The 115,343-nt window shown below is 71.4% G+C and carries 102 protein-coding genes, 2 tRNA genes and 1 pseudogene (1 of these 105 running past the window's edge); 39 read left to right on the forward strand and 66 right to left on the reverse strand.

Annotation, left to right across the window (positions count from 1 at the left end):
* A partial coding sequence (locus tag FLL47_RS24980) for a UDP binding domain-containing protein (protein WP_281286631.1) occupies positions 1-356 on the forward strand: 356 nt, incomplete at its 5' end.
* Positions 357-476: 120 nt separating this feature from the next.
* Here FLL47_RS24980 and FLL47_RS24985 read toward each other — a convergent pair.
* Positions 477-1,616, reverse strand: a complete 1,140-nt coding sequence (locus tag FLL47_RS24985) for a glycosyltransferase family 2 protein (protein ID WP_186315900.1) — start codon at positions 1,614-1,616, stop codon at positions 477-479.
* A 212-nt stretch (positions 1,617-1,828) separates the two neighbouring features.
* On the opposite strand from FLL47_RS24985, the gene galE reads away from it, so the two are divergent.
* Entirely contained in the window at positions 1,829-2,869 is a 1,041-nt protein-coding gene (galE, locus tag FLL47_RS24990; protein WP_246158561.1) for a UDP-glucose 4-epimerase GalE, read from the forward strand.
* 138 nt (positions 2,870-3,007) lie between these two features.
* Positions 3,008-3,877: an aldo/keto reductase gene (locus FLL47_RS24995; RefSeq protein WP_144123022.1), complete on the forward strand. Its 870-nt coding sequence runs from the start codon at positions 3,008-3,010 to the stop codon at positions 3,875-3,877.
* A gap of 20 nt (positions 3,878-3,897) precedes the next feature.
* Here the strand turns inward: FLL47_RS24995 and FLL47_RS25000 are convergent, their stop codons facing one another.
* Positions 3,898-4,545, reverse strand: a complete 648-nt coding sequence (locus tag FLL47_RS25000) for a DUF5701 family protein (protein ID WP_144123023.1) — start codon at positions 4,543-4,545, stop codon at positions 3,898-3,900.
* A gap of 88 nt (positions 4,546-4,633) precedes the next feature.
* On the opposite strand from FLL47_RS25000, the gene FLL47_RS25005 reads away from it, so the two are divergent.
* Complete coding sequence (locus tag FLL47_RS25005; RefSeq protein ID WP_186315901.1) at positions 4,634-5,239, forward strand: LytR C-terminal domain-containing protein; 606 nt, start codon at positions 4,634-4,636, stop codon at positions 5,237-5,239.
* A gap of 60 nt (positions 5,240-5,299) precedes the next feature.
* On the opposite strand, the gene FLL47_RS25010 is transcribed toward FLL47_RS25005, so the two are convergent.
* From FLL47_RS25010 to FLL47_RS25020, 3 genes are all read right to left on the reverse strand, one after another.
* Positions 5,300-6,019 carry a hypothetical protein gene (locus FLL47_RS25010; protein WP_144123025.1) on the reverse strand — a complete coding sequence of 240 codons (720 nt, stop codon included), beginning with the start codon at positions 6,017-6,019 and terminating at the stop codon, positions 5,300-5,302.
* Between the two features lie 226 nt (positions 6,020-6,245).
* A complete protein-coding gene (locus FLL47_RS25015) occupies positions 6,246-6,626 on the reverse strand; it encodes a hypothetical protein (protein WP_144123026.1) in 381 nt (126 codons plus the stop codon).
* 181 nt (positions 6,627-6,807) lie between these two features.
* Positions 6,808-7,092, reverse strand: coding sequence for a hypothetical protein (locus FLL47_RS25020; RefSeq protein ID WP_144123027.1), 285 nt, complete (start codon positions 7,090-7,092; stop codon positions 6,808-6,810).
* Between the two features lie 586 nt (positions 7,093-7,678).
* Here FLL47_RS25020 and FLL47_RS25025 point away from each other — a divergent pair.
* Positions 7,679-7,903: a hypothetical protein gene (locus FLL47_RS25025; RefSeq protein WP_144123028.1), complete on the forward strand. Its 225-nt coding sequence runs from the start codon at positions 7,679-7,681 to the stop codon at positions 7,901-7,903.
* Between the two features lie 428 nt (positions 7,904-8,331).
* Here the strand turns inward: FLL47_RS25025 and FLL47_RS25030 are convergent, their stop codons facing one another.
* The 6 genes from FLL47_RS25030 to FLL47_RS25055 form a co-directional block, all read right to left on the reverse strand.
* A complete protein-coding gene (locus FLL47_RS25030; protein ID WP_144123029.1) occupies positions 8,332-8,664 on the reverse strand; it encodes a hypothetical protein in 333 nt (110 codons plus the stop codon).
* Between the two features lie 231 nt (positions 8,665-8,895).
* A tRNA-Arg gene (locus FLL47_RS25035) sits at positions 8,896-8,968 on the reverse strand.
* A gap of 149 nt (positions 8,969-9,117) precedes the next feature.
* Positions 9,118-9,582, reverse strand: coding sequence for a DUF4442 domain-containing protein (locus FLL47_RS25040; protein ID WP_144123030.1), 465 nt, complete (start codon positions 9,580-9,582; stop codon positions 9,118-9,120).
* 159 nt (positions 9,583-9,741) lie between these two features.
* Positions 9,742-11,052: an ABC transporter ATP-binding protein gene (locus tag FLL47_RS25045; RefSeq protein ID WP_144123031.1), complete on the reverse strand. Its 1,311-nt coding sequence runs from the start codon at positions 11,050-11,052 to the stop codon at positions 9,742-9,744.
* Positions 11,053-11,291: 239 nt separating this feature from the next.
* Positions 11,292-13,466 carry a bifunctional glycosyltransferase/CDP-glycerol:glycerophosphate glycerophosphotransferase gene (locus FLL47_RS25050; RefSeq protein WP_144123032.1) on the reverse strand — a complete coding sequence of 725 codons (2,175 nt, stop codon included), beginning with the start codon at positions 13,464-13,466 and terminating at the stop codon, positions 11,292-11,294.
* 108 nt (positions 13,467-13,574) lie between these two features.
* Positions 13,575-14,933 (reverse strand): L-serine ammonia-lyase, encoded by a 1,359-nt coding sequence (locus tag FLL47_RS25055; protein WP_144123033.1) that lies wholly within the window; start codon positions 14,931-14,933, stop codon positions 13,575-13,577.
* Between the two features lie 213 nt (positions 14,934-15,146).
* Between FLL47_RS25055 and FLL47_RS25060 the strand changes: the two genes are divergently transcribed.
* Positions 15,147-16,736: a N,N-dimethylformamidase beta subunit family domain-containing protein gene (locus FLL47_RS25060; protein WP_222106198.1), complete on the forward strand. Its 1,590-nt coding sequence runs from the start codon at positions 15,147-15,149 to the stop codon at positions 16,734-16,736.
* A 2-nt stretch (positions 16,737-16,738) separates the two neighbouring features.
* Here the strand turns inward: FLL47_RS25060 and FLL47_RS25065 are convergent, their stop codons facing one another.
* From FLL47_RS25065 to pdxH, 6 genes are all read right to left on the reverse strand, one after another.
* On the reverse strand, positions 16,739-17,509 hold the full coding sequence (locus FLL47_RS25065) for a DUF4230 domain-containing protein (RefSeq protein ID WP_144123034.1): 771 nt from the start codon (positions 17,507-17,509) through the stop codon (positions 16,739-16,741).
* Between the two features lie 110 nt (positions 17,510-17,619).
* Complete coding sequence (locus FLL47_RS25070; protein WP_144123353.1) at positions 17,620-18,780, reverse strand: acyl-CoA dehydrogenase family protein; 1,161 nt, start codon at positions 18,778-18,780, stop codon at positions 17,620-17,622.
* Between the two features lie 185 nt (positions 18,781-18,965).
* Positions 18,966-19,259, reverse strand: coding sequence for a type II toxin-antitoxin system VapB family antitoxin (locus tag FLL47_RS25075; RefSeq protein ID WP_144123035.1), 294 nt, complete (start codon positions 19,257-19,259; stop codon positions 18,966-18,968).
* Between the two features lie 35 nt (positions 19,260-19,294).
* Positions 19,295-19,954: a nitroreductase family protein gene (locus tag FLL47_RS25080; RefSeq protein ID WP_144123036.1), complete on the reverse strand. Its 660-nt coding sequence runs from the start codon at positions 19,952-19,954 to the stop codon at positions 19,295-19,297.
* A gap of 2 nt (positions 19,955-19,956) precedes the next feature.
* Positions 19,957-20,880: an aldose 1-epimerase family protein gene (locus FLL47_RS25085; RefSeq protein WP_246158564.1), complete on the reverse strand. Its 924-nt coding sequence runs from the start codon at positions 20,878-20,880 to the stop codon at positions 19,957-19,959.
* A 23-nt stretch (positions 20,881-20,903) separates the two neighbouring features.
* Positions 20,904-21,569: a pyridoxamine 5'-phosphate oxidase gene (gene pdxH / locus FLL47_RS25090; protein ID WP_144123357.1), complete on the reverse strand. Its 666-nt coding sequence runs from the start codon at positions 21,567-21,569 to the stop codon at positions 20,904-20,906.
* A gap of 262 nt (positions 21,570-21,831) precedes the next feature.
* Between pdxH and FLL47_RS25095 the strand changes: the two genes are divergently transcribed.
* The 5 genes from FLL47_RS25095 to FLL47_RS25115 all read left to right on the forward strand — a co-directional run bounded on the left by FLL47_RS25095 (position 21,832) and on the right by FLL47_RS25115 (position 27,943).
* Entirely contained in the window at positions 21,832-22,935 is a 1,104-nt protein-coding gene (locus FLL47_RS25095) for a citrate synthase 2 (protein ID WP_144123037.1), read from the forward strand.
* Positions 22,936-23,114: 179 nt separating this feature from the next.
* Positions 23,115-24,239: a phosphoserine transaminase gene (gene serC, locus FLL47_RS25100; RefSeq protein ID WP_144123038.1), complete on the forward strand. Its 1,125-nt coding sequence runs from the start codon at positions 23,115-23,117 to the stop codon at positions 24,237-24,239.
* A gap of 198 nt (positions 24,240-24,437) precedes the next feature.
* Positions 24,438-25,634 (forward strand): acyltransferase family protein, encoded by a 1,197-nt coding sequence (locus tag FLL47_RS25105; protein ID WP_186315902.1) that lies wholly within the window; start codon positions 24,438-24,440, stop codon positions 25,632-25,634.
* A 193-nt stretch (positions 25,635-25,827) separates the two neighbouring features.
* A complete protein-coding gene (gene sepH, locus FLL47_RS25110) occupies positions 25,828-26,847 on the forward strand; it encodes a septation protein SepH (RefSeq protein ID WP_144123040.1) in 1,020 nt (339 codons plus the stop codon).
* 109 nt (positions 26,848-26,956) lie between these two features.
* Positions 26,957-27,943, forward strand: coding sequence for an aldo/keto reductase (locus FLL47_RS25115; protein ID WP_144123041.1), 987 nt, complete (start codon positions 26,957-26,959; stop codon positions 27,941-27,943).
* A gap of 35 nt (positions 27,944-27,978) precedes the next feature.
* Here the strand turns inward: FLL47_RS25115 and thpR are convergent, their stop codons facing one another.
* The 7 genes from thpR to FLL47_RS25150 all read right to left on the reverse strand — a co-directional run bounded on the left by thpR (position 27,979) and on the right by FLL47_RS25150 (position 33,857).
* Positions 27,979-28,521: an RNA 2',3'-cyclic phosphodiesterase gene (gene thpR, locus FLL47_RS25120; RefSeq protein ID WP_144123042.1), complete on the reverse strand. Its 543-nt coding sequence runs from the start codon at positions 28,519-28,521 to the stop codon at positions 27,979-27,981.
* Positions 28,521-29,030 carry a hypothetical protein gene (locus FLL47_RS25125; RefSeq protein ID WP_144123043.1) on the reverse strand — a complete coding sequence of 170 codons (510 nt, stop codon included), beginning with the start codon at positions 29,028-29,030 and terminating at the stop codon, positions 28,521-28,523. Before FLL47_RS25125 ends, thpR begins: the two co-directional genes overlap by 1 nt.
* Positions 29,031-29,173: 143 nt before the next feature.
* Positions 29,174-29,626 (reverse strand): RDD family protein, encoded by a 453-nt coding sequence (locus tag FLL47_RS25130; protein WP_222106199.1) that lies wholly within the window; start codon positions 29,624-29,626, stop codon positions 29,174-29,176.
* A gap of 115 nt (positions 29,627-29,741) precedes the next feature.
* Positions 29,742-30,482 carry a maleylpyruvate isomerase family mycothiol-dependent enzyme gene (locus FLL47_RS25135; RefSeq protein ID WP_186315903.1) on the reverse strand — a complete coding sequence of 247 codons (741 nt, stop codon included), beginning with the start codon at positions 30,480-30,482 and terminating at the stop codon, positions 29,742-29,744.
* A gap of 13 nt (positions 30,483-30,495) precedes the next feature.
* On the reverse strand, positions 30,496-31,791 hold the full coding sequence (locus tag FLL47_RS25140) for an MFS transporter (protein WP_144123046.1): 1,296 nt from the start codon (positions 31,789-31,791) through the stop codon (positions 30,496-30,498).
* 109 nt (positions 31,792-31,900) lie between these two features.
* Complete coding sequence (locus FLL47_RS25145) at positions 31,901-32,350, reverse strand: MarR family winged helix-turn-helix transcriptional regulator (protein WP_407924714.1); 450 nt, start codon at positions 32,348-32,350, stop codon at positions 31,901-31,903.
* 67 nt (positions 32,351-32,417) lie between these two features.
* Positions 32,418-33,857, reverse strand: a complete 1,440-nt coding sequence (locus FLL47_RS25150; protein WP_246158566.1) for an NCS2 family permease — start codon at positions 33,855-33,857, stop codon at positions 32,418-32,420.
* A gap of 130 nt (positions 33,858-33,987) precedes the next feature.
* Here FLL47_RS25150 and FLL47_RS25155 point away from each other — a divergent pair, with 130 nt between their 5' ends.
* Positions 33,988-34,746 carry a DUF3027 domain-containing protein gene (locus tag FLL47_RS25155; protein WP_144123049.1) on the forward strand — a complete coding sequence of 253 codons (759 nt, stop codon included), beginning with the start codon at positions 33,988-33,990 and terminating at the stop codon, positions 34,744-34,746.
* Positions 34,747-34,930: 184 nt separating this feature from the next.
* Here FLL47_RS25155 and FLL47_RS25160 read toward each other — a convergent pair whose 3' ends face one another.
* Positions 34,931-35,560 carry a futalosine hydrolase gene (locus tag FLL47_RS25160; RefSeq protein ID WP_144123050.1) on the reverse strand — a complete coding sequence of 210 codons (630 nt, stop codon included), beginning with the start codon at positions 35,558-35,560 and terminating at the stop codon, positions 34,931-34,933.
* Entirely contained in the window at positions 35,557-36,372 is an 816-nt protein-coding gene (locus FLL47_RS25165; protein ID WP_144123051.1) for a hypothetical protein, read from the reverse strand. The genes FLL47_RS25160 and FLL47_RS25165 overlap by 4 nt, the downstream gene beginning before the upstream one ends.
* A gap of 33 nt (positions 36,373-36,405) precedes the next feature.
* Here FLL47_RS25165 and FLL47_RS25170 point away from each other — a divergent pair, with 33 nt between their 5' ends.
* Both FLL47_RS25170 and FLL47_RS25175 read left to right on the forward strand, forming a co-directional pair.
* The gene (locus FLL47_RS25170; RefSeq protein WP_144123052.1) at positions 36,406-36,636 is read left to right on the forward strand and encodes a DUF2530 domain-containing protein; all 231 of its coding nucleotides are present in this window, start codon (positions 36,406-36,408) and stop codon (positions 36,634-36,636) included.
* Positions 36,633-37,499, forward strand: a complete 867-nt coding sequence (locus FLL47_RS25175; protein ID WP_144123053.1) for a 1,4-dihydroxy-6-naphtoate synthase — start codon at positions 36,633-36,635, stop codon at positions 37,497-37,499. The genes FLL47_RS25170 and FLL47_RS25175 overlap by 4 nt, the downstream gene beginning before the upstream one ends.
* 141 nt (positions 37,500-37,640) lie before the next feature.
* Here FLL47_RS25175 and FLL47_RS45010 read toward each other — a convergent pair whose 3' ends face one another.
* A complete protein-coding gene (locus FLL47_RS45010) occupies positions 37,641-38,027 on the reverse strand; it encodes a cold shock domain-containing protein (protein ID WP_144123054.1) in 387 nt (128 codons plus the stop codon).
* Positions 38,028-38,218: 191 nt separating this feature from the next.
* Between FLL47_RS45010 and FLL47_RS25185 the strand changes: the two genes are divergently transcribed.
* From FLL47_RS25185 to FLL47_RS25195, 3 genes are all read left to right on the forward strand, one after another.
* Positions 38,219-40,618, forward strand: coding sequence for a helicase-associated domain-containing protein (locus FLL47_RS25185; protein ID WP_144123055.1), 2,400 nt, complete (start codon positions 38,219-38,221; stop codon positions 40,616-40,618).
* Positions 40,619-40,661: 43 nt separating this feature from the next.
* Positions 40,662-40,853, forward strand: a complete 192-nt coding sequence (locus tag FLL47_RS25190) for a hypothetical protein (protein ID WP_144123056.1) — start codon at positions 40,662-40,664, stop codon at positions 40,851-40,853.
* An 88-nt stretch (positions 40,854-40,941) separates the two neighbouring features.
* Positions 40,942-41,187, forward strand: a complete 246-nt coding sequence (locus FLL47_RS25195; protein ID WP_144123057.1) for a hypothetical protein — start codon at positions 40,942-40,944, stop codon at positions 41,185-41,187.
* Between the two features lie 191 nt (positions 41,188-41,378).
* Here the strand turns inward: FLL47_RS25195 and FLL47_RS25200 are convergent, their stop codons facing one another.
* Positions 41,379-42,212 carry a L,D-transpeptidase family protein gene (locus tag FLL47_RS25200; RefSeq protein ID WP_144123058.1) on the reverse strand — a complete coding sequence of 278 codons (834 nt, stop codon included), beginning with the start codon at positions 42,210-42,212 and terminating at the stop codon, positions 41,379-41,381.
* 132 nt (positions 42,213-42,344) lie between these two features.
* Between FLL47_RS25200 and FLL47_RS25205 the strand changes: the two genes are divergently transcribed.
* Positions 42,345-44,015: a DNA repair helicase XPB gene (locus FLL47_RS25205; protein ID WP_144123059.1), complete on the forward strand. Its 1,671-nt coding sequence runs from the start codon at positions 42,345-42,347 to the stop codon at positions 44,013-44,015.
* On the opposite strand, the gene FLL47_RS25210 is transcribed toward FLL47_RS25205, so the two are convergent.
* From FLL47_RS25210 to ku, 4 genes are all read right to left on the reverse strand, one after another.
* Complete coding sequence (locus FLL47_RS25210; RefSeq protein WP_144123060.1) at positions 43,993-44,709, reverse strand: helix-turn-helix transcriptional regulator; 717 nt, start codon at positions 44,707-44,709, stop codon at positions 43,993-43,995. The two genes, FLL47_RS25205 and FLL47_RS25210, sit on opposite strands and share 23 nt — an antisense overlap.
* A 217-nt stretch (positions 44,710-44,926) precedes the next feature.
* Positions 44,927-45,754, reverse strand: a complete 828-nt coding sequence (ligD, locus tag FLL47_RS25215) for a non-homologous end-joining DNA ligase (RefSeq protein ID WP_144123061.1) — start codon at positions 45,752-45,754, stop codon at positions 44,927-44,929.
* Complete coding sequence (locus tag FLL47_RS25220) at positions 45,751-46,569, reverse strand: ATP dependent DNA ligase (protein WP_144123359.1); 819 nt, start codon at positions 46,567-46,569, stop codon at positions 45,751-45,753. The genes ligD and FLL47_RS25220 overlap by 4 nt, the downstream gene beginning before the upstream one ends.
* A 35-nt stretch (positions 46,570-46,604) precedes the next feature.
* Positions 46,605-47,672, reverse strand: coding sequence for a non-homologous end joining protein Ku (gene ku / locus FLL47_RS25225; protein ID WP_144123062.1), 1,068 nt, complete (start codon positions 47,670-47,672; stop codon positions 46,605-46,607).
* Positions 47,673-47,807: 135 nt separating this feature from the next.
* Here ku and FLL47_RS25230 point away from each other — a divergent pair, with 135 nt between their 5' ends.
* The 5 genes from FLL47_RS25230 to FLL47_RS44805 all read left to right on the forward strand — a co-directional run bounded on the left by FLL47_RS25230 (position 47,808) and on the right by FLL47_RS44805 (position 53,123).
* Entirely contained in the window at positions 47,808-48,305 is a 498-nt protein-coding gene (locus FLL47_RS25230; protein WP_246158569.1) for an NUDIX domain-containing protein, read from the forward strand.
* A gap of 50 nt (positions 48,306-48,355) precedes the next feature.
* On the forward strand, positions 48,356-49,663 hold the full coding sequence (locus FLL47_RS25235) for an MFS transporter (protein ID WP_246158571.1): 1,308 nt from the start codon (positions 48,356-48,358) through the stop codon (positions 49,661-49,663).
* A 106-nt stretch (positions 49,664-49,769) separates the two neighbouring features.
* A complete protein-coding gene (locus FLL47_RS25240; RefSeq protein WP_144123063.1) occupies positions 49,770-50,732 on the forward strand; it encodes a class I SAM-dependent methyltransferase in 963 nt (320 codons plus the stop codon).
* A gap of 139 nt (positions 50,733-50,871) precedes the next feature.
* Positions 50,872-52,119, forward strand: a complete 1,248-nt coding sequence (locus tag FLL47_RS25245) for a serine hydrolase domain-containing protein (RefSeq protein ID WP_246158572.1) — start codon at positions 50,872-50,874, stop codon at positions 52,117-52,119.
* Positions 52,120-52,322: 203 nt separating this feature from the next.
* Entirely contained in the window at positions 52,323-53,123 is an 801-nt protein-coding gene (locus tag FLL47_RS44805; RefSeq protein ID WP_186315904.1) for an ALF repeat-containing protein, read from the forward strand.
* Positions 53,124-53,212: 89 nt separating this feature from the next.
* Here the strand turns inward: FLL47_RS44805 and FLL47_RS25255 are convergent, their stop codons facing one another.
* The 4 genes from FLL47_RS25255 to FLL47_RS25270 form a co-directional block, all read right to left on the reverse strand.
* Positions 53,213-54,127, reverse strand: coding sequence for a hypothetical protein (locus FLL47_RS25255; RefSeq protein WP_144123065.1), 915 nt, complete (start codon positions 54,125-54,127; stop codon positions 53,213-53,215).
* Positions 54,120-54,614, reverse strand: a complete 495-nt coding sequence (locus FLL47_RS25260; RefSeq protein ID WP_144123066.1) for a SigE family RNA polymerase sigma factor — start codon at positions 54,612-54,614, stop codon at positions 54,120-54,122. Before FLL47_RS25260 ends, FLL47_RS25255 begins: the two co-directional genes overlap by 8 nt.
* Before the next feature lie 162 nt (positions 54,615-54,776).
* Positions 54,777-54,849, reverse strand: a tRNA-Thr gene (locus FLL47_RS25265).
* 65 nt (positions 54,850-54,914) lie between these two features.
* Positions 54,915-55,208: a DUF2218 domain-containing protein gene (locus FLL47_RS25270; protein ID WP_144123067.1), complete on the reverse strand. Its 294-nt coding sequence runs from the start codon at positions 55,206-55,208 to the stop codon at positions 54,915-54,917.
* Between the two features lie 133 nt (positions 55,209-55,341).
* Here FLL47_RS25270 and FLL47_RS25275 point away from each other — a divergent pair, with 133 nt between their 5' ends.
* A complete protein-coding gene (locus tag FLL47_RS25275) occupies positions 55,342-57,108 on the forward strand; it encodes a metallophosphoesterase (RefSeq protein ID WP_186315905.1) in 1,767 nt (588 codons plus the stop codon).
* Here the strand turns inward: FLL47_RS25275 and FLL47_RS25280 are convergent.
* Positions 57,096-57,950: a PSP1 domain-containing protein gene (locus FLL47_RS25280; protein ID WP_144123068.1), complete on the reverse strand. Its 855-nt coding sequence runs from the start codon at positions 57,948-57,950 to the stop codon at positions 57,096-57,098. The genes FLL47_RS25275 and FLL47_RS25280 overlap by 13 nt on opposite strands.
* Before the next feature lie 223 nt (positions 57,951-58,173).
* Between FLL47_RS25280 and FLL47_RS25285 the strand changes: the two genes are divergently transcribed.
* Entirely contained in the window at positions 58,174-59,724 is a 1,551-nt protein-coding gene (locus FLL47_RS25285; protein WP_144123069.1) for a hypothetical protein, read from the forward strand.
* 8 nt (positions 59,725-59,732) lie between these two features.
* Here FLL47_RS25285 and FLL47_RS25290 read toward each other — a convergent pair whose 3' ends face one another.
* The 10 genes from FLL47_RS25290 to FLL47_RS25335 all read right to left on the reverse strand — a co-directional run bounded on the left by FLL47_RS25290 (position 59,733) and on the right by FLL47_RS25335 (position 74,287).
* Positions 59,733-60,440: a hypothetical protein gene (locus FLL47_RS25290; protein WP_144123070.1), complete on the reverse strand. Its 708-nt coding sequence runs from the start codon at positions 60,438-60,440 to the stop codon at positions 59,733-59,735.
* A complete protein-coding gene (locus FLL47_RS25295; RefSeq protein ID WP_144123071.1) occupies positions 60,440-60,721 on the reverse strand; it encodes a hypothetical protein in 282 nt (93 codons plus the stop codon). The genes FLL47_RS25290 and FLL47_RS25295 overlap by 1 nt, the downstream gene beginning before the upstream one ends.
* Complete coding sequence (locus FLL47_RS25300; RefSeq protein ID WP_144123072.1) at positions 60,718-61,047, reverse strand: YbaB/EbfC family nucleoid-associated protein; 330 nt, start codon at positions 61,045-61,047, stop codon at positions 60,718-60,720. Before FLL47_RS25300 ends, FLL47_RS25295 begins: the two co-directional genes overlap by 4 nt.
* 200 nt (positions 61,048-61,247) lie before the next feature.
* Entirely contained in the window at positions 61,248-62,447 is a 1,200-nt protein-coding gene (locus FLL47_RS25305) for a DNA polymerase III subunit delta' (RefSeq protein WP_144123073.1), read from the reverse strand.
* A 144-nt stretch (positions 62,448-62,591) separates the two neighbouring features.
* The gene (gene tmk / locus FLL47_RS25310; RefSeq protein ID WP_222106200.1) at positions 62,592-64,682 is read right to left on the reverse strand and encodes a dTMP kinase; all 2,091 of its coding nucleotides are present in this window, start codon (positions 64,680-64,682) and stop codon (positions 62,592-62,594) included.
* A gap of 312 nt (positions 64,683-64,994) precedes the next feature.
* On the reverse strand, positions 64,995-65,624 hold the full coding sequence (locus FLL47_RS25315) for a TetR/AcrR family transcriptional regulator (protein ID WP_186315906.1): 630 nt from the start codon (positions 65,622-65,624) through the stop codon (positions 64,995-64,997).
* A gap of 106 nt (positions 65,625-65,730) precedes the next feature.
* A complete protein-coding gene (gene topA / locus FLL47_RS25320) occupies positions 65,731-68,607 on the reverse strand; it encodes a type I DNA topoisomerase (RefSeq protein WP_144123075.1) in 2,877 nt (958 codons plus the stop codon).
* Between the two features lie 295 nt (positions 68,608-68,902).
* The gene (locus FLL47_RS25325; RefSeq protein WP_144123076.1) at positions 68,903-69,394 is read right to left on the reverse strand and encodes a hypothetical protein; all 492 of its coding nucleotides are present in this window, start codon (positions 69,392-69,394) and stop codon (positions 68,903-68,905) included.
* Position 69,395: 1 nt separating this feature from the next.
* Complete coding sequence (locus FLL47_RS25330; protein ID WP_246158574.1) at positions 69,396-70,412, reverse strand: helix-turn-helix domain-containing protein; 1,017 nt, start codon at positions 70,410-70,412, stop codon at positions 69,396-69,398.
* A gap of 116 nt (positions 70,413-70,528) precedes the next feature.
* Positions 70,529-74,287, reverse strand: a complete 3,759-nt coding sequence (locus tag FLL47_RS25335) for a S8 family serine peptidase (protein WP_144123077.1) — start codon at positions 74,285-74,287, stop codon at positions 70,529-70,531.
* Between the two features lie 247 nt (positions 74,288-74,534).
* Between FLL47_RS25335 and FLL47_RS25340 the strand changes: the two genes are divergently transcribed.
* On the forward strand, positions 74,535-77,561 hold the full coding sequence (locus tag FLL47_RS25340) for an AfsR/SARP family transcriptional regulator (protein WP_144123078.1): 3,027 nt from the start codon (positions 74,535-74,537) through the stop codon (positions 77,559-77,561).
* A 198-nt stretch (positions 77,562-77,759) separates the two neighbouring features.
* A complete protein-coding gene (locus FLL47_RS25345; RefSeq protein ID WP_144123079.1) occupies positions 77,760-78,431 on the forward strand; it encodes a M15 family metallopeptidase in 672 nt (223 codons plus the stop codon).
* Here FLL47_RS25345 and FLL47_RS44235 read toward each other — a convergent pair.
* The 5 genes from FLL47_RS44235 to FLL47_RS25370 form a co-directional block, all read right to left on the reverse strand.
* A complete protein-coding gene (locus FLL47_RS44235; RefSeq protein ID WP_246158576.1) occupies positions 78,380-79,255 on the reverse strand; it encodes a hypothetical protein in 876 nt (291 codons plus the stop codon). The genes FLL47_RS25345 and FLL47_RS44235 overlap by 52 nt on opposite strands.
* Positions 79,246-79,779 carry a hypothetical protein gene (locus FLL47_RS25355; RefSeq protein ID WP_144123080.1) on the reverse strand — a complete coding sequence of 178 codons (534 nt, stop codon included), beginning with the start codon at positions 79,777-79,779 and terminating at the stop codon, positions 79,246-79,248. Before FLL47_RS25355 ends, FLL47_RS44235 begins: the two co-directional genes overlap by 10 nt.
* A gap of 187 nt (positions 79,780-79,966) precedes the next feature.
* Positions 79,967-82,312, reverse strand: coding sequence for a sodium-translocating pyrophosphatase (locus FLL47_RS25360; protein WP_144123081.1), 2,346 nt, complete (start codon positions 82,310-82,312; stop codon positions 79,967-79,969).
* Between the two features lie 215 nt (positions 82,313-82,527).
* Positions 82,528-82,938, reverse strand: a complete 411-nt coding sequence (locus FLL47_RS25365; RefSeq protein ID WP_120317882.1) for an ATP-binding protein — start codon at positions 82,936-82,938, stop codon at positions 82,528-82,530.
* Positions 82,939-82,949: 11 nt separating this feature from the next.
* Positions 82,950-83,285, reverse strand: coding sequence for an STAS domain-containing protein (locus tag FLL47_RS25370; RefSeq protein WP_144123082.1), 336 nt, complete (start codon positions 83,283-83,285; stop codon positions 82,950-82,952).
* A gap of 284 nt (positions 83,286-83,569) precedes the next feature.
* On the opposite strand from FLL47_RS25370, the gene FLL47_RS25375 reads away from it, so the two are divergent.
* Positions 83,570-85,945 carry a DEAD/DEAH box helicase gene (locus tag FLL47_RS25375; protein ID WP_144123083.1) on the forward strand — a complete coding sequence of 792 codons (2,376 nt, stop codon included), beginning with the start codon at positions 83,570-83,572 and terminating at the stop codon, positions 85,943-85,945.
* Here the strand turns inward: FLL47_RS25375 and FLL47_RS25380 are convergent.
* The 6 genes and pseudogenes from FLL47_RS25380 to ssd all read right to left on the reverse strand — a co-directional run bounded on the left by FLL47_RS25380 (position 85,926) and on the right by ssd (position 90,477).
* Entirely contained in the window at positions 85,926-86,261 is a 336-nt protein-coding gene (locus FLL47_RS25380; protein WP_144123084.1) for an Rv3654c family TadE-like protein, read from the reverse strand. The two genes, FLL47_RS25375 and FLL47_RS25380, sit on opposite strands and share 20 nt — an antisense overlap.
* A complete protein-coding gene (locus FLL47_RS25385) occupies positions 86,258-86,548 on the reverse strand; it encodes a hypothetical protein (RefSeq protein WP_144123085.1) in 291 nt (96 codons plus the stop codon). The genes FLL47_RS25380 and FLL47_RS25385 overlap by 4 nt, the downstream gene beginning before the upstream one ends.
* On the reverse strand, positions 86,545-86,673 hold the full coding sequence (locus FLL47_RS25390) for a DUF4244 domain-containing protein (protein WP_120321631.1): 129 nt from the start codon (positions 86,671-86,673) through the stop codon (positions 86,545-86,547). The genes FLL47_RS25385 and FLL47_RS25390 overlap by 4 nt, the downstream gene beginning before the upstream one ends.
* Positions 86,674-86,949: 276 nt before the next feature.
* The gene (locus FLL47_RS45230) at positions 86,950-88,353 is read right to left on the reverse strand and encodes a type II secretion system F family protein (protein ID WP_425457759.1); all 1,404 of its coding nucleotides are present in this window, start codon (positions 88,351-88,353) and stop codon (positions 86,950-86,952) included.
* Positions 88,350-89,351: pseudogene (locus FLL47_RS25400) on the reverse strand (TadA family conjugal transfer-associated ATPase); the annotation flags it as partial. The gene FLL47_RS45230 and the pseudogene FLL47_RS25400, both read right to left, overlap by 4 nt.
* A 73-nt stretch (positions 89,352-89,424) precedes the next feature.
* A complete protein-coding gene (gene ssd / locus FLL47_RS25405) occupies positions 89,425-90,477 on the reverse strand; it encodes a septum site-determining protein Ssd (protein ID WP_186315919.1) in 1,053 nt (350 codons plus the stop codon).
* Between the two features lie 577 nt (positions 90,478-91,054).
* Here ssd and FLL47_RS25410 point away from each other — a divergent pair.
* Positions 91,055-91,858 (forward strand): HAD family hydrolase, encoded by an 804-nt coding sequence (locus FLL47_RS25410; protein WP_144123088.1) that lies wholly within the window; start codon positions 91,055-91,057, stop codon positions 91,856-91,858.
* Between the two features lie 299 nt (positions 91,859-92,157).
* Here FLL47_RS25410 and FLL47_RS25415 read toward each other — a convergent pair whose 3' ends face one another.
* Positions 92,158-92,898, reverse strand: a complete 741-nt coding sequence (locus FLL47_RS25415) for a Fic family protein (protein WP_144123089.1) — start codon at positions 92,896-92,898, stop codon at positions 92,158-92,160.
* Between the two features lie 142 nt (positions 92,899-93,040).
* On the opposite strand from FLL47_RS25415, the gene acs reads away from it, so the two are divergent.
* The 7 genes from acs to FLL47_RS25455 all read left to right on the forward strand — a co-directional run bounded on the left by acs (position 93,041) and on the right by FLL47_RS25455 (position 104,988).
* On the forward strand, positions 93,041-94,993 hold the full coding sequence (gene acs / locus FLL47_RS25420; protein ID WP_144123090.1) for an acetate--CoA ligase: 1,953 nt from the start codon (positions 93,041-93,043) through the stop codon (positions 94,991-94,993).
* A gap of 378 nt (positions 94,994-95,371) precedes the next feature.
* Complete coding sequence (locus FLL47_RS25425; protein WP_144123091.1) at positions 95,372-95,608, forward strand: helix-turn-helix domain-containing protein; 237 nt, start codon at positions 95,372-95,374, stop codon at positions 95,606-95,608.
* 426 nt (positions 95,609-96,034) lie between these two features.
* Positions 96,035-97,090, forward strand: a complete 1,056-nt coding sequence (locus FLL47_RS44240; protein WP_144123092.1) for a helix-turn-helix transcriptional regulator — start codon at positions 96,035-96,037, stop codon at positions 97,088-97,090.
* 24 nt (positions 97,091-97,114) lie between these two features.
* Complete coding sequence (locus FLL47_RS25440; RefSeq protein WP_144123094.1) at positions 97,115-97,654, forward strand: hypothetical protein; 540 nt, start codon at positions 97,115-97,117, stop codon at positions 97,652-97,654.
* Between the two features lie 392 nt (positions 97,655-98,046).
* Complete coding sequence (locus FLL47_RS25445; RefSeq protein WP_144123095.1) at positions 98,047-98,601, forward strand: hypothetical protein; 555 nt, start codon at positions 98,047-98,049, stop codon at positions 98,599-98,601.
* A gap of 389 nt (positions 98,602-98,990) precedes the next feature.
* Positions 98,991-101,765 carry an immune inhibitor A domain-containing protein gene (locus tag FLL47_RS25450; protein ID WP_144123096.1) on the forward strand — a complete coding sequence of 925 codons (2,775 nt, stop codon included), beginning with the start codon at positions 98,991-98,993 and terminating at the stop codon, positions 101,763-101,765.
* 442 nt (positions 101,766-102,207) lie between these two features.
* Positions 102,208-104,988: an immune inhibitor A domain-containing protein gene (locus FLL47_RS25455; RefSeq protein ID WP_144123097.1), complete on the forward strand. Its 2,781-nt coding sequence runs from the start codon at positions 102,208-102,210 to the stop codon at positions 104,986-104,988.
* Positions 104,989-105,056: 68 nt separating this feature from the next.
* Here the strand turns inward: FLL47_RS25455 and FLL47_RS25460 are convergent, their stop codons facing one another.
* Both FLL47_RS25460 and FLL47_RS25465 read right to left on the reverse strand, forming a co-directional pair.
* Positions 105,057-106,568, reverse strand: coding sequence for a vanadium-dependent haloperoxidase (locus FLL47_RS25460; RefSeq protein ID WP_222106201.1), 1,512 nt, complete (start codon positions 106,566-106,568; stop codon positions 105,057-105,059).
* A gap of 158 nt (positions 106,569-106,726) precedes the next feature.
* A complete protein-coding gene (locus FLL47_RS25465) occupies positions 106,727-107,833 on the reverse strand; it encodes a C45 family autoproteolytic acyltransferase/hydrolase (RefSeq protein WP_144123098.1) in 1,107 nt (368 codons plus the stop codon).
* Between the two features lie 117 nt (positions 107,834-107,950).
* Between FLL47_RS25465 and nhaA the strand changes: the two genes are divergently transcribed.
* The gene (gene nhaA, locus FLL47_RS25470) at positions 107,951-109,198 is read left to right on the forward strand and encodes a Na+/H+ antiporter NhaA (RefSeq protein WP_144123099.1); all 1,248 of its coding nucleotides are present in this window, start codon (positions 107,951-107,953) and stop codon (positions 109,196-109,198) included.
* Positions 109,199-109,207: 9 nt separating this feature from the next.
* A complete protein-coding gene (locus FLL47_RS25475; RefSeq protein ID WP_144123100.1) occupies positions 109,208-110,137 on the forward strand; it encodes an alpha/beta fold hydrolase in 930 nt (309 codons plus the stop codon).
* A gap of 18 nt (positions 110,138-110,155) precedes the next feature.
* Here the strand turns inward: FLL47_RS25475 and FLL47_RS25480 are convergent, their stop codons facing one another.
* Positions 110,156-110,518 (reverse strand): hypothetical protein, encoded by a 363-nt coding sequence (locus tag FLL47_RS25480; protein WP_144123101.1) that lies wholly within the window; start codon positions 110,516-110,518, stop codon positions 110,156-110,158.
* 5 nt (positions 110,519-110,523) lie between these two features.
* Complete coding sequence (locus FLL47_RS25485; RefSeq protein ID WP_246158577.1) at positions 110,524-112,644, reverse strand: SseB family protein; 2,121 nt, start codon at positions 112,642-112,644, stop codon at positions 110,524-110,526.
* 206 nt (positions 112,645-112,850) lie between these two features.
* On the opposite strand from FLL47_RS25485, the gene mycP reads away from it, so the two are divergent.
* The gene (gene mycP, locus FLL47_RS25490) at positions 112,851-114,086 is read left to right on the forward strand and encodes a type VII secretion-associated serine protease mycosin (RefSeq protein WP_144123103.1); all 1,236 of its coding nucleotides are present in this window, start codon (positions 112,851-112,853) and stop codon (positions 114,084-114,086) included.
* 135 nt (positions 114,087-114,221) lie between these two features.
* On the opposite strand, the gene FLL47_RS25495 is transcribed toward mycP, so the two are convergent.
* The 3 genes from FLL47_RS25495 to eccB form a co-directional block, all read right to left on the reverse strand.
* On the reverse strand, positions 114,222-114,518 hold the full coding sequence (locus tag FLL47_RS25495; protein ID WP_144123104.1) for a WXG100 family type VII secretion target: 297 nt from the start codon (positions 114,516-114,518) through the stop codon (positions 114,222-114,224).
* A gap of 37 nt (positions 114,519-114,555) precedes the next feature.
* Positions 114,556-114,846 carry a WXG100 family type VII secretion target gene (locus FLL47_RS25500; protein WP_246158579.1) on the reverse strand — a complete coding sequence of 97 codons (291 nt, stop codon included), beginning with the start codon at positions 114,844-114,846 and terminating at the stop codon, positions 114,556-114,558.
* 184 nt (positions 114,847-115,030) lie between these two features.
* A protein-coding gene (eccB, locus tag FLL47_RS25505) for a type VII secretion protein EccB (RefSeq protein ID WP_186315907.1) crosses the window boundary here: on the reverse strand, positions 115,031-115,343 show its final stretch. The gene runs 1,064 nt beyond the window's last position; only the last 313 of its 1,377 coding nucleotides appear in the window; its start codon lies beyond the right edge, outside the window; its stop codon occupies positions 115,031-115,033.

Here is a 115,343-nt window from a genome sequence, read left to right on the forward strand (position 1 = left end):
CCGACGCCTACGGCGACCTGACCGGCGCGAACGTGCTCGTGCTCGGCGCGTCCTACCGCGGCGGGGTCAAGGAGACCGCGTTCTCCGGCGTCTTCCCGGCCGTCGAGGCGCTGCGCGCCCGCGGCGCCAACGCGTTCGTCAGCGACCCGATGTACACCAGCGAGGAACTGGCCGCGCACGGCCTGCCGCCGCACCAGGGCGAGGCCGTCACCGCCGCGATCATCCAGGCCGACCACGCCGAATACCGCAACCTCGGCCCGGCCGAGCTGCCCGGCGTCCGGGTCCTCGTCGACGGCCGCCGCGTCACCGACCCGGCCCGCTGGGCCGACACCGACCGCATCGTCATCGGCGGCTGACCCGCCTGTGCTACGCAACGGCCGCCGCACCCGTCGGGTGCGGCGGCCGTTGCGCATGTCAGAGACGACGAGGCCGCCGCACCCGTCGGGGGCGCGGCGGCCTTCGTGTCGGCCGGCTGGTCAGTGGGTCGAGTCGAGCACCGCGGCGTCGACCTCGGCACGCTGCCGCGGGACAGCGGCGACGGCGGTCGTCGGCACCGGCAGCCGCAGCGCCGGGGCGGCCTTGCGTGAGCTGCGCAGGGCGGCGAGCCGCTGCGAGGTCAGCCGGTGCGCCAGGCGCAGCAGCGTGTACGCCCCGTAGGCGTCGTAGCGCACCAGCCGGTGCTTCAACCCGCCGAGCCCGCCCGGGGCCACGTAACCGCCTTCGGGCCGCCGTCGGCGGTAGTCCTCCACGATGCGCCTGAAGAAGGCCTTTCGCATGCTCTGCCCGAGCCGGCGCTCATGTCCGATGATCACCAGATAGTGGTTGATCATGATGCGGAACAGCTCGGGCCGGAACCGCTCGAACCTGCCACCGGCCTGCTCCACGGTGGCGAAGACGCGCTCGTACTGCTCGAAGACCTCGAAGTGGCGCTCGGAGACGGAGGCCGTGATGGCCCCGGGCGTCTGCTGGCGGTACTTGTAGCAGACCACGTCGAGCACGTCGATGGTGCCGGCCGCCATCAGCAGCGGGTGGCTGTACGACGCGTCCTCGTACCAGCCGGCAAAGAAGCGCAGGCCGTTCTCCTCCAGGAAACTCCGCCGCGCGATCTTGGTGCAGGCCGACTGCGCCAGCCGCAGCAGCTCCGGCCGCCGCGACAGGTGCAGCGGCGTGGGGGCGTCGCCCAGCAGTCCGGCGGAGACCCGGGGCACCACGGTCCCGTCGCCGAACACCTCGGCGTGGTCGACGATCAGGACGTCGGGGTGGTGCAGCGCGAGGCGGTCGAGCACCGTCTGCACGGCCCCGTCGGGAATCCAGTCGTCGGAGTCGATGTACCAGACGTAGTCGCCCTTCGCCTGCGCCAGCCCGGCGTTGCGCGCCCGGCCCAGCCCGACGTTGGCGGTCAGATGCACCGGCCGCACGCGGGCGTCCCGGGCCGCGAAGGCGTCGAGGATGGCCCCGCTGCCGTCGGGGGAGGCGTCGTTCACCGCGACGACCTCGATGTCATCGCCGGGGTGGGACAACAGCGATTCGAGGCATTCCCCCAGGAACCTCTCGACCCCGTATACGGGCACGACGAACGAGATGCGAGGCGACGGCGAGGGGGATTCATGTCTCACGTCAGCAAAGGGTGCCAGACACCCACTACCCACCGCCAGGCCCAAATGGTCACAAGATCCCCGACGACGGGCCTTATCGACCGGCGCAGATGCCCCCGGCGCGGCCGTGGCCCGATGTTTGCCTGTCGGGTGTCGGCCCTGCTAACTTCGGCGTTTCACGGGAGTAGGCCACCGGCATGCCCTCTGCGCCAGACGACGAGCCAGGACAGACGATGACGGACAGTGTGCCGGGCGTTCCCACGCACAGCGCCCTGAAGGTGCTGATCACCGGCGGAGCGGGATACATCGGCAGCACGATCGCCACGGCGTGCCTCGACTCCGGCATAACCCCAGTGATACTGGACAATCTGTCGACCGGCCGCCGGGAGTTCACCGCCGGGCGTGAGTTCTACGAAGGCGACATCGCGGACGGGCCCCTGGTCGACCGCGTCTTCGCCGAGCACCCGGACATCTTCGCCGTCGTGCACTGCGCGGCCCTGACCGTCGTGCCCGATTCGGTCGCCCAGCCGCTGCGCTACTACCGCGAGAACCTCGCCAAGACGGTCGACTTCGTGGACCACCTCGTCCGCAACGGCTGCCGCCGCCTGATCTTCAGCTCGACGGCGGCGATCTACCAGCCCGGCCCCGAGTTCACCGTCGACGAGGACTCGCCGATCGGCCCGGTCAGCCCGTACGGCCGGACCAAGGCCATGGTGGAGGCGGTGCTGGCCGACGTGTGCGCGGCCGAGCACTTCTCCGTGATCTCCCTGCGCTACTTCAACCCCATCGGCGCCGACCCGCAGCTGCGGACCGGACTGCAGCTGCCGCGGCCCACCCACGCGCTCGGCAAGATGATCGAGGCAGTGGAGAGCGGCGAACCGTTCCGGATCACCGGCACCGACTTCGAGACCCGTGACGGCACCGGGATCCGCGACTACATCCACGTATGGGACCTCGCGCGCGCCCACGTGGCCGCCCTGCAGCAGTTCGACGAGGTTCTGGCCGGTGAGCCGGAGTCCCACCTCGTCGTCAACATCGGCACCGGCCAGGGCACCACCGTGCGCGAACTGGTCGACGCGCTGGAGTCCGTCCGTGGCGTGCCCCTGGCGACGATCGAGGCGCCGCGGCGGCCCGGTGACGTGGTCGGCGCCCACACCAGGGTCGATCGTGCCCGGAAGCTGCTGGACTTCAGCTGCGAGTACACCGTCGCCGACGGCGTGCGGCACGCCCTGGAATGGGCCGCCGTACGGGCCGCCAGGCTCGACGACAGGTAGCCCTCCCTCACGGGCCGGGCTGACGTCGGCCACCGTGCCGACGGCTTCCGCTCCGTGCTTCCCCAGCCCGCCCGGACAGTGCCGGGCTAGGCTGAGCTGCGGGTACGACGTCCGGCGAGCACCAGGCGAGGAGCACTCATGGCGGCGCAGAGTCCCCTTCCCGCAGCGGCCTCGGGCCGTTTCTCCATCGGCGGCGACCTGCCCGTCAACCGGCTCGGCTACGGCGCGATGCAGCTGACCGGCCCCGGGGTCTGGGGCGACCCGGCCGACCCGGACGAGGCCGTCCGCGTCCTGCGGCGGGCGGTGGAACTCGGCGTCGACCTCATCGACACCGCCGACTCGTACGGGCCCTTCGTCAGCGAGATGCTGATCAAAAAGGCGCTGCACCCGTACCCGGAAGGTCTGGTCATCGCGACCAAGGGCGGGTTCACCCGCGCCGGTCCGGGCGACTGGCGGCCGGTGGGCCGGCCGGAGTACCTGCGCCAGCAGTGCATGCTGAGCCTGCGCCACCTCGGCTTGGAACGGATCGATCTCTACCAGCTGCATCGCATCGACCCGCAGGTGCCGATGGAGGACCAGCTCGGCGAGCTGGTGCTGCTGCAGCAGGAGGGGAAGATCCGGCACATCGGGCTGTCCGAGGTGACCGTGGCGCAGATCGAGCAGTCGCGCAAGCTCGCGCCGATCGTGTCCGTGCAGAACCTCTACAACCTGGTCAATCGCAGCGCCGAGGACGTGCTGCGGCACTGCGAGGAACAGGAGCTCGCCTTCATCCCGTGGTTCCCGATCGCGACCGGCGAGCTGGCCAAACCCGGCGGCCCGCTGGCGCAGGCCGCCGAGCGGCACGGGGTGGGCCCGGCGCAACTGGCGCTCGCCTGGCTGCTGCGGCGCTCGCCGGTGATGCTGCCGATCCCGGGCACCTCGAGCGTCGCGCACGTCGAGGAGAACATCGCGGCCGCCGAGCTCACGCTGACCGACGAGGAGTACCGGGAGCTCGAAACAGCGGTCTGACCTGCGACCCGGATCGCGCCTCAGGCAGCACCCGCCCCGGCCAGTGGCGACCGCGTGGCCGCCGAGGCGAAGCCGAGCCACGTGTGCCGGTTGCCGGCCCAGCACCAGCCCACCTTCGGCGCGTGCCGCCGGGCAGCGCCGTCCCGGCCCGTGCCGTTGCTGATCCACAGGGCCGGGGTCCGCGCGTCGAGCGAGCCGTTCGCCCGGCGCAGCCGGGAAGCGATGGTCATGAAGCAGCGGTTGCGCTCGAGCACGTCAGGCTGCGCGAGCACCCACATGATGCCCTCGGTGAGAGTCAGCGGCGTACGCGCAGCAGCCGTGATCGCCGCGAGGGCCTCGTCCGGACTCCAGTTGGCCATGGCGTCCCCGCGATCGACGTCGTGCAGCAGGTACAGCGCCGACGGCGGCGGGACCGCGGCGTCGATCGGCGCGAACGCGTCGACGTCGGTCATGTCCTCGACCACGAAACCCGCCCTGCCGTCCCGCTGGAGCAGCGGCGCGAGCGACGACGGCCGCACCCGGCCCGGATGGATGACCAGCAGCGCGTTCGTGGTGCCGGTCGCGGCGGCCGCGTGCACCTGTTCCGCGGTCAGCCCCGCGCCCTCGTGCAGGCCCAGCTCGACGAGGCGGCGGGCCTGCTCACGCAGGTCGGGCAGGGGCGCGGGCATGGCAGACCTCCGGACGGCATCGACTGCGAACGTACCTCGCCCTGCACTGGCTGAAACCACCGCGCAACCTACTGCGGCTCCTCGGCGTATGACAAGCATGACCACCACGGCCACACAGGAAATGGTCGTTCGCGGGCGCACCCGCCGACGCGTACGCCTGGCGGTCTTCACCGCCGGTGCCGCGATCGTCGCGGCCCTCGTGCTGACGGCCCTGACCACGCCCGCTGCGCCGATCCCGGGGTCGCCCTCGGACGGCGCGGCAGCCCTGCCCGCCGGTTGCCTGCCCGGGCAGACGCCGGTCAGCCTCGACATCCCGGCGGAGGAGCGGGCACTGGTCGACGTCTTCAACGGCACCACGACGGCCGACCTGGCCCGAACCGTCGCCGACGCCCTGCGTGACCGCGGGCTGAACGTCGGCACCGTCGGCAATGAGCGGACGGTACATCCCGACCGGATCGCCGTCCTCCGGTTCGGACCCGACGCCGTCGGCGCAGCCCACCTGCTGCGCGGCTACGTGGCCGAGGCCGACGAGGAGGACAAGGTCGAACTCGAATTCGACCCCGCTCGCCGGACCGGTGCCGTCGACCTCGTCGTGGGCGGGCAGTTCGAGCTGCTCGCGACATCGACCGAGATGCGGCACCGGATGGCGCTGCTGGGACGTCCGGCACTGCCGCCCGGCACCTGCCGTCGCTGACGGCGAAATGTGGTCTGAACGATCTGCCGTATGCGCATCGGCTGGGCTGCGCGGCTTTCCTCAGACGTGGCTCGGTTCGCCATCAGGCTCAGGTTCTGCACCGACGACCGACCGGAGGCGTTGCCGTTCGGCCTCGGTGCCGATGGCCGTGCGGTGTTCGGGGTGGTCGATGTAATGCCTGATGGCGGCAGCCAGGAACGGGTAGCCCACCGCGAAGCCTCGGGGGATCGTTTCCGTTCGCTCTCGGCCGTTTGGCCCGACCAGAGTCAACCTCACGCCCCGGCCCACGCGAGGACCGGCCTCGACGAGTTCGGCGTCGGTGATGGCGTCCCAGGACGCGCTGGGGAAACCGAGCCCGCGCCCGTCCAGTCCGGCGGGCGTGAGTATGAGCCGAGGCCGAAGCGCGGGAATGAGCGAGATGCCGAGACTCCACGAGGCGGCGAGGGCGAGGGGGATGACTAGATCGGCCGTGCCCGAACCGGACGGTATTGCGGCGAGGTGCGGCGCAGCCAGATATCCGCCGACGATGAACATCCCGCCGTTCGGCCACCGCGGCGTGGTGGTGAACGAGCCTGTCATCACCTGGAATCCAGTCGACGGCCACGGCCAGCGCCATACGGCCACGCTGTAGACCACCAGGACTGCCAGCGGCACCAGCAGGTAGCCGGCGAGCCCGCCGGACTGCCACAGCGGCTCGGTCGCCAAACCCAGAGCAGTGCCCAGAGGCCAGCAGAGCGCTGCCGTGGCAGCGGGATGCCAGAGCCTGGCACGACGGAACATGGCGCAAACATAACCGCCGCCGTCTCGCGACACGGCGCCGGTCAGCCATGACCCAATGACCTGGTGCCCCCGGCAGGAATCGAACCTGCGACCTGCGGTTTAGGAAGGGGCTGGCCCTGAGCGACCTAGCCTGGCGGCTACCTGCGGAAACGTGCGTCACAGAGACTCGCAAGTCCTAGATCATTCCGTGCATGTTCCGTGGGCCTCATGAATCGCGAATCGTCGCCTACCTGGCGGCGCCAATCATCACGGCCAGCACTTCGCGAGGGTCGCGCTGTGCTAGGTACTGGAAGTGAATTGAGTCTGGTGCTTGTGACTGCGGATCGGTCAGCCAGGACGCTGTGCTCCACTGCTGCGCGACGACGGCATGTACCCGTTCCACCACGACGAGCCAGGTCGCTTCCCCACCAGCTATACGCGCCAGATAGCCGGACGCCAACACATGATCCACCACGTCGCCGAACGTGGTGCCGTCCGCCACGTCTAGGACCTGCTCGTGCGGAGCGTCGACGTCGTCCCCCATCGCGACGCTGTCGCGCGTCGACCGAATTCGCATCCAGTCATCATCGCAGCCCGCGCCGGCCGACCGCGCATACGTGCTGGACATGTGGCTCGCCTCGGCAGGGTGCGGCCGTCAACTAGCCCAACCCTGAACCTACGGATTACTGGCGGTCAGGTCGCCGGAGGCCAGGCACGAGGTTGCCCGCGCAGGTTCGCGCGTGTGGGGTCGGCGGCGCGCAGTGACGTTGCTGTACTTCGCTGCTTACGGCAGGGTTCCGTGATCGCTCCTACACACCCGTCGTCGCTTGCGCGATTCCAGCCGCAAAGGCGATGAGGCCCAGGGTGGCGACCACGATGCCGCCCGCCATATTGAACCACCACGGCATCCAGTACCAGGAGAACACGGCAGGCAACGGGAGCGAACGGGGGAATTCCGGGTCACGGCGTTGCCGCCGGGCAATCAAGATCGCCAGAGCGCCGCTCGCGGTCACCAAAAGTCCGATCCCTAACAGGATCACTGCGCCGACCAACGGCCCGCCTCGAGCTGCTTCGCCTTCATGAACCATAAGCACGGAGCCCACTGTAAATCCGTCGCGAAAGCTACAGAGGTTCGAATCCTCTACCCGCCACCAGCAGCAGAAACGCGGTTCTGACCAGCAACAACGGTCGGGGCCGCGTTTCGCTTTGGGTCCGGCTGTGTCCGGCTGAGTCCAGCCATCTACGGCTGTCCTGGGGAACATTCGGGGAACACGCCTGGTGTCGGCGGGTGGCTCTGCCGTGAGCTGATCCCCTCGGACTGGCGGGCTCTGCCTAAGCGCAGGGTGGGGTCCGGAGTGCCTGCCGAGGCTTCAAGATTTTTCTGCGAAGCGGTTAGAAAAATCTTGGAGTGGCAGGTGCGGAGTGGCCCCGGCCTGCGCTTACCTGTGGCGACTGGCCGAGGGGATCTTGCTGATCCCCGAGCGTCGGCCGGGGTTTGGGGCGGAGCCCCAAGGTCTACCGCTCTAACCGTGATGATCGCGGATGTGACGGCGGCGGGAGCTGCGGTCAGCTAGTCCGGCTAACGTGCGAAAAGAATAAAAGTAGAAAATAATGCCGATCTTCGGTAGCTGAACCTACTGACAAAACCATCGATTGGAGACGATTTTGCGGTCCCCTGACATGGGGTTTGTGTGGCTGGGTGCGTTCGAGATGTTGACCGGCGCGGTGATGTTCTTGAAGGCGCGGGCGGCGATGCGTCTGCCGGATGTTGAGTCGAGGCGCAAGTACCTGGCTTTCGCACCTCGGATCTTCAAGGACAGCCCGATGATCATGAAGGTTGTGGGTGCCGCGAGCATTCCTGTTGGTGTGTACTGCGTCATGATCGGGTTTGGATGGGTTGGCTGACCGGGCTGCCAGCATGATCATTTCCTCTCGCTGAGCGGTCACCCCCGGCTTGATCGCTTCCGGCACGCCCTGACGTGCGTCGTCGCTGGCCGTGGCCGCATCGTCGGCCAGTCGATCACCAGCCGCGTTGATCAGAGCGCTGACCTGTGGCAACTCTTCGCCTTCGGCAAAGTCGATCTGTCCGATCGACTCAAGGCTTCGCTGCTGGCTGCCGGGTCGGGCGCGGGCCTGGCGCGGCCGGAGGCAGAGCGCCGAGGCCCAGTGCCCGGACCCAGCGCGGCGCTTCAGCGCCGCCTTGACCTCGTAGGGAAAGTTTCGACACATGCCGATGGGCTAGGTATGCCGGCAGGGAAGGTGCTGTGATCTCAGTGCGCTGGGAGATCGCGTGGTCGCCTTGCTGCCAGCTATGGCACGCGACCGGAGCGTTGTCAGTGACGGGCATCCCAAGCGGCTTTTCTGGCGGCACGAACCTCTTCCGTCAGCCGCTCCAGCGTTTGTCCCGCGGGGAACGGTTGCGATGCTGCCCGCCAAGCTTCGGCGGCTAGTGTCTCTGGCCAGCGCGGAGTGTCTGGGCTGATCAGATTGCGGTACTTCTGCTGGAAGTCGTCGTCGCCATTGACGACCGCGCCGCCTTGGCCAAGTTGCGGCACCGGAAGCATGTTGAAGGTATGAACCACCTGAGTGCCGTCGTCTCCTTCGAAGATCAGCTCAACGTCGGTGTCTGACACCACCCGAAGGGCCTTGAAGCTCATGCTTTCCATCGCCCGACCCTAGATCATTCCCGACGGAGGTTGAATACCGTCGCACCTCGACGCGGTCGCGATGCGGCCGCGTTTTGCTTTGCGACCTGCGAAAACACATCCAAGATCATTCCGTGCATATTCCGTGACTGGCGACAAACGGCGGCTCGGGGTGGCGCACGGCTGCACACGGCATCGATCGGCCGGTGTGAGTCTTCCCAGTTCGGAAGGGGAAATGCCTGATCGTGGAGGTGCCCCCGGCAGGAATCGAACCTGCGACCTGCGGTTTAGGAAACCGTTGCTCTATCCCCTGAGCTACGAGGGCGCGAGTGCACAGTCTAGCGACCGGCGAGACATCTCGCTGTACGAGGTGGTCCGGTATTGCCGGTGCGGCCTGAGCCGGCCCAGGTGGCGATCGGCCTGAGCGCCGCCGTCCTGGCGGCCGTGTACCGCACCCACACGGAACGGTGCGGTTCAGCGGTTGGGGCGCAGGGTCCAGGTGATGGTCATTTCCCCGGTGGTCACGCCCTCGGCGTCGGCGATGACGACGTTCACCTCGAACTCGGGCCGCTGCCCGGCGTCCAGTTCGGCCACCACGTCCGCGGGCTGCCTTGAGAGCGTGGCGGTCGCGCTGACGACGCCCATGGCCAGTTTCCGGTACGCGATGCCTGCGCGCACCGCGAGCGGCGTGGCCCGGTGCAGCTGGTCGCCGAACGCGGCGAGCACGATGGCGCCGGAGGCGGTCTCGCCGAGGCTGAACATGGCGCCCGCGTGCGGTCCGCCGACGTGGTTGTGCACGGCGGGGTCGTCCGGCAGCGCGGCGACGGCGCGCACCCCGTCCCCGTCGACGGTGATCTCGGTGAACTCGATGCCGATGGTGCGCGCGAACGGCACGGTGGCCAGCAGGCCTTCGGCGACGGCGGTGGCGTCGATCGTCATGGCCGCCATGTTACCGACAAGTAACTAATGGCGGCAAGGGGTCGGCAGGCAAACGAAAGATCGCCGCCTCGTGTCGAAACCCGAAGTGAAACCCCGGGTTTCGACATGAAGCGGCGATCTTGGGCGAGGCCACCGGGCCTCGCCGGGCGAGGTGACCCGTCAGCGCCAGCCGACGTCGATCCGGTCACCGCGCTCGTCGAAGAAGTGCAGCGCGTCCATGCGCACCGCGATGGACAGCGGATGGCCCGAGCTGATCTGCGGGTACGGCGCCAACCGCACCGCCAGTTCGGCGGCGCGCCGGTGGTGCCGGCCCGGGTCAGAGAGAACGCTCTCCCGCTCACGATGTGACGGCCGCTCGACCACCGAGGTCGCGACTCCGTTGCTGCGGCCCTTCATCCGGTTGATGACGTGGCCGAAGCGGCGCAGCCGGGAGCCGTGCTCCTCCTGCTCGGCCGCGGAACGGCCGATCTCATCGACCACGACCGCGGTCGCGCCGATGTCCACGAAGGCCAGCGACTCGTGACCGTGGTGCTCCAGGTAGCGGATGCGTCCCTGCAGCACGTCGCCCGGAGTGTCCGGGGCGACCGGCGTGAGGGCTTCGGCCCGTACGCCGATGACGATGCGCTCGCCGTGGAAGTGCGACACGGCGCGAGCGCGGATGTCGTCCCACTTCAGGTACAGCGACTGCTCGCCCAGGTTGAGCTGGACGTAGCGGTCGAGGTGCACGTAGACCGACGCCTCCAGCAGGTTCATACGCGGGCTGCCCAGGAAGGCGGCCACGTAGAGGGTGGCCGGCTTGCCGTACACCTGCGTGGGTGTGCCGACGTCCTGCAGCACGCCCTTGCGCATGATGGCGACCCGGTCGGCCATGGTCAGCGCCTCGGCCTGGTCGTGCGTCACGTAGACGGTGCTGACGCCCAGCTCGCGGACCAGCCCGGAGATCTCGGCGCGCAGCTCGGCACGCAGGCCGCTGTCGAGGTTGGACAGCGGCTCGTCCATCAGGAAGAGCCCGGGACGGCGCACGATGGCGCGGCCCATGGCCACCCGCTGGCGCTGGCCGCCGGACAGCTGGCTCGGCTTGCGGCCGAGCACGTCCCCTATGCCCAGGGCGCTGGCGACGTCGGCGACCCGCTCCGCGCGCGGCTCCGGCTCGATGCCGGAAAGCCGCAGCGGGAAGCCGATGTTCTCGCCGACGGTCATGTGCGGGTACAGCGCGAAGTCCTGGAAGACCATGGCGATGCGCCGGTCGCGCGGCGGGAGCTGGTTGGCCAGCTGGCCGTCGAGCATGATGGCGCCGCTGCTGGGGTCCTCAAGCCCGGCGATCATGCGAAGCACGGTCGATTTGCCGCAGCCGGAAGGACCCAGGAGCACCATGAACTCCCCGTCGGCCACGTCCAGGCTGACGTTGTCGACCGCTACGGTCCCATCTGGAAAAACCTTGGTGACGTCTTTGAGCGCGACGGTTGTCACCGTCTCCTCCCACAGCGATCGTTCCGGCCCCGAATCTGGACACTCTCGCGAAAAATCCCCCGCCTTCCTATCGGGTAAACGTTCCATGTTCACGCGGTCACGAATCTATTACCTTGCCGCTCGCCCAGTTCACGACGCTGCGGAATCGCATGCGAACGCACCGTGTCTTTTTCGGAGAGTGCAAACAGCGAGGCCCGGACCGCCGTCGCGGACCGGGCCTCGGAAAGGCGGCGCAATCCTCAGCGCGGCGGCACCGGTCGCGGCGGCGTCACCTGCTCGCCGAGAAAAACGCGGCGCACCACCCGTTCGGCCGCGTGCCCGTCCTCCCAGGCGCAGAAGCGGTCACGGAACGCCGCACGACGCTCACTCCACGCGTTCGCGCGGCCTTCGCCGAGCAGCGAGACCAATTCGGCGAAGCTGCCGGCGACCGGACCCGGCGCGTGCTCGATCACGTCCAGCGAGGCGCCACGTGCCGCGCGGTACTCGGCCCAGTCCGGCACGTAGAGCACGATGGGCCGGTCCAGCACCGCGAAGTCGAAGATCACTGACGAGTAGTCGCTGACCAGGATGTCAGCGGCGAGGTAGAGGTCCTCCACCACGGGATACGCCGACACGTCCTGCACCCGGGGGTCCGGGGAGTCCACGCCGGGCACCAGGCGGCCGCGCACCAGCACCCGGGCGCGCGGGCCCAGCGCCGCGGCGAGCGCCGCCGGGTCGAAGGGCGGCAGGGTCAGCGGCTCCGGGCGTGACGTCGGCATGTACAGCACGACGGTCTCGTCCTCGGGCACGCCCAGCGCCGCCCGGGCCGCCGCGGACTCGGCCGCGCCCGCGCGGGCCAGCCGGTCGTTGCGGGGCGAGCCGGTCTCCAGCGACTCGAACGCGCACGGGTAAACCCGCTCCCACACCTCGGTGCTGTGGGCGTTCGCGCTGACGCTGAAGTCCCAGCGGTCGCTGCGGCGCAGCAGGGCCGCGAAGTTGTGCTTCTCGCCCGCCGGGTGGTGCTGCTCGTCCAGGCCCATCGCCTTGACCGGGGTGCCGTGGTGCGTCTGCAGGTGCACCTGGCCCGGCCGCTTGCGCACGAAGTCCGGGAAGTTCACGTTGTTGACCAGGTACTTCGCCCGGCCCAGCAGCCGGTAGTAGGCACGCGAGCCCTCGACCACGTGGGCCGTGCCCGCGGGGACCGCGCCCACCGCGTCCCGGCCGATCACCCACACCCCGCGCACATGCGGGGCGAGGCGGCGGGCCGCCTGCTCGACCGCGGCCGGGTTGCAGGAGACCTCGCGGTACCAGTACGCCGCGTAACCGGCCAGGTTCTCCTCGAGCGGCAGCCGGCGCTGCAACCGGTAGTAGGCGCGGGCGAGCAGGCCCAGGTGGGCGCCCGACCCGGCGCGCTCGCGCAACCCGGAGGTCACCGCACCGCGCACCCGGCGCTGGGTGCGCCGCACCGCCTGCAGCGCGGCGTACGAGCGCCAGGCCCGCCGGGCCACCAGGCGGTAGCGCAGCCCGTCCGCGCCGCCCGGCGGGGCGAACCCGCCCGCGGGCAGGTAGCGGGCGAACATGTCGGCGGTGCGCAGGAACGAGTGCTTGCGCAGGTTGGCCGGCAGCCGGTCCTCGTTGCCGACGGTCTGCATCAGGTGCCAGATCATGCGCGCGAACAGCACCGGCCGGACCGGATCGGCCCGGCCGCCCTGCAGGTCGATCAGCTCCCAGGCCCGCTCCCAGTGGGTGAAGACCTCCAGGTGCCGGGGGTTCACGGTGCGCGTGATCGCGCCCTGGCGGCGCTGGCGGTAGGCGTAGCAGACCTCCTCCAGCGTGAAGATCCGCTCGGCACCGACCAGCAGCGGGTACGTCCAGGAGACGTCCTCGTACCAGCCCGGGGCGAAGCGCAGGTCGAGCTTGGCCAGCAGGTCCCGCCGTACGATCTTGTTCCACACGGTGTGGATGGTCTTGACCAGCCCCGGGCGGGACTGCAGGTCGGCCCCGTTGGGCCCGGCCGCGGCGGCCAGCGACCGGCGCAGCCTGCTGCGGCGCGGCCGCCCGATCGGGTACGTGCGCTCGAAGTCCACGATCAGCACGTCCGGCGCCTGCTCGCGCAGTGCCCGCGCGACCGTCTCCAGCGAGCCCGGGGTGAGCGTGTCGTCGGTGTCGACGAACCACACGTACTCGCCGGTCGCCTGGGCCAGGCCTAGATTGCGCGCCTCCCCGAGCCCGACGTTCTGCGCCAGGTGCAGCACGCTGACCCGGGAGTCCCGGGCGGCGTACTCGTCGAAGATCTCGCCGCAGTGGTCCGGCGACCGGTCGTCGACCGCGATCAGTTCGACGTCGGCGAAGCCCTGGTCCAGGATCGAGTCGAGGCACTCGCGCAGGTAGCCCTGCACCTTGTAGGCGGGCAGGACGATGCTCAGCAGCGTCACGTCGGCATCGGCCCCCTGTGCGGCGGGGCCGGTGCGGCCCGCGTTCGGTATCCGTCAACGCTAACAACGCGGGCCGGGCTCAACCGGGTGAAACCGTAGGACGGCCCCTCAGCACTCGATCACGTTGACGGCGAGGCCGCCACGCGCGGTCTCCTTGTACTTGACCTTCATGTCGGCGCCGGTCTCCCGCATCGTCTTGATCACCTTGTCCAGGGACACGAAGTGGTTGCCGTCGCCGCGCAGCGCCAGCCGCGCCGCGGTGATCGCCTTGACACTGGCCACCGCGTTGCGCTCGATGCACGGGATCTGCACGAGGCCGCCCACCGGGTCGCAGGTGAGCCCGAGGTTGTGCTCCATCGCGATCTCGGCGGCGTTCTCCACCTGCTCCGGGGTCCCGCCGAGCACCTCGGCCAGGCCGGCCGCCGCCATCGAGCAGGCCGAGCCGACCTCGCCCTGGCAGCCGACCTCGGCCCCGGAGATGGACGCGTTCTCCTTGAACAGCACGCCGATCGCAGCGGCGGTGAGCAGGAAGCGCACCACACCGTCGTCGTTCGCGCCGGGCACGAAACGGGCGTAGTAGTGCAGCACCGCAGGCACGATGCCGGCCGCGCCGTTGGTCGGGGCGGTGACCACCCGGCCGCCGGCCGCGTTCTCCTCGTTCACGGCGAGCGCGAACAGCGTGATCCAGTCCATGACCCGCAGCGGGTCGGTGGCGAAGTGCTCCTTGGACAGGGTGCGGTGCAGCTCCGCGGCGCGCCGGCGCACCTTCAGGCCGCCCGGCAGCGTGCCCTCGACGTTGCAGCCGGTCTCCACGCAGTCCTGCATGACCTGCCAGATGCGCAGGAGCCCGGCCCGCACGTCGGCCTCCGAGCGCCAGGACAGCTCGTTGGCCAGCACGATGTCGCTGATACGCAGGCCGGTGTCCTTGGCCAGGGCGAGCAGCTCGCCACCGGTCCGGTACGGAAAGCGCACCACCGTGTCATCCGGTTTGATACGGTCTGCCCCGGCCGCGTCCTCGTCCACCACGAACCCGCCGCCGACCGAGTAGTAGGTGCGCTCGCGCACGCACGCCCCGGCCGCGTCGAAGGCCGCGAACGTCATCCCGTTCGGGTGGAAGGGCAGCGAGCGCCGGCGGTGCAGGGTCAGTTCGAAGCCCGCGTCCTCGATGTCGAGCAGCCGGACCCGGCCCGCCGCCTTGATCTCGCGGAACCGGGCGTCGGCGGTGGCCGTGTCGACGGTCTCGGGGTCGTCTCCGGCCAGCCCCAGCAGCACCGCCTTGTCGCTGCCGTGCCCGTGGCCGGTCGCGCCCAGCGATCCGAAGAGCTCGGCGCGCACCAGCGCAACGTCGCTGAGCAGCCCGTCCGCCTTCAGCCCGGTCGCGAACCGGTTCGCCGCGCGCATCGGCCCGACCGTATGCGAGCTGGAGGGCCCGATCCCGATCTTGAAAAGGTCGAACACGCTGATCACGGGGTGTGCCTTCCGACGCTGGAACGGACGGTCAACAGTAGCTCTGCTACCGGCAGGACCGTCAGCCGAGTACTCTTCGGCGGGCTGGAACCGGTTCCGCACCCCCAACCCCCCTCGCGCCCCCCGTTCGACGATGCGAATCAGCGAACACCCCCTGCGAGTAGTTGGTCACGGATCGCTGTTCCGGCGACGTCACGTCGGGGGAGTTCTGCCATGCCTTCTGTTTCGCGTCGTGCCGCCATCGGCGGACTGGCCGCGGGTGCCGCCGGTGTTCTGGCCGCCTGCGGATCCGGTCAGAAGCCGCAGCGCACCGGTGCCAATGTGCCGCAGCAGCGCACCGGTGAGTCCGTGACCGCGCCGGCGTCCCCGAAGCCCACCCCCGGCCGCACCCGCGCGCCGCGCACCGCCAACCCGGTCCCCGCCGAGAACAGCCACCCCACGGGCAAGCGCTGGCTCGCCGACGACCCCGGCTTCCGCAGCGCCGACGACGTACAGCAGCAGATCGCGGCCTACGCCTCGGCGACGAGTGTCGCCGCCGGCGAGTCGATCGACTTCCACGTGCACGTGGGCGGCTCCGAGGCGTACCGGATCGAGGTCTTCCGGCTGGGCCACTACGGCGGTGCCGGGGCCCGCCACGTGGTGAGCAGCCCCACGCTGAACGGCAGGCCGCAGCCGAAGGCGGCACGTGTGGTCAAGACCAACCTCGTCGCCTGCGACTGGCCCGTGGGGTGGACCCTGAAGGTGCCGGCCGGCTGGGTGTCCGGCATGTACGTGGCGGTGTTCACCACCGCCTCGAACCACCGCAGCCATGCCGTCTTCGTGGTGCGCGACGAGCGCCGGACCGGCAACCTCTGCGTCGTGCTGCCGTTCTCCACGTACCAGGCCTACAACTTCTGGCCGCGCGACGGCCGCCTCGGGCGCAACCTCTACCACGGCTACCGGCTCGACGGCGTGATCGGCACCGAGGAGCGGTCCCGCAAGGTCTCCTTCGACCGGCCCTACAGCGGCTCCGGTCTGCCCTACATGTTCGACACCGACTACGACCTGATCCAGTGGGCCGAGCGCAGCGGCTACGACGTGACCTACGCCACGAGCGTGGACCTGCACGCCGGGCGGATCGATCCGCTCCGGCACGCGGGGCTCGTCTTCCCCGGGCACGACGAGTACTGGTCGGCCGAGATGCGGGCGGCCGCCGAGACCGCGGTGGCCGGCGGGGTGAGCCTGGCCTTTTTGGCCGCCAACAACGTCTACTGGAACATCGGCTACGAGCCCGCCGGCGAGCGGCCGGACCGGGTCGTCGCCTGCTACAAGTACGCGCAGGAGGACCCGGGCTCGGCCGCCCGCCGGTCGACCGTCACCTGGCGCACCCTCAGCGCGCACGACGCGGAGCAGCGGCTGCTCGGGGTGCAGTACAACGGCGTCGTCGCGACGGCCGCGCCGCTGATCGTGCAGCAGGCCGGCCACTGGATGTGGCAGGGCGCGGGGGTCCAGGACGGCATGGCGATCCGCAACCTGGTGGCCGGCGAGGCGGACGGCCGCGACGCCGGCTACCCGTTCGCCGACGGCGTGCAGACCCTGCTGTCCGCCTCGCCGTACACGACCACCAGGGGCAAGCCCGCCGTGCAGAACACCAGCGTGTACGAGGCGGCCTCGGGCGCCGTGGTGTTCTGCGCGGGCACCTTCAACTGGCCGCTCGCGCTCAACCGCCGGGGCTACCGCGACCCCCGCATCCAGCGCGCCACCACGAACCTGATGAACCGCATGCTGAACCCCGAGGGCGCAGCACCCGCCATGCGGGCCTGATCTCACGCCCCTTCGAAGATCACGGTCACCGAGGTGTAGCCCAGCGAGCGCATCATGCTCTCCAGGGTCTTGCGGGTGTTCTCCTCGGCCCGCTGCTGCAGCGTGCTCTTCTTCGCCGCGTCGGCCAGCTGCTGCTCGGCCCGCAGCAGGGTCTCCTGCTGCCGGTTCGGGTCACCGTCGAAGAACTCGGAGACCCGGTTGATCAGGCCCCGCTCCTCGGCGAAGACGTAGCTGCGGTCCAGGTCCAGCTTCGGCTCGGCGACCTGGGGCGCGGGCAGCGTGATGGTGACCGACTTGCGGTCCGGCGAGACGACGATCTTGTCTTCGGAGAGGTTGCTGAAGTCGACGTACGCCTCGACCGTGCCCGCGGCCACGAACAGGGTGCGCTGGTTGAGCAGCCAGTCCGGGATGAACTTGCGGTCCTCCTTGAGGTCGACGATGACCTCGAAGTTGCCCTCCGCGGCGACGAACCGGCTCAGGTCCTTGATCGACAGCAGCAGCGGCGGCTGGCTGTTGTCGGTCTTCTGCTCCGCGAACGGGTTGGCGAACTTCGGGATCAGCCCGGCCGCGGTCAGCCCGAAGTAGCCGCCGGCCAGCACGCCGAGCACGACCACCAGGGCCAGCAGGGCGCGCCCGAATCTTGACCGGCGGGGCGGCTCGACGTGCTCGACTTCCTCGTCGTCGGGTCGCTGCCGGGGCAGCGGTTCGGTCGGCCGGGACCGGCCGGGCTTGAACTCCGGCAGGTTCTGCGTCGGCTCGTCGGCGGCGCCCATTGACGTCTCCTGTCTGACCGCTGGGGTGTACGGACACCACGGTATTACCCGACGCCGACAACAAGCACCCTCTGCGGTCGGACCAATACGCGATAACCCGCGGGCGGCCGTCAGCCGAAGGCGGCGATGCCGGTGAGCCGCTGGCCGAGCACCAGCTGGTGGATCTCCGAGGTGCCCTCGTAGGTCAGCACGCTCTCCAGGTTGTTGGCGTGGCGCAGCACCGGGTACTCCCCGGAGACGCCGTTGGCGCCGAGGATGGTGCGGCACTGCCGGGCGATCGCGATCGCCTCGCGCACGTTGTTGAGCTTGCCCGCGCTGACCATCTCCGGGCGCAGCCCCCCGCGGTCGGCCACCCGGCCCAGGTGCAACGCCAGCAGGAAGCCCTTCTGCAGCTCCAGCGCCATGTCGGCGAGCTTGGCCTGGGTGAGCTGGAAGCCCGCGATCGGCTTGCCGAACTGGGTGCGCGTGCCGGCGTACTCGATGGCGGTGTGCAGGCAGTCGCGGGCCGCGCCCAGCGCGCCCCAGACGATGCCGTAGCGAGCCTCGGTGAGGCAGCTCAGCGGGGCCTTGAGGCCCGCCGCGTCGGGCAGGATCGCGTCGGCGGGCAGGCGCACCTCGTCCAGCACGATCTCCCCGGTGGCGCTGGCCCGCAGCGAGAGCTTGCCGGTGATCTCCTTGGCGGTGACGCCCGGCGTGTCCATGGGGACCGCGAAGCCGCGCACGCCCTCGTCGGTGCGGGCCCAGATCACGGCCACGTCGGCGACCGGCGCGTTGGTGATCCACATCTTGCCGCCGTGCAGCACCCAGCCGTCGCCGTCACGGCGGGCCCGGGTGGACATGTTCGCCGGGTCGGAACCGTGGTCGGGCTCGGTCAGGCCGAAACAGCCGATCAGCTCACCCTTGGCCATACCGGGCAGCCAGCGCTGCTTCTGCTCCTCGGACCCGTACTTCCAGATCGCGAACATGGCCAGCGAGCCCTGCACGCTCACCAGCGAGCGCACGCCCGAATCGGCCGCCTCCAGCTCCAGGCAGGCCAGCCCGTACGCGACCGCCGACGATCCGGCGCAGCCGTAGCCCTCCAGGTGCATGCCGAGCAGGCCGAGCGCGCCGAAGTCGCGGGCCAGCTCGCGCACCGGGGCGTGGCCGGTCTCGTACCAGCCGGCCACGTGGGGGCGTACCTTGTCGTCGACCAGGCGCCGGACCACGGCGCGGATCTGCAGCTCCTCGTCGGTGAGCAGCGAGTCCAGGTCGAGCAGATCGAGGGGGAGCACCGGAGTCGTCACGGGGTCACCTTAACGGCGGCTAAGCCATCAGGTAAACGACGGCCGGGTTCGGCCGCCGACCGCACCCGCCAGGAGCGGAAGTCCGCGCAGCGGACGAGCGACCGGCGGGTAAGGGAGGCCTCCCAGGCCGAACCCCGCGCCCGCGGAGGCGGGCGCCAGCAGCTCAGCTCAGCTCAGCTGAGCACCAGGATGCGGACGTGGATCTGGTGCCGCTGCTGGAGTGCCGCCCGCAGCGCCCGATGCAGCCCGTCCTCCAGGTAGAGCTCACCCTTCCACTGCACGACGTGCGGGAACAGATCGCCGTAGAACGTGGAGTCGTCCGCCAGGACCCGGTCGAGCGCCATCTCCAGCTTGATGGTGATGAGCTGGTTGAGCGACACCCGCTCCGGCGGGATCTCGGCCCACTGCTTGAGGGTGTACCCGTGCTCCGGGTACGGCTGCCCGTCGCGCACCGCCTTGAAGATCACGCCTGCCCTCCCCTCCGAAACCGAGTGCGCTCAGCCTAACCGCCGTCGGCGACGTTGTGCGCACCCACCGGCGCCCGCGCTGCTTCCACGGTCGCTCCCCAGGTCCCGCGGTGGACCACCTCGTCGAGTGACCTGCGCCCCCGGGCGAGTGACGCCGACCGGTGATCGGCCGCTCGGTAACCCACGCTCACCGCGCCGACCGGGGCGTACGCCGCCGGCACCCCGAACGCCTCGCGGAACGCGTCGAGCCGCTGCGGCGGGATGCCGAAGAAGCACGCGCCCAGGCCCTCGTCCACGGCGGTGAGCAGCATCAGCAGCGCGGCCATGCCGGTGTCGACATGCCAGTACGGCACCGCCCAGCGCGCCTCGTCGCGATCCGTCCAGCCCTTGTCGGCCTCGGCGTACCGGTCCAGGTACGCCGACTTGTCCGACAGGGGCACGATGATCAACGGAGCCGTGCGCATGTTGTGCAGCCACCGGGTCCGCGCTCCGGCCTGCGGGCTCGCCGCGGTCCAGAAGCGTTCCCGCTCGTCCGCCGTCTCCAGCACCAGGAACGCCCAGCCCTGGGCGAACCCGGCCGAGGGTGCCCGGGTGGCGTGGCTCAGCAGCCGCTGCACGACCTCGGCCGGCACCGGCCGGTCCGGGTCGTACCGGCGCACCATCCGGCGCCGGCGGACGACGTCGGCGAACTCCACGCTCAGGCCCCGAGATCGGCGCGGATTCCCCAGGTGCCCTGCCAGGTCTCGGCCGGGGCCAGCTCGATCAGGTCCCGGCCCGAGCGCATCGCGTCAGGCGGGCAGGTCATCGGCTCGATCGCGACCGCGCGGCGGTGCCGCTCGCCGGTCAGCGTGTGCGCGGTGAACAGCTGCCACCAGTGGAAGTTCTGATCCGCCCAGACGTGCACCGCACGCCCGTCCGGCGCGCTGATGCTGACCGTCGAGCCGCCGTCGCCGTCGCGCACCAGGTCACCGAACGCGGTGTCCAGCTCCAGCGCGCCGATGCGCCGCGGCTCGGTGAAATCGAACTCGCCGCCGGCCACCTTCGCCGCGCCGATCGGCAGCATGCGGCCGTCGACCAGCAGCCGGGTCCGGGCGGGCACGGTGAGCGTCAGCTCGTCCACCGGGACGCCGGGAATGCGCAGGTAGGGGTGCGTGCCGACGCCGAACGGCGCGGTGTCGCCGGAGCGGTTCACGACGCTGTGCGTCACCGCCAGCCCGTTCTCGCCCAGCCGGTACTCGACCAGCAGGCCCAGCCGCCACGGGTAGCCGATCTGGGGCTCCAGCCCGCACTCCACCGCGAGCAGGCCGTCCTCGGCGTTCACCACGTGCCAGGGAAGCCAGCGGACCAGGCCGTGGATGGCGTTGTGCAGAGTCGGCTCGCTCAGCGGAAGCTGGTGCGCCTGACCCGCGTGGCGGTAGTGGCCGTCGCGGATCCGGTTCGGCCAGGGCATCAGCAGCTGGCCGGAGCCGGCCGGGCAGAGCTCGCCCTCGGCGTACCCGTCGAGGATCTCCGTCCCGCCCACGGTATAGCTGCGCAGACCGCCGCCGACCTCGACGACGGTAGCGGTCTGGTCACCGTGGCTGAGCGTCCATTGGGTGCCGGACGGCCGAAAGTTGGTCACGATCTCGCACCCTACATTGCTTTCTAAGGCGCGAGGCGCTCCACGATCCACCTGTCCGCGCCGCCGCTCGTGTCCCTGCGGAAACGGAGCCGGTCGTGCAGCCGGCTGCGCCTGCCCTGCCAGAACTCGACGGTCTCCGGCTCCACCCGCAGGCCGCCCCAGTGCTCGGGCAGCGGCACCTCCGCCTCCGCCGGGAACGACTGCTCCGCGGCGGCGTACGCGTCCTCCAGCGCCTGCCGGCCGGGCAGCACCGACGACTGCGCGCTGGCCCACGCGCCCAGCTGGGCCCCGCGCGGGCGCAGCCGGAAGTACTCCTCGCTCACGTGCCGGTCCACCGGTGTGATCCGCCCGCACACCACCACCTGGCGGCCCATCGCGAACCACGGGAAGAGCAGGCTGGCGTACGGGTTGGCCAGCGCCTCGCGGCCCTTGCGCGAGGCGTAGTTGGTGAAGAACACGAAACCGCGCTCGTCGTACCCCTTGAGCAGCACGGTGCGGCTGCTCGGCCGCCCGTCGGCGTCGGCCGTGGCGACGATCATCGCGTTCGGCTCGGGCAGGTCCGCGGCGACAGCCTCGGCGAACCACCGCCCGAACTGGGTGGACCAGTCCGCGGCCAGGTGCTCTTCGACGAGCGGCTCCTCGCGCACGGCCGGGCGGTGCGCGGCGGCGGGCTCGTATTCACGGCGCATGCGCGCCAGGTCGTGGGGCGCGGCGGAGGGGCCGGTGGTCAAGGTGTGCTCCAAGTCACGTAGTCATCCTGTCGCACTGCGTATCAGCAGTGGAAATCGTGTCGTGCCAGCTCGCCACCGGTGGAAATCCCGTTGACAAGCCCGCCGCCCGCCGAAGATGTCGCTTCCGGCACGTGCGGGGCGGGTCGCCAAACGGTTACCCGCGGGGCAAGATGTTGCTCGAACTGAACCTAACCTCAGGTCCACGAACCGGGAGAACGACATGTCCGACTTCAAGCCGGGCCTGGAGGGCGTGATCGCCTTCGAGACCGAGATCGCCGAGCCCGACAAGGAAGGCGGTTCGCTTCGCTACCGGGGCGTCGACATCGAGGATCTGATCGGCCAGGTCTCCTTCGGCAACGTCTGGGCGCTGCTGGTGGACGGCAAGTTCGGCCCGGGCCTGCCGCCCGCCGAGCCGTTCCCGGTGCCTGTGCACTCCGGTGACATCCGCGTCGACGTGCAGTCCGCGGTGGCCATGCTCGCCCCGTACTGGGGCCTGGGACAGCTGCTCGACATCTCCGACGAGCAGGCCCGCGAGGACCTCGCCCGGGTGTCGGTGACCGCGCTGTCCTTCGTGGCGCAGTCGGCTCGCGGCCTGGGCCTGCCGGCCGTGCCGCAGAAGGAGATCGACAAGGCGCAGACCATCGTGGAGCGCTTCATGAAGCGCTGGCGCGGTGAGCCCGACCCGCGGCACGTCAAGGCCGTCGACGCGTACTTCATCTCCGCCGCCGAGCACGGCATGAACGCCTCCACCTTCACCACCCGGGTCGTCGCCTCCACCGGCGCCGACGCCGCGGCCTGCATCTCCTCCGGCATCGGCGCGCTGTCCGGCCCGCTGCACGGCGGCGCGCCCTCGCGGGTGCTGCACATGATCGAGGGAGTGGAGCGCTCCGGCGACGCCGAGGGCTACGTCAAGGGCGTGCTGGACCGCGGCGAGCGGCTGATGGGCTTCGGCCACCGGGTCTACCGGGCCGAGGACCCGCGTGCCCGCGTGCTGCGCCGCACCGCCAAGGAGCTGGGCGCGGCCCGCTACGAGGTGGCCGAGGCGCTGGAGAAGGCCGCGCTGGCCGAGCTGCGCGCCCGCCGCCCCGACCGGGTGCTGGAGACCAACGTCGAGTTCTGGTCCGCGGTCGTGCTCGACTTCGCCGAGGTCCCCGCGCACATGTTCACCTCCATGTTCACCTGTGCCCGGGTGGCCGGCTGGTCCGCGCACATCCTGGAGCAGAAGAAGCTGGGCCGCCTGGTCCGCCCGTCGGCGACGTACGTCGGCCCGGGCACCCGCAAGGCGCAGCAGGTCGAGGGCTGGAACGCCATCAGCCACCACTGACCCGTGCTTCCGCACGCGAAGGGCGCCCGCACAACGGGCGCCCTTCGTGCGTGAGGACCGTCACGGGGGAAAGGGTGGGACGTCGGGCGGAGGTGGCTCGTTGACGTGGGAGAATGCGGCATACGGCAGCGTCGCCGATGCTCTCTCGCACGATCTGACACGCCTGAAGGACTGATGTCATGGCCGAGACGCCGATCAAGATCCCTGCCGAGCTCCTGCCTGTCGACGGCCGGTTCTGCTGCGGCCCGTCCAAGGTACGGCCCCAGGCGGTGGAGGCGCTCAGCTCGGTCGCCGGCTCCTTCCTCGGCACCTCGCACCGGCAGAAGACGGTGAAGAACCAGGTCGCCCGCTTCCGGCAGGGGCTGGCCGACTTCTTCGGCCTGCCCGAGGGCTATGAGGTGATCATCGGCAACGGTGGCACCACCGCCTTCTGGGAGGTGGCCGCGTTCTCCCTGATCGAGGACCGGGCGCAGTTCGCCACGTTCGGCGAGTTCGGCGCGAAGTTCGCCAAGGCCGTCAAGGACGCCCCGTTCCTGGGCGCGCCGACGGTCCACAAGGGTGAGCCGGGCAGCGCCGCGTTCCTGGTCGCCGAGGAAGGCGTGGACGCCTACGGCATCACGCAGAACGAGACGTCGACCGGTGTCGCGGTGCCGGTGCAGCGGGTGGCGGGGGCCGACCCCGGCGCGCTGATCCTGCACGACGCCACCTCGGCCGCGGGCGGCCTGCCCGTGGACCTGACCCAGAGCGACGTCTACTACTTCGCGCCGCAGAAGTGCTTCGCCTCGGACGGCGGCCTGTGGATCGCCATCCTCTCGCCGGCCGCCATCGCGCGCGCCGAACAGATCAAGGCGGGCGGCCGCTACATCCCGGCGTTCCTGGACCTGGTCACCGCGATCGAGAACTCGCGGCTGGAGCAGACCCTGAACACGCCCGCGCTGGCCACCGTCTTCCTGGCCGCCGAGCAGACCGACTGGATGAACGCGCAGGGCGGCCTGTCCTGGGCGGCGCAGCGCACCGCGGAGAGCGCCGAGATCCTGTACCGCTGGGCGGAGAAGTCGCCGGCGGCGACGCCGTTCGTGACGGACCCCGGGCTGCGCTCCAATGTGGTCGCCACGATCGACTTCAACGACGGCGTCGACGCGGCCGCGATCGCCAAGACACTGCGCGCCAACGGCGTGGTCGACACCGAGCCCTACCGCAAGCTGGGCCGCAACCAGCTGCGCGTCGCGCTCTACCCGGCCATCGAGCCGTCGGACGTGCAGGCGCTGACCGCGAGCATCGACTACGTGATCGAGCAGCTGTAGACCGATCAGCGCACGTGATGTGGCGGGGCCCGAAGGGCTCCGCCACATTTTTGTCCGCGTACCGGTGAATGCCTGCGGCATTTGGGGCGATTAGAGGGTGTCTTGGATAGGCTCGCCCCTTCCGCCGGGTGTAGCCGGCGGGACAGCTGGGCAAGCGCCAGAGGTGAGCCCGACCGACCAGCGCAAGGGGTCCCTCCGGTGACGAGGCAGCAGGAAGCGAGCACACCGCACGTGGCACGCGGTGGCCCGGCCCATGCGGTGACGCGGGCGGTCCAGCACCCGGCCAGGCTCCGGCCCGCAGCGCCGGCCAGGCCGGAGACCGCTCGGCCGGACGTCGCGGCTGCGCCCGCGGAGCAGGCGGCCCCGCCCCGGCGGCTGCTGGTGCTCGACGGGCTGCGGCTGGCCGCGGCACTGCTGGTGGTCGCCCATCACCTGGTACGCGGACCGTGGGGCGTCGAGCCCGGCTCGCTGTTCGGACCGCTGGCCGCCGTCGCCTCCTTCGGCTGGCTCGGCGTGAACCTGTTCTTCCTCATCAGCGGGTTCGTCATCTGCCTGAGCAGCTGGGGCCGCGGCCTCGGCGAGTTCGCGGTGTCCCGGGCGGTCCGGCTGTTCCCGGCGTACTGGGTCGGCGTCGTGCTGACCACCGCGGTGCTGGCCGCCTGGCCGGCGCTGCGCGGGCCGCTGCCCGCCCCGGAGTCGCTGGTCAACCTGACCATGCTGCAGAGCGGGCTGGGCGTCACCGACCAGGACTGGTCCTACTGGTCGCTCGGCGCCGAACTGCGCTTCTACCTGCTCTTCGCGATCGTGGTCTGGCTGGGCGTGACCTGCCGCCGGGTCGTCTACTTCTGCACCGTGTGGACGCTGGTCGCCGCGTTCTCCACCACCTGGGACCAGCGCTGGATCGACAACATGATCGTGCCGGAGTTCGCGCCGTACTTCGTCGCGGGCGTGGCCCTGTTCCTGATCCACAGGTTCGGCGCCAACCTGCTGCTGTGGGGGCTGGTCGGGGTCAACTGGCTGATCGCGCTGTACCGGCTGCAGGGCTACCCGGCCCTGGCGCACTTCCACCTCGACTGGTGGAGCGTCGCCGCCGTGGTCACCGGCTGCTTCGCGCTGCTGGCGGCGATCGCGCTCGGCGCGTTCCAGCGCGTCTCCTGGCGCTGGCTGACCGTCGCGGGCGCGCTGACCTATCCGCTCTACCTGATCCACCAGGCCATCGGGCAGACACTGATCCTCGCCCTACGCGACCGGGTGCCGCACTGGCTGCTGCTGGCCGGGATCGTCGCGCTGATGCTCGGCGTCGCCTGGCTCGTCCACCGCTATGTGGAACGTCCGCTCGGCGGCCGCCTCAAACGGAGTCTGACCACCTCGCTCGCAGCCGTACGCAGGGGCTGAACCGGCCCCACCGGCCACCGTGGACACGGGGACATGCCCGCACGCGAATGTGAGCGTGTCGTCAGAGTCGGCGTGGCGGGTGCGCGGGGGTGCCTTCAACGCGTACGGTGTTGTCTTGGGAACGTCATACCGTGGCCGGGAGCTCCCCCCGGCAGCCACGGCATGGACCGGGCACAGGGGACGGAGGCTGACGATGCGACCCGTACGGTTCGTCGCCCTCTCCGAAGACGGCCAGGCGCTCGTCCTCGCGGACGAGGTCGGTCGTCTACTGGCGCTGCCCATCGACGACCGCGTCGCCTCGGCGACGCATCCCGACCGCGGCTCCGGCGCGCACACGATGACCATCACCGCGTCGCCCTTCGACGCCGCCACCGTGCTGTCCCCACGGGACATCCAGTCGCGCATCCGCTCCGGCGAGAGCGCCGACGACGTGGCCCGCATCGCGGGCGTGCCGGTCGACCGTGTGCTGCGCTACGCCGGCCCGGTGCTGCAGGAGCGGGCCATGCTCGCCCAGCACGCGCGCCGCACCCGGCTGAAGAGCTCGGACAAGGGCGCGACCCTCGCCGACGTCGTGGACGGCCGGCTGGCCCAGCACGGCATCGACACGGAGAAGATCTCCTGGGACGCCTACCGGCGCGACGACGGCACCTGGCGCATCGTCGCCACCTGGCCGTCGGGCAAGGCCACCGCGCAGGCGATCTGGGAGCTCGACCGCAACCGGCAGTCCGTGTCGCCCTATGACGACATGGCGCAGTACCTGTGCGCCGAGCGTCCCACCCAGATCCTGGGCCAGGACCCGACCGCGGGCCAGACCGCCGCGCCCAGCCGCAGCGGCCACGGCCTGCCCTCGGCCGGCGACACCGCGCGCCGCCCGGGTCGCGACCCGATCCGGGCCGGCCGCGACGCGCTGGTCGCCGCGATGGACCGGCCCCTGGGCAGCGGCCCCGGCCGCGGCCTCGACGTGCCCTCCGACGCGCCGCGCCAGCGCCCGGCCAGCGCCGTGCTGGCAGGTGGCCGGGACAGCAGCGCCTTCGACGAGGACGCGGACGCGCCCAAGGAGGTGCCGGCCGTGCCGTCGCTGGCCGTGCTGCGCCCGCGCCGGCAGCCCGTCGACAACAACGCCGCGAGCGGCACCGGCGACAAGCCGCGCAAGCGCCTGCCGAGCTGGGACGACGTGCTCTTCGGCGGCGCCCCGGCGGCCCGGGAGAACTGACCTCGTTTTGGCCTGCTCGTTTCGGGACGCTTGAGCGTCCCGAAACGAGCAGGCCATATCACTTTCAACCCTGCCGGGAGCCGTGCGGACGGGGATAGGGTGAGGACTCATGGAGTTCACCACTGTGGGCCGTACCGGCCTGACCGTCAGCAGGTTCTGTCTCGGGACCATGAACTTCGGCCCCAAGACGTCCGAACCGGACAGCCACGCCATCATGGACCGCGCCCTCGATCACGGCATCAACTTCTTCGACACCGCCGACGTGTACGGCTGGAAGCTCGGCGAGGGCGTCACCGAGCAGATCATCGGCAACTGGTTCGCGCAGGGCGGGGGCCGCCGCGACAAGGTCGTGCTGGCCACGAAGGTGTACGGCAAGATGGGCGAGTGGCCCAACGAGCAGGGCCTGTCCGCCCGGCACATCGTCAAGGCCGCCGACGCGTCGCTGCGCCGCCTGCAGACCGACCACATCGACCTGTACCAGATGCACCACGTGGACCGGAAGACGCCGTGGGACGAGATCTGGCAGGCGATGGAGACCCTCGTCGCCGCCGGCAAGGTGCTCTACGTCGGCTCGTCCAACTTCGCCGGCTGGCACATCGCGGCCGCGCAGGAGGCCGCTCGCAGCCGCCACTTCCTCGGCCTCGTCTCTGAGCAGTGCATCTACAACCTGATGACCCGTGCCGTCGAGCTGGAGGTCATCCCCGCCGCGCAGCAGTACGGCGTGGGCATCATTCCGTGGTCGCCGCTGCACGGCGGGCTGCTGAGCGGAGCGCTCCGCAAGATCAAGGACGGCACGGCGGCACGGTCCGGCGAGGGCCGCGCCAACGACACGCTCGCCGAGCACCGCGGCACCATCGAGGCGTACGAGAAGCTCTGCGAGTCGCTCGACGCCGACCCCGCCGACGTCGCGCTGGCCTGGCTGCTGTCACGACCCGGCGTGACCGCCCCGATCATCGGCCCCCGCACCGCCGAGCAGCTCGACAAGACCCTCGGCGCGCTGACCCTCACCCTGGACGAGGACACCCTGACCCGCCTCGACGAGCTGTTCCCGCCCGTCGGCAAGGGCGGCCCGGGGCCCGAAGCCTGGGCCTGGTGACCCGACCACCACCCGCTCCGAGCGCGGTCTCGGGCTCAGAGCGGGTGGTGGGCGAGCGGCGTATAGGACGGATTCGGTCCGAGCATGCTGCGGACCAGGACGAGTTCCGTGACGGGCCAGGTCGGGCCGGTGTAGTCGCGCAGCACGGCCAGGTCGGCGGTGAGGTCGGCGTGGCCGATCCGGTCGCCGGGGCGGGCGACGGTGAGGTGCGGGGCGAACCGCTTGTCGTCGGGATGCAGGCGGTGTGCCCGCAACTCGCGGCGCACCGCGCGGCCCACCCGGGTGAGGCCCTCGACGTCACCCTCGACGCCCGCCCAGAGCACCGTGGAACGCCCGTGGCCGAACTTGCCGCCGCCGCGGATCCGCAGGTCACCCACCGAACCCTCCACCGCGGACACGGCCAGCGCGGCCGATCCGGCCGACTCGTCGGGCACCTCGCCCAGGAACGCCAGTGTCAGGTGCCAGCGCTCGGTGGGGGTGACCCGTGCGCGGGCCAGTCCGACGGCGAGGCCCTGCACCACGGTGGCCAGATGATCCACCGCCTCCGGAGGCGGAAATACGGCGACGAACAGGCGCATCAGCCGTCCGCGAGGACCACTCCAGCCGCGATGAGCGCACCCTCGACGCGTACCCGCTCGATCTGCAGGTCGAGGCCGTCCACCTCGGTCAGATGCTCGTCGATGCCGAGGCACTGGCACGCATCGCGCAGCGCCTGGTCGTAGCCGGCATCGTCGCGGGGCAGCTCGCGCAGCCGGTCGACGATCTCCTCGAACGGCACCAGCGTCGGCCCGGCCGGCGCGGGCTGCGGCAGCCAGGCGGGCGCGAGGCCGACCGCGCTGAGGCGCTCGGCGGCGAACTGGACCATGCTCTCCCGGGCGGAGCCCATGGCGACCGTGGCGACCCGGGCCGCGGCGACCCAGGGCGGGCCGGCGGGCGGGGCCGGGGCGAACGCGCGCTCCAGCCGGTCCAGGGTGCGCTGTTCGTGCCAGGACTCGCGGACCTGCTCGGCCCGGGTGCGCATCTGCGTGACGACGTCATCGGCGCAGATCACCGCGGCGATGGCCGCCGGCATACCGACGAGCGCCATCACTCCGAGAGTGAGCGGAAGAGCGCTGTCGGTCGCCACATCAAACGACACTATGCCCATCGGTCCTTTCACCGCCACTCGATAGCCGTCACCGTCACTCGACCGGCGCCTGGTGTGCAGGTCAGGCATCTCCCGCCATGAGGTCAGCCATCGACGACGACCGTCCGGCACAGCTTGTCGGCCAGCGTCTGCCGCTTGGCGTCCCACAGCGGGAACAGGAAGCCCAGGTAGCAGATGACGGCGTCGACGAGATGGGCGAGATCGCGCAGGAACGCGCGCCCCGCGCCGACCGGGGTGCCGGTGGCGTCGCCGACCAGCCTGACGCCCAGCAGCCTGCGCCCCCAGCTCAGTCCGGTGTCCCCGGCCTGGATCCACCGGTTGTAGCCGACGACCGCCAACCCGAGCAGCAGCACGCTCCAGTAGACGACGCCGCCGCCGCTCGGCGGGCCGGGCACGACCTGCCCGGTGCGCGGATCGAGCGAGGGCACGACCACGTCAGGGCCGTCCAGCACGGAGGCGAGGACGACGAACGCGGCGGCGATCGCGAGGTCGATCAGCGCCGCGCCGACGCGTTTGATCCAGGATGCGTAGGTCACGCCTGCTCCGGTGGGGGTGAGGGGGCGGCATGATCGCGGTCTCGGGTCAGAAACTGAGGTCAGACCGCGGGTTCTGACCTCAAACAGCGATCACGGAGTGGTCGACGCGGCGGCGCTACTGGGTCGCGGTGCCCAGTAGGTCGCGGAGCTTGGCGACGAGGGCGGCGTCGCCGGTGGCGGTCACCGTGGCGTCGTCCGCGCGTCGCCAGAGCCAGCGCAGCAGTGCGTCCGGCGTGCCGGTGACCTCGGCTGCGGCCGGCGCGTCGCCCTCGGACACGGCGAGCGTGTCCGGTCCGATCGCGACCAGCCAGCGCCGCCCGCCCGCGGCCATGGCGACGGACCGGCCGTCGGTGCCGGTCAGGCCCGCGACGAAGTAGTCGTGCCAGGCGCCGACGCTGTATTCCAGGAAGATGCGCAGCACCTCGTCGATGCCGTCGAGGGCCAGGTCGTCGGGCACGTCGACGGACGGCACCGCGGCCGCCAGTTCGGCGTCGATCCTGTGGATCACGGTCTCCTGGGCCATCCGCCGACGCCAGAAGCCGACCGTGGGGTCCGGCGCGTACCAGTTGCCGGCGGGCTCGTCGTCGGCGCGGACGGCGAGTTCGGCGGTCAGCTCCAGGTAGGCCCGGTGCAGCTGGGCCTGGGTGTCCTCCTGGGCGAGCTCGGCGGGCGGCCAGTCGACCGGCTCGGCCTTGTCCCGGATGCAGGCGACCTTGTGCAGGTAGACCGCGGCGACATGACGGTCCAGGTCGTCGACCGTCCAGCCGGGGCAGGTCGGCACCGGCCGGTCGAGATTGCCGGAGCTGACCTCGACCAGCCGGGCGAAATCGGAGTCGAGTGCGGCACGGAAGTCCATGGACCGCATTCCATCACGCGGCGGCGACACTCTCCTGACGTACGACCCGCACCCACGGCATGGGCAGAGCCTGGAAGGCCAGCCGGTCCCCGGCGTGCCGCAGCTGCCACACGAGCGCCCCCAGCGCCGCGAGCAGGGAGACCACACCGCCGAGCCAGATACTGGCCGCAGCGCCGAAGTGCTCCGCGACCCAGCTGATGGCCATCGAGCCGATGGGCGCGGTGCCCATGAAGATCAGCACGTACAGCGCCATCACCCGGCCGCGGAACGCGCCCTCCACGCCGAGCTGCACGCGCTGGTTCGCGGCCTGGCCCAGGAAGACCGAACTGAACCCGGTCGGCACCAGCAGCAGCAGGACCAGCCACTTGTACGGCGCGAAGCCCACCGCGATCGCCAGCAGGCCGAACGCGACCGCAGCCGCGAGCAGCAGGTAGACCGAGGGGCGGCTCTTGCGGGCGGTGCCCGCCAGCGCGCCGGCCAGCGCGCCGACCGCCAGCGCCGTGTTGAACAGGCCGAAGGTGGCCGCACCGGTGGCGAACACCGTCTTGGCCAGCAACGCGAGGGTGAGCTGGAAGTTGTAGCCGAACATCGCGATCACGAACATCATCGCCATCGGCAGCAGCAGGTCGTGCCGGGTACGCACGTAGCGCAGCCCGTCGGCCACCTTCGCCTCGGCGCGCTCGTCACGGGGCAGCAGCTCGGGGCGGTGCAGCTCGGTCGGGTTCATCCGGGCCTGCATGAGCACCGGCGCGATCGCCATCACCGTGCTGACCAGGAAGACCGGGCCGGTGCCCAGCCAGGCGATGGCGACACCGGCCAGCGCCGGGCCGGTGATGCGGGCGGTCTGGAAGGTGGCGGCGGACAGGGACAGGGCGTTGGGCAGCAGCGGCTTGCCCACCAGCTCCGACACGAACGCCTGGCGCACCGGCGTCTCGATGGCCTGGGCCACGCCGAGCAGGCCCGCGAAGATCATGATGTGCCACAGCTCGATGACCCCGGTGGCGATCAGGACGGCCTGCGCGATGGCCAGCACGGCCCACACGCCGTTGGAGACCATCAGCAGGGTGCGCTTGTCGAAGCGGTCGGCGAGGGTGCCGGCGTACAGGGTGAGCAGCATGACCGGCACGAACTGGAGTGCGGTGACCAGGCCGAGCGCGGTCGGGGAGTCGTTGCTCAGCTCCAGGACCAGCCAGTCCTGGGCGACGTACATCATCCACACGCCGATCAGCTTGACCAGCTGACCGCTCGCGAAGAGCCGGTAGTTGCGAACCGTCAGGGAACGGAAGGTGGTGCTCAGTCTTGCCCGCACGCGGAGTGCGCCTCCTCGGATAGCCTTGCCGCCGCTCACCGGCCGGGGTGTCCCGGTCGGATCGGACGGATCAGGCCTCCGCTTGCCCTGATCGCGAGTTCCCCCGCGATCAGTCGCGCGCGAGCCGCTCCAGCAGTGCTGCGGCACGTACCACCGTGTCGCGTTCCTGGGCGGTGAACCCCGCCAGCTTGCCGGCCAGCCATTCGTCGCGCACCCGCTGGTAGTCCTCCAGCACCGCGAGCCCCTGTTCGCTGGGCGACAGCAGAACCTGCCGCCCGTCGGTGGGGTGCGGCGTCCGGCTGATCAGACCGCGTTCTTCCAGCTTCGCCACGATCTTGGTCATCGTGGGCGGTTGCACCCGCTCCGCCTCGGACAGCTCGCGCGGGGTGAGCGCGCCGCCGATCCGCAGGCTGGTGAGGGCCGAAAGCTGGGTCACGGTGAGATCGCCGACCGGGCGCTCCTGGCGCAGCCGACGGTTGAGCCGGGTGATGGCGTCGCGAAGCCGCTCGGTCAGCTCCTCGGGAGAAGCTTGCGTCACCATCACCACCTGCTCCGTCACGCTCATTAGCTTAGCTAATAAGCCTGGCTAACGATATCCTTTTACCCAGGTGAGCGCGGTCACGCTCTCAGAAAACCAGCTTCTCGAGCGCGCCCACGGCGAAATAGAGGACGAAGAGCAGCGCCACGATCCACAGCAGCGGATGAACGTCGCGAAGCTTGCCCTTACTCGCCTTGATCAGGACATACGTGATGACGCCCGCACCGATGCCGTTCGAGATCGAGTAGGTGAACGGCATGATCACGATGGTGAGGAACGCCGGGATGCCGATCTCGTAGTCGGTCCAGTCGATGTTGCGCACCGCGGTCATCATCAGGAAGCCGACGACCACCAGCGCCACCGAGGCCGCCTCGAACGGCACCACGGTGACCAGCGGGGCCAGGAACATCGCCAGCAGGAACAGGCCACCGGTGACGAGGTTGGCGAAACCGGTCCGCGCGCCCTCGGCGACACCCGCCGCGCTCTCGATGTACGACGTGTTGCTCGACGTGCTCGCCGCACCGCCGGCCGCGGCCGCGATCGAGTCGACCAGCAGGATCTCCCTGGTACGCGGGACCATGCCGTCCTCGGTCAGCATGCCGCCCTCCTGGGCGACGGCGACCATGGTGCCCATCGTGTCGAAGAAGTCGGTCAGCAGCAGCGTGAAGACGAACATCGCGCAGACCACGATGCCCGCGGTCTGCCATCCGCCCAGCACGTTGAAGTTGCCGAGCAGAGACAGGTCGGGCAGGCCGACCCACTTGTCCGGCACCACCGGCACGTTCAGCGCCCAGCCCGCCGGGGTGCCCGCCGGGCCGCCCATCGGGCCCACCTGCGTGATCGCCTCGACGATGATCGCCAGGATGGTCGAGCCGATGATGCCGATCAGGATCGCGCCCTTGACCTTGCGCGCGACCAGCACGATCGTCGCCAGCAGGCCGATCACGAAGACCAGGCCCGGCCAGGTCACGATCTTGCCGCCGATGCCCAGCCCGATCGGCGGCGAGCCCTGCCCGGTCGAGCGCACGAACCCGGCGTCGACGAAGCCGATGATGGTCAGGAAGAGGCCGATGCCGACGCCGATCGCCGTCTTCAGCTGCATCGGCACGCTGTGGAAGACCGCCACCCGCAGGTTGGTCAACACCAGGATCGCGATGATCACGCCCTCGATGACCACCAGACCCATCGCGTCGGCCCAGGTCATCAGCGGCGCGATCTCGTACGCCACGAGGGCGTTGACGCCGAGGCCCGCCGCCAGCGCGAGGGGGAACCGGCCGACGACACCCATCAGGATCGTCAGCAGGCCCGCCATCAGCGCGGTGGCCGCCGCGACCGCGGCCAGCGGGAGCGTCGCGCCGTCGATGTCCTTGCCGCCGCCGAGGATCAGCGGGTTCAATACCACGATGTAGGCCATCGTGAAGAAAGTGGCCAGGCCACCACGCACTTCGCGGGACATCGTCGACCCGCGGGCGGAGATCTCGAAGTAGTGGTCGAGGCCTCCGACCACACCAGGACCAGCTGTGCTCATGGGGCGCATCGTTCCAGATCGAAGGCCGATTGTGTACCGACCCACGGAGATCGTCCCGCAACGACCCGGCTGGTGAGCCCCCGACCTGGCCTGCCGGGTCACCGAAACTCCAAATCAGCGATGAGGAAGAATGGGGAATGTGACCAGGACCGCCACCCGCGCCCCGAAAGTCGATCAAGCCTGTGCCGAGGCCGTGGACATCGCACGTGCCGCGATCACCGAGGAAGCCGGGCACCTCGGCGAGCATCTGAACGTGGTCGCCGAAGGCGATCGTGTGGTCACCCACTACTTCGCCTGTGACCTGCCGGGCTACCGCGGCTGGCAGTGGGCCGTCACGGTGACCCGCGCCCCGCGCAGCAAGCACGTCACCGTCTGCGAGACCGTGCTGCTGCCCGGCGGCGACGCGCTGCTCGCGCCCGGCTGGGTGCCCTGGCACGAGCGGCTGCACCCCGGCGACCTGGGCGTCGGCGACCTGCTGCCCACGCCCGAGGACGACGACCGACTCACGCCCGGCTACATGCTCGGCGGCGACCCCGAGGTCGACGAGGTCGCCTGGGAACTCGGCCTGGGCCGCCCGCGGGTGCTGTCGCCGCTGGGCCGCGAGGAGGCCGCCCAGCGCTGGTACGACGGCGAGAACGGCCCCGACGCCCCGATCTCGCTGGCCGCGCCCCGCACGGCACGCTGCGTGTCCTGCGCGTTCTACGTGAAGCTGGGCGGCTCGCTGGGCCGCATGTTCGGCGCCTGCGCCAACGTGTACGCCCCCGACGACGGCCGGATCGTCTCCCTGGACCACGGCTGCGGCGGCCACAGCGAGGTCCTCATCGACGAGACCGTCATCCCCGCCCCGCCCACCATCTACGACGACGGCATCGTCGACGAGGTCGAATAACCCGCGGCCGCGTCCCGCCCGGCCTCCGATGGCTGCAGTTTCCCTGAAACTGCAGCCATCGCCGTCTCCATGGCCGCACTTTCCCCGAAACTGCACTGCCGCCGTGCGGCACCGCGCTGCCGGAGGCGGGCCGCGGGGCGTGGACCGCGGTCAGGGGCGGAGTGCGGTCAGGGGCGGAGTGCGGTCAGGGGCGGAGTGCGGTCAGGGCGGTGGCGGCGGTGGTGAGGGCGGCGAAGGCGTCGCCGATGCGCCAGGCGGCGCGGTCGCGGGGGCCGACGACGTTGGAGATGGTGCGCAGTTCGGCGAAGGGCAGGCCCGCGCCCTGCGCGGCGCAGGCGACGCCATAGCCCTCCATCGCCTCGGCGACCGCGGTCGGATGGCGGCGCAGCAGCTCGGCGGTGCCCTCGGCGGTGCCGGTGACGGTGGAGACGGTCAGCACCTCCCCGGCGACGGCGTCCGGCAGCGCCTTCCGCAGGGCGGCCAGCAGTGCGGCGTCCACCTCGGCCACCGCACTGCCGAAACCCAGCTCGTCGAGGCTCAGGAAACCCTGCGGGGAGTCCGCGCCCAGGTCCGCGGCGACACAGCGGGTGGCCAGTGCGATCGCGCCCGGGTCCAGGCCGATGCCGCCGCCGATGCCCGCCGACACGACCGCCCGGTAGCGGTCTCCGGCCAGCGCCAGCAGCCGCGCCGTGCCCGCGGCGGCCGCCGCCGGGCCGACCCCGACCGGGGCCACGGTCACGTCCGTGCCCGGCGGCAGGCCGCGGGACAGCGCCTCGGCCTCGGCGGCGACCGCCGTCACGACCAACAACGTCACTTCTTCCTCCCCTCGTCGCCGGACGAGTCCAGCGACGACGGACGGTACACGTGGAAGCCCTCCGGGATGGTGCGCTGCTCCTGCTGCGGCAGCCGCTTGGCCGTCGGCGCGGGCGGGATCGGCTTCGCCGGGCCGGGCACCGGGCCGCCCGGCGCGGGCAGCCGTAGCGCCAGCAGCGCGCCGACGGACAGGCAGAACACGGCCGTCCACATCGGCCAGCCCGCCACGAACGCGCCGATGACCAGGCCGGTCACCCCGGCCACCAGGCCGGCGATGAGGGCGTACTGCACGGCCCGCCACAGCGCGCCGAACACGGGCCCGCCGGACGGCAGCAGGCGCCGCAGCAGGGCCAGGTGCACCACCCACTGCGGCAGGATCAGCGCCACCAGCACCAGCAGCAGGACCCAGCTGGACAGCCACTGCGCGGCGAGCAGCGTCGCGACGGCCCGCCCGACCAGCAGCAGTCCGATCAGCGCCCGCCCCGCCGCGGGTGCGCTCGCGATGGCCAGCCCTGCAGGCACGGCCACCAGCACCCCGGCCCCGAAGGCCAGGGCGAGGTCCCTCGATCCGGGCGCACCGACCGCCCAGACGAGGCCGGCCAGCAGGGACAGGTCCGCGGCGACCACCACCGCGTGCAGGTCGTAGAGGCGGGCGACGCCGGTGACGCCGCCCGAGCCCTGCACCCGGATCCGCAGGGCGGTGCGGCTGAGCCAGCGGATGCCGACGACCGATCTGCTCACCGTGGCGATGAGCATCCGAAAGGTCCGGACCACGACGTCCGCGAAGGTCTGGAGCGCGCGCAGCAGGGGCATGGTGCCTATCCTGCCAGCGCGTACGCTGTTGTCGTGCCCTTGGAACCACCCAAACCGCTGGACCCCCCGACCGTCCCCTTCGCCATCGGCGGCATGGCCGCGTTCGCGCTGGTCGGGCTCGTGTTGCTGTTCTTCCGCGACTGGCTGTCGGCCAACGGTCACGAGAGCTGGCTGTGGATCTGCGTCGCCGGCGTCGTCTGGGGCCTGCCCGGACTGGCCACCATGATCGTGCACGACCGGCACCGGAAGGCGCGCCGCTCATGAGGATCGCCTTCTCGCCGTGCCCGAACGACACCTTCGTCTTCCACGCGCTCGTGCACGGCCTGGTGCCCGGTGCGCCGGAGCTGGACGTCACCTTCGCCGACGTGGACGTCACCAACACCGCCGCCCTCGACGGGCGCTTCGACCTGGTCAAGGTCAGCTACGCGGCGCTGCCGTGGCTGCTGGACACCTACGAGCTGCTGCCGTGCGGCGGGGCGCTGGGGCGCGGCTGCGGCCCGCTGCTGCTGACCGTTGATGGGGAGCCGCCGGTGGGCCGCCGTCCAGGCGGAGCGCCGGGACGAGCCGCCAGCGGAGCCGGCCGCGCCGACATCACCGGCGCGACGGTCGCGGTGCCCGGCGACCGCACCACGGCTTACCTGCTCTTCCGGTTGTGGGCGGAGCAGACCGGGCAGATCCCCGGGCGCATTGAGGTGGTGCCGTTCCACGAGATCATGCCGGGGGTCGCGGCCGGTCGTTACGACGCCGGCCTGGTCATCCACGAGGCCCGGTTCACCTACCAGCGGTACGCGCTGACGAGCCTGGTCGACCTCGGCCAGTGGTGGGAGTCCGACACCGGCCTGCCCATCCCGCTCGGCGCGATCCTGGCCAAGCGCGGCGCCGTCGACGCCGCGGCCGCCACCGACTGGGTCCGGGCCTCCGTCCGGGCCGCCTGGGCCGACCCTGAGGCCAGCCGCGCGTACGTGCTCGCGCACGCCCAGGAGATGGAGCCGGCCGTCGTAGACCAGCACATCAAGCTGTACGTCAACGAGTTCACCGAGGACCTCGGCCCCGACGGCCACGCCGCCGCCCGCGCCCTCCTCCACCGCGCCGCCAACGCCAACCTCGTCCCCCCCGTCACCCTCTGACCCCCCACGCCCCACACATGGCACAACACTTGAAGACTTGCGCCCTCACGAGTTCGTGAGGGCGCAAGTCTTCAAGAGTTGCCACAGGCCGGAGGGCGGGGTCGCGCCGGGTCCGGCCGGGCCAAGCCGCGGAGTGGGCCGTCAGACCTCGAGATCGCGGGCGATCGTGTGGAGGGCGTGGGCGAGGGCCTGGGCGGTCTTCTTCTCCGGGAAACGGCCACGCTTGAGGTCGGGGAGGATCTTCGACTCCAGTACCTTGATCATGTCCTCGATCAGAGTGTTGAGCTCGTCGGCGGGGCGGCGGCGCAACTCCTGCAGCGAGGGCGGCGCGTCGATCAGCTTCACCTGCAGCGCCTGGTCGCCCTTGCGGCCCGCGGCGACCCCGAACTCGACCTTCTGGCCGGGCTTGAGTTCGCCGACGCCCTCAGGCAGCGCGGCCTTGTGCACGAAGACGTCGCCACCCTCGTCACGGGTTAGGAAACCGAATCCCTTCTCCGTGTCGTACCACTTCACGCGACCCGTAGGCACTGCTGCACACCTGCTTCTTTCCCCGAGGGCGCCAGGCGCCCGGCACGTCCGATCGGCCACGCCGGTGGTGGCCCGCAGACAAGGCTAGCGATCGTGATCCGGGAGCCCAACGGGAATCCCCGCTTCCGCGTCATCGTCCCGTCCTTACGTCTGCCGCGCGCGGACCGCGGACCCGATAGCGTGGAGGCACGATGAGCACCGAGCTGTCCGACCAACTGCGCGCGCTGTCCGACGACGCCCTCGGCGCGCTGCTGCGCCTGCGCCCCGACCTGATCACCCCCGTACCGACCGACCTGACGGTGCTGGCCGCACGGGCCCAGACCCGGGTGTCGGTGGCGCGCACGCTCGACACGCTCGACCGGTTCACGCTGGAGGTCCTCGACGCGGCCCGGTTCACCCGGTCCCCATCGGACGGCACCACCTCGGCCGCCGCGATCGTCGCCATGGCCTGCGCGCCGACCGGCGGGCCGGAACCGGCCCGGGTCACCGAGGCGATCGAACGGCTGCGCGCCCGGTTCCTGCTCTACCCGGCGAGCCATGGCGAGCAGGACACGCTGCGGCTGGTGCCCACCGTCGACGAGGTCTGCTCGCCGTACCTGGCCGGGCTCGGCCGTCCCGCGGTCGAGCTGGACACCGCCGCCGACCTGAAGGGCGCGGTCATCGCGCTGGTCACCGACCCCGCACGGCTGCGCCGTACCCTGCTGGCGGCGCCGCCCGCCGCCCGCGCGGTGCTGGACCGGCTGGCCGAGGGCCCGCCGGTGGGCACGACCACCAATCGCACCGAGCCGGTGGCCTGGCTGCTCGAACACCACCTGCTGGTGGAGACCGCGGAGGGAGCCGTCGAGCTGCCCCGCGAGCTGGGACTGCTGCTGCGCCGCGACCAGGGTCCGCTGGGGCCGCTGCACCCGCTGCCGCCCACCATCAGCGCCGCGCCGCGTGCGGTGACCACGGTGGACCGGGCCGGCGCGGGCCAGGCGATGACCGCGGTGCGCCATACCGAGGACCTGCTGGAGGCGTTGAGCGACGAGCCCGCCGCGGTGCTGCGCGCCGGCGGCATCGGGGTACTGCCGCTGCGCCGCCTGGCCAAGGCTGCCGGGATCGCCGAGCCGCTGGCCGGACTGCTGCTGGAGACCGCCGCCGCGGCCGGGTTGATCGGCGAGCTCGAACTCGGCTCGGAGCTGGCGTTTCTGCCCGCGGCCGGCTACGACCAGTGGCGGGTGGCGCCGCTGGCCCAGCGGTGGACGCTGCTGGCCGGCGCGTGGCTGGCGATGTCGCGCCAGCCGGGCCTGGCCGGGCAGCGCGATCTGAAGGACAGGCCGCTGACCGTGCTGTCGCCGCAGTTGGAGCGGGCCGGCACCCCCGCGGTCCGCCGGGCGGTGCTGGCGGCGCTCGGTGAGCTGGTGCCGGGGACCGGCCCGGACGCTGACGAGCTGCTGGAATGGCTGCGCTGGCAGGCGCCGCGACGGCTGCGGGGGCGGGAGGATCTGCACCGCGAGGCGCTGGCGGAGGCCGCCGACCTGGGCATCACCGCCCTGGGCGCGCTGACCGGGTACGGCCGGGTGCTGGTGGAGCAGGCGGCCGCGGCGTGGACCGACGACGACCCGCTCGGGCGGCGGCCGGAGGCGGAGCTGCCCCCGGAGGAGACTCCGGTGGCCGTCGCGCTGGCCAAGCTGCTGCCACCGCCGGTGGACCACGTGCTGATCCAGGCCGACCTGACCGTGGTGGTTCCGGGGCCGCCGGAGCCCACGCTCGCCGCCGAGCTGGACCTGGTCGCCGAGCACGAGTCCGGTGGCGGGGCCAGCGTCTATCGGGTCACCGCCGCGAGCCTGCGCCGGGCGCTGGACGCTGGGTACGCCGGGCCGGACCTGCACACGCTGTTCGCGCGCCGCTCCCGGACGTCGGTGCCGCAGGCGCTGAGCTACCTGGTGGACGACGTGTCGCGTACGCACGGCGGGCTGCGCACCGGCACCGCCACCAGTTACCTGCGCAGCGACGACGAGGGCCTGATCTCGGCGGCGCTGGCCGACCGCCGCCTGACCGGGCTGCAGCTGCGCCGGCTCGCACCGACGGTGCTGGTGACCCCGTTCAGCTCGGCCCGGCTGCTGACCACGCTGCGCGACGCCGGATACTCGCCGGTGCCCGAGGACGCCACCGGCGCGGCGGTGCTGACCCGGCCGAAGGTGCGCCGTGCGGCGGCCCGGACCGCGCTGGAGCCGTCGCCCGACGCCCTCGACGCCCCCGGGCTCACGGCGCCGCGCCTGCTCGGCATCGTCGAGGAGATCCGCCGCGGGGACGCCCGCGCCCGCGCCGCCCGCCGCGCGCCCGCCGAGGTGCGGGCCGCCGCCGGGCAGCCGATGTCCAGCCTGACCGCGGTGCAGGCGCACAGCCACGCGCTGGCCGTGCTGCAGCAGGCGGTCCGCGACAAGGCCAAGGTCTGGGTGGGGTACGTGGACGCGCACGGCGCGAACGCCTCGCGGCTGGTCCGGCCGGTGTCCATCGGGGCGGGCTACCTGCGCGCCGAGGATGACCGCACGCAGACCCTGCACACCTTCGCCCTGCACCGGATCACTGCGGCCGCCCCCGCCGACTGACGGTCGCCGCTCGAGCTGGCCCGGGTCTGCCACTCTCGACGCCGTGGACCCCACCCGCCGCGCCCGGCTGCTCCTGCTGGCCGCCCTGCTGCTCGGATCGGGCGGCTGGTTCACGCTGTCCTGGGGTCTGCTGGGCACCGCCCCGGCCGACGCCGCCAACGAGGCGGCGGGGGCCGCGCTGGGGCTCCTGATCCTCATCTCGGTCGTCGGCACGGTGCGCCGCCACCGCCGATGATCATCGCAATATCCCTCTAATGCCTGGCATTTCAGCCGTAATCCGGCACCGGATGGCACGCTGGAACCGGGAAGGGATGAGGGATGCGATGACGACTGACCAGGAGACGGCGACCGAGCAGACCGAACCGCCGCGCCCCGCGGCGCGGGGACCTTCACGCAGCATGGTCATGATCGCCGGTGGGGCCGTCGGCGGGCTGGTGGCCTGGTTCTTCTACGCCTGGCTGGGGCTGCGCCGCAACGTGGTGGACGCGGCCGGGGAGTCGATCGGCAGCGGCATATTCCTGCTGCTGGTGCTGTCGGTGGCCGGGGCGACCTACCGCAGTCGCAGGTGACTGTCCGAGAAGGGTGATGGGCCGTGGCTGCCCCTAACCGCCACGGCCCATCCGACGTTGCGCTCGCCCCCGTTTGGCGCCCCGAACGCGCACGGCAATCGGATTACGCGTCCCGCACGGTAAGCGGTTGCGGCCCTGCATCGATTCAGGCCGAAAGACTGATCGTCATCGACCGTTCGGGGGAGGACCGGTCAGGTGCCCGGTCGGCGACCGAAAATCTTGACCGCGGTACCGCTCTTGAGCGTGTTCCAGTACTTCTGGGAGTCACCGGGCAGCAGGTTGACACATCCGTGCGAGCCGATGCTGCTGTTGTGGATGTAGGTCGTGGTGGTGTGGAAACCCTTTCCCTCCACGATCCGCTGCCACAGGGGCAGCCAAACGTCCCAGTCCGTGGACCAGTTCTTCGTCTGCCGATCGTGGATCTTGTACGAACCACTGGGGGTGGGGAATCCGGCCATGCCCGTCCGGGTCACGGTCGGACCGTAGATGACCTTGCCACCGCTCATGATCCAGGTGGTCTGGTTGGTCAGGTCGATGCACGCGGTGAGCGCGGTGCCCGCGTTGCAGTTGCTCGGCTTCGACTTCAGCAGGCGCTGCGACACACCGCGGGTCAGCGGGCCGGCCTTGCCGTTGACGGGCCGGATGTCGAAGCGCTGCTGGAACTTCTTGATCGCGACGCAGTCGGCGGCGGACTGCTTGCCGTCCACCGTGACCTTGCCGTATCCGCCGAGCGTGGCCAGGGCCTGCTCGACGACCTTCTGATACTCCCCCTGCGGGCAGCCGGCCGGTGACGGGCTGGTCGTCGGCTTCTTCGTCGGCGAGGGCTTCACGCTGGGCGAGGGCTTCACGCTCGGCGAAGGCTGCACGCTCGGCGCCGGGGCGCTCGACGCGGGTGCCGGGATGGGCTGATCGGTCGGTGCGGCCACGAAGTCCGGCTGCCCACCGGCAGTGTTGTCCTTCGGGTCGCAGGCGGCCGCAAGGGCCAATGTCGTGACTGCCAACAGGCCCACGAGTAAACGGCGCACCAGGCCTCCCCAGGTTCGATATCGCCGGTGTCGGGACTATAGACGCTCCTGCTGGAAGCAGGGTTGCCAGCCGTTCGGTCAGAGCGTGGGAGACTGGACTGTTGACCCTCAGTTCCCCAGCGCGAGGTGAGCATGACGAACGGCCCGCTGATCGTCCAGTCCGACAAGACCCTGCTGCTCGAGGTGGACCACCCGGACGCGACCGCGTGCCGGATGGCGATCGCGCCGTTCGCCGAGCTGGAGCGCTCACCCGAGCACATGCACACGTACCGGCTGACGCCGCTCGGGTTGTGGAACGCCCGCGCGGCCGGGCACGACGCCGAGAGCGTGGTGGACGCGCTGCTGCGCTTCTCCCGCTACCCGGTGCCGCACTCGCTGCTGGTCGACGTGGCCGAGACGATGGACCGCTACGGCAGGCTGCAGCTGCTCAACGACCCCGCCCACGGGCTGGTGCTGCGCGGGCTGGACCGTGCGGTGCTGGTCGAGGTGGCGAAGTCGAAGAAGGTCGCCGGGATGCTCGGCGCGCAGCTCGATCCGGACACCATCGCCGTGCACGGGTCCGAGCGCGGCCACCTCAAGCAGGTGCTGCTCAAACTCGGCTGGCCCGCCGAGGACCTGGCCGGGTACGTGGACGGCGAGGCGCACCCGATCGCGCTGCGCCAGGACGGCTGGCAGCTGCGCTCCTACCAGCGCGAGGCCGTGGAGCACTTCCAGGCCGGCGGCTCGGGCGTGGTGGTGCTGCCCTGCGGCGCGGGCAAGACGCTGGTCGGCGCGGCCGCGATGGCCGACGTCAGTGCGACCACGCTGATCCTGGTCACCAATACCGTGGCCGGCCGGCAGTGGCGGCGGGAGCTGCTGGCCCGCACCACCCTCACCGAGGAGGAGATCGGCGAGTACTCGGGCGAGCGCAAAGAGATCCGCCCGGTCACCATCGCCACGTACCAGGTGCTCACGACCCGGCGCAACGGCACGTTCCCGCACCTCAACGTGTTCGACGCGCGCGACTGGGGCCTCATCGTCTACGACGAGGTGCACCTGCTGCCCGCGCCGATGTTCCGGTTCACCGCCGACCTGCAGGCCCGCCGTCGGCTGGGCCTGACCGCCACCCTGGTCCGCGAGGACGGCAAGGAGGGTGACGTGTTCAGCCTGATCGGCCCCAAGCGCTACGACGCGCCGTGGAAGGACATCGAGTCCCAGGGCTGGATCGCCCCCGCCGACTGCACCGAGGTCCGGGTCACCCTGTCCGACGCCGACCGGCTGACCTACGCGGCGGCCGAGCCGGAGGAGAGGTACAAGTTCGCGGCCACCGCGAAGGCGAAGCTGCCGGTGATCGAGGCGCTGATCGAGCGGCACTCCGACGAGCAGGTCCTGGTGATCGGGGCCTACCTGGAGCAGCTGCACGAGATCGGCCGCTACCTGGAGGAGAAGGGCGTGTCCGCGCCGATCGTGCACGGCGGCACCACGAACAAGGAGCGCGAGCGGCTGTTCGACGCGTTCCGCGACGGTTCGGTGCGCACCCTGATCCTGTCCAAGGTCGGCAACTTCTCCATCGACCTGCCCGAGGCGGCAGTGGCCGTTCAGGTGTCCGGCACGTTCGGCTCGCGCCAGGAGGAGGCGCAGCGCCTCGGCCGGGTGCTGCGGCCCAAGGGCGACGGCCGCCAGGCGCACTTCTACACGGTCGTCTCCCGAGACACCATCGACACCGAGTACGCCGCCCACCGCCAGCGCTTCCTCGCCGAGCAGGGCTACGCGTACACCATCGTCGACGCCGACGACGTGCTCAGCGGCCCCGCAGGCGGCTGAGCACCCGCGCGACCTCCGGAAAGTCGGCCTCGACCGCCGGCAGCGCCCGCACCGCCACCCGGTGCTCCTCACCCTCCGCGAACCCCGGGACGGCGAGGAGCACCGGCGGCGGCAACACAGCCACGAGCCGCACCCTGAACTCGATCAGCCCGCTGTGCCACCGCAACGGCCCCGCCGCCCGGGGGTCGAGGTCACGCCACACGAAATCTCGCGCCTTCGCGTCATAACGCCGCACGCCCACCTGGTGGACCCACCCGGCCAGCTGCTCGACCTCATGCTCGGCCACCATCAGATCGAGTCCGGACGCCGCGACCGGAACCCCGTGCAGCAGCGCCACGCACTCCCCGTCGAACAGGTAGGCGAACCCTGGGCGATGCAGGACGCTCAGTAGCGCCATGTCCGCCACGACCATGGCTCGACGTTGCGGAAGTTCGTCCCGCACCTTCTCGATCATTTCGTCACGGTGGGCGCCTGCCGCCTCGACATCGACCCGCAACTGCAGTCCGAGCCCGGCGAACAGCCGATCGGCCAGCAACGTGCTGCCCCGGCGGCGACCCGACTCGAAGCGGGACACGGACTGGCGCGTGACTCCCGCCCGCTCCGCCAGCCCTTCCTGGGTGACGCCACGGCGCTCGCGCTCCCGCTGCAGCAGGAAGCCGAGCTGCCGGTCCAGTCGCGCCTCGTCGTCAGCCATGACCCATGTTCGCGCGATGCCCGAACTCTCGACAGCCCCTGTGGACAACGCGGTGTGGCCTGTGGATATCCGGCTCCGGGAGGGTATCGCGTTGCGCGGCGCTCGTTTCGGGACGCTCAAGCGTCCCGAAACGAGCGCTCGCCGGTGACATGTAGCTGCCGGACGCCTGACGGAGCGTGCTGCGCCAGCCCCGGCCCGTAGGCAAGCGGCCAGCCGCTCAGGTCTCCGTGAGCAGGACGGCGTGCAGGTCGCCGAGGCGGGCGGCGCGGTCGAGGACCTCGGCGGGGCCGAAGGAGGCCGCGGTGAAGTCGGCGTGGGCGACTTCGTCCCAGGTCAGGGGGGCGGAGACGGTAGGCGTGGGGCCGGCGCGCAGGGAGTACACGCATACCGTCGTCTTGGCCTGGTTGTTCTGGCTCCAGTCGATGAAGACCTTGCCGGGCCGCAGCTCCTTGGCCATCTGGTCGGTGACCATGTCCTTGGCGGCCGCGGCGAACTCGGCCGCGATGTCCCGGGCGTAGCTCATGACCTCGTCGAAGGTGCCCGCAAAGGTGCTGCTGACCTGCATGCCTTTACGACCGGAGGTCTTCGGGAAGGCTTCGCGGCCGTCGACGGCCAGGCGCTCGCGCAGGGCCAGCGCGACGGCGCGGCACTCGTCGAGGCCCGCGGGCGGGCCGGGGTCCAGGTCGAAGACGACGCGGTCGGGGCCGGGGGCGCCGACCTTCCACTGGTGGGTGTGCAGCTCCAGGGCGGCGAGGTTGGCCAGCCAGACCAGGGTGGCCGGCTCCTGGCAGATGATCAGACCGTCGGGCGAGACCGGCACCCAGGCGGGCTTCTTGGCCGGGGCGTTCTTCTCGAAGAAGCCGGGGCGGTCCGCACCGTCGGGGAAGCGGATGCGGGTCAGCGCGCGGTCGGTCAGGTGCGGCAGGATCACCGGCGCGATCCGATGGTAGTAGTCGATCACCTCAGCCTTGGTGGTGCCGTCGGGATAGAGCGGCTTGTCCAGGTTGGACAAGGTCAGCTCGCGGGAGTCGACGCTGACCTTCATCCGCAGTCCTCGCCCAGACAGTCGCCGGGCAACTTGTCCGGGCGCAGCCGCAGGAAGATCGGAAAGCGCAGGCGGCCGTCGGGCGTGATCTCGCTGTAGCGGACCTCGACCACCAGCAGCGGCTCCACCCAGGTTCCCGGTTCGGCCGGGCCGGCGAACGGCGAGGCAGGACGGACCAGGTCCCGTAACACGGGCAGCAGCGCCCGTTCGGTGCGCACGGTCAGCCCGCCGCCGACCCGGCCCCGGTAGCGCAGCGTGCCGTCCGGCAGCGGGGTGCCGATGAGCAGCGCGCCCAGCGGGCGGGCCCCGGCGCGCCAGCCGCCGATCACGAAGTCGCCGGTGCGGACGAACTTCCACTTGATCCAGTCAGGTGAGCGCACCCCGGGCTGGTATCGCGAGGCCCGGCGCTTGGCCATCACGCCTTCGAGGCCGAGTTCGCGGGCCGCCGCCACGGTGGCCGGGCCGTCGTCGAAGCTCGGTGACACGGTCGCCGCCGGGGAGACCGCGGGTAGGCGCAGCCCGTCCAGCACCTCGCGGCGCTGGTCGTAGGTCAGCTCCGGGCGGATCACGTCGAAGGCGACGTACACCGGGGCGGCGCCCTGCTGCATGGCGTGGAAGCTGGGCAGCCCGGCCGCGTCGAACGCGACCAGTTCGCCGTCGAGCACCTCGGGGACCTGCGGCAGCGCGGGACCGGCCAGCTGCCGCCCGGACCGGCCGAGGAACCGCCCGCCCGCGTAGACGGCCCGGTAGCCGTCCCACTTCACCTCGTACGCCCACAACGGTCCGCTCGGCAGCGGGCCGGCCGTAGCCAGCATCGGCGCGATGGCGGCCCGGCCGGAGGCGACGCGGATCAAGCTGCCTTGGCCTTCTTCGCCGGGGCCTTCTTGGCCGCCGCCTTCTTGGCGGTGGACTTCTTCGCCTCGGCCTGCGCCGATCCGCCCTTCGCCGATCCGGCCGTCGCGGATGCGGCACGGGTGGACCCAGCCCGCGTGGACCCGGCCTTCGCGGGCTCTGCCTTGCGGCCGGTCGCCTTCTTCGGTGAGGGTTCGGCCTTCTCCGGTTCGGCCTTGGCCGCCTTCTTGATCGGGTGGACGGTGGCGTGACCGGTGCGCTTCTCCTCCGGCTCGGCTGCGCCGCCGCGGGCCGCGCGGGCCCGCTCCACCGATTGGCGCAGCGCCGCCATCAGGTCGATCGTCGGCGCGATCGGTTCCTCGGTGGTCGGCTGCACCACGGTGTCCTTCTTGCCGATCTTCACGTCGATGACCTGCTGCAGAGCCTCGCGGTAGGAGTCGGTGAACTCCTCCGGGTGGAAGTCGCCCGACATCGAGTCGACCAGCGAGGCGGCCATCTTGACCTCCTGCGGGCGCAGCTTCACGTCGTCGTCGAGGAAGTCGAACGCGGCCTCGCGCACCTCGTCCGGCCACAGCATGGTGTTGAGCACCAGCACGCCTTCGTGCACGCGTACCGTCGCCAGGGTCTCCCGCTGCCGCAGCGCCACCTTCACCACGGCGACCCGGTCCACGTTCTCCAGCGCCTCGCGCAGCAGCAGGTAGGGCTTCACCCCGGCCGCGCCGTCGGGCTCCAGGAAGTAGGCCTTGTCGTAGAGGATCGGGTCGATCTGCTCGTTGGGCACGAACTCCAGCACCTCGATGGCACGGGAGCTGGTCAGCGGCAGGTTCTTGAAGTCGTCGTCGGTGAGCACCACGATCTCGCCGCCGCCCACGTCGTACCCCTTGGCGATCTGGTCATAGGTGACCTGCTCGCCGTCGAGTGAGCAGACGCGCTGATACTTGATCCGTCCGCCGTCGGCGCGGTGCACCTGGTGGAATCGGATGTCCTTCTCCTCCGTGGCGGAGTAGAGCTTCACCGAGATGGAGACCAGGCCGAACGAGACGGCGCCCTTCCAGATCGCCCTCATATGGGAAGTATGCCCGATAGAAGGCCGTGTACCGCAAGAACCCCGTGGGATCTAGGCTGGCGCGCATGAGCGAACGCAGTGAGCGATCGATGACACAGGTCGACATGACGTCAGCGCGCGAAGCGGGCTGACGTCATGGGTTCTGAGGACGGCTGGGTGAACTCGTACCACGGCAGGATGCGGGCGGCCATGGGCGACGCGACGCTCTTCTTCCTGGGGGCGCGCGGCGTCATCCGGGACGAGCAGGGCCGGGTCCTGCTGATCAAACGCACCGACAACGGGTACTGGGCCTTCCCCGCCGGGGCCATGGAGCTCGGCGAGTCGATGCGCGACTGCGCGATCCGGGAGACGTTCGAGGAGACCGGGCTGAAGGCCGGACGGGCGACGCTGTTCGCCTTCCTGTCCGGGCCGCAGTACACCTTCACGAACGTCTTCGGTGACACGTACCAGCACGTCTCCGGGTCGTACCTGCTGACCGAGGTCTCCGGCGAGCTGACCCCCGACCCGGACGAGGCCGCCGACGCGGGCTGGTTCTCCCCGGACGACCTGCCGGAGCCGACCTCGGGCGCGGTGCGCTGGACGCTGGACCACCTGGCCCGCTTCGAGGAGACCGGCCAGATCTACTCGGACTGAGCGCATATCGGCTTGCCGCAACCGCGGCTCACCAGGCAGTATCGGCGCACGTGACGAGCAAGAGGCGCTTCGCGCTGGACCTGTCGCCGCTGCGCCGGCGCGATTTCCGGTTGGTGTACACCGCGGCGGGGGTCAGCAGCTTCGGTTCGATGATCACGTACGTGACCATCCCGTTCCAGCTCAAGCAGCTGACCGGCGACCCGCTCACGGTGGGCCTGCTGGGCGTGGTCGAGCTGGCCCCGCTGCTGTTCATGGCGTTCGTCGGCGGGGCGCTGGCCGACTACATGGACCGGCGCAAGCTCGTCTTCTGGGCCGAGGCCGCGCTCGCCGGGCTCACCGCGCTGCTGTTGCTCAACGCCCTGGTCGGCACCCCGAAGGTCTGGGTGCTGTTCGTCATCGCCGGCCTGGCCGCCGCGGTCGACGGCATCCACCGCCCGGCGATGGACGCGATGATGCCGCGGCTGGCCCCGGCCGAGGAGATGGCCGCCGTCGGCTCGCTCAACTCGCTGCGCTGGCAGGTCGCCCAGATCGCCGGCCCCACCCTGGCCGGTCTCATGATCGCCAACATCGACGTGGCCTGGGTGTTCGCGTTCGACCTGGCCACCTTCGCGATCGCGCTGGTCTGCTTCGGGCTGGTGCGCGCGGTCGCCCCGCCGGAGGCCGCCGAGCGGCCGTCGCTGCGCTCGGTCGTCGAGGGCATCCGGTATGCCCGCAGCCGCCCCGAACTGATCGGCACCTACCTGGTCGACGTCAACGCGATGTTCTTCGCCTTCCCGGTCGCCCTCTACCCGTGGGTGGCCGACAAGTACGGCGGCGCGTCGGTGCTCGGCCTCTTCTACGCCGCGCTGGCCGTCGGCTCCCTGCTGGTCACGGTCACCTCCGGCTGGACGGCCCGGGTACACCGGCACGGCCTGGCGGTGCTGCTGGCCGCGGGTGCCTGGGGGCTGGGCATCGTGCTGTTCGGCCTGGCCGGTTCGCTCTGGCTGGCCCTGCTCGGCCTGGTCGTCGCGGGCGCCTCGGACATGATCTCCGGCCTGTTCCGGGGCGTCATCTGGAACCAGACCATCCCCGACCACCTGCGGGGCCGCCTGGCCGGCATCGAGATGCTGTCCTACCTGACCGGCCCGATGCTCGGGCAGACCCGCGCCGGGCTGAGCGCCCGCTGGTGGGGCTACAGCGGCGCGGTCGTCTGGGGAGGTGTGCTCTGCGTCGCGGGCACCGGCGCGCTGGCCGCCGCCCTGCCCGCCTTCCTGCGCTACGACGGCCGTGAGGGCCTGGCCCGTAAGCAGGCCGAGGAGACCGCTCGCGCCGCCGAACTCACCGCTCTCCGCACGGCCGACATCCCGACCCCGGCGTGAACGAGTCAGGCGGCGAAAGGTTTCTGCCTATTCGGGGGTTTCCGTGCACGATGGTGGATTAGCCTACCGATTGGGGCAATTCGCTAGGCGGAACGGAGCGGTCGCCATGCAGACCACGGCCATCGACGTCATCGACTACGACGCAAACGGCTACGACTACCGCGAGTACTGGTCGGGCCGGGACTACGAACTCTGGGCCGAGCAGCGGGTGCTGCGGCGGCTGGTCCCGAAGCTGGGCCGGCCGGCCTGGTTCGCCGACTTCGGCGGGGCGTTCGGCCGCAACGCGGGGCACTACCTGGACCGCGCCGAGCATGCGGTGATCATGGACTATTCGGCCACCAACCTGCGCAACGCCGGTGAGCGCCACGCCGCCGAGGTGGCCACCGGCAAGCTGCACCTGGTACGTGCCGACCTCTACCGCATCCCGTTCCGGGACTTCGCGTTCGACGCGGGCATGGTGGTCCGGGTGCTGCACCACCTGTCCGAGGTGAACCGCGGCCTGACCGAGATGAGCCGCACCGTCGGCAGCCGCTGGCTGGTCGACGTGCCGATCAAGCACCACGTGCTGGGCCTGGCCCGGGGCCTGCGCTGCGGGCAGTTGCGCGAGGTGCGCAGCCCGGACCCGGTGGCCATGGGCGTCGAGGAGCAGTTCTGGAACTTCCGGCTGGGCGCGGTCCGGGAACGGCTCGGCGACCTCGGCTGGCGCACCTCGCTGGGCGCGAGCGTGAACAACTTCCGGCAGTGGGAGAAGGTCGCCCCGCGCGCCAACAGGCTGGCCCGGCCCATCGTGCACGGCATGGAGGTGGTCGCGCAGACCTGCGGCAGGGGCTGGTGGGGACCCAGCCAGTTCGTCGTCGCCCGCCGCCACGACCCGGCCCAGCCCGCGTACGACCGGCCGGGCGGCCACACCGTGGACCTGCCGCCGGAGCTGGCCGGCCTAGCCCGCCGCATGGTCTGCCCGGTGTGCGTGACCCGGCTGAGGTGGACGCCCGACACCGCGACCTGCACCCGCTGTGACCACACCTACCACCGCCACGGCGCGTTCTGGGACTTCGTCCCGCCCCAATGAGCACGTCTGGGCGGCTGCATCGCCACCGATCCCGAAGAAACCTCACCTACCGTTCTGTCATCTGCTGTACTTAAAGGGAGATAACGGGGCATTCAGGCCCCGGAGAGGCCGTATTGCGACAGGCACGGGGGTCCCTGAGGTGCGACGGTTCGGCGTAATCGGGATAGGCCTGTCGCTGGTCGCCACCGCGGCCGTCACGGGGGCCTGTGGCAACACGATCGGCCCACCCGCGTCATGGCAGACGCCCGGCCCGACGGCTCCGGCATACGCCGCGGCGCTCGAGACCAGGCTTCAGACGATCATGAAGGGGATGGGCGTCCCCGCCGCGGTCGTGATGATCACATCTCCGGAGCAGGGCGACTGGACCCAGACCTTCGGCACCCGCACGGTCGAGGGCGGTGGGCCCGTGACCGTCGGCGACCACTTCCGGATCGGTTCGAACACCAAGACCATGACCGGCACGGTGCTCCTGCAGCTGGCGCAGGAAGGCAAGATCGGCCTCGACGATCCGGTGTCGAAGTATCGGCCGGACGTGCCCGACGGCGACCACATCACCATCGCCCAGCTGCTGAGCATGCGCAGCGGGCTCTACAACTACTCCGAGGACGAGCAGTTCAACGCCCAGCTGGACAGCGACCCCACCCGTGTCTGGAAGCCCGACGAGCTGCTGGCCATCGCCTTCGCCAAGCCGCCGTACTTCGCGCCGGGCGCGGGATTCCACTACTCGAACACCAACCTCATCCTGGCCGGCCTCATCATCGAGCAGCTCACCGGCCACTCCCTGCGGGACGAGTTCCAGCAGCGGATCTTCGGTCCGCTCGGCCTGGCCGGGACGCTCCTGCCCACGGACACGGACTCGGCCATACCCGCTCCCCACCCGCAGGGCTACATGTTCGGCACCAACGTCAGCACGCTCGACGACCCCGCGCTGCCCGCTCCGGAGCAGTCGGCCGCCGCCGCAGGCACCCTGCTTCCCAAGGACGTCACCGTCAGCAACCCCTCGTGGGCCTGGGCGGCCGGCGGAGCGATCTCCACTGCCGCCGACCTGACCAGATACGCCACAGCGCTGGTCGGCGGCGGGCTGCTCGACCCGAAGATGCAGCAGACGCGGCTGGACAGCATCCAGCCCATCCAGACCCCGGCACCGTTCGAGGTCGGCTACGGGCTGGCGCTGGTCCGGTTCGGACCGCTGTACGGCCACGACGGCCAGATCCCGGGCTTCAACTCGTTCATGGCCCACGACCCCGTCCGCAAGGACACGGTCATCGTGCTGACCTCGCTGTTCGCCGGCCCGGACGGCAAGCAGCCGGCCAACGAGATGGCCATGGCGATCATCCAGGCGCTGTACGGACTACCGGCGGCCGCGTCCCCGTCGCCCGGCCGATGACCCTGCGGCGCACGCACACCTGAGACGGAATCCGCGCCGGGGCCCGACAACCGTTACATGGCATCACATACGACCGGCGCACAAGCTTGTTGCTCAAACAGGACAGAGTGCCTTACCGTGGCCACCTTTGGTGTGATCACGGGGAGGCATGCCTCATGCGATGGAAAACACTGGCCGGCGTAGCCATCACCTTGGCTTGGCTGATGCCGGCAGTCCCGGCAGCAGCCAACGAGCCGGCGCAGATCGGTCTCAGCCAAGCTTGCGAGCTCGGCCAGCGGATGACGTACCCGGACCTGCGGCCGTTGCTCGACGCCGATGCCGATGCCATGACCGACAACCAGGTGCGGATCCGGGTGAACCAGGTCCTTGCCGCGAGCAAGGGCTTCTACGGCCTGGTTGCCGAGCGTGCGCAGGAGGCGCTCGACGGCAAGAAGGAAGGCCCGGAGAAGGACACCCGCAACTTCCTCAAGTCCGGGGCACCGAACGTGTGGAACACGGACGTGCGGCTCCTGACGTCCCAGACCATGGCCAAGGGCGGTCCGCACGTCAAAGAAGCCGCGAACAAGGTGCTCGGCGACGGCTCCGTAGGGGTGCTGCTCAACTTCCTCAACGAGGGCCAGCACACGGCACGCACGCAGGACTACCGCGACCTCGTCACCGGGGCCGGGCGCACCGGCGGTCCCGAGGTGGTCAAGGCCGCGACGGCCGCGCTGGACGGCACCTTCGAGGACCTGCGCGTCTTCCTCTGCAGCGGCTGGCTGGCGGCGCACGGCAAGGACCAGGGGACGATCACACCGACGCCGACGCCGACACCCACGCCGACACCGACTTCGACACCCGAGCAGACCACGACACCCGGGCAGTCGGTGACACCCACGGCGACAGCCACCACGGGTGCGCTGCCCACCACCGGGCCGAACACCACGGCGATGCTGGTCGTGGGCGCATCTCTGATCGCCTGTGGCGCGGCCGGAGTCATGATCGCCCGCCGCCGCCGCGCGTAGTCCCGATCGGGTTGGGGTTCGGGTCGCCCGGACCTCCACCGCCCGCACCGGTGGGCGGCGCGCAATCCGGCGCCGCCCACTCCGGCTGCTCAGCGGCAGCTCGGCACCATCACGCACAGCCGCACGGCAGCCTTCACCGACAGCGCCTTGATCCGCTCCGGCTGATCCTGCTGCAGGTGAACGATCGTGACCACGTCCCGCACCCGAATCAGGGCGTACAGCGCCAGGGCGCCCTGCCCGGCCGACTCCCCGGTGCTGTCCAGCACGGAGACGTACCGCTGGCGGACGAGCACCGACTCGTCACCGGCGAATCCCTCCGCCAGCACACTCCAGCTGATCTCCGCGTGCGCCGGATTCCGTTCCGTGCTGGCCTCGGTGCCGGCGCGGTACGACCTGCACGCACGCACGAACCGACGCGCGTCCGCGAGGACCTGAGCCGCATCCTTGGCCGTGTACCGGCGCGTGTTCACGAAGACCCGGTCGCTGTCGGCGTCGTGGGGATCCCCGGTGACCACCGTGTGGCCACGCCCCGCGGTATGCCGCAACGGAGCGACGATCTTCAGGCCGGCATACGCCGGGCACTCGTCGTGGCCGAAAACGAAACCCTGCTCACCGGGCAGAGACATGTACTGGTTGTCGAGGATCGCGTCGGTCCCGACGTCCTCGGCCTGCAGCAGCGCCTCGACGGGGACCTCCGGCGGCGCCGTGCCGGTGGACGGCGTGCCCGCCGGGGTCGACGGCGAGGGCGCACCCGTAGGCGACGGCGAGGCCATGACGGTCGGCCCGCTCCGGCTCGCGGCGACGTCCGGCACCCGCCCGCCGGGCCCGGTGCCGACCGTGGCCCATACGCCGGCCACCAGTACGAGCACCACCACCGGGACGGCCACCACCGAGCGCAGCGTACGCCGCCGCGCGGTGGCCCGCAGCTGCGCCGGATCGGCCCAGCGCACCGCGTTCAGCTCGCCCGCGATGCGGTCGACGAGCTGGTCGACGTGGTCAGACATCGTGGACCTCCCATTCCGTGCCGAGCAGGCCGGCAAGCGCGACCCGCCCACGCGACAGCCGCGCCTTGACCGTGCCGACGGGCGCCCCGGTCTCCGCGGCGATGTCCTTGACCGGCATGCCGAGCAGATGGTGCAGGGCGAGCGCCACCCGCTGCTCCTCCGGCAGCCGACGCAGCGCGGCGACCACGTCGACGGTGTCGCCGTCCGGGCCCGACACGGCCTGCGCCGTGCCGTGCCGCACGTGCGCGCGGGCGCGGTTGCGGGCCCGGCGCCACCCGCTGATCGCGATGCGGGTCGCGGTGACCCGCAGCCAGGCCTCCGGGTTCTCGTGCGAGCCGACCGTGGCCCAGCGCTGCCAGGCGCGGATGAACGCCTCCTGCACCGCGTCCTGGGCCTCGGTGACGTCGCCGGTCAGCGCGTACACGTAGCCGAGCAGCCGCCCGCGGGAGGCTCGGTAGAGCTCGTCGTAGTCGTCCGCTCGGCTCACGAGCAGCCCCGTGTGATGAACATGCGGTAGATACGCCCGGCCCGCCGAAAAGGTTGCCGATCTTGGGGCGCGACGTGGCCGTCCTCAGCGGGCCGGCTCCCGCCCGGCACGCAGCGCACGAAAAACCGCCCCCCACACACGTGAGGAGCGGTTTCGCTGCAGAGCCGCCTAACGGAATCGAACCGTTGACCTTGTTATTACGAGTAACACGCTCTACCGACTGAGCTAAGGCGGCAACGTCGCATCACTATACGCGATCAGGCAGCCCTCCGGCCAACGGGTAGGCGGCGGGTCACATTTTCACGCGGCGACGGGTGTGAACTGCCCGAACTTCAGGCCGTCCTTCTCGCCGAAACGCTCGGCGTGGCTCACGATCACGCGCTGCACGGTGGCGGCCCGCTCGGCGTCCTCGGCCTCGATCCGGACCACCAAGGCGTCGGCGGTGGCGGTCAGCTCGGCCCGGCCGGCCTCGAAGGCGGCGCTGCCGCGGTCCTCGGCCAGCTCCACGTCGATCTTGTGGCTGAAGTGGGTCAGCACCTGCTTGAGGTAGCGGGCGGCGCGCGTGGTCGGGGCGTTCCCCTCAACGATCATCATGGAGTTAGGGTATCCTCACTTTCGCTGGTCGCCCACACGAGGACCACCCGAGGTGTCCGGATGGCGGCAGCCGGTGCGGATTGCCCGATCGGGCCGGTGCGACCTGGTCCACTGCGGACTAGGCTGCGCTGCTGTGACCGTGATCCCTCCGCGCAGTCCCTCAGACCCGACGCCGGTGTCGGGCCGGACGCACCGTCCGAGCAAACTCGAGCCCGCGCAGCTCGGGTTCACCCCGCAACCTCCGGTGGCCTGGCTGAGCCCGCTGCAGCTCGCCGCCACGGGCGTACGCGTCGCGTTCGCCGCACAGTTCGGCGCCTACCTGGACAAACGCGAGCTGCAGAACGCCTTCCCCACCAAGGTCCACGACGAGCACGTCAACGACGAGGAGCTGTGGCTGGACTACATCGCCGACCTCGGCGACGGGTTCAACGCCACCTACTCGATGGCCTACCTGCTGGCGCAGGAGGAGATCGAGGCGACCGGTGAGCGGCTGCCGCGCGGCCGGGTGCTGGTGCTCGGCGGCGACTCCGTGTATCCGACGGCCAGCGGCAAGGCGTACGAGGACCGCTTCGAAGGCCCGTTCCGCGCGGCGCTGCCGCAGGTCCCGGCCGAGAACGGGCCGACGCTGTTCGCCCTGCCCGGCAACCACGACTGGTACGACGGCCTGACCGCGTTCCTGCGCCTGTTCGCGCGGCGTGAGGGTTCGCGCATCGGCGGCTGGCGCACCAGGCAGACCCGCTCCTACTTCGCCCTGCAGCTGCCGCACCGGTGGTGGCTGCTGGCGCTGGACGCCCAGGGCGCGGCCTACATGGACGACCCGCAGCTGGAGTACTTCCGCGGCGTGGCCGCCAACATCGAGGAAGGTGACCGGATCATCCTGGTCACCCCGCAGCCGGCCTGGGTGCAGTCCGAGGAGCATCCGCTCTACTACGACACCATCGACTACTTCCTGCGTACGGTCATCGACCCGACCGGCGCGAGCGTGGCCCTGATGGTCAGCGGCGACCTGCACCACTACGCGCGGTACGCGCAGAGCGACAGCGGCCAGCAGCTCATCACCTGCGGCGGCGGCGGGGCGTACATGGCGGCCACCAACCACCTGCCCGAGGCCATCACCGTGCCGCCCAAGCACTCGCAGGTACGCCGGCAGAGCACCGGCCTGCCGTACGCGCTGCAGAAGACGTACCCGACGAAGCTGCGTTCGCGCTGGCTGGGCGGCGGCGTCTTCGCCCGCCTGCCGTGGCGCAACCCGGGTTTCGCCACGATGCTCGGCATCATGCACACGATGCTGATGCTGTCGCTGAACAACGCGGCCGGCCGCATCCTCACCGTGCCGATCTTCATGATGACCGCGCTGGTGATGTTCTCGTGCGTGTTCTTCTCGGTCGGCCTCACCGAGGCCGCGGCGAAGATAACGCCGGTGGTGCTCGGCGCGCTGCACGGCTGCGCGCACATCGCGCTGGGCGTGGTGGGGCTGTCCCTGTGGCGGCTGCTGCCGTTCGAGGGCTACAAGCCCGCGGTGCAGGCGGCGCTGGCGGTGGTGATCTACCTGACGCCGGCGGGTGTCGCGGCGGCGCTGCTGGTGTCGCTGTACCTGCTGATCGCGGCCTCGTTCAAGGTCAACGTCAACGAGCTCTACGCCGGGCAGGGCATCGAGGACTTCAAGAGCTTCCTGCGGATGCGCTTCGCTCCCGACGGCACGCTGAGCATCTACGTGGTCGGTGTCGACAAGATCTCGAAGAAGTGGCGGGCGCAGCCGACCGGCTCCTGGTTCCGCCCGGCCACGCCGATGAAGCCCCGCCTGGTCGACGAGGTGATCACCCTGGGCGCGGCCAAGCAGCACGCCGCCCCGCCCACCGTGCTGCCCTCCGACGCGGAGGACCCGAGTCACACGGCGTAGCGGTCCTCGTACGACTTGCGGCTCCCGCATACCGACGCCTTCGGGCAGACGGTGCGGGAGCCGTCCGCTGCCAGCCGGATCACCACGGCGTCGCGGGGCACCGAGTGCCCGACCACGCGGCCGTCGCCCTCGGGCGTGCTGACCTGCTCGCCGATGGCCGGCGCGGAGCCGTGGAAGTCCTGGTACATGGGATGTTCGTACTTCAGGCAGCACATCAGCCGGCCGCAGGCGCCCGAGATGCGCATCGGGTTGAGCGGCAGGTCCTGCTCCTTGGCCATGCGGATGCTGACCGGCTCGAACTCGGTCAGGAACGTCGAGCAGCACAGGTCGCGGCCGCACGAACCGATGCCGCCCTGCATCTTCGCCGAGTCGCGGGCGGACAGCTGGCGCAGCTCCACCCGGCAGCGCAGGGTCGCGCCCAGGTCGCGGACGAGCGAGCGGAAGTCGACCCGGTGCGGGGCGGTGAAGTAGACGGTGGTGCGCGGGCTCGGGCCGGGGTCGTCGCCGTCGGCCGGGCCGCCGGGCACGTGGTCCACCGCGATGACCTTCATGGGCAGCTGGTGCTCGCGGATGAGCCGGTTCGAGGCGACGCGGGCCTCGGCCTTGCGCTGGCGGATCAGCTCGTCGCGGTTGACGTCCTCGGGACCGGCGATGCCGATGACCTTCGGGAAGCCGGAGGTGTCCTCCTCGCTCCACTCGGCCGCCCACACGCAGTCGGCCACCTCCGGGCCGTCGTCGGTGTGCACCAGCACCTTGTCACCGACACGCGGCCGGAACTCCCCGGGATCGAGGTAGTACAGCTTCCCGTACCGGTTGAAGGTGACCGCGCAGAGCATGCCCATCGGCACACGATAGCCCGGTTTCCGGCATCCGCGGAGATCCGCGACTGCCGGGATCGCGGAAAACGCGGGGTGGCGGAACAGATCTAGTTGCGTACCTTTTCGGTTGATTCGTCGTTAGCTCTTATGGATAGGTCTTCGGGTTTGCCGTAACCCTGCCCAGAAGCCTTCGTTGGGCCACGACGTAGGTGCGCACCCCCGCGCACCCGTCCGCCCCGGAGGAAGCATGCGCCGCCATCTCGCCGCAGCCAGCACGGTCGCCCTTGTCTCGCTCAGCTCCCTGACGATCCTGTCCGCGCCCGCCACGGCGGGTGTGTGCGACCGGCCCGCCGGATACGCCGCGCGCGCCGGAGCCGACCTGTTGAAGGTGGGCGTGCTGAACCTCGGCCCGCTCGGGCTGAAACTGCCCACGGTGGCCGATCTGACGATCGCCTCGGCCAACGCCGGCATGTCCGCGACCAGCCCCACGCACAGCTCCGCCGCAGCCCGGTACGCCGACGCCAAGCTGCTCGGCCTCCAGTTGCCCACCGGGCCGCTGGACGGGCGCGTGTACCAGCAGGCCCCGCCGACGAACGCGACCGGCGTGAAGAACCGGGCGCTCTCGGTGGACCTGGGTCTGGTCAAGGCCGGCACCGGTGATCTCACCGCGCACGCGCGCTGGGCCGAGGGCATGGCCTGCGGCAAGACCGAAGGCCCCGCGGGCGAGGCCGACGCCGCCCTGGTCGACGCCGCGATCCTGCCCGGATCCCGGGGCGCCCTGGTGAAGGCGACGCACAACGCCTCCGGTGAGGCGCGGACCGCGACGGTGCGGATGGACGAGCGCACCATCGCGTCGGGCGCGCAGGCCGAGATCGGCCTGACCGACCTGGAGCTGCTCGGCGGCGCGATCGACGTCGAGGTGCTCGAGCCGCCGAAGCTGACCGTGCTGGCCACCGGCCGCGCCGCCAGCTCGGTGGTCGATTACGACGCGCCGGTCCTGAGGATCTCCGGCCCCGGCATCGGCACCAAGACCATCTCCGGCGTACACCGCACGATCGAGTTCGCCGTCCCGGCCCCGTCGGCCGGCGGGCTGCTCGGCGCCCTGGACCTCGGCAGTGTGCAGCGGCGCGCCAAGGCCGAGGGCCTGCCCCTGCTGGACGCGAACCCGCTCGGCGGCCTGCTCGACGGCCTTCCGCTGGGCAGCCTGACGCAGACCGTCAAGGGCCTCGGCGGCTCGGGCGGCGGCGGCACCGGCCTGCCCGCGCTGCCGGAGCTGGGCGGCCTGCCCGACCTGGGCGGCCTGCTCGGCGGTGGTGGCGGCAACCTCCTCGGGCTGTGCGAACTCGCCGTCGTGAAGATCTCCATCGGCGAGCTGGAGAAGCGGGTCACCGACCGTGGCGTGACCGCGCAGGCGGCGAGTATCCGCATCCAGGTGCTCGCGCTGAGCCGCCCGAACAGCAAGCCCGCCACCGTGCTCGACCTGGGCGTGGGCCTGCTCAACGCCTCGGCGACGGCCACCGCCCGGACCGCGCCGACCACCAGGCCCACGGCGCGGCCGTCCACCTCGCCGAGCACGGGCGGGCCGGGCAACGGCGGCGGTGGCTCCACCCCCTCGCCGGCTTCCGGCACCGATGACGACGACGACGGCTGCGGCGGTCCCGGCTGCAGCCTGCCGCGTACGGGCACGAGCATCGCCCTGATCGCGGGCACCGGCACCCTGCTGTTCGTGGCTGGCCGGTTCCTGCTCCTGCTGACCCGCCGCCGCACCTCGGGCGGGCCGGAGGATCTGCTGGGCTGACGCCGTATCTAAAGCTCGACGCGCAACGTGGTGGCGGTGGACGCGATGTCCGCCGCCACCACTTTCGTCTCCACGACGACCGGCCCGCGCGCCAGCAGCCCGTCGAGCTCCGTCAGCACCGCGTCGACGTCCGCCAGCAGCGCTGCCGCGATCGCCGCGGCAGCCTGTGCCCGGACGGTGGGATCCAGCCCGAATGCGGGTTCCCCGACCGCGCCGACGCCCCGGCCGGCCCCGGTGGCCGACACGGCCACGGCGGTGACGCCGGTGACCAGAGCGACCGCTTCCGCGCTGCCGACGACTCGGGCCAGCCCGCGGGCGACCCGGGCCCGCCCCACTGCCAGCACGTCGGCCAGCTCCTCGTGGAACGCGGCCTCGGCCCGCATGCGGGCGGCCCGGTGCCAGGCCTCCCGGCTGATCCGCTGGCGGGACGCCGCGTACGCGTCACCGGCAGCGCCCTCCCAGGACGGCAGCCGCTCCAGGCCGCCGCCGATGGCCGCCATCGCTTCGGCATGCCCCCGCAGCGCCGCCGCCTGCTGCCGCCACGGCTCCGGCGACCACCCGGCCAGCCCGGACACCACGTCGCCGGGCAGCGCGCCCGTGCGCCGCAGCAGCCGCCACACCGGGTGCCCCTCGGGCGCGCCCCAGCGGGCGAGGCTCTCGTCGACCCGGGCCAGCAGCCCGGCCGTGCTCGCGTTCAGGTGCTTCAGCGCGTCCATCAGAGCGGCCCGCTCCGGTCGCGCTCCACCATGCGGTAGGTGTCTCCGGCGGCGCGCACCGCGTGGGCCAGCTCGACGATCTCGCGGTCGAGGCGGCGAGCGCCGTCCAGATGATCCGACCAGGCCGCACGCTGCCAGTCCCCGACCGCGTCGGCCAGGCGCGACAGGCGCCCCGGCACGTCGAGCGGCGCGGGGGTGGGTGCCGTGCGGTCCAACGCCGGGAGCAGCCCGGCCGCCTCGGCGCCGATCCCGCTGATCGACACTGCCAGCTCGTTCGTCACCGGGCACCTCCGAGCGCCGTGAAGTCGCCGAACGTCTCCTCGTGCACCTTGCGCCGGGCCCATGCCGCGGCGTCGTGCGCCGCGGTGATGGCCTGCTGGATCGCGCGCGACAGCTGCGGGCCGGTCAGGCCGTCGAGCGAGCCGGTCACCACCACCCGCCGCACCGCGCCGTCGCCACCCACCACGACCTCGACCAGGTCGTCGGGGTCGTGCACGGTCACCTCCAGCTCGGCCAGGGCGCGGGCGAGGCTTGCCTGCCGCTCCTCGATCCGCCGGTATGACGCGATCGCCTCCTCGATCCAGGCGTCGTCGATCTCCCGGGGCATGCGGCGGCTCCTCAATGGACGGCAGCGGTTCCGCCAGAACGGTACCGGTAGATCCCCCACCCCCGACACCCCTGTGGACAACGCCTGTGGACAACCGTCCGCCCCACCCGCCCCACCCACCGCGCAACTCTTGAAGAGACGGCCTCACCAGGGCAGTTCGATAGCGCGACTCTTCAAGAGCTGCGCCGAAGAAGGGTGGGTCAGCCGCGCCAGAGTTCGAGCATCATGGCTTCGACGGCGATGCGGGGTTTGACGTTGGTGTCGATGGCGGTGCGGCAGGCCAGGATCGATTCGAGGCGGCGCAGGGTGCTCTCGGCGGTCCAGCGTTGGGCGGCGGCCTCGGCGAGGGCGGCAGTGTCGGCGTGCACCGGCGAGACCGGGCCGCCCCAGCGGGCGTTGAGTACGTCGCGGTAGAAGCCGGCCAGGTCGAGCAGGGCCCGGTCGAGGGCGTCGCGCTGGGCCCGGGTCGCCCGCGACTTCTGCCGCTTCTCCAGGTCCTTGAGCTGCCCGGCGATGCCGCGCGCGGCGCCCGCGGCGCCCTTGCCGGTGCCGCCCGCGCCCAGCGCCATCTCCAGCGCAGCCCGTTCGGCGGCGTCCGTGTCGGCCACCGCCGCGGCGGCCTCTGCCTCGGCGGCCTCGATCAGCGCGCTCGCGGCATCGAAGCAGGCCCCCACACCGGTCAGCTGGCGCGGCACCGCCAGCACCGCGGCCCGGCGGTCGCGCGCCTGGGCGTCCCCGGCGAGCCGGCGAGCGCGTCCGACGTGGCCCTGCGCGGCCGCGGCGACCCAGGCCGCGGTGCGCGGATCTATCCCGTCGCGCTCCACCAGCAGTGCGCTCACCGCGTCGGCGGCCGGCTGGCGCAGCGGGACCACCCGGCACCGCGACCGGATGGTGACGGAGATGTCGTCGGGGTGGTCCGACGGCGCGCAGAGCAGGAAGATCGTGCGCTCCGGCGGCTCCTCGACCGCCTTGAGCAGGGCATTGCCCGCCGCCTCGGTGAGCCGGTCGGCGTCCTCGATGAGCAGCACCTGCCAGCGGCCGTTGGCCGGGGTGGTGGCGGAGCGCATCACCAGCTCGCGCATCAGCGCGACCGGGATGCTAAGCCCGTCGGGCACCACCAGGCGCACGTCGGGATGGGTGCCGGCCAGCGTGGTGTGGCAGCCGGTGCAGTGGCCGCAGCCCGGCCCGGCGGCCCGGTCGGTGCACTGCAGTGCCGCGGCGAAGGACCGTGCGGCGACCGAGCGGCCGGAGCCGGCCGGCCCGGTGAACAACCAGGCGTGGGTCATCGCGCCTGCGCCGACGGCCTCACCCCGCAGCACCGCGGCGCCCGCTGCGGCGGCGGCGCGCAGCGTCGCGGTGGCGTCGGGCTGGCCGACGAGCTGGTCGAAGACGTCCGTCACGCTGCCTCCCGCTCGTTCACGCCTGCTCCCTGCTCCGCTCGCCTACCGCCCGCGAGGAACCCGTCCGCACGTCGCGCCCGGATTCTTCGCGCCCTCTGGCGACAGTACGGGGACCCGCTGACACGGTCCACGCGCTGCCCGGTGTCACGTGCGGGTCACCCGTAACTCGGCGGGGATCTCGCCCGCGGAGCGCGGCTCACCGGGCGCGGGGACCCGCCCCGCGGTGCCGCCGCCGGCCCCGTCGTCGGCAACCGGCACGGGCGGCGGCAGCAGTTTGGCGACCCGCAGCGCGATCTCCGCAGCCAGCTCCTGCTCGTCCCGGGTGCCGTCGAGCACCAGGTAGCGAGCGGGCTCCGCGGCGGCCAGGTCGAGGAAGCCGTGCCGGACCCGCTCGTGGAACTCGACCGACTCCTGCTCCAGGCGGTCGGCCTCACCGCGCCGCCCGACCCGGGCCAGCCCGGTCTGCGGGTCGATGTCGAGCAGCACCACCAGGTCGGGCTTGAGGCCGCCGGTGGCCCACGTGGACAGCCAGGAGATCTCGTCGACCGGCAGGGTGCGCCCGGCACCCTGGTACGCCAGCGAGCTGTCCACGTACCGGTCGGAGATGACGATCTCGCCGCGGCGCAGCGCGGGGCGCACCACGGTCGACACGTGATGGGCCCGGTCGGCGGCGTAGAGCAGCGCCTCGGCCCGCGGGGCCAGCGCGCTCGCGCCCACCGGCCCGGCTGCCGTGGTGTGCGTGTCCAGCACCATCTTGCGGATGCGCGCGCCGATCTCGGTCGCCCCGGGCTCGCGGGTCACCACGACGGAACGGCCCTCGCCCAACAGGCGCTGGGCCAGCTGGGCGATCTGGGTCGACTTGCCCGCGCCCTCGCCGCCCTCGAAGACGATGAACACGCCGGTCTTCGCCGATTGCTCGGCGACTCCCAGCGGACGGCCTCGCATCGAGCTGATCAGGTCGGCCAGCAGCGGCACACCGGGCTTGTCGTCCATCTGGCGCAGCGCCCAGAAGCCGGCCAGCACGCCCAGCACCCCGGCGACGGCCAGCAGCACCCGGGTCGAGGAGATCGGCACGCCGGTACTGCCGACGTCGTGCGAGCCGCCCCCACCGGCCAGCACGCTGGACAGCGCGATGGCCAGCATCAGCACAACCCGGGTGCCGGTCTGCACCACGGCGAAGACCCGCCCGCGCACCTCGTCGTCCACCTCGCCGCCGAGCAGCGTGGTGCCGGACAGGAAGGCCATGCCCGCGCCGGAGCCGACCAGCAGTGCGCCCACCACGGCCAGTGACAGGTGCGGGGCCAGGGAGAGCAGCCCGACGGACACGCCGGCCAGCATGATGCTCAGGCAGAACCACCGCCGCCGGGACAGGCCGCCGATCAGGCGCGGGCCCAGGGCGATGCCCAGCCCCAGCCCGATGAAGATCGCCGCGAACAGGATGGCGAAGGTGGCGTCACCACCGCCGAGGGACAGTGCGAAGAACTGGCCGGTGCCGATGACCACGCCGCCGGCCGCGAACGCACCCAGGATGCCGAGCACCAGGCCGCGCACCATCGGCGTCTTGCCGATGAAGCGCCAGCCGTCGGTGAACTGGCGCAGCATGCTGGTCTCCTGCTTGCCGCCGCCGTTGTGGCCGGAGATCTCCCGGATGCCGTAAAAGACGACCAGGGCGCTGGCCAGGCGGGAGAAGGCGAGGAAGTACAGGGCGAGGCTGGACGGGCGGGCCCACATCGCGACGGTCACGCCGGAGCGATCCAGCCACTGGTAGAACTGGTTGAGCCCGGCCAGCACCGCGGCGGCCAGCACCGGGGTGATGCCGTACGTCGTGATCAGGGTGAGCTGGTTCGCGGCCTCCAGCCGGGCCCGCGGGATCAGGTTCGGGACCGCGGCGTCCTTGGCCGGGATCCAGATCAGCGTGATCGCCTCGATGAGGAACGTCGCGGCGGCCGCCCAGCCGACGGTGATCTTGGCGTCGGTGGAGTAGAGCGCGACCGTCGGGATGGTGGCGAACAACACGAAGCGCAGCAGGTCACAGATGACCATCGTGTACCGCCGGTCCCAGCGGTCGGCCATGACGCCGGCCAGCGGGCCGAGCACCAGCGCGGGCAGCAGGCGCACCGCGATGACCGAACCGAAGGCCAGGCCCTTCGCGGCGGGGCCGGACACCTGCGCGGAGGCGAACGTCGCCGTGGCCAGCAGGCCCAGCCAGTCACCGAGCGAGGCCACGCTGAGCACCAGCCAGAGCCGGCGGAAGGGCCGGATGCGCAGGATCGCGCGCAGCTCGGCACCGCCGCTCAGGTCCGCCTGGGCGATGGCGGCCGGGAACGGTGCGGCGTCCGCTCCCTGCGATGGCGTGCTGATGGCCGTACCCTCCCCGCGTCACTGCCCGTCCTGGCCCCAGCGTGCTCGCTGTGCCTCGGCCATGGCAATAGCGCCCGGGCGTCCTGCGGCTTCACTCTAGTCCTGCCCCGGCTAGGGCCGACCCTGGTTCGACCCTGAAGACTTGCCACAAAAACGAGGGAGTGGTACGGCCCCTTGGCCCCGCTGTCAGGTCAGCGCGAAGGTCTGGAGGTAACCGCGTACCAGCCGCTTCGATTCTGCCAGCACGGCGGCGTCGCCGTCCGGGTGACGGCGGAACGCGAGCTTGATCAGCGCGTCGGCGGCCTCGACCGAGACGGTCAGCGCGAAGCGCAGCTCCCGCGAGTCCGGCGCGTGGTGGAACCTGATGAGCAGATCGGCCAGATGATCGGCGATGACCGCGTTGTTGTCGCGCTCCGGGTCGATCAGGTGCACGTCCACCACGTCGCCGAAGTGCAGCGTACGGAAGCCGGGCACGCTGCGGTGCAGCTCGATGTACTCCTCGATGGCCCCGTCGACGCCGTCCCACCAGTGCGAGAGCTCGCCGGCGGGGATGCGCTCGGCCAGCCGCTCCAGGTAGGCCTCGACGTTGCGCAGGGTCAGCGCCTGCACGATGGCCCGCTTGTCCGGGAAGAACTGATAGACCGACCCGATCGCGACGCCGGCCCGCTCGGCCAGCAGCGTGGTGCTGAGCCCGTCGTACCCGACTTCGTCAATCAACTCGGCGCACGCGTCGAGCATGCGCTGCACCCGCGCGACACTGCGCCCCTGTACCGGCACCCGGCGCAACGGCCCGGCACTGACAGCTGGTGTGGACACTGATCCGCTCCTCACCGCGGCGCGCGTTCCGGGAACCGAACCGGTCGCCACGCTCGCATCGACACCCTACCCAGGGTCAACGACCCTGGGCAGGGTCGGTAAGCGGTCAGCTTGCTGTCTTCTTCGCGGCAGCCTTCTTTGGCACGCTCTTGGTAGCGGCCGTGGCGGCCTTCTTCGCGGTCGCCGCCTTGGCCGTGGTGGCCTTCTTCGCAGCTCCAGCCTTTGTGGCCTTCGTCGCCTTGGCCGCCGTCGCCTTCTTCGCGGGCGCCTTCTTCGCCGGAGTTTTCTTCGGAGCCGGACCCTTGGCCCGCTTCTCCGACAGCATCTCGCTGGCCTGCTCGATGGTCAGGCTCTCCGGAGTCTGCCCGCGCCGCAGCGAGGCGTTGGACTCCCCGTCCGTGACGTACGGGCCGAACCGGCCGTCCTTGATGACCAGCTGCTTGTCGGTGAGCGGGTCGACGCCCATCTCCCGCAGCGGGGGCTGCGCCGCGCGGCGGCCCCGCTGCTTCGGGGCGGCCAGCAGCGTCAGCGCCTGCTCCAGGGTGACCGTGAAGAGCTGCTCCTCGTTCTCCAGCGACCGGGAGTCGCCTTCGCGCTCGATGTACGGGCCGTACCGGCCGTTCTTGGCGAAGATCTCCTGGCCCTCGGCGTCCTTGCCGACCAGCCGCGGCAGCGACAGCAGCCGCAGCGCCTCGGCCAGGGTCAGCTGATCGGGCACCTGCGTCTTCAGCAGGGACGAGTTCGTCTCGCCGCTGGACACGTACGGGCCGTACCGGCCGGACTTGAGCACCACCGGCTCGCCGGTCTGCGGGTGCTCGCCGAGCTTGCGCTCGCCGCCGCCGCCGAGGAACAGCTCGTCGACCTTCTCGGGGGTCAGCTCGTCCGGGGCGATGCCGTCCGGGATCGAGGCCCGGTCGCCGTCGGACGGGGTCTCCGCGTCCTGCCCGCCCTCGTCGGCCGGGATGTCTGTGGCGTCCTCGGCCGCGGGCGCGGCCGGCTTGCCGTTGCCGCCCTGCGGGCCGCGCTGCAGGTACGGGCCGAACTTGCCGACCCGGACCACCACGTCGCGGCCCTGGTCATCGGTGAACAGCTTGATCGAGTTGATGCTGCGCGCGTCGATCTCGCCGAGGTGCTCGGTGACCAGCTTCTTCAGGCCCCCGGCCTGCGCCACGGAGCCCACCTCCGCGGTCGGCGAGCCGAAGTAGAAGGAGGTCAGGAACTCCAGCGCGGTGGCGTCGCCGCCGGCGATCTGGTCGAGCTGGTCCTCCATCGCCGCGGTGAAGCCGTAGTCGACCAGCCGCGGGTAGTGCTGCTCGAGCAGCCCGATCACCGCGAACGCGACGAAGGTCGGGATCAGCGCCTGGCCACGCTTGGTGACGTAGCCGCGGTCCTGGATCGTCTGCATGATCGACGAGTACGTCGACGGGCGGCCGATGCCGAGCTCCTCCAGCGCCTTGACCAGCGAGGCCTCGGTGTAGCGGGACGGCGGCTGGGTGGTGTGACCCACCGCCTCCAGGCCCTCCTCGGTCAGCTTCTGGTCCTTGACCAGCACCGGCAGCTTGCGCTCGGCGTCGTCGGCCTCGGCGGACTCGTCGTCGGAGGACTCCACGTACGCCCGCAGGAAGCCGGGGTCGGTGATGGTCCGGCCGCTGGCCGCGAAGTCGGCCTCCTCGTTCTGCGCGGTGGTCGCGCGGATGCGCACGCTCATCGTCATGCCGACCGCGTCGGACATCTGCGAGGCGATGGTGCGCTGCCAGATCAGCTCGTAGAGCCGGTACTCCTCGGTGGACAGCTCGCCGCGCACCGAGCCCGGGGTGCGGAAGGTGTCGCCCGCGGGGCGGATCGCCTCGTGCGCCTCCTGCGCGTTCTTCACCTTGCCGGTGTAGCGGCGGGGCTGCGGCGGCACCGCGCCGGAGCCGTACAGCTCGGCGATCTGGGTGCGCGCGGCGGCGATCGCCGACTCGGAGAGGTTCACCGAGTCGGTACGCATGTAGGTGATGTAGCCGTTCTCGTACAGCCGCTGCGCGGTGCGCATCGTCGCCGCCGAGGAGAAGCGCAGCTTGCGGGCCGCCTCCTGCTGCAGCGTCGAGGTGATGAACGGCGCGTACGGCTTGCGCCGGTACGGCTTCTCCTCGACCTTGGTGACGGTGAACGGCCGGTCGTCGAGCCGGGCGGCCAGACCGCGCGCGCCGTCGCCGTCGAGCTGCACCACGCCCGAGCCGGGGCGCAGCCGGCCGGTGGTCGGCTCGAAGTCCTTGCCGGTGGCGATGCGGTCGCCGTCCAGCGCGATCAGCGTCGCGGTGAACGTACGCGGGCCGGTCTCGCTCGCCTTCTCGACCGCGAGGGTGGCGGTGATGTCCCAGTAGTCGGCGGCGCGGAACGCCATCCGCTGCTTCTCCCGCTCGACCACGATGCGGGTCGCGACCGACTGCACGCGGCCCGCGGACAGGCCGCGCTGCACCTTCTTCCACAGCACCGCGGAGACGTCGTAGCCGTAGAGCCGGTCCAGGATGCGCCGGGTCTCCTGCGCGTCGACCAGGTCGCGGTCGATGTCGCGCGGGTTGGCCACGGCGGCCTGGATGGCCGGCTTGGTGATCTCGTGGAAGACCATCCGCTTGACCGGCACCTTGGGCTTCAGCGTCTCCACCAGGTGCCAGGCGATCGCCTCGCCCTCGCGGTCCTCATCTGTCGCCAGCAGGACTTCGTCGGCGTCCTTCATCAGCGCTTTCAGGCGCGTGACGTGCTTCGCACGGTCCGGGTTGACGATATATACCGGGGCGAAGCCGTTGTCGACGTCGACGCCCAGGTAGGCCCACGGTTCCTTCTTGTACTTCTCCGGCATCTGCTTCGCGCCGGCTGGCAGGTCGCGGATGTGCCCGAGGCTCGCCTCGACGACGTAACCCGGGCCGAGGTAGCCCGAGATCGTCTTCGCCTTCGCCGGAGACTCGACGATGACGAGACGGTTCCTGGAAGCTGTCGGCACGTTTCTTCTCCGCAGTGGTCCGGGTGGCTGGCGCCGCCAGAATGACGGCGCCGGTCTGAGGTGGTGGCTCGGTCAGAGGTGCTCGGTCTGAGGTTACGCAGCGGTCGGTGCACGGTGGGCGTCGCTGCCGCGACACGGTCCGCGGATGTCCAAGGTAACGCTCAGTGTGCGCCGAGGGTTGCGCACCCCATCGACGTACGGGCACATTGCTGTGACCGCAGACACCATACTCCCCGCCACAATACGGACAAGGGGGATTCCCGGGTGGTAACCATCCGACCGGCATGAGCCGCGCTCAGCGCCCGCTCGCCCGTGCCTCGGCCTCGGCGCGCATCTCCGGGAACTCCGACCACTCCCCGGCGAGGTCGATGCCCAGATCGGGAAAGAGTTTCTCCAGGTCATCGGCGTTCGAGGCGCCATCCTGCGGGATGAACAGCTCAGGCTGCCCACCCAATACGATCTTGACGGGGACCATCGACAGGCTCAGCTGACCGTCCGGTCCGGGCGCGCCACAGACGGTCTTCGCCCAGATCACAGTGAGCTGCCCGACATTGCCCGCCCCTTCGGGTGCCGCGCCGAACGAGCGCACGCTGCACGTCACCGGCACCGCGTCCATCGTCGTGCGGTCCTTGAAGTCGATCTCCATCAGCTGCCGGACCAGCCGGTCCGCGTCGACCGTCAGCGCCTCACCGGGCCGCAGCGGCATCGCGTCGTCATCATCGCCGCAGCCGGCCACGGACGTCAGCAGCAGCGCCGCAGCGAGCAGCGGCAGGAGCGGTCGCCTCATGTCACGCCCATTCGTGTCGGGCGGCGTGCCAACCCAGCTGCATGCGGGTCTCCACACCGGCCAGGTCCATCAGGTGGCGCAGCCGGCGCTGCAGGGTGCGCAGCGACAGGTCGAGCTGCGTCGCGACCGCCTGGTCGGTGAGGCCGGACAGCAGCAGGGACAGGATACGGCGGTCGAGCTCGGTGGGTCCGTCGATGTCCAGCTCGACGTACGGTAGCCCGCCCGATCCGAAACCGGACAGTTCCAGCGGATAGGCACGCTGCCATACCGTCTCGAACAGCGCCTCCAGCGCGGCCAGCAGACCGCTGCGGTGCAGCAGCACCGCGCCCGGTTCGCCGCCGGTGGGGAGCACTAGCGGGGCGGTGACCGGCACCAGGGCCAGGTCGGCGTCGGCGAGGATCAGTTTCATCGGCAGCCGGTCGGCCACCCGCAGTTCCACGCCACGCTGCAGCGAGTCGACGACCTCGTTGAGGATGCCCGGCTCGGCCAGCACCGAACGCTCCAGGACCACCCGGAACCGCACCCCGCGCGCGGCCGCGGCGTCCTCCTGCGCGTTCGAGCCGGGCGGCACGGCGATGTAGGGCGAGGTCACGAAGTTGCGGATCTCGTGGCGGGCGGCCTGCTGCACCTGCTGGAACCGGTGCCGGATGGCGTCCACGCCGGAGACCACCTCGATCAGCTCGCTGATGCTGCGTCCGGCGACCGCCGCCCGGTGCTCCTCGGCGAGGCTGATCAGCGCCTGCTCGGCGATGCGCAGCCCGTCGCGGCGCTCGGTGATCAGCGCGCCCAGCGCCATCGCGGGCGGCGCGGCCGCGAACGCCTCACCGCCGGAACGGATGGCCAGGCCGCACTCCACCAGGCGGGACAGGACCTTCTCCACCTCGGCCTCGGGGCGGTCCAGCAGATCGGCCAGCAGCATGGCGGTGGCACTGGGCCGACCGAGCAGCGCGCGGTAGACGAACTCCTCGTCGGGTTCGAGTCCCAGCGCACCGAGCATCGGCGACCTGCCCCTCTCCATCAGCAGCGGCGGGGAGAGTATGCGCCATACCGGCAGATCTTGAATAGCCCCTGTTGGCGAGCCAGGTGACGGGAAGGGCCCCGGGGAGTCGCCTCCCCGGGGCCCATCGCTGAAACTCATCGCAGGCCGTAGGCCCGGATGATCTCGTGCTTCACGCTGAACCCGGCGTCGGTCGCCGCGCTGCCGCGGATCGACAGGAAGCCGCCGGACTTGCCGGTCGCCTTGAACGAACCCGTCCAGTAACCGTCGGCACCCTTGGTCAGGTTGACCTTCTTCCAGGTCTTGCCGTCGTCGGAGGAGACGTCCAGGGTCACCGTGGTGACCTTGCCCGGCACGGTGCCCAGGTCCATCGACACCGGGTGCAGGCGGATCTGCTGCTGATCGCCGGCCTTCACGTCACCGTGCAGGTCGGTCTCCAGCAGGTAGTCCATGTTCAGCACCGAGAACGGCTGGAAGTAATCCGAGTCGACGGTGTCGGACATGAACGTCCACTCGCTGTGCGTACGGGTCGACAGCCGGAACTGCTCGCCCGGCCGCTCCACGTCCAGCACGGCGCGGTAGGGCAGGTTGCCCGCGGGCACCTCTTTCCACTGCATGTCCGCGCTGTAGGCGTTGTCGTGGATCAGCGTGTCGCCCTGGAACACCTGCAGGTGGCTCGGCACCTCGCCCCACGGCAGGTAACCGCCCAGCCGCATGGTGTCGCTCTGCGAGCTCCATGCCTGCACGTTCCAGGTCATGTAGTTCTGCGCACGCGAGTTGTAGACACCGAACGAGTCGCTGAACCCGGGCCGGGTCGCCGGGGCGAACCAGTCCGTGCGGGTGGTGCTGCCCTTGGCGAACGTGTTGACACCGGACACCATCTCCCACGGCAGCGGGCTGCCGAGGTACTGCCCGTGCGACTCGACCCAGACCTGGCCCGGGGTCACCCACTCGGTGCGGGTGCCCGGGTGCCACTCGCGCTCGTGGAAGCCGAGCGACGGGCTGAGGGTGAGGTCGTAGCGGTAGCCCGAGCCGTCGGCCGGCTCACCGGCGTTGAACCACCGGGCGTCGATCTTGGCGAGGTCCCGCTGGCTCGGCTGGTAGACCAGCGGCTTGTCCGGCACCTGGCCGGGGTAGTCGCGGGCCAGGTCGTAGACGAACGGGGTGTATTCCACGCGCTTGGCGGTGAAGGTGAACAGGCCCAGCTTCGCCATGTTGATCAGAACCTTGCCCAGGTCCCGGTGCACCGAGGTGACCGGAACGGTGGACTCGCCGACGTACTCCAGCAGGGTGCCGGGGCGGTCGTTGACGATGACGACGGCCTTGGCGCCGTCGGCGATCGCGTTGGCGACGCGCTCGGCCGCGGTGACCTCGTCACTGCGCTCCACCACGGCGATCTTGCCCTTGGCCTTGACCTTCGCGAAGTCGGCCACGGAGCCCTTGCCGGCGTAGACGGCGTCCAGGCGGTCCGTGGCGGTGTCGAGCTTCGAGCCGGCCTGCACGAACGTCGGGAAGTCGATCAGACCACCGAGCGCGCTCAGGCTGAACATCGGCTCGCCCTTGCGCCAGCGCGTGGTCAGCACGAACTCGCCCTTGGTCATCGGCTCGGTCGGCGAGACGTACAGGTCGTCGTAGGCCGGCGGGACCTGGAACGCGCTGCGCACGTCGAACCAGGAGTCCATGCCCGTGAAGTGGACGTTGAAGTCCACCTTGCGCTGCCGGTCCTCGGTGCGCTGCGGCGCGTCGGTCTGCAGCAGGCGCGCCTTGCTGGCGTCCAGCACCACGTCGGCGGGGCCGTTGCTGAGCACCGTCTCCGGGTCGACCAGCGTGGCGACGCCGGTGCGGTCCGGCTTCTCGCCGGGAACGTCCAGGTACGACGTGGTGGTGTACGTGCCGGCGGGCACCCGCAGCGTGGCCGAACCCTCGACGTACAGCGTGTAGGGCCACTGGTCACCGGCCATGGCGACGCCGACGTAGCCGGAAGCCGGCTTGCCGTCGCGGCCGATCAGCTTGATGTTCAGGTCGTAGCGCTCGTCCTCCTTGATCAGCGCGACCGAGGTGCGGGTCACCGGCTGGCCGGTGGTCGCGTCGGTGCCGATCACGTAGCCGACGTGCCGGACTCCGGCGGCGGCGGCCTGCGGGTCGCCGGTGACCGGGACGGTCGCCTTCGCGCCCGCCGGAATGGTCACCGAGGAGGCGCCGAGGGTGAACGGGCCGCCCGCGTTGGTCAGCGCCAGGTTCAGCGTGACGTCGACGGCGCCGGTGTTGGTGAAGGTCAGGTCCTTCGTGACCGCGACGTCGCTCGCCTCGTGCGGCCAGGTGTAGTTGCCGTAGAACAGCGAACCGGTGCCACGGACCGCGGTCTTCACGGCGGTGGCCACGTCGAGGCGGCCGGTGCCGACCTCGTACGGCGAGTAGTAGTCGGCCAGGCCCTTCGCGCTGCTCATCAGGTGTTCCTTGAGCATCGCGCCGGTCCAGTCCGGGTGCTGCTGGGCCAGGATCGCCGCCGCGCCCGCCACGTGCGGGGTGGCCATCGAGGTGCCGCTGATGGTGCGGTAGAGGCCCTCGGCACCGTCGGTCATCTGCTGCGAGCGGGCCGCGGTGATGTCCACACCGGGCGCCGCGATGTCCGGCTTCATGCCGCCGGAGTACGCCAGCGGGCCGGTGCTGGAGAAGTACGCGAGCTGGTCCGACTTGTCCGTGGCGGCCACGGTCAGTGCCGAGGCGGCCGCGCCCGGGGTGGAGATGCTCTCCGGGCCCGCGTTGCCGGCGGCGATGACGAACAGGGCGCCGTACTGCGCGGACAGCGCGTCGACCGCCTGCGACATCGGGTCGCTGCCGTCGGTCGGGTAGGTGTCGCCGAGGCTCATGCTGACGATGTCGGCGCCCTGCTGGACGGCCCACTCCATGCCCGCGATGATCCACGAGTCGTAGCCGTAGCCCTCGGTACCGCCGAGCACCTTGCCGACGATCATGTCGGCGTCGGGGGCGACGCCCTTCAGCTCACCGCCGGAGGCGGCGCCGGTGCCGACGATCGTCGAGACGACGTGGGTGCCGTGCCCGTTGACGTCGTCGGTCGCCGACTCGTCCGGCACGAAGCTGGCCGTGGCATCGATGACCCCGGCGAGGTCGGGGTGGCTGATGTCGACGCCGGTGTCGAGCACGGCGACCTTGGCGCCCTTGCCCGTGTATCCGGCCGCCCAGGCCTCGGGCGCGCCGATCAGCGGCACGCTCTCCTTGAGGTTGACCTCGACGCGGCCGTCGAGCCACAGCTTGGCCACGCCCTCGCCCAGCGTCGTGCTGCCCCGGCCCGTCGTGCTGCCCTGTGGCGCGACGGTGGTCCAGAACGAGCGGGCCTGCTTCTTGTCGGCGGTCAGCGCCGCGCCGCGGATGCCCTTGAGCTTGCGGGTCAGCTTGCTGCCGCGGGGAGCCTTCGGCTCGGCGACCGCACGCGACTGCGCCGCCGTGTACGTCGCGATCAGCGGCACGCCCGACGACTTCGCGTCGTCGTAACCCATCTCGATCAGGTCGGTGACGTTGAACAGCCGCCGGTCGAGCTTGTTCGCGTGGAGCAGCGACGCCGCCTCGTCCGGGATGACGTACAGGTCACCCTTGATCTCCTGCAGCTTCACGCCGCCGACCGCGTGGGCGGGCCGGTCGACATCGGCGATCTGCTTGCCGTCGGCCATCGTGGTGACCGTGACGACGTCGCCGGTGACCAGCGTGACCTTGTGGGTCGCCGTCGGCTTGGCGGATGTGGTGGGTTTGCTCGGCGCGGCGACCGCGGGTGCCTGCAGGACGGCGATACCCGCCGCCAGCAGCGGTGCCGCGGTGGCCGCTGAAATCAGCTGCCAGCGCCTGCGCCGAAAGCGGGAAGGCTGTGAGGGGGAGAACATGACAACGGTCTACCGGCCCGTTGTTACGGAGTGAATAGATGGCGTTGGCGGGGTTACGCCATGGCGAAACTCCGCCAACCCGCAGGTGGGACCGGTGCTCGCGAAGCCCCGCCGGGTGAACTTGGACAAATTGGTCAGCTGCTCCGTGCGCTAGCCTCTGACCTGCGATGTCGCGCCGGGCTGTGGTCCGCAGCCCCGGTCCGGCCGTACCCTGGAACGATCTAGTAGCGCGGCGGAGGAGTGCGAGGTGGAGTTCCGGTTGCTCGGACCCGTCTCGGCGTACGCCGGCGACGAGTCGGTGCCGCTCGGCGGCGCGAAACCGAAGGCGCTGCTCGCCGCCCTGCTCCTGGAGCACGGCCGGGTGGTGTCCGCCAACCGGCTGGTGGACGTCCTGTGGGACGACGACCCGCCGGACACCGCCCGCGCGCTGATCCAGACGTACGTCTCCACGCTGCGCCGCACGTTCGCCAGACACGGCGCCGGTGACCTCATCGCGACCGCGGCCCCCGGCTACGTGATCCGGATCGAGCCGGAGTCCCTCGACGTCGAGCTGTTCACCCGGCTGCTGGCGCAGGGGCGGGCCGCGGCGGCCGCCGGTGACCAGCCCGCCGCCGCGGAGCTGCTGCGCGCGGCGGACCTGCTCTGGCAGGGCCCGGCGCTGTCCGGCCTGGACGCCACCGAGCTCACCGTGCATGCGTCCCGCCTGGACGAGCTGCGGGCCACGGCCGTCGAGGAGCGCATCGCCGCGGAGATCGCCGCCGGCCAGTGGGGAGACCTGGTCGCCGAGCTGACCGTCCTGGTAGGCCACCGGCCGACGAACGAGCGCCTGCGTGGACAGCTGATGACCGTGCTGTACCGGCTGGGCCGCCAGGCCGAGGCGCTGGCCTGCTACCGCGAGGGCCGCGACGTGCTCATCGGCGAGCTGGGCGTGGAGCCCGGCCCCGAGCTCAACGCGCTGCACCATGCGATCCTGCGCGGCGAGACCGAGCAGCTGGCCGTCGCCTCGCACGCGCCGGAGCTGGCCGGACCGGGCACGGTGCACCCGGTGCCGGCCCAGCTGCCGCCGGTGCCGGCCGACTTCACCGGCCGCGCCGCCGAGATCGAGGCGCTGGCGCAGGCCCTGCTGCCCGCGGGCGGCGCCCCGGCCGTGCAGGTCATCGCCGGCTCGGGTGGCACCGGCAAGTCCACCCTGGCCACCGCGGTGGCGCACCGGCTGGCCGAGCATTTCCCGGACGGCCAGCTCTACGCGGAGTTGCGCGGCATGAGCGACGCCCCGGCCGAGCCGGGCGAGGTGCTGTCCCGGTTCCTGCGCGCGCTCGGCGTCGAGCAGGCCCAGCTGCCGGAGGGCCTCGGCGAGCGGGCCGACCTCTACCGCTCGCTGCTCGCACAGCGCCGCATGCTGCTGGTGCTCGACGACGCCGCTTCGGAGCAGCAGGTGCGGCCGCTGCTGCCGGGCCGGGCCGGCAACGCGGTCGTGATCACCAGCCGCGACCGCCTGGCCGGGCTGTCCGGAACCACCCTGACCGACCTGCGTGTGCTGGAGCCCGACGAGGCGCTGCTGCTGCTGCGGCGGCTCGCCGGGGACGAGCGGGTCGACGAGGACGTCGACGCGGCCCAGCGGATCGTCGAGTACTGCGGCAACCTGCCGCTGGCGCTGCGCATCGTCAGCGCACGGCTGGCCGGGCGGCGGGCGCTGCCGCTCAAGCCGCTGGCCGACCGGCTGGCCGACGAGAGCCGCCGGCTCAACCACCTCTCCGCCGGCGATGTGGGCGTACGCAGCAGCATCGAGCTGAGCTACCGCGCGCTGGACCCCGACTGCCGCACCACGCTGCGCCGGCTGGGCTGGTTCGGCGTGCCCGACTTCTCGCCGTGGGTGGTGTCCTGGCTCGTCGAGACCTCGCCGGCCGAGGCCGAGGAGCTGGTCGAGCAGCTCGTCGACGCGCAACTGGTGGAGTTCGTCGGCGTGGACCGGATGGGCGGGCTGCGCTACCGGCTGCACGACCTGATCCGGCTCTACGCCCGGGAGTGCGCCGCGCTGGAGGAGCCCGCCCAGGACCTGGCCGCCGCGGTGGCCCGGGCGCTGCGCGGCTGGCTGGCCCTGATCCACCGCGCCGCGGTCGACTCACCGCCGGCCGAGATCCGGTGGCGGCGGCCGTTCAGCCCGCACGACGTGGCGGAGGAGCTGACCGCGCTGGTCATCGCCGACCCCTGGGACTGGTTCGAGGCGGAGCAGTCCGCGCTGGCCTCCGGGGTGGAGCGGGCGCTGGCGCTCGGCCTGCACGACCTGGTCTTCGAGTTCGCGTCGGCCCGCAACGCGTCGGCGTTCATGGGCGCGAACCGGTTCGCGGCGCGGACCCGGGTGATCGAGGCGGCGCTGACCGCGGCCCGGCGCGCCGGCAAGCCGCACGACGAGGCGGTGATCCTCACCGAGCTGGGGCAGCTGCGCTACGACCAGGACCACTACACCGAGGCACGGCGCCAGTTCCGGGCCGCGCTGAGCCTGTTCCGCGAGCTGAACGACGTCCCCGGCCAGGCCACCGCGCTGGCCGGGCTGGGCATCGCCTGCCGCGAGCCGGGCCGCTTCGCCGAGGGCGTGCACTTCCTCGACCAGGCCGCGGCGCTGCTGCACGAGGCCCGTGACGACATCGGCATCGGCTACTCCCGGCGCATCGCCGGCTCGGTGCGCCTGGAGCTGGGCGACTACGACGGGGCGCTGGCCGACCTGACCGAGTCGCTGGCCGCGTACCGGCGGGCGGGCAGCCGGCTCGGCGAGGGGCACACGCTGCGCACGCTCGGTCTCTACCACCGGGCCAGGGACGAGTGGGCGGCCGCCGAACGGCGCTGCGCCGAGTCCGCCGAGATCTTCCACGAACTCGGCGACGAACTGATGGAGGCGTACGCGGTGCGCGCGCTGGCCAAAACGCGAATGCGCCGGGGGCACCACGGCGAGGCGCTGCCCCGGCTCGAGTGGGCGCTGTCGGTCAGCCACACCATGGGCGACCGCTGGGGCCAGGGCGCGACGCTGCGCGTGCTGGGCCAGCTCCATCTCGCCGAGCACCGGCTCGACCTGGCCGAGGCCTGCTTCGACGCCGCGCACGACATCTGGCAGTCCATGGACGTGCCGGTCTGGCAGGCCCGCCTGGACCTGGACCGGTCCCGGCTGCTGGCGGCCCGCGGCGACACGGCAGGGGCACAGACGGCGCGGGCGCATGCCCGGCGGGTCTTCCACGACCACGGCGCCCGCGAGATCCGCGAACTCGACGGCGACCGCTGACGCGTCCGCGGTCACGGGCGGGCACGACGGCCGTCTATTACAGAAAAGTTCCAGCGCCACCTGCGAATGTCACTCCTGTCGGAGGTACGGGTGGCTCGGCACGGGGCGAGCCACCCGTCCCGGCGTTCATCGCGACCGGGCAGGTGGGGGACCCCTCGGGCGTGCACCGGGGGACGGGCCTGCGCGGGGAGGGATGTCATGGCGGAGATGGTGCTCCTGTCGGACACGGCGGTCGTGGAGACGCCGGTGGCCGAGTGCGACGAGTGCCTCGTCGATCTGCGTACCGTCGGCGCGCTGAGGCTCGATCCGCGCCTGGCCGACGGCGACGGGGCCTTCGCCCACGTGCGCCTGAGCGTTGTCGACCGGCTGGTCACCGCGCAGACGCTGCTGCCCGCCGGGATGCGGCTGCTGATCGTCGAGTGCTACCGCCCGCTCACCCTGCAGCAGGACTACTTCGACTCCCACAAGCAGCGGCTGCGGGTCATCCAGCCCGGCCACGACGAGGCCTGGTATCACCGCCGGGCCAGCCGCTACATCTCCCCGCCCGAGGTCGCCCCGCACGTCGCGGGCGCGGCGGTGGACCTGACGCTGTGCACCGCCGACGGCACCGAGCTGTGGATGGGCACGCAGGTCAACGACACCGACAGCGAAGCCTGCCACACCGACTCCGCGAACGTCTCGGCCGAGGCCGCCCGCAACCGGCGCTACCTGTGCGACGCGCTGACCTCGGTCGGCATGGTGAACTACCCGACCGAGTGGTGGCACTGGTCCTACGGCGACCGGTACTGGGCGCACGTCACCGGCGCGCCGGTGGCCCGCTACGGCCCGGTGAAGTCGCTGCCCGTCCCGACCGTCGCCGCCCCGGCCTGATCCGGCGCCCGCTCGATCGCAGCCTGATCCGCCTCGCTTCGGTCCTGCACGCCCGTGGCGGGCTCGCCCCGGCCCGGCCTTTCCGTGGTCGGTACGGCCAGCTCAGGCAGGACCTGGCCGGTGTCCAGCTGGCCAGGAGCCACGGCGGCCGGGCGCATCCGCGGTGATCGGACCGTCCGTGCCGGACGCGGTTCGGCCTGCTCCGCAGCGTTCGCCTCGTCGCCGCTCTCCTCGCCGACCGGCTGGTCGCCGGGCCACGCCCCCAGCGGGGCCATGGCCGGGCGCTCGCCGAGCAGCTCGCCGAGCCGGGCCACCCGGCGCCGCCCCGCGACCCGCAACACCGGCCCCCGGCCCAGCTCGGCCATGCAGGCCAGCGCCGTGAAGGCGCGCAGCGCCGGGGCCGCGCAGTGCTCGTCGTTGCCGCCCAGCCGCAGCACCGCGCCGTCGCCCTCCGGATCGACCGAACCCGCCGCCGCGAACCACAACCGCAGCCGCGCGCCGTCCAGCGCGAATCCGGCCGGCGGGCGCTTGCCCGAGCCCCGCAGCCACGCCTCGGCCAGCGGCGCCAGCATCCCGGTATAGGCGGTGCGCACCCCGAAGTGCCCGTCGATCGCGGCCGGCTCCCAGCTCGTCTCCAGCCCTCGCGCGGTGAACTCGGCGGCCAGCGCGTGCACCCGCCAGGCCGCGTCGACGACCACCGACACCCGTGCCGTGCCGCCCATCCGCGTCACCTGGCCCGGCCCGATGAGCAGGCCCGCGAGGTCGTACGCCGAGGGGCGGGCCGACTCGGCGGAGAACATGGCGAGCTGCCGGTTCAGAGACACTCCGGCACCTCGCCGAAGGCCTGCTGCAGCTCGGTGGAGCGCAGCTCGCTGGTGTCCAGGGCGCTGGCGTCGTACTCCCGCTGCAGGGTCGTCATGACCGAGCTGACGCTGCTGTAGAAGGCGGACGCGTCGTCGGTGGACAGTGCGCGCATCGCCTCGCCGGCCCGGCCGTAGGCGTCGCGCACCTTCGCCAGCGACCCGGTGACCCCGTCGGCGATGGCGTCCCCGTCGTCCACCTCGGGCACCCCGGCGTCGGCGATGCGGCCGCGCGCCTTCTCGCTGGCGTCCCGAGCCCCTTCCAGCATGCGGACCAGGTTCTCCTTGGCCTGCTGGGGCGTGGTCGAGGTGGGCGTCTGCTGCTGCGCGCGCGTCGTCAACGTGGCGATCTCCTCCCGCCACGGGTTGAGCGCCGAACACACCGAAGCCGCCCACACCCTGGGCGGCGGCCCGTCGGCGACACACCCACCCGACACCGCCACCACCACAACCAGCAGCGGCAAGAAACCAGCGCGGGGCCTACGCATGATGTGCAGCCTAGCGCCGCCCCCGACCGCCGCGGCGATCTTGTACGGATGTACCCCGCGACACGGGCAAACGGGGCAGCCCCGGGGCATTCGCGCAAGATCGCCGCCACGAAGCGGGGCCGGGGGACGCACAAAAGGGAGCGGCGCCCCCCCCCGGGTGGGGAGGGCGCCGCGTAGAGGCGAAACGTCAGGCGTTGACCTTTTCGCGCTGCGTCGGCGCAGCGTCAGCTTTTCCCTGGTCGTCGCCGCCGACGGTGATCGGCTTCCGCTTGCTGATGAACACGGCCACCACGATCACGGCGGTCGCGCCGATCGCGATCAGGTTGCGCGCGGTCGCGTTCTCGGTGCTGCCGTACCAGAGCGCCACCACGGCGGGGGCGATCAGCAGCGACACCAGGTTCATGACCTTGAGCAGCGGGTTGATGGCCGGACCGGCGGTGTCCTTGAACGGGTCGCCGACCGTGTCGCCGATGATGGTCGCCTCGTGCGACGACGAGCCCTTGCCGCCGTGTGCGCCGTCCTCGACCATCTTCTTCGCGTTGTCCCAGGCGCCACCGGAGTTGGCCAGGAACACCGCCATCAGGGTGCCCGCGCCGATGGCGCCGGCCAGGTACGCCGCCAGCGCGCCCGCGCCGAGGCCGAAGCCCACGGCGATCGGGGCGAGGACCGCGAGCAGGCCCGGGGTCATCAGCTCACGCTGGGCGTCACGGGTGCAGATGTCGACGACCTTGCCGTACTCGGGCCGCTGCGTGCCGTCCATGATGCCCGGCAGCTCGCGGAACTGGCGGCGCACCTCGTGCACCACCGCCCCGGCCGAACGCGACACCGCGTTGATGGCCAGACCCGAGAACAGGAAGACGACCGACACACCGATCAGCAGGCCGACCAGGTTGGCCGGGTTCGCCACGTTGAGCATGTTGTTGACGAAGCCCTCCGCGGTCTCACCGGCCTCGGCCAGCGAGACGCCCAGGGTGTCGGTGTACGACCCGAACAGCGCGGTCGCGGCCAGCACGGCCGTCGCGATCGCGATGCCCTTGGTGATCGCCTTGGTGGTGTTGCCGACCGCGTCGAGCTCGGTCAGCGTGCGCGACCCCTGCTCGTCGATGTCGCCGGACATCTCCGCGATGCCCTGCGCGTTGTCGGAGATCGGGCCGAAGGTGTCCATGGCCACGATGACGCCGACCGTGGTCAGCAGGCCGCAGCCGGCCAGCGCGATGGCGAACAGCGACACGACCAGCGTGCCGCCGCCGAGCAGGAATGCGCCGTACACCGCGGCACCGATGAGCAGCGCCGAGTAGACGGCCGACTCCAGGCCGACGCTGATGCCCGCGAGCACCACGGTGGCCGCACCGGTCTCCGAGGACTTGCCGATGTCCTGCACCGGGCGGCGCCCGGTCTCGGTGAAGTAGCCGGTCAGCGCCTGGATGGCGGCGGCCAGCACGATGCCGATGATGACCGCGCCGATGGCGACGATCTGCGGGTTGCCGCTGGTCTCGGGCTTGCCCAGCGCGGCAAAGGTGTTCGGCAGGTAGTACAGCGAAGCCCCGGCCACCACGACCGCGGACAGCGCGGCCGAGATGTAGAAGGCGCGGTTGATCGCCTGCAGGCCGTTCTTGTCGGACTTGCGCAGGCGGGTCAGGAACACGCCGACGATCGCGATCAGCACACCGATGGTGGACACGATCAGCGGGAAGACGAGCCCGTCCACGCCGAACGCGGCACGGCCCAGGATCAGGGCCGCGACCAGGGTCACCGCGTACGACTCGAACAGGTCGGCGGCCATGCCGGCGCAGTCGCCGACGTTGTCGCCCACGTTGTCGGCGATGGTCGCCGCGTTGCGGGGGTCGTCCTCGGGAATACCCTGCTCGACCTTGCCGACCAGGTCCGCGCCGACGTCGGCGGCCTTGGTGAAGATGCCGCCGCCGACCCGCATGAACATCGCGAGCAGCGCGGCGCCGAAGCCGAAGCCCTCCAGCACGGTCGCGGCGTCGATCCCGTAGATCCACACCACCAGCGCCGCGCCCAACAGGCCCAGACCGACGGTCAGGAAGCCGACCACACCACCGGTGCGGAAGGCGATCGCCATGGCGGCCTCGCGGCCACCCTCGGCCTCGCGGGCCGCCGCGGCCACCCGCACGTTGGCGCGGGTCGCCATGGCCATGCCGGCGCCGCCGATGAAGGCGCTGAACAGCGCGCCCACCACGAAGAATGCGGAACGGCCGATCTTCAGCGCGGTGTCGTTGTCACCGTCGCCGTGGACCGGCAGCAGGAAGAGCAGGATGACCGCGAGCACCACGAAGATGCCGAGCGTTTTGAACTGGCGGAACAGGTATGCCGACGCGCCCTCCTGGACGGCCCCGGCAATCTCCTGCATCTTTTCGGTGCCCTTACCGGTTGCAAGCACGGACTTGACCAGCACGGCGGCAAAACCCAGCGCCACCAGTGCGATCACAGCCGCGACGACCACGTACGAAACGTTTGCGCCGGTAAGGGCCAGCTCGCCGTCAGGAGCGACGAGAGTGGACCCGGACATCTTTGTCCTCCCAAAGATCACGATCTACTTGTGAGGCAGCCGCGTCGTCGGCCACGAGTGACGTCGGTTACGGCTTGGAAACAACCCGTGAACTGTAAACCGGACACGTGGCCCGGGTCACACCCGCCACCTGCCGTGTCGCGGTGATCTTCGTTGCTGCGCCGCTACCAGGTTGTGCGGTACGCTCAGCGACTCTATGCCCGCAAACCGCTGAATCAGCGCCCGAGGCGCGAGGCGCGCCGGACCGGCCAGGCCATCTGCACCTCGGTGCCGGGGCCGCCCTCCAGCGGGCGAACCTGCAGATCCTTCACGATCGCCTGCAGCAGGCTCGCGCTCACGTCGACGGTGAGCTGCTCCTCGTCGGTGATCTGCTCCTCGTCGCCGGCGTGGTCCCACACCTGCACGACATACCGGTCGCCGTCGGTGAACGCGACCGCGACCACGTCGCGCAGACCCACCCGCTGGTGCCGGGCCACCGCCCGGGCGCACGCCTCGCCGATCGCCAGGCGCACCTCGTCCAGCTGGTCGTCGGGCACCCCCGCGCGCCGGGCGACGGCCACGCCGACGAGCCGCGCCGTACGCACGTGCGCGGGTTCAGGGGTGAATTCGAGCCGGACGGTCGCCATGTCCGCGCTGGTCAACTCGCGGTGGCCGCGTCGACGGACGGGTACAGCGGCAGCACCTGGTCGAGCGCGGTGATCCGGAAGATCTTCAGTAGCGACTCCCGCGAACACACCACCCCGAAGGTGGCTCCGGCGTTGCCCGCCCTGCGATTCGCGCCGACCAGCACGCCAAGCCCGGTCGAGTCCATGAAGTCGACCCGGGCGAGGTCGACCACCACCGCGGTCACCCCGCTGTCCAGCAGCTCGGTGATGCGTTCCCGCAGCTTCGGAGCGGTATAGACGTCCACCTCGCCGCCGACTTCGAGCACGGTGTGCGCGGCTACGACACGCGTTGCCAGCGACAGCTCCATCGGCACCTCCTCTACGACGTCCGGTCACGGCCCGGAATCTCTCCGTGCGCCCGATCCTCATGCATCTAACCACTGGTCTGGTTTCCGGGCTACGCGCCCTTTGCCCTTAACGCGTACCTGGACGACCTGCGGTTGCGGGCAAGGTACCGCCCCGACCGGAGCCTCCGCGGGGCATTCGGAGAAACCGCAGGTGGCGCCCACGCGCCGGAAGCCCCGGCCCGGCCCGCGACGGAGCGGGCATCGGCGGCTGGCCGTGGCGCGGCCCGCGGTGGCAGAGTGCTGGGGTGGACCTGCTGCCGTACTGGCTCAAACGTGACCAGGTCACTCATGTCGAGCTGCTGCCCGCGCGGGCCGGGCGCGCCGCCGCGTGGCCGGACTGGGTTCCCGCTCCTCTGCTCGATGCGCTGCACGCAGGCGGCATCACCGCGCCGTGGGAGCATCAGGTCGAAGCCGCCGAGCTGGCCTGGGGCGGCACCGACGTGGTCGTCTCCACCGGCACCGGCTCCGGCAAGTCGCTGGCCTACCAGTTGCCCGCGCTGTCCGCGGTGCTCACCCGGCCCCGGGCCCGTGTCCTCTATCTCGCGCCGACCAAGGCGCTCGCCGCCGACCAGCACCGCGCGCTGACCGGGCTGAACCTGCCCGGCCTGCGGGCCGCGGTCTGCGACGGCGACACCCCGCGCGAGGAGCGCGACTGGATCCGCCAGCACGCCAACCTCATCCTCACCAACCCCGACCTGCTGCACCACAGCCTGCTCCCGGGCCATCAGCGCTGGTCCGGAGTGCTGCGCAACCTCCACTACGTGATCGTCGACGAGAGCCACAGCTACCGCGGCGTCTTCGGCGCCCACGTCGCCCACATCCTCCGCCGCCTGCGCCGCCTCACCGAAAGGAAGGGCACCTTCTTAACGGAATCCGTAGAGGAAGGGCACCTTCTTGACCTCGGCGGCGGGGAAGGCGCGGCCGGTGCCATCGCCGGCGCGGGACGGGCCAGGTCCGGCCGAGGCACGGCGCGCGGGGCCGGGCCGGTGTTCCTGCTGGCCTCGGCAACCTCCGGTGACCCGGCGGGCAGCGCGAGCAAACTCATCGGCCGAGCCGTGCAGGCCGTCACCGAGGACGCCGCGCCACGCGGTTCGATGACCTTCGCCCTGTGGGAGCCGCCTGAGCTGCCCGGCGCCGACAGCAACGGCGACGCCGCCCCCGTTCGCCGCTCCGCGCTGCGCGAAACCGCCGACCTGCTCGCCGACGCGGTCGTCCAGGGCGTACGCACCCTCGCCTTCGTACCCTCCCGTCGCGGCGCCGAGGTGGTGGCCGGGCACGCGCGCACCGCGCTGGAGGAGGCGCAACCGGGCCTCGGCCGCCAGGTCGCCGCCTACCGGGCCGGCTACCTGCGCGAGGAGCGGCGCACCCTGGAACAGCAGCTCACCGATGGCACCCTCACCGGCGTGGCCACCACCAGCGCCCTGGAACTGGGCATCGACGTCACCGGCCTGGACGCGGTGCTGCTGGCCGGCTACCCCGGCACCCGCGCCGCGGTCTGGCAGCGGGCGGGCCGGGCGGGCCGGGCCGGCCGGGACGGGCTGTGCGTGCTCGTCGCCCGCGACGACCCGCTGGACACCTACCTGGTGCACCACCCGCAGGCGCTGTTCGGCAAAGCCGTCGAGGCCACCGTGTTCGACCCCGCCAACCCGTACGTGCTCGCCCCGCACCTGTGCACCGCCGCCGCCGAGCAGCCGCTCACCGAGGCCGACCTGCCGCTGTTCGGCGCGGACGTCGCCCTGCTCGACGAACTCGTCGCCGCGGGCGCGCTGCGCCGCCGCCCCACCGGCTGGTACTGGACCCACCCGCAGCGCCCCGACATCGACCTGCGCGGCACCGGCGGGCCGCCGATCGCCGTCATCGAGGCCGCCACCGGCCGCCTCATCGGCACCGCCGACGCCGGCGCCGCCCACCACCACCTGCACCCCGGCGCCGTCTACACGCACCAGGGCCGCACCTACGTGGTGCAGTCGCTGGACCTCGCCGACGGGGTGGCCCTGGTCGAGGCCGACAACCCGCCGTACTCCACGCACGCCCGCGACACCATCGACCTCACCGTGCTGGAGGTGCGCTCCCAGGTCGACGCCGGGCCGGTCCGGCTGTTCCTCGGCGACGTCGAGGTGACCAGCCAGGTCGTGTCGTTCCAGCGGCGGCGGATGGACAGCGGAGAGGTGCTCGGCACCTGGCCCCTCGAACTGCCCACCCGGACCCTGCGCACCGTCGCGGTCTGGGCCACCATCGCCGAGCACGCCGTCGCCGGGATCGAGGACCTGCCCGGCTCCCTGCACGCCGCCGAGCACGCCGCGATCGGGCTGCTGCCGCTGGTCGCGAGCTGCGACCGGTGGGACATCGGCGGCCTGTCCACCGCCCGGCACGCCGACACCGACGCGCCGACCATCTTCGTGTACGACGGCCACCCCGGCGGGGCCGGTTTCGCCGAGCGGGCGTACGGCATGGCGGCCGAGTGGCTCGGCGCGACCCGGACCGCGGTCGCCGAATGCGCCTGCGAGCGCGGCTGCCCCAGCTGCGTCCAGTCCCCCAAGTGCGGAAACGGCAACAACCCCCTGGACAAATCCGGCGCCGTCACCGTCCTCGACACCATCCTCACCCACCTCCCGGGCTGACCGCCTCGCGGACCGGCCCCGCTACGGCGGTGGCTTCGGCGGCGCCGGCGCCGGTCACCACCTGCACGGAGAGGGTGAGGTCGAGGCCGTCGAGGCGGCAGGCGGTGACGGTCGCGGCGTTGGCCGCGGCGATCGCACCGGCCCGGGCGCAGGCCGCGGCGGCCCCGTCGACCGCGTACGCCGCGCCCGCGAGGGCCCCCAGGTCGGCGGCGGTCTGCGCCTGTTCGCGGGCGATCAGCTGTGCCCCGTCGGCGGCCACCACGGTGCCCGCGGCCACGAAGACGAGGCCCACGCCGAGCGCATACAGCGAACTCACGGCGCACCCGGTTCCCGGGCGGCGGTCGCGGTGCAGGTCAGCTCGGTCACCCGGATCGAGCGTCGCACCGTCGCGGTGACGGTGTCTCCGGTGACGTCCACGTTCGCGCCACCGTGCGTGCCGCCGCCCCTGGCCGCGGTGAGCGCCGCGTCGCGGGCGGCGGCGACGCAGCCCAGCTTCACGGTCACCGCGGCGACCGCGCCGATGCCGGTGACCAGCAGCAGCACCACGGCGGGTAGCGCGACCGCCAGCTCGGCGGTCGCGCTACCCCGGTCCGTTCGGCTCACCCGAGCGCCCGTTGGATCACACCGGCCAGCGCCGCCTGCACGCTGTCGCTGGTCAGCACCTTGAGCAGCAGGCCCGCGAAGGCGACCGCCGCCAGCGTGCCGACGGCGTACTCGGCGGTGTTCATCCCGGCGTCGGGCGGGCCGGCCAGGCGGGTCGACGCGCCCGGGGCCGACGGCGTGCCCTCGGTGCGGGCCGAACGTCCCGCCGGCGCCGTGGCGGCCGCGTTCACCGCCTCGGCGAGGATGGCGGCGGCGTCGATGTCGATGTCGCGCAGCAGGGCCGGTGCGGGCACAGGCGGGCGGAGCGGCGTGCGGACCGCGGTGTCCGCGGGCGGCGCGAGCAGGCCCTCCGCTCGCTGGGACCTCTGTCGGGGCATGGCGATCTCCTTTCGAAGTGGGGGTCAGAGCACCTCGCCGAGCACGGCGAGGACCACCGGCACCAGGCCGGCGAGTACGAAGGCGGGCAGGAAGCACAGCCCGAGCGGAAGGACGATCAGGACACCGGCGCGTTGTGCACCGGCCTGGCGGCGTACGGCGGCATCGGCGCGCAGGTCGTCGGCGCAGCGAAACAGCGCGCCCGCCAGCGCGGATCCGTTGGCGGAACTGCGTTCCACGGCCGTCACCAGGCGCGCGGCCGGTGGCAGGTCCGCCAGGTGCGACCAGGCCTCGGCAGCGGTGGCCCCCAGCCGCAGGGAACGTCCGATCCGCTGCAGCCGGCTGCCGAGCGGCCCGTCGAGCGCCGTGGCCACGCTCAGCACGGCGTGGTCGAGCGGGGCGCCGGCCCGCAGCGCGGTGCCGGTCAGGTCGACGGCCCACGGCAGGTCGGCGAGCGCCCGCTCCCGTTCCGCGCGGACCGACGCGGGTTCCATCCGCCGCAGCACCAGCACGGTCCCGGCCGCCACGACAGCACCCAGCACAGCTCCGGGCGGGGACGGCATCAGCGCGATCACCGCGCCGCCCGCCACGAAGCCGAACAGCCATGGCGTACGCCCACGCGCCTGCTCGGCGGACCGCCGCAGCGGCAGCCGGCGCAGCCGCCGCCGGGCCGTGAAACGTCCGACGGCCCGGTCGACGGCGGAACGGGTCGGCGGCCGTAGCAGCCGCCGGGTCCAGGCGATCCCGGCCGCCTGCAGCATGCCCGCCCCGCAGGCGCAGGCGACGCCGGTCGGCGTGTGCAGCAGGATCCGCAGCGCGTCGACGCCGATCAGGTGGCCGAGCCCGATGCCGCCGATCGGCAGTGCGGCGAGCAGCACCGCGGTCAGTTGTGCACCGGCCGCCTGCGCGTGCGCCGCGGCGTCGGCCCGGTCCGCGGCGCGGCACTGCGCCTCCAGCCTTTCCAGCAGGTCGGCCAGGGGCGCGCCGGTGCTCGCGGCGAGCCGCTGCGCGGCGTGCACCGACCGGTCCAGCTCGTCGTCCGGCAGCAGCAGCACCGTGCCCGCGCCACCGGCCCGCAACTCGGCCGCGGAGGCGGCGAGCAGGTCGAGGGCCCGTTCCCGGTGCCCCGAGTTCCGCCGTGCGGTGCGCTGGTCGCGCCACATGCGCAGGGCGAGCAGGGTGTATCCCGCCGCGACCAGCCCGCCGACAGGCGAGTCGAGCAGCAGCCACGCGCCCACGCCGGTGGCCGCCGCGACGGCCCGGGCATGGCGCGGCGAGCACAGGTCGGCCGTCGCGCCATGCCGGGTCCTGCCGGCCGGCTGCCCGCCGTGGCGGGTTCCCGCGATCGCGGTCGAATCGCCAGGCCGCATCCCCGCCGTCGCCCGCGCGAGGCGACGCCGCGCGGTGGGCGCGAGAACAGACGTTCTCATCGCTCCTCCAGCCAGGTCGGCGGGGTGACGTCGCGGGCGCGCAGCAGGGCGGCGAGCTCGTCGGCCGCGGGCAGCACGCCACCGGCCCGCCGCCACACCGGGCGGGCCGCCACCAGGCGTTCGGGGCCGTCCGCGGCGAGCAGGCACACCTCGTCGAGCACCCGGCCCGACGGCGTGCGGCGCAGGTGCAGCAGCACCCGGATAGCCGCGGCGACCTGCGCGTGCAGCGCGGGGCGGGGCAGCCCGCCGAGCAGGCCGAGCGCCTCCAGCCGCGCGGGCACGTCCGCGGGCGCATTGGCGTGCAGCGTGCCCGCGCTGCCCTCGTGCCCGGTGTTGAGCGCGGCCAGCAGATCCACCACCTCCGCGCCCCGGCACTCGCCCACCACCAGCCGGTCCGGGCGCATCCGTAGCGCCTGCCGGACCAGTTCGGAAAGTCCGACCACGCCGACGCCCTCCACATTGGAGGTGCGTGCCTGCAGCGCGACCACGTGCGGGTGCGCGGGTCGCAGCTCGGCCGAGTCCTCCACCAGCACGATGCGTTCCCGGCCGGGTACGGCGGCGAGCATCGCGCCGAGCAGCGTGGTCTTGCCGGATCCGGTGCCGCCGGAGACGAGGAAGGTCAGCCGGGCCGCGACGATCGCCGACAGCAGCGCGACGACCTCGGGTGCGGCCAGCTCGGCCAATGCCATCGGCCGCTGCCGGAACGTGCGCAGTGACAGGTACGGCCCTGCCGTCGCCACCGGGGGCAGCACCGCGTGCAGGCGGGTGCCGTCGGCCAGACGCGCATCGACGAACGGCTGCCCGTCGTCGAGCCGCCGCCCGCACGCGGCCGCGAGGCGCTGCGCGAGCCGCCGCACCGCCTCCGCCGACGGCATGGTGAACGGTTCACGGACCAGACCGGAGCCCCGGTCGGTCCACACCTGCACCCCGTTGACCAGGACGTCGGTGACCTCGGGCGCGGCCAGCAGCAAGCCCAGCGGCCCGGCCCCGACCAGCTCCACGGGCCCGCTCATGCCTTCTCCTCGCTGCGCTCGTCGGCGCCATGCCAACCTGGCCACTCGATTCGCCCGCTCATGCCATGACCTCGCTGATGAGGCGGCCGCACAGGGTCGCCAGCGGGCCGCGGGGCGCGCTGCCCGGCGCTTCGCCGCGTTCGAGGGCGGTGGCCAGGCGCGGTTCCGGGGCGAGCATGCCCGCCAACGGCAGACCCAGTGCCCGGGCCAGGTCCTCGGGGCCGAGCCGGCCGGGTGCCGGGCCGCGCACGACCACGGACAGTTCCCGCCGGTATGCCGAGACGGCGTCGACCACCCGCGCGGCCGCGGCAGCCGCGCGCAGCTCGGCGGGCACCACGAGCAGCACCCGGTCGGCCGCCTGCAGCACCACGGCCGCCGCGTCGTCGAGGCGCCGGGGCAGGTCGACGACGATGAGGTCGCGACCTCGGCGGCCCGCGTCGAGCGCGGCGGCCATCGCGTCGGGCGGCAGCTCCGGCGAGATCGGGGTGTCCTCGTCGGGTACGTCGCGGGCGCAGGACAGCACCACCAGGTCGCCACGGCTCGGCAACGCGTCGACGAACGCCGCCGGGTCGACGGGGCCGCTGGCCCGGGCGAGTTGCGGCCAGCGCAGCCCGCGCAGCTCCTCCCAGCCGAGCAGCAGATCCGCGCCGCCGCCGAGCGGGTCGGCGTCGACGAGCAGGGTGCGCAGCCGCGTGCGGCAGGCGGTGACGGCGAGACCTGCGGCCAGCACGCTGGCTCCGGCTCCGCCGCGCCCGCCGAGCACCGCCAGCACTCGCCCGGCCCCTCGGGCGGGCGCGCGGCCGATCCCGGCGAGGCGGTCGACCAGCCAGGACTCGGCGGCGGGCAGTAGTGCGACGTGCTCGGCCCCGAGTGGTTGGGCGAAGTCCCATGGCCGTGTATCGCTGCTGTCCCGGCAGACCACGACGACCCCGGCCCGGTGCGGCAACCGGGCCCGCACGCAGCCGGGCACCATGTCGCCGCCGATCAGCACGAGCGGGGCTGGTCCGTAGCGCGGGCGTGCCGCGGGCAGGTCGTGGGCGACCTCGACCTCCGCGCCCGCGGCGGATCCCAGGCGCAGCAGGTCGTCGAGCAGGTCGGCATCGGCGGTCACCAGCAGGATGCGGGCGGATGCGGGTGGGGCGGCGGACGGACGGCTCATGCCGGGCACTGTGCGCCGTCACCGTCTCGGCGGAACAGCGCCCGCGGACCGCGCCTGTGGACAGACCGGCACTTGTGGACAGTGCGCCGATCATCGTGTGGATCTGTTATGGCGCGACGCGCACGGCGACGTGGCGTCGCATGCCTGGCGTGCAGGTCAGATGACCCGCGGCGGGCGCGGCCCAGATGACGACGACCCCCGTCCGGGGAGACGGGGGTCGTCCTGGGGTCCGGCTCTCAGGGGGGATGGTGAGCCGGAGCCCGCTCAGCGGCTGCGGGGGGGGTGGCACCCGCTGAGGGCTGTTGGCGAAAGCATGCCTGACTTGACGGCGCGCCGTCGAGAGGGATCGGGGCCGACACGCCACGACACGCCGTAGACGAACCCAAGATCCTACGCTGCGCAATCACTGAGTCGTCGCTCAGTTACCACGCTCTGCGGACGTTCCCGCACACCGCGGCGCGAGCGGCTGCCGGTATCCGACCCACCGGCGGACACCGCCGCGACGGCGGCCCGGCTACACTTTGCGACCGTGGGCCGCAGCGCCGCGTTTTTCGACCTGGACAAGACCGTCATCGCGACTTCCAGCGCGCTGGCATTCGGCAGACCGTTCTATCGTGACGGTCTGATCACTAAGCGTGACGTAGTTAAGACGGCGTTCGCCCAGTTCATGTTCAAGCGCGGGGGCGCCGACGACCAGGCGATGGTCCGCACCCGCGACTACATGGCGGAGCTGGTCAAGGGCTGGCGGGTGGACCAGGTCCGCCAGATCGTCAACGAGACCCTGCACGAGCTGATCGACCCGTACATCTACGCCGAGGCGGCGACCCTCATCGAGGAGCACCAGGCGGCCGGGCGCGACATCGTGCTGGTGTCGGCGTCGGGCGAGGAGATGGTGCAGCCCATCGGCGCGCAACTCGGCGTCACCGACGTCATCGCCACCCGGATGAAGGTCGCCGAAGGCCAGTACACCGGTGAGATCGAGTTCTACGCCGCGGGCGGGGCCAAGGTCGAGGCGGTGCGCAAGCTCGCCGCCGAGCGGGGCTACGACCTCGCCGAGTGTTACGCCTACTCGGACTCCATCTCCGACATCCCGCTGCTCGCCGCCGTCGGGCATCCCAGCGCGGTCAACCCCGACAAGGCGTTGCGCCGCGAGGCCAACGAGCGGCGCTGGCCGGTGCTGGAGTTCCGGCACCCGGTGCCGCTGGGCCGCCGGCTGCGCAGCCGGCCGGCCGTTCCGGTCGCGGCCGCGCTCGGCATCGGGGTCGGCGTCGCCATCGGCATCGCGTGGTACGGGCGCCGTAAGCGTGCGCGTGCCGCGGCTTCTGCCCTCTGACGGGTGATTTCGCCGCCACAACAGCCCCACCTGTCACACATTCCGCCCGAAGCCTGGCCATCACCCTCAAACGGGCGTAGAAAAGTGGTTACGAAAGCATTCTGCAGCTGGAAGTAGCTGGCAGAAGCCGGCTTTCGGGCACGGCCTCCGGGCACCCACGCGCGATCTAGCCGTCGTGAAGGCAAAGTCCCGGTGTGATCTTCGGGTCCACTGAGGGCGGTTGCTAAGAGGTGCACGCCTGGTAACCCGGCGGGACGTGCGCGATGGCGCCGCGAACGTGCGGCGCCATCCATACTTTGTCAGCCCACCGACGCCAGGACGGCGTCTCCGACCACGGCGATCTCCGAGCAGCCCTGCTCGACCGCCGTGGCGTAGTGGCGCAGCCACGAACGCAAACCGTCCGGGGTGCCGGTGGCGAAGGCCCCGGCGGCCCCGATGTACTCGGGCTCGCGAGCCAGCTGAGCCAGTTCCAGCGCGACCAGCCCCCGCGGGTCGAAGCCGCTGCCGACCAGGGTGAGCCGGGCGGCGGCCCGGGCCACGATGCCGTTCACGCCGGGGAACGGTTGTGCCGCCAGCAGTTCGCCGTGCACCACGGCCGCGCGGATCAGCGGATTGCCCGCCTCCCCGGACACGATCTCCAGCAGGGTGTCCAGCCGGGCGGCGCTTTCCGGAGCGGGCCGGCCGAGCGCGTCGGCGGGCAGCACGCCCGTGCCGGCCAGCAGGTGCAGCTTCGCCAGCACCTGCCGGGGCGCACTGTGCCAGTGCTGGTGGAGGCCGGGCAGCGCCTCGGCGACCCGCAGCGCCCCCTGCAGCACCGCGTCCAGCACGGTGCCGCCGCGCACGTCGCTCAGCTCGTACCGGTGGCCCTCCAGCGCGGCGCTGGCCACCGCACAGCGCAGGCTGATCTCCGCGGCCACCATGCCGCCCTGGCGCCGCAACGCGCGGTGCTTGTACGCACCGTCCACCGCAGCGCGTGCGCCATTCACCGCAGATTCGACGTCGGCCAGTTTCAACAGCGGTGCCAGCGGATCCATAGTCACAGCCAGAGCGTAACGAAGCCGGCTGAGGCAGCCGGAGCAAAATAGTTAGGGACCCTTACTGTAAGGCGGGGACATCGGGCCGTAACATCACCCGGAGACCCACGTCACAGGGCATGACCATCACCCCTAGGGAGGCGCTGTAGTGAGCGAGACCCTCGAAAACCTGCTGCACGAGTCGCGCCGGTTCCCCCCGCCGGCGGAGATCGCCGCGCACGCGAACGTCACCGCCGAGGCTTACGCGCAGGCCGACGCCGACCGGTTGGCGTTCTGGGAGACCCAGGCCAAGCGGCTGGACTGGGCCCGGCCGTGGGACGAGGTACTGGACTGGTCCAACCCGCCGTTCGCGAAGTGGTTCGTCGGCGGTCAGCTCAACATCGCGTACAACTGCCTGGACCGGCACCTGGCCAACGGGCTGGGCGACCGGGTCGCCATCCACTGGGAGGGCGAGCCGGGCGACACCCGCACCATCACGTACGCCGACCTGCACGCCGAGGTGTGCCAGGCGGCCAACGCGCTGACCGGTCTCGGCGTGCACGCCGGTGACCGGGTCGCGATCTACATGCCGATGATTCCCGAGGCCGCCGTCGCGATGCTGGCCTGCGCCCGCATCGGCGCGACCCACTCGGTGGTGTTCGGCGGCTTCAGCAAGGACGCGCTGGGCGGCCGGATCCAGGACGCCAGCGCCAAGGTCGTCATCACCGCGGACGGCGGCTACCGCCGCGGCGCGCCGAGCGCGCTCAAGCCGACCGTCGACGAGTCCGTGGCCGAGTGCCCGACCGTCGAGAAGGTCCTGGTGGTCCGCCGGACCGGCCAGGAGGTCGCCTGGGACGACGAGCGCGACGTCTGGTGGCACGACGTGGTCGGCAACGCCAGCCCCGAACACGAGGCGCAGCCGTTCGACGCCGAGCACCCGCTGTTCATCCTCTACACCTCGGGCACCACCGCGAAGCCGAAGGGCATCCTGCACACCACCGGCGGATACCTGACCCAGACCTCGTACACCCACCACGCGGTGTTCGATCTCAAGCCGGAGACCGACGTCTACTGGTGCACCGCCGACATCGGCTGGGTGACCGGGCACAGCTACATCGTGTACGGCCCGCTCTCCAACGGCGCCACCCAGGTCATGTACGAGGGCACCCCGGACACCCCGCACCGCGGCCGGTTCTGGGAGATCGTGGAGAAGTACCGCGTCACGATCCTCTACACCGCGCCCACCGCGATCCGCACGTTCGCCAAGTGGGGCGACGACATCCCGGCCCAGTTCGACCTCAGCTCGCTGCGACTGCTCGGCTCGGTCGGCGAGCCGATCAACCCCGAGGCCTGGATGTGGTACCGCGAGCACATCGGCGGCAACCGCTGCCCGGTCGTGGACACCTGGTGGCAGACCGAGACCGGGGCCATCATGATCTCCCCGCTGCCCGGCGTGACCGACTGCAAGCCGGGCTCGGCGATGGGCCCGCTGCCGGGCATCAAGGCCGAGGTAGTCGCGGACGACGGCTCGATCGTGGGCAACGGCGGCGGCGGTTACCTGGCGCTGACCGGTCCGTGGCCGTCGATGCTGCGCACCATCTGGGGCGACGACAAGCGTTTCCTGGAGACGTACTGGTCGCGCTTCGCCGAGCAGGGCTTCTATTTCGCCGGTGACGGCGCGAAGCGTGACGAGGACGGGGCGATCTGGCTGCTCGGCCGGGTCGACGACGTGATGCTGGTGTCCGGCCACAACATCTCCACCACCGAGGTCGAGTCGGCGCTGGTCGCCCACCCGGCAGTGGCAGAGGCTGCGGTCGTCGGCGCCACCGACCCGACCACCGGTCAGGCCATCGTCGCCTTCGTGATCCTCAAGGGCGGGGCCGAGGTCGGTGTGCCGGAGCTGCGTGACCACGTCGCCAAGACGCTGGGCCCGATCTGCAAGCCGCGCCAGATCATGCTGGTGACCGAGCTGCCGAAGACCCGCTCCGGAAAGATCATGCGGCGGCTGCTGCGCGACGTGGCGGAGAACCGGTCGCTCGGTGACGTCACGACCCTGCAGGACTCCGCGGTGATGAACCTGATCTCCGCGGGTATGCAGTCGAGCAAGTCGGACGAGGACTGACCCGAACCGAGCGAAGGGGCGGCCACCGGTGTGACACCGGTGGCCGCCCCTTCGTCATCGTCGGCACGCGGTCCCCCGTATCCGCCGGCTGACGCCCGCGGGCACGCACGTACCTCGCGGCACCGGGACCTCGGCGGTTTTCGATCGGTGTCTGCACCGCCGAAACGCCGGGACCCGGAGCCCGACCTCCACCCGGAGGAACGTCGTGCTCTGAACATAAGCCGACGCGGGCCAGCGACCAAGATCACTGGGTACCGTTGCAGGATCCTGCAATCTGCACAACAGGCCTGGCCCGTGCCGGTAGCACTGTCTAGGTTGCTCTAGTCCGGCCGGGCGGACCCCGCACCGGCATGATTCGACGGGGGGCCTATATCACCCATGCAGCTCACCCCACGTGAGAGCACCATTGTCGCGCTGCTGGCCGCAGGCCACACCGACGCCGCGATCGCGGCGAAACTCGACATCAGCGTGCGCACCATCGCCTACACCCTGTCCGCCCTCATGGAGCGGTTCGAGGTGTCCAACCGATTCCAGCTGGGGCTGCGCCTCGGAGCCGAAGCGGCGCAGCAGACACCCGTCGAGAGACCGGCCGAAGAGGAGCCCGACGACACGTGACGACGCGGGCGATGATCACGCGACGTGCCCGTCCGCGACGAGGCCGATCGTCACCTGTGCGAAGGGGCGGCTACCGGCGTCACACCGGTAGCCGCCCCTTTCGTCGCCGCCGGCACGTGGTCCCCCGTACTACGTCGGGCGATGCCCGCCGTGCACGCACGTGCTTCGCGACACCGAGACCCGCGGCCGTCGTGGTGTACACACCGCCGATGCGCCGGGACCCGTGGCTCGCGACCCGCCCTGGATGGGGAGGTCATGCCGATGAACATAGGGCGGGCCGGACCCACCTCCAAGATCACTAGTCGCGATTGCACAAACATGCAATCCGTCGGACGGGCTCTGGTCGGCATTGATTCGCCTGTCTAGATTGCTCTTGTCCGGCGCGGTACGAGCCTGCATCGGAGAGGTTTCACGGGGGAGGCCTTCATGCTCGACGCACCTGTCGTGCCCTCACTGACGAGGTGGGGCGTGTCGCCACACGCCGACCTGGTCTACCGCACCCTCATCACCTTCGGGCCCTGGTCGGTGGAGCACATCAGCCGTTCCCTGGAGATGAAGTCGCGGCTGGTGCGCACTGCCCTGGACGAACTCACCGCGCTCGGAGCGGCCGTCCCGGCCCGCCGGGCGCTCGTCGAGGGGACCGGCGACGACCGCATCTGGTCCACCCGCGCCCCCGCGCAGGTGGTGGCCCTGCTCCGCGACCGGCACCACCACACCGCGCTGGCCAGGCACCGGCTGCGCCAGCGGCTCACCCGGATGACGTATCCCGACATCGTCACCGACCTCGGCCGACTGCCCGTCGACGACGCCCGGCCACTCGACGGCCTGTCCAAGACGATCGAGCGGCTCCTGGAACTGGCGGCGGCGGAACGCCACGAACACATGAGCATGAACCCGGAGCCGGCTTTCAGCGCCGCCGCCTTGAAGACGGCTGCGCCCGCGGAGCGCAAGATGCTCGCCCGCGGCATCTCGTTCCTCAGCCTGGGCGTGCCCGCGTCGACCGACGACGAGTCGGAGGTGCACGACACCGAACTCCGCTTCCACGGCATGCAGTATCGGGAGCTGCCGCAGGTGCCGGGCAAGATGATCATCTTTGATCGCGCCACGGCGCTCGTGCCGCAGGATCCCTCCGACCGTACGCGCGGCATGTGGGAGATCAGCGCACCGCGGGTCGTCGCCGAGCTCACGGCGCTCTTCCTGCAGCAATGGGCCCAGGCGAAGGACCCCGGCCGCGATTGGACACCGCCCGCGCACCTGACCCCCCGGGAGAGCACCATCGTGGTGCTGCTGGCCAGGGGCTACACCGACGCCGCGCTCGCGGCGAAGCTCGACATCAGCGTACGCACCATCGCCTACACCCTCTCCGCGCTGATGGACAGATACGACGTGATCAACCGGTTCCAGCTCGGACTACGGCTGGGCGCAGAGGCAGCGCAGCACGCGCCCGTCGACGAGACCACGCACGAACCCGAAGGGGAGTGACCCGTGCGCCGTACCCTCCGCGCCTTGGTCCTGACCGCTACCACGATGATCCTGGCCGCCACGGCGGTCGCCCCGGCTACGGCGGTGCCCGGAGGGCTCCGCTACTACAGGTGGCTCGACTGCCCCGCCGGCACGAGCAACGCCGCACGCATCGATTCGATGTGGACCGACGTCGACTACATGGGCCGCACCCTGGTGTCCTTCGTGGGCGAGGTGTTCCCCTGCGCATCGCCGACGCTGGACGAGGAAGTCTGGGCCCTGGCGGCGTACAGCAGCAACTCCGCCTCCGGCAAGGCCCATCCCTACCGGTTCGGGAACCTGTACAACGGCCATTACTACGGCACGAGGGGGATTGGGCCGGCCGTGCAGGCGGTGTGTGTCATCGCCGACGAGACGACCCGCCTCGCCTGCGTGTCCATCAGCTGGGTCGACACCGACGGGGTGCTGCTGCCCGTCGTCGAGGGCCCGCTGCCCGTCGACTCGCCGCGGGTGGCCGCACCCGCCGTCACGAACATGTCGGTGTATCCGGACCCCATCGGTCCGGGTTGCGGGCTCTGCCCCTGACAACCACCTCCGACAGCGGCAGGCGGCCCGCAGCGGGCCGCCTGCCCTGCCACCGCACGCACAGGTCGATACAGCACCGGCACGGACCCGAAAGCAACGTCTCGCGAGGAGCACCGGCAATGAGAACAGTCATCCGCAGGCTGCCGGCGACCGTCGCCGCGGCGGCAGACGGCGCACCCTCGCCGCCGGCCAAGTACGTCCAGTACAAGTGGTTGTCCTGTCCGGCAGGAACTGCCCCTGATCCCTGTCCGCCCTCATGGACAGATACGTCATCAGCCGATATCAGCCAGGCCTGCGACCGGGCGCCGAGGCAGCGCGGCACGCGTCCGCCGACGAGACGGGCCGACCCGAACCCGAGGGGATCCACAGTCATGAACAGAATCATCCGCGCTGTGTCCGTTGCTGTCGCCGCGATGGCCTTGGCCACCGCGGGCACGATGGCACCCGCCGTGGCGACGCCGACCTCCTCGAAGACCGTCCAGCTCAAGTGGCTGATCTGCCCGGAAGGTACGAGCAACACCGGCTGGATCGACAGCTCTCGGACGTACCAGCCCGAGGGGGGCACCCATTATCGAATCGAGCTCGGCGGCACGATCGTGACCTGCTCGCAGCCGTACGCGCCTTGGTATGTCTTCGGGCTTGGGACGTACACCAGCACCGACGCCATCGGTAGGGCCGTGCCGTTCAGCGCGGACGCTCCGCGGACCTACGACTTCCTCAGCAGCTTCCCGATCCGCACGGACGTCCAGGCGGTGTGTCTGCTGGCCAACGAGACGACCCGCCTGGACTGCCTGTCCATCGGCTGGGTCACCGAGAACGGCAGCACGCACCCGGTGATCGAGGGTGCGCTTCCCGTCGACTCGCCTCGCGTCGCCATGCCCGCCGTCACCGATCTGACACGCCCCGGCGACAACCCGGTCGGGCCCGGCTGTGGGCTCTGTCTCTGACCCCTCCCGAGTCCTGACGCCGAGAGGCGGTCCGCGAATGCGGGCCGCCTCTCGGCGTTCCAGACGCCCGGTGCCGTGACCCCGCGCAGGAGCAGACTGTGGATCGGAAGATCGCATCCACCGATCAGCGGATGTGATCCGTCGGCGGATGACATTTGCCTGTCACCCCGTTGCCACACTCCGGCACGACGCCCTCCGATATCCGGGCCATGCCTCGCGGTGCCTTCATTTGCCATTGTGAAGTGCTTGCTTCACGTGAGCCTTTACCTCCGACAGGCTCGTGAAGCGCATCGGCATGGGGGGCAGGGCTCCCATGCCTCCCCTCCAACTGTTCCTCCGGCCGCGGCGCCCACTGCCCGTGGCGGAGACCCCCGAGGAATGGAGTGACCATGAGGCACGCCATCCAAACGCGGAGAAGGCGGCGGCTACTCGCCGCGGTTCCCGCGTTGGCGCTGGCCGCTGTCGGGCTGTACGGCCCGGGAACGGCCAATGCCGTTGCCGCACCTGCCGTGATCAGCCCCAGCGAGTTCTACATCAACTACGCCGAGCCCGCCGTCCAGCCGGACACCACGGGCAAGGAGACCAAGGGCGCCAACGGCATCTACGGCGGCGCGGGTGACAAGACCCGCGCGTTCGACCGTAAGCACGCCAACGGCAACCCGCTCACCGCACGTCAGCTCGCCAAGCTCGAAGCGAAGTCCATCAAGACCGGCAAGAACCCGCGCAACCTCAAGCAGGCGCCGACCACCCAGGTCGCGAAGCTGCTGACGATGCTGGTCGAATACAGCACCACCGCGAACGACGACTTCACCGACGTCGTGGTCACGAACACGACCGACGCGGACCGGTCCTGCGGCTACGGCAACATCCAGAACGGGCCCACGCACAACACCATCCCGAACCCGGCGACGATGGCCCACGAGGACAACAACTCGATGTGGGTCGCCGACTTCGACCAGGACCACTACAACAAGATGCTCTACACCTCCACGGGCATCACCGAGCGGGTCCGCCCCGACCTCACCGGTCCGGACGGCAAGGCGGGCATCGACCTCACCGGTCTGACGATGCGCAACATGTACCTGGAGATGTCGAAGGGCGCGTACACCGTCGAGGGTCAGGCGACCCCGTGGATCACGCTGCCGCACTCCGAGGCGTGGTACGGCGCGACGACCTGCTACCTGGAGAACGGCGTCTACAAGATGCCGGCCATCCAGTCGATGAACGGCCACCCGGACAACAAGCTGGGTGCGCAGCAGATGGCCATGGACGCGGTGGACGCGCTGGCCGCGGCCCAGCCGAACTTCCCCTGGGCCGACTACGACATCGAGGACCAGGGCGACCGGGACGGCGACGGCAACTTCTACGAGCCGGACGGCGTCATCGACCACCTCGTCATGGTGCACGCCGGTGAGGACAAGTCCGGCGGCGGCGGCGCGCAGGGGGCCTACGCCATCTGGGCGCACTCCTCCGCGGTCGCGGGCGGCTACTCGATCCCCGGCACGAATCTGAAGATCTCGAACTACATCGTGCAGCCCGAGGACTCGGGCGTGGGCGTGTTCGCCCACGAGTACGGCCACGACCTCGGTCTGCCGGACCTGTACGACACCTCGGGCGCCGGCGAGTCGGACATCGACTTCTGGGACCTCATGTCCTCGGGTTCGCACTCCGGCCCGATCTTCCAGGCGATGCCGACGCACATGGGCATCTGGGACAAGTGGGTGCTCGGCTGGGCCGACCCGCTGACCCTCGCGCCCGGCGCCTCGGACCGCGACGTGCAGCTGGGCCAGACCTCGCGCACGCCGAAGGGCACCAAGGACGGCATCAAGATCGACCTGCCGCCGAAGACCGTCACGCTGGCGACCGCACACAGTGGTGCCAACATGTGGTACACCGGCACGGATCAGGACTGGGCCGACATCAAGATCGCACGTGAGGTCGCCGTTCCGGCCGCGGCCGACGCGAAGTTCTGGATGTGGAACAACTACGTCATCGAGGCGGACTGGGACTTCGGTTTCGTCGAGGTCTCGACCGACGGCGGCAGCACCTGGACCGACCTCAAGATCTACGATGAGGCCGGCAACCTGGTGTCCACGGACGACGGTTACGCCGACCCCAACGGCAACATGGCGACGTTCCAGAACCGCTACGGCCTGACCGGCGACAGCCACGGCTGGCGTCACGACTACGTCGACCTGTCCGCGTACGCCGGCAGCACGGTGCAGGTCCGCCTGCGCCAGGCCACCGACGCCGCCGCACAGGAGCGCGGCTGGTTCGCCGACGACTTCTCGGTCACCGGCGGCGGCGCCACCACCTGGAGCGACGACGTCGAGGGCGGCACCGCCGGCTGGACCGCCTCCGGCGGCACCTGGGCCGACACCACCGGCCCCGGCTGGCGCATCGACACCGGCACCTCGGTGAAGGCGCACTACTACCTGGCCGAGTGGCGCAACTTCGACGGGTTCGACAACGGCCTGAAGTACGCCTACGACAGCACCTACCTGCGTGACGGCGCATGGAAGGTCGAGAAGATCAAGTACAACGCGCCCGGCATGCTGTTGTGGTACCGCGACACCACGTTCGGTAGCACCAACCACGTCACGGCGAACCTGACGGCGCTGCCGAGCGTGGGCGCCAAGGGCGGCCTGCTGCTGGTGGACTCGCACTTCGACCCGTTCCGCCGCACCGGCGTCGCGGCCACGAAGGACACGTCCACGCTGAAGAACCTGCAGGGCCGGCCGCAGTCGTCGAACGCGGCGTTCACGCTGAACCCGACGTACCCGTTCAACGAGTGCCTGGAGGTGCCCGCCGAGCCGTTCGTCGAGTACTGCACCTCCTTCGGGCCGCAGCCGGGTGTGGCGGCGTTCACCGACGCCAAGGGCTGGGTGCCGGGTCTGGAACTGCGGGGCAGCAGCCTGTTCTACCGGGACGCCGACGCCTCCGTCGTCATCCCGTCGAAGGGCAACGCGCCGTACACCACCCGGGTCGTCAACCCCGACGGCACGCCCGCGACCGATGCCTACGGCCTCGACCTCGGGTTCACCATCCTCGGCACGGGCAACCCCGGCGACCAGGACGCCTCCTACGGCGTCACGATCACCATCGTCCGGGCCGCGAAGGACAATTCGTACGCCACCGTGCACGTCACGCCCGCGAACGGCTGACAGCACACAGCATCTGAGCAGCAATGACGGAGAGGGCGGCCCGCACTCGGCGGGTCGCCCTCTCCTTTTTCGCGCATGAAGGCCGGAGCCGGGCCGCGACGGGATGTCGAGCCGACAACGGAGGGGGACCAGCGGCCGTCATACGGTTGACGGCATCCGTGTAGCGGTCACCCGACATACACATCCACCGTTCGGCTGATTTCATCTATCGTGATGGGACAGTGATCGTGGACCGTTCGGAGTGATCCCCTCCGATGTCCGGGCAATGCCTGACGGTGCATTCATTTGCGATTGTGAAGTGCTTGCTTCACGTGAGCCGCAAGACCCCATCCGCCACGTGAGGCCGCGTCGGTGTGGGAGGGCAGGCTCCCACGCCCCCGTTCTCCACCTGTTACCGCCACGGCCCCCTGTCATGGCGGACACCCCGAGGAATGGAGTGACCATGAAGCACGCCATCCATGCGCAGCGGAGACGGCGGCTACTAGCCGCCGTCCCTGCGCTGGCTTTGGCCGCTGTCGGGCTGTACGCACCCACCGCGGCCACCGCCGCGAGCCCGACGGCCACGATCAGCCCCAGCGAGTTCTACATCAACTACGCCGAGCCCACGATCCAGCCGGACACCACGGGCAAGGAGACCAAGGGCGCGGGCGGCGTCTACGGCGCGAAGGCCGACAAGACCCGTGCCTTCGACAAGAAGCACGCCGCCGGCAACCCGCTCACCTCGCACCAGCTCGCCAGGCTCGAAGCGAAGTCCATCAGGGAGCGCAAGAGCCCCCGCAAGATCAAGCAGGCGCCGACCACCCAGGTCGCCAAACTGCTGACGATGCTGGTCGAGTACAACCCGAACGCGAACGACGACTTCACCGGCACCATGGTCACGTCGTCGACCGAGGCGAACCGGACCTGCGTGCCGGGCACGATCCAGAACGGTCCGCTGCACAACGGCATCCCGAACCCGGCGACGATGTCCCACCTGGACAACAACTCCATGTGGGTCGCCGACTTCAACCAGGACCACTACAACAAGATGCTCTACACCTCCACGGGCATCACGAAGCGGGTCCGCACCGACCTCAAGGGTCCGGACGGCAAAAAGGGCATCGACCTCACCGGTCTGACGATGCGCAACATGTACCTGGAGATGTCGAAGGGTGCCTACACCGTCGCCGGTGAGGCGACGCCGTGGATCACCCTGCCGCACTCGGAGGGCTGGTACGCCGCGACGACCTGCTACCAGGGCGAGAGCGGCGAATGGCTGATGCCGGCCATCCAGTCGATGAACGGCCACCCGAACAACCCCGGGGGCCCGCAGAAGATGGCGACGGACGCGGTGGACGCGCTCGCCGCGGCCCAGCCGAACTTCCCCTGGGCCGACTACGACATCGAGGACCAGGGCGACCGGGACGGCGACGGCAACTTCTACGAGCCGGACGGCGTCATCGACCACCTGGTGCTGGTGCACGCCGGTGAGGACAAGTCCGGCGGCGGCGGCGCACAGGGCACGTACGCCATCTGGGCGCACTCCTCGGCCGTGCCCAGTGGCTACACCATCCCCGGCACCAACCTGAAGATCTCGAACTACATCGTGCAGCCCGAGGACTCGGGCGTGGGCGTGTTCGCCCACGAGTACGGCCACGACCTCGGCCTGCCGGACCTGTACGACACCTCGGGCGCCGGCGAGTCCGGCATCGACTTCTGGGACCTCATGTCCTCGGGCTCGCACTCCGGCCCGATCTTCCAGGCGATGCCGACGCACATGGGCATCTGGGACAAGTGGGTTCTCGGCTGGGCCGACCCGAAGGTGCTCGCCCCGGGTTCCGGCCTCACGAGCGTGAAGCTGGGCCAGACCTCCCGCACGCCGGTCGGTACCGAGGACGGCATCAAGATCGACCTGCCGCCGAAGACCATCACGCTGGCCAACCCGCACAGCGGCGCCAACATGCGGTACACGGGCGCGGACCAGGACTGGGCCGACATCAAGCTCACGCGTGAGGTCGCCGTGCCCAACGCGGCCGACGCCAAGTTCTGGATGTGGAACAACTACGTCATCGAGGCGGACTGGGACTACGGCTTCGTCGAGGTCTCGACCAACGGCGGCAGCACCTGGACCAACCTCAAGATCTACGACGAGGCCGGCAACCTGGTGTCCACGGACGACGGTTACGCCGACCCCAACGGCAACATGAACACGGCATTCAAGCTGAAGTACGGCCTGACCGGCGACAGCCACGGCTGGCGTCACGACTACGTCGACCTGTCCGGGTACGCCGGCAGCACGGTGCAGGTCCGCCTGCGCCTGGCCACCGACGCCGCCTTCCAGGAGCGCGGCTGGTTCGTCGACGACCTCTCGGTCACCGGCGGCGGCGCCACCACCTGGAGCGACGACGCTGAGAGCGGTGCCAACGGCTGGACCGCGACTGGCGGCACCTGGACGGACACCACCGGCCCCGGCTGGCGCATCGACACCGGCACCTCTTCGAAGGCGCACTACTACCTGGCCGAGTGGCGCAACTTCGACGGGTTCGACAACGGCCTGAAGTACGCCTACGACAGCACCTACCTGCGTGACGGCGCATGGAAGGTCGAGAAGATCAAGTACAACGCGCCCGGCATGCTGTTGTGGTACCGCGACACCACGTTCGGTAGCACCAACCACGTCACGGCGAACCTGACGGCGCTGCCGAGCGTGGGCGCCAAGGGCGGCCTGCTGCTGGTGGACTCGCACTTCGACCCGTTCCGCCGCACCGGCGTCGCGGCCACGAAGGACACGTCCACGCTGAAGAACCTGCAGGGCCGGCCGCAGTCGTCGAACGCGGCGTTCACGCTGAACCCGACGTACCCGTTCAAGGAGTGCCTGGAGGTGCCCGCCGAGCCGTTCGTCGAGTACTGCACCTCCTTCAAGGCGCAGAAGGGCGTCGGTGCCTTCACCGACGCCAAGGGCTGGGTGCCGGGCCTGGAGCTGCGCGGCGAAAGCCTGTTCCACCGGGACGCCGACGCCAGCGTCGTCATCCCGTCGAAGGGCAACGCGCCGTACACCACCCGGATCGTCAACCCCGACGGCACGCCCGCGACCGACGTCTACGGCACCGACCTCGGGTTCACCGTCCTCGGCACCGGTAACCCCGGTGACGCGGCAGTCGCCAACGGCGTCAAGCTGACCCTCCTGTGGGCGCCGCACGACAACGCGTACGCCTACGTGCTGGTCACGCCGGCGAACGGCTGATCCGACAGCACTGATCCGAAAAGAGGGGGGCCACCGGCATCGCGCCGGTGGCCCCCCTTCGTCACGCGTCAGCGCACGTAGAGCGCCGCCGTCTCATTCGAGTACTCGACGCACTTGTACTCCTCGTACGAGCCCCCCTGGACGAGGGCGGTGCCGGCGCCGTGGCAGGCGGGGCTGTCGGGGTAGACGCCGCCGTACTGCTGCCACTGGGTGAGCTCGTGACCGACGACGTGGGTCGCCACACCGTCACCGGCCGCCAGGCCGTAGTCGGCGTCGAACCGGTAGTGCACGCCCAGATAGATCCGGCTGAGCGCGTTCTCGGTCGCGGCCGCCGAGATGCTGGTGAAGGTGCGGGTCACGCCCACGGCGTGCGGATCCTCCGTGGTGGCGGTCCAGGTCACCGCATCGGTGCCGAGGTACGCCTTCATGACTCCCGCCCAGGCGGCGGCGAACGTGGCATGCCCCGAGATGTACGCCGGGAACGGCGGGCTGAAGTTCACCCCGCTGGTGTTCGCGGACAGCGGCTTCCAGGTCGGGTCCGCCACGGTCGCGGCGTTGCCGTCGGTGTCGGCCAGCCGCACTGCGGACTCCGGTCGCCACAGGTCGATGGCGGTGCGGTATTTCGCGTCCCACGAGGCGATGCCCGCGTCGGCCATCGCGATCGCCACCAGGGCGAAGAGCCGGACGTTCGACGTGGTCGACAGGCCGCGCAGCTGCGAGAGGATCGCGGTGTGGGCGAACAGCTGGCCCGGCGGCTTGTAGGTGCCGTCGAGGTCGTTGGCCCAGAACCACGCCAGCTGGGTCTGATCCGCGGTCCGCGTGGTGGAGGTCGCCGAACCGAAGCTCTTGATCTCGTTGACCTGTGCGGCGTATCCGGAGCTGGCCAGCAGGCTCGCGTAGTTCGCGTAGCCCAGCGGCAGCTGCGGCCGGAACTGTGTGCCGGACGTCATGCTGAACGGCGTGACACCGCCCCAGTTGGGTGTCGCGGCGGAGCCGGAGCCGGTGTTGCGCCACGCTCCCGGCACGGTGCCCTCGACATACGGCGGGGTGTTGGTGGAACCGTCAGCGGCTCGCGCCGAGTTCATCGCGTTTCCGGCCGTCTGGCCGATGTAGATGGCCTCCTTCTGGTTGCCGGTCGTGCCCACACCCTCCTGCGCCGTGGCCAGATCCGCGTCGAAGTCGACGGTCGGGTAGAGGCTGCGGAGCACGGTCACGGCGGCGTAGTCGATGGCCGTGTTCATGACGGGCGCGTTGGCCCCGGCGTTCTTCACCGTCGTGACGTTGACCAGGTACTTCTTGCCGATGCAGGTGTCGATGACAGGATTCGCCGTGGTCCCCACCCGGCACTTGGCGGAGTTGGCGGCGTCGTACATGGCGGCGTGCATCATCGCCCCGGCACGAGCCAGCGGTCCCGGCGCGCCGCCCATGCGGTAGATGCGCAGGAGCACGCCGTTCCAGTAGAGCGTGTGATCGGCGGGTGCCACGGCGTGTGCCGCCCCCGCCGGAATGACAGCGGCTCCCACCGCTGCGACGACCAGTGTCAGGGCGCCAAGCAGCGCCCGGCTTCTCAGCCGAGTCAAGTCGTTCCTCCCCCGTGTATGTACCCCATCACGATGGGACACATTTGACTGTGTCCATACGATATGGAGCAGGTCGGGGGTCCTCAGGCCCGTTCGATAACGTCTCGATAACGAGATCATCGGCGGGGGAGCGGCGCCGAAGCTCCCGCAAGTCCACATCAGAGGGAATAAGTCATGCCTTCTCCCCCCGTACACGGTGGTCCAGGTACGAGACGGATGAACCGCTCATCCAAATCCATGAGCACGGTCCAGATCGTCGCCGAGCGGTCCTCGATCGCATCGCGCTCATCGGCGTGACGACAGATGGAGACCGGATGGCTGTGGTGATCCTGCAGCACCGCCCGCAGGTCGGCCGACGTCAGCGGCTTGCGGACCGTGTCCAGCAGCCGGCGTGCCCGCGCCGAGCGGAACAGCGACGAGCCGCCCCAGTCCTTGATGGTGTCGTACACCGGCAGCGCCGTCTCGAAGTGGTTCGCGTGCACCAGCACCCCGTCCACCGGGTGCAGCCAGCCCGCGTCGCCGGGCACCAGCTCCAGGTCGATCAGCTCGCCGCCGGCCGGATCCGCCTGGCCGATCAGCAGGTTGATCGAGGCCGAACGCGGTACACGCATCGCGTTGCGGATCGCCCAGGACAGCGAGTCCGCCTCCAGCACCGAGCGCAGCAGCACGTGGTACGGCACGCCGCCGGGCCGGCCGTCGCGGTCGCAGCCGAGCAGGTTGACGCAGACCCCCACCCCGGCGGAGTTGAGACCGGACTTGGCGAGCATGCCCGCCTCCGTCAACGTCAGCACCTCGTGGCCGCGTTCGTCCCGGGTGATCAGCAGGACGTTGTAGTCCCGGTGATCGGGGTGCCAGTCCCAGTTCTGCGCGAGCAGGGTGCGCCCGCCGTCGCTGCGCGGACCGAGCACGCCCAGGCTGGTGCACTCGCCCCGGTCGCCGGAGTCGCCGGGTGAGCCGCAGGCGGGCGTGCCGTAGAGCAGCTCGGAGCGGGCGTTGATCGCGTAGATCAGCTCAGGTGCGACGGACGCGCCCCGGGCGACGCCGTCGAGCATCGCCGCCAGGCGGGGCAGGTGGGTCAGCGTCGTCTCGCGGAAGGCCGCGCCCCGCTCGATCACCGCCGCCCGGTCGAGTCCGGCGGCGCGGGTGAACCGGCCCAGATAGGCGGTCACGTTGAGATTGATCAGATCGGCGGCGGCACGGCCGTACGCCGTACCCATCTCCTCGGGGGTGCCGCTCACGTCGACCACGGTCAGGGGGGTGTTCATGCCCGGCCACTCTGCCGCACCCACCGCTCGGCGCGCCAGCGGGTAAACCCGGCGATCAGGGCTGCTTCGCGGCGAACCGCCCGGTACACGCCCGATGGGAACCGTAGTATCCGGATCATGGGAGACAGCCGGACCCGGCCGAAGTCCAGCCCGCGCCAGAAGCGGATGCAGCGCCGTCGTGCCCAGGCCGCCCGCAGCGCCGCCGCCGAGGTGGTGCGCTTCCTGCGTACGGAGCAGATCGGCGGCCTGGTGCTGCTCGGCGCCACCGCGCTGGCACTGATCATCGCCAACTCGCCGCTGGCCGACGCGTATCAGCGGCTCAGCGCGTACACCTTCGGGCCGCAGTCGCTGCACCTCAACCTGTCGGTGGCACAGTGGGCCCAGGACGGCCTGCTCACCGTGTTCTTCGTGGTCGCCGGGCTGGAACTCAAACGCGAGCTGGTCGTCGGCGAACTGCGCAGCCCGCGCCAGGCCGCGCTGCCCATCGCCGGCGCGATCGGCGGCATGGTCGTCCCGGCTCTGCTCTGCTTCCTCATCGCGTTCGGCGCACCCGGCGGGTCCGACGCGTGGGCCGTCCCGGTCGCCACCGACATCGCCTTCGCCCTCGCCGTGCTCGCCATCTGCGCCCGCGACCTGCCCCCCAGTCTGCGGGTCTTCCTGCTGTCCCTGGCGATCGTCGACGACCTCGGCGCCATCCTGCTGATCGCGCTGGTCTTCACCGCGCACGTGGCGTTCCTGCCGCTGCTCGGCGCAGCCGCCGTGCTGGTGGTGTACGGCCTGCTCCAGCAGTTCCGCTTCCGCGGCTGGTGGCTCTACGTGCCGCTGGCGCTGGCCGCCTGGGCACTGGTGCACGCCTCCGGGGTGCACGCCACCATCGCGGGTGTCGCCATCGGCCTGCTCACCCGGGTCAAGCACGATCCCGGCGAGCACGAGTCCCCCGCCGAGGCGCTGGAGCACCGGATCCAGCCGATCTCGGCCGGGATCTGCGTGCCGCTGTTCGCGTTCTTCTCCGCGGGCATCGCCATCAGCGCCGGTGCGCTCGGCGCGATCTTCGCCGACCGGGCTTCGCTCGGCGTGCTGCTCGGCCTCGTCGTCGGCAAGACGGTCGGCGTGCTGCTCGGGGCGGTCGTGGCGGTGCGGTCGAAGCTGGCCGAGCTGCCCGAGGCGCTGGAATGGCGCGACCTGGTCGCGGTCGCGGTGGTCACCGGATGCGGCTTCACGGTCAGCCTGCTCATCGCGGAGCTGGCCTTCGACTACGGAGAGCAACAGGCCCGGATCAAGGGCGCGGTGCTGCTCGGCTCCTTGATCGCATCGCTGCTGGCCGCGGCCCTGCTGCGCAGACAGGTCCGCGTACGCACACGCTAGCCTGCAGTCATGAGTGAACGCGCCGGGAACACGTCCGTGGACGAGTCGTGCGTCCTGGACGAGGGTCCGTGGACACACCGGTTCGTCAACGCCAACGGCAGTCGGTTCCACGTCGTGGAGCAGGGCACCGGGCCGCTGGTGGTGCTCCTGCACGGCTTCCCCGAGTTCTGGTGGGCGTGGCACCGGCAGCTGCCCCTGCTCGCGGACGCGGGCCTGCGGGCGGTGGCGGTCGATCTGCGCGGTTACGGCGCGACCGACAAGCCCCCGCGGGGGTACGACGGATTCACCCTCGCCGCCGACGTGGTGGGCCTGATCCGTGCGCTCGGCGAGCGCAACGCCACGGTCGTGGGCGCGGGTGCCGGCGGCCTGATCGGCTGGTCCGCGGCGGCGCTGCACCCGCGGCTGGTGAACCGGCTGGTGGTGCTCGGCGCGGCGCACCCGCTGCGGCTGCGCTCGGCGCTGGTCGCCAACGCCGCGCAGCGCCGGGCCGGCCGCGACCTGCTGCGCTTCCAGCTGCCCCGGTACGAGCACGTGCTGACCCGGGACGACGCCGCGCTCGCCGGCGGGCTGATGCGGGCCTGGTCGTCACCGGCGTTCCGGCAGACCGCCGACTACGCCGACTACGAGCACCGGTACCGCGAGGCCATCCGCATCCCGCAGGCCGCGTTCTGCGCGATGGAGGCGTACCGCTGGGCGTTCCGGTCCACGCTGCGCCTGCACGGTTACCGCTTCCTGCGCGCGATCCGCCAGCCGATCATCTCGCCCACCCTGCAGTTGCAGGGCGCCCTCGATCCGATCACCCTGCCCGCCACCGCCCAGGGCTCCGGCCGCTACGTGCTCGCCGACTACGAATGGCGGCTGCTCGAGGACACCGGCCACTTTCCCCACCTCGAACGCCCCGACCTGGTCGCCGGCGAGATCATCCGCTGGACCAAATGACCCGCCCGGCGGGACGGGTCAGAGGCGGGATTCGCGGAGGTCGGTGACCTCCTGCTTCGGGGCCCAGCCCTGATAGACGCCGTAGTCGAACTCCTCGAGGCCGAGTTCGGCGGCGACGGGGGCCTTGCCACCGGTGTACTCGACGCGCAGCCACGCCTCGTGCTCGGCGAGCACGATGAAGGGCTGGCCGCGCCAGTTGCAGACGCTGCGCACGTACGCCAGGTCGTCGACCTCGGCCGCGGGCACCACCCGCACATGCCGGCCGGGCCGGACCTCCTCGAAGCCCTCAGCGGGCTCCGGACGGTAGAGGCGCACGGTGTCGCCGTCGGGGCTGGCCTCGTACTCGCGACCCAGGTAGCGGGCGATGTAGCCGTCGCGCATGCGCATCACTCCTCGCCCCCGTCGGTGCGCAGCCAGCGCGGCCCGTCGGCGTCGAGCACCGCGACCATCTCCTCTTTGCCGTCGGCGTCCACGCGCAGCAGGCGCGCACCGTGCGGCAGCCGGGCGCTGTCCACCTTGAACTCGGCGATGATCTCGGTGCTGTCCCCGGGTGCGAAGCCGTTGCCCCGGAACGGGGGGCGCTCGATGACCCAGCCCTCCATGGCCTTCATCGCCGCCTCGTGCTGCCCGCCGTACGGGATCCGGTACAGGCTGGGCCGGTAGGCCGGCCAGCGCAGCACGTAGATCTCCTTGTCGTCCGCGGTGAACGGGGAACCCGTCCAGGTCAGGCCGAGCGCGCTGCGCAGCGCCTGGGGGCCCCGCAGGTGGCCGACCTCGCGGGCGCGGTGCACGAAACCGGAGACCCGGTCGTAGCCCCGGTCCAGGTAGTAGCCGATCTGGCTGGCCGCGATCACCTTCTGCATCTCGGTGATCTCCGGGTCGCGGCGGCCCGGCGGCGGCGCGGCGCCCGCCGTCGGCGCGGTCACGGCCGGTTCCCTCTCGTCGCCGCCGAGGCCCATCTCGGCAGCCCAGCGGGCCAGTTCCAGGAGCTGGTCACCGGGCAGGCTGGCACCGACCGCGGTGCCCGGGTTGACCGCGAACGACCAGGTCGGGTCGGGCCAGGCCGCGATGAGCTTGACGAAGCGCACCGGCACCGCCTCGACCGGTTCGGGCATGGTCTGCGTGGACGTGTAGCAGACGATGTGCGGCTCGCCGTCGATGTCGCGCGGCTGCCAGGTGTATCCCGGCTCGCCGGGCCGGGGCGCGCTCGACCCGCCCGGCACCGGCACCAGCACCGTCGCGAGCAGCAACGTGGACAGGAAGGCGTCGGTGTTGCCCGCGTCGGCCGCTTCGAGCAGCTGCTCCTCGACGGAGTTCGACGGGGTGAAGTCGTCCTCGGGCCCGCCCGGCCGCTCGTGCCGCGGACCCGGTTCCCGGACCGGCGGCACGGGCACGTCGGGCATCGTCACCGCCGCGGTCACGGGCTCGAACAGCGACCCCTCACCGGGCCGTGCGGCCGGCACGGGCTCGGCGGCGGGCTGCACAGCGGCGGTCGAGTAGGTGGAGACCGGTTCGAACAGCGACCCCTCACCCGGGCGTCCGGCAGGCACGGTCGGGGCGGCGGGCTCGGTCGCGGACGGCACGGCGGCCGGCGGGTAGGTGGACACGGGCTCGAACAGCGACCCTTCACCGGGTCGTGCGGCGGGCTCGGTCGCGGGCGACACGGCGGCCGGCGGGTAGGTGGACACCGGCTCGAACAGCGACCCTTCACCGGGTCGTGCGGCGGGCGCGGGCTCGGGCGCGGGCGGCGGCACGGCGGCCGGCGGGGACGGCGTGTGCGCTGCGGCAGCCGGCGAGATCGGCTCGGCGGAGAAGGCGGGGTCTGCCGGGAAGAACCGGCCGCCGGGCTGCGCGGTCGGCACCGCAGCCGGCACCGGCGGCGCGGCGGGCGACTCGAGCGCCAGCGGGGTGTGCACCTGCGGCGCGGCGACCGGCCGCACCTCCGCGACGTCGATCACCTCGGCGTCGAGGATCAGGTCCTCGTCGAGGTGCGGGTCGTATGCCGGTTGCGGCGGCTGCGGCCCGCGGGCCTGGATCGGCGGCGGCGCGGTCCGGGCGGCCTTCGCGCGTTCGAGCGCCTCCAGCCGTTCGAGCCGGCCGCGGGCGACCGCGGGTGCACCGGGAATGCGCACGTCACCACGGACCAGCTGGGTCACGAACCAGGCCGGCAGGTATCCCTCGATCGGCAGTCCCGGGTCCACTGCCAGCCACCATTCGTGGTTGGGCCACGAGGAGGCGAGCTCCTGGAACGGCACGCGCCGCGCGGGACCGGCGTGCTCGGCCAGACAGGAGCGCAGCGCCGCGGACGAGGTGAAGGCGAGCACATGGGTGCGGTTCTCCGCGGTCCAGGTGCCCCAGCCTGCGGAACCGCGGGCCGACGCGGCGTCGCCGGCGACCGGCAGCAGCAGCTCCGAACGGCCGAGGATACGGAAGTAGAGCTCCTGATCCCCGGCGCGCAGGGCGTCACGCAGCGCGATCTCGGTATCGGTGGCCGGCTCCCAACCCATCACGCGCTCACCTCCTGCTGCCGCCAGAGTACTGAGACACAACTTACCTTGCGCCCCGTAGGCGTGTCGCAACCAGCAGTCTAGGTCCGCTCCTTCCGATAGCATCTGCGCCGGGGCTCAGCCACGCGGGAAACCGCGCAGCGGCGTCACGGCGGTCACCCGCCGCGCGTGACGCGGCCGACCCGTACAAAGCCTGGGGAGGCGACATGTACCGCAGCCGGCCGACGGTCGCCTTCGCGGCCCGCACGGTGGCGTTCAGCGTGGTGTTCAGCTTCGGCGTCGTCGGGATCGCGACAGCGCCCGCCGCCGCGGCGCCGTGTCCGAGCGGCAACCGCGCGGCGAGCGAGGTGATCGCTGCCAAGCCATGGCCGCAGCAGCGCTGGGACCTGTCCGCGCTGCCGCGCGGCATCGACGGGTCGGGCGTGATCGTGGCGGTGCTCGACTCCGGGGTCGACAAGGACCACCCGCAGCTGCGCGGGCAGGTCGTGCCGGGCCGGGACATGCTGCCCGGCGGCGGCACCGACGGGCGGCAGGACTGCGTCGGCCACGGCACCGGCGTGGCCAGTGTCATCGCTGCGAAGCCGCTGGCCGGGGTGGAGTTCCGCGGCCTCGCCCCCGGTGTGCAGATCCTGCCGATCCGGGTGAGCGAGCAGCTCGGCGGTCAGGAGAATTCGAGCAGCGCCCGCCAGGCCGACGTGAAGGACATGGCCACCGCGGTCCGCTACGCGGTGAGCAAAGACGCCGACGTGATCAACCTTTCGCTGAGCTACGGCGACACCGCCCCGAACAAGCTGGCCGAGTTCCGCGAGGCGATCCGGGAGGCCGTCGCCGCGGACGTGGTCGTGATCGCGGCGGTCGGCAACGCCAAGCAGAAGGGCAACCCCACGCCGTATCCCGCCTCCTGGGACAACGTGCTCGGGGTCGGCGCGATCGACGAGGCCGGGCAGCGGCTGCAGGCCTCCCAGACGGGGCCGTACGTCGACCTCGTCGCCCCCGGTGACCAGGTGACCGTGGCCCGCCCCGGCCGAGGGCACGGCAAGGAGAGCGGCACCAGCTTCGCCGCCCCGATGGTGGCCGCCACGGCGGCACTGGTCCGCCAGGCCTACCCGAAGCTCACCGAATCGCAGGTGCGCAAGCGGCTCTCCGCCACGGCCGACCCGGCGCCGGGCGGCCGCCTCAGCGACGACTACGGCGTGGGCATCCTCAACCCGGTCCGGGCGGTGACCGACGTGCTCGACGGCGCGACCCGGGTCACCCCGGCCGCGCTGGCCCCACGGGCCGCCGACCCGGCCGCGGAGGCCGCCGCCGACCGGGCCGCGCAGCAGCGCTCCCAGGCGCTGTGGCTGGCCGGGCTCGGCGCCATCCTGGCCGGCCTGGTGCTCGCCCTGGCCGTGGCGCTGCCCAACGGCATCCGCCGCCGCTGGCGGGCGGCCGGGAACTGACGGAAGGACCTGTTCGCCCTGCGCCGCACCCTGGCCCTGCGCCACGGCGTCGATCGCAAGCTGCGGTGTGGCCACGCGCTACGCACGCAGCCCGGGGCAGCGGTCGTCAGCTGCCCCGGGCCACGGCGACGTGGGTCAGTGGAACAGCCGGGTGTTGCGGTCCTCGGCGTCCTTGAACTGGACGGCGGCCTCGTCGACCGCGCCCTTGATGTCACGCAGCATCACGGACAGCTCGTCCGCGGCCTTACGCCACTTGGCCTGGCGCTCGTGGTACGCCGCCTGCGCGGCGCCCGACCACGTGTTCACCATGGGCTGGGCGTCGCTTTCGAGCTCGCCCAGCGTGGTCTCCAGCTGGCCCAGCGCCTTCTGGATGTGCCCGCTCGCATCGTGCAGCGAGGCGAAGTTGACGACGAGCCTCTCGCCGTTGCTCATATCGGTCCTCCCCCTTTCGGTCCGTGGTCTGCCGCGCTCACAGGTTCAGCGAGACGCCACCGGAGTTGCGGGAGGCGACGCGGCCTGCCTGCTCCTCGTCGGCGCGGCTGTATTCCTGGCCTGCGGTGCGAATCGCCTTCGACGTCTCGGCGAGCGCCTGGTGCAGCGCCTTCTGGTCCTGCGACCAGGCGATCTTGACCTGCTCGAAGGAGCTGCCGGCCCGACCCACCCAACTGGTCTGCAGCATCTCCAGCTCGCTCAACAGGCGGCTGAGCATGGTCTGCAGCCCGTCGTTGGCCGAGTCGAACTTGGTCGCGGTCGCGGCCATGATCGCAGCTTCGGACGCGGTTTCCGCCATTGTCGAACGTCACCCCATTCCCTTTGTGCAGTTACGCATCCACCGTCCTATGCGGAGCATTGGTGATGGTGCGTCTGTCTCGGTGACGGTAGCGTCCCGCGTCGACTCGTGCCAGCCCGGAGCCGTCGCCTGTGGATAACCCGGACGTTCCGGCTCAGCCGAGAGCCAGCTGCGCGGAGGCGGTCTGCGGGTCCAGACCCGGTCCCGGGGGCAGCAGGTCGACCAGCGACGACGGCAGCCGCAGCGGCGTCGGATCGTGGTATCCGAGCATCGGCAGCACGTCCGGCCGGGCCGCGTCGTAGCGCACACCCTGGTCGGTGACCAGGCTCATCGTGGTGCCCGCGGCGACGATCGCACCCCGGCCCGAAGGCACCAGCACGTAGTCGGCGTACGCGCCGCCCTCGGCACTGCGGGCCACGGTCGCGATGCGCCCGTTCAGGTCCAGCGGCACCTCGGCGCGCACCTCG

Source organism: Catellatospora sichuanensis (assembly GCF_007483665.1).
In the GTDB taxonomy this organism is placed as follows: Bacteria; Actinomycetota; Actinomycetes; order Mycobacteriales; family Micromonosporaceae; genus Catellatospora; species Catellatospora sichuanensis.

Excerpts from the sequence above, each read along its gene's own strand:
- FLL47_RS44240 (WP_144123092.1), top strand. The coding sequence starts at position 96,035 with ATGCTCGACGCACCTGTCGTGCCCTCACTGACGAGGTGGGGCGTGTCG.
- FLL47_RS25500 (WP_246158579.1), bottom strand. The coding sequence starts at position 114,846 with ATGGCCGCGACCGCGACCAAGTTCGACTCGGCCAACGACGGGCTGCAG.
- FLL47_RS25355 (WP_144123080.1), bottom strand. The coding sequence starts at position 79,779 with ATGCGTAGGCCCCGCGCTGGTTTCTTGCCGCTGCTGGTTGTGGTGGTG.
- FLL47_RS25325 (WP_144123076.1), bottom strand. The coding sequence starts at position 69,394 with ATGAGGCGACCGCTCCTGCCGCTGCTCGCTGCGGCGCTGCTGCTGACG.
- FLL47_RS25330 (WP_246158574.1), bottom strand. The coding sequence starts at position 70,412 with ATGGAGAGGGGCAGGTCGCCGATGCTCGGTGCGCTGGGACTCGAACCC.
- FLL47_RS25465 (WP_144123098.1), bottom strand. The coding sequence starts at position 107,833 with ATGAACACCCCCCTGACCGTGGTCGACGTGAGCGGCACCCCCGAGGAG.
- thpR (WP_144123042.1), bottom strand. The coding sequence starts at position 28,521 with ATGCGCCTGTTCGTCGCCGTATTTCCGCCTCCGGAGGCGGTGGATCAT.
- FLL47_RS25065 (WP_144123034.1), bottom strand. The coding sequence starts at position 17,509 with ATGGGCGCCGCCGACGAGCCGACGCAGAACCTGCCGGAGTTCAAGCCC.
- FLL47_RS25040 (WP_144123030.1), bottom strand. The coding sequence starts at position 9,582 with ATGACGATCGACGCCACCGCCGTCGCCGAAGGCCTGCTGGCCACCGTG.
- sepH (WP_144123040.1), top strand. The coding sequence starts at position 25,828 with ATGCGACCCGTACGGTTCGTCGCCCTCTCCGAAGACGGCCAGGCGCTC.
- FLL47_RS25015 (WP_144123026.1), bottom strand. The coding sequence starts at position 6,626 with ATGTCCAGCACGTATGCGCGGTCGGCCGGCGCGGGCTGCGATGATGAC.
- FLL47_RS25195 (WP_144123057.1), top strand. The coding sequence starts at position 40,942 with ATGACGACTGACCAGGAGACGGCGACCGAGCAGACCGAACCGCCGCGC.
- FLL47_RS25000 (WP_144123023.1), bottom strand. The coding sequence starts at position 4,545 with ATGCCCGCGCCCCTGCCCGACCTGCGTGAGCAGGCCCGCCGCCTCGTC.
- FLL47_RS25135 (WP_186315903.1), bottom strand. The coding sequence starts at position 30,482 with ATGGACTTCCGTGCCGCACTCGACTCCGATTTCGCCCGGCTGGTCGAG.
- FLL47_RS25280 (WP_144123068.1), bottom strand. The coding sequence starts at position 57,950 with ATGGGCATGCTCTGCGCGGTCACCTTCAACCGGTACGGGAAGCTGTAC.
- serC (WP_144123038.1), top strand. The coding sequence starts at position 23,115 with ATGGCCGAGACGCCGATCAAGATCCCTGCCGAGCTCCTGCCTGTCGAC.
- FLL47_RS25290 (WP_144123070.1), bottom strand. The coding sequence starts at position 60,440 with ATGGACGCGCTGAAGCACCTGAACGCGAGCACGGCCGGGCTGCTGGCC.
- FLL47_RS25425 (WP_144123091.1), top strand. The coding sequence starts at position 95,372 with ATGCAGCTCACCCCACGTGAGAGCACCATTGTCGCGCTGCTGGCCGCA.
- FLL47_RS25300 (WP_144123072.1), bottom strand. The coding sequence starts at position 61,047 with ATGCCCCGGGAGATCGACGACGCCTGGATCGAGGAGGCGATCGCGTCA.
- FLL47_RS25095 (WP_144123037.1), top strand. The coding sequence starts at position 21,832 with ATGTCCGACTTCAAGCCGGGCCTGGAGGGCGTGATCGCCTTCGAGACC.
- FLL47_RS25240 (WP_144123063.1), top strand. The coding sequence starts at position 49,770 with ATGCAGACCACGGCCATCGACGTCATCGACTACGACGCAAACGGCTAC.
- FLL47_RS25155 (WP_144123049.1), top strand. The coding sequence starts at position 33,988 with ATGGGGAATGTGACCAGGACCGCCACCCGCGCCCCGAAAGTCGATCAA.
- FLL47_RS25220 (WP_144123359.1), bottom strand. The coding sequence starts at position 46,569 with ATGCTGGCTACGGCCGGCCCGCTGCCGAGCGGACCGTTGTGGGCGTAC.
- FLL47_RS25475 (WP_144123100.1), top strand. The coding sequence starts at position 109,208 with ATGAGTGAACGCGCCGGGAACACGTCCGTGGACGAGTCGTGCGTCCTG.
- FLL47_RS25185 (WP_144123055.1), top strand. The coding sequence starts at position 38,219 with ATGAGCACCGAGCTGTCCGACCAACTGCGCGCGCTGTCCGACGACGCC.
- FLL47_RS25150 (WP_246158566.1), bottom strand. The coding sequence starts at position 33,857 with ATGAGCACAGCTGGTCCTGGTGTGGTCGGAGGCCTCGACCACTACTTC.
- pdxH (WP_144123357.1), bottom strand. The coding sequence starts at position 21,569 with ATGCGCCGTGAATACGAGCCCGCCGCCGCGCACCGCCCGGCCGTGCGC.
- mycP (WP_144123103.1), top strand. The coding sequence starts at position 112,851 with ATGTACCGCAGCCGGCCGACGGTCGCCTTCGCGGCCCGCACGGTGGCG.
- galE (WP_246158561.1), top strand. The coding sequence starts at position 1,829 with ATGACGGACAGTGTGCCGGGCGTTCCCACGCACAGCGCCCTGAAGGTG.
- FLL47_RS25060 (WP_222106198.1), top strand. The coding sequence starts at position 15,147 with ATGCCTTCTGTTTCGCGTCGTGCCGCCATCGGCGGACTGGCCGCGGGT.
- FLL47_RS25010 (WP_144123025.1), bottom strand. The coding sequence starts at position 6,019 with ATGTTCCGTCGTGCCAGGCTCTGGCATCCCGCTGCCACGGCAGCGCTC.
- FLL47_RS25345 (WP_144123079.1), top strand. The coding sequence starts at position 77,760 with ATGGCGGAGATGGTGCTCCTGTCGGACACGGCGGTCGTGGAGACGCCG.
- FLL47_RS25390 (WP_120321631.1), bottom strand. The coding sequence starts at position 86,673 with ATGAACACCGCCGAGTACGCCGTCGGCACGCTGGCGGCGGTCGCCTTC.
- FLL47_RS44805 (WP_186315904.1), top strand. The coding sequence starts at position 52,323 with ATGCCGGCAGTCCCGGCAGCAGCCAACGAGCCGGCGCAGATCGGTCTC.
- ku (WP_144123062.1), bottom strand. The coding sequence starts at position 47,672 with ATGAGGGCGATCTGGAAGGGCGCCGTCTCGTTCGGCCTGGTCTCCATC.
- FLL47_RS25175 (WP_144123053.1), top strand. The coding sequence starts at position 36,633 with ATGAGGATCGCCTTCTCGCCGTGCCCGAACGACACCTTCGTCTTCCAC.
- nhaA (WP_144123099.1), top strand. The coding sequence starts at position 107,951 with ATGGGAGACAGCCGGACCCGGCCGAAGTCCAGCCCGCGCCAGAAGCGG.
- FLL47_RS25370 (WP_144123082.1), bottom strand. The coding sequence starts at position 83,285 with ATGGAGCTGTCGCTGGCAACGCGTGTCGTAGCCGCGCACACCGTGCTC.
- FLL47_RS24995 (WP_144123022.1), top strand. The coding sequence starts at position 3,008 with ATGGCGGCGCAGAGTCCCCTTCCCGCAGCGGCCTCGGGCCGTTTCTCC.
- FLL47_RS45230 (WP_425457759.1), bottom strand. The coding sequence starts at position 88,353 with ATGAGAACGTCTGTTCTCGCGCCCACCGCGCGGCGTCGCCTCGCGCGG.
- FLL47_RS25450 (WP_144123096.1), top strand. The coding sequence starts at position 98,991 with ATGAGGCACGCCATCCAAACGCGGAGAAGGCGGCGGCTACTCGCCGCG.
- FLL47_RS25365 (WP_120317882.1), bottom strand. The coding sequence starts at position 82,938 with ATGGCGACCGTCCGGCTCGAATTCACCCCTGAACCCGCGCACGTGCGT.
- FLL47_RS25335 (WP_144123077.1), bottom strand. The coding sequence starts at position 74,287 with ATGTTCTCCCCCTCACAGCCTTCCCGCTTTCGGCGCAGGCGCTGGCAG.
- FLL47_RS25455 (WP_144123097.1), top strand. The coding sequence starts at position 102,208 with ATGAAGCACGCCATCCATGCGCAGCGGAGACGGCGGCTACTAGCCGCC.
- FLL47_RS25210 (WP_144123060.1), bottom strand. The coding sequence starts at position 44,709 with ATGGCTGACGACGAGGCGCGACTGGACCGGCAGCTCGGCTTCCTGCTG.
- FLL47_RS25495 (WP_144123104.1), bottom strand. The coding sequence starts at position 114,518 with ATGAGCAACGGCGAGAGGCTCGTCGTCAACTTCGCCTCGCTGCACGAT.
- FLL47_RS25285 (WP_144123069.1), top strand. The coding sequence starts at position 58,174 with ATGCGCCGCCATCTCGCCGCAGCCAGCACGGTCGCCCTTGTCTCGCTC.
- FLL47_RS25480 (WP_144123101.1), bottom strand. The coding sequence starts at position 110,518 with ATGCGCGACGGCTACATCGCCCGCTACCTGGGTCGCGAGTACGAGGCC.
- FLL47_RS25125 (WP_144123043.1), bottom strand. The coding sequence starts at position 29,030 with ATGGCGCTCGTCGGTATGCCGGCGGCCATCGCCGCGGTGATCTGCGCC.
- FLL47_RS25005 (WP_186315901.1), top strand. The coding sequence starts at position 4,634 with ATGACAAGCATGACCACCACGGCCACACAGGAAATGGTCGTTCGCGGG.
- FLL47_RS25230 (WP_246158569.1), top strand. The coding sequence starts at position 47,808 with ATGGGTTCTGAGGACGGCTGGGTGAACTCGTACCACGGCAGGATGCGG.
- FLL47_RS25030 (WP_144123029.1), bottom strand. The coding sequence starts at position 8,664 with ATGGAAAGCATGAGCTTCAAGGCCCTTCGGGTGGTGTCAGACACCGAC.
- FLL47_RS25165 (WP_144123051.1), bottom strand. The coding sequence starts at position 36,372 with ATGCCCCTGCTGCGCGCGCTCCAGACCTTCGCGGACGTCGTGGTCCGG.
- FLL47_RS25255 (WP_144123065.1), bottom strand. The coding sequence starts at position 54,127 with ATGTCTGACCACGTCGACCAGCTCGTCGACCGCATCGCGGGCGAGCTG.
- FLL47_RS25115 (WP_144123041.1), top strand. The coding sequence starts at position 26,957 with ATGGAGTTCACCACTGTGGGCCGTACCGGCCTGACCGTCAGCAGGTTC.
- ligD (WP_144123061.1), bottom strand. The coding sequence starts at position 45,754 with ATGAAGGTCAGCGTCGACTCCCGCGAGCTGACCTTGTCCAACCTGGAC.
- FLL47_RS25205 (WP_144123059.1), top strand. The coding sequence starts at position 42,345 with ATGACGAACGGCCCGCTGATCGTCCAGTCCGACAAGACCCTGCTGCTC.
- FLL47_RS25360 (WP_144123081.1), bottom strand. The coding sequence starts at position 82,312 with ATGTCCGGGTCCACTCTCGTCGCTCCTGACGGCGAGCTGGCCCTTACC.
- FLL47_RS25270 (WP_144123067.1), bottom strand. The coding sequence starts at position 55,208 with ATGATGATCGTTGAGGGGAACGCCCCGACCACGCGCGCCGCCCGCTAC.
- FLL47_RS25025 (WP_144123028.1), top strand. The coding sequence starts at position 7,679 with ATGGGGTTTGTGTGGCTGGGTGCGTTCGAGATGTTGACCGGCGCGGTG.
- FLL47_RS25485 (WP_246158577.1), bottom strand. The coding sequence starts at position 112,644 with ATGGGTTGGGAGCCGGCCACCGATACCGAGATCGCGCTGCGTGACGCC.